The 115,343-nt window shown below is 68.4% G+C and carries 93 protein-coding genes and 1 pseudogene (1 of these 94 running past the window's edge); 57 read left to right on the top strand and 37 right to left on the bottom strand.

Features of this window, described 5'->3' with window-relative positions; translation table 11 throughout:
• From AAEX60_RS07310 to AAEX60_RS07290, 5 genes are all read right to left on the bottom strand, one after another.
• Window positions 1-819, bottom strand: the 5' portion of a protein-coding gene (locus tag AAEX60_RS07310) for a threonine/serine ThrE exporter family protein (RefSeq protein WP_342102278.1). 579 nt of this gene lie to the left of the window's left edge; only the first 819 of its 1,398 coding nucleotides appear in the window; it begins with the start codon at window positions 817-819; its stop codon lies off the left edge, out of view.
• Between the two features lie 94 nt (window positions 820-913).
• On the bottom strand, window positions 914-2,395 hold the full coding sequence (locus tag AAEX60_RS07305; RefSeq protein ID WP_342102277.1) for a threonine/serine ThrE exporter family protein: 1,482 nt from the start codon (window positions 2,393-2,395) through the stop codon (window positions 914-916).
• A 134-nt stretch (window positions 2,396-2,529) separates the two neighbouring features.
• Window positions 2,530-3,912: an amino acid permease gene (locus tag AAEX60_RS07300; protein WP_342102276.1), complete on the bottom strand. Its 1,383-nt coding sequence runs from the start codon at window positions 3,910-3,912 to the stop codon at window positions 2,530-2,532.
• 108 nt (window positions 3,913-4,020) lie between these two features.
• The gene (locus AAEX60_RS07295; RefSeq protein ID WP_342102275.1) at window positions 4,021-4,284 is read right to left on the bottom strand and encodes a metal-sensitive transcriptional regulator; all 264 of its coding nucleotides are present in this window, start codon (window positions 4,282-4,284) and stop codon (window positions 4,021-4,023) included.
• A 56-nt stretch (window positions 4,285-4,340) separates the two neighbouring features.
• Window positions 4,341-4,571, bottom strand: a complete 231-nt coding sequence (locus AAEX60_RS07290; RefSeq protein WP_342102500.1) for a hypothetical protein — start codon at window positions 4,569-4,571, stop codon at window positions 4,341-4,343.
• Between the two features lie 30 nt (window positions 4,572-4,601).
• Between AAEX60_RS07290 and AAEX60_RS07285 the strand changes: the two genes are divergently transcribed.
• Window positions 4,602-6,260, top strand: coding sequence for an FAD-dependent oxidoreductase (locus AAEX60_RS07285; RefSeq protein ID WP_342102273.1), 1,659 nt, complete (start codon window positions 4,602-4,604; stop codon window positions 6,258-6,260).
• An 8-nt stretch (window positions 6,261-6,268) separates the two neighbouring features.
• Here AAEX60_RS07285 and AAEX60_RS07280 read toward each other — a convergent pair whose 3' ends face one another.
• Window positions 6,269-7,144, bottom strand: a complete 876-nt coding sequence (locus tag AAEX60_RS07280; RefSeq protein WP_342102272.1) for a polysaccharide deacetylase family protein — start codon at window positions 7,142-7,144, stop codon at window positions 6,269-6,271.
• Between the two features lie 110 nt (window positions 7,145-7,254).
• On the opposite strand from AAEX60_RS07280, the gene AAEX60_RS07275 reads away from it, so the two are divergent.
• Window positions 7,255-7,614 (top strand): MGMT family protein, encoded by a 360-nt coding sequence (locus tag AAEX60_RS07275; RefSeq protein WP_342102270.1) that lies wholly within the window; start codon window positions 7,255-7,257, stop codon window positions 7,612-7,614.
• Here the strand turns inward: AAEX60_RS07275 and AAEX60_RS07270 are convergent.
• Window positions 7,583-8,173, bottom strand: a complete 591-nt coding sequence (locus AAEX60_RS07270; RefSeq protein ID WP_342102268.1) for a hypothetical protein — start codon at window positions 8,171-8,173, stop codon at window positions 7,583-7,585. The genes AAEX60_RS07275 and AAEX60_RS07270 overlap by 32 nt on opposite strands.
• Window positions 8,174-8,350: 177 nt before the next feature.
• Between AAEX60_RS07270 and AAEX60_RS07265 the strand changes: the two genes are divergently transcribed.
• The 6 genes from AAEX60_RS07265 to AAEX60_RS07240 all read left to right on the top strand — a co-directional run bounded on the left by AAEX60_RS07265 (window position 8,351) and on the right by AAEX60_RS07240 (window position 12,559).
• Window positions 8,351-9,682: an L-cysteine desulfidase family protein gene (locus AAEX60_RS07265; RefSeq protein ID WP_342102265.1), complete on the top strand. Its 1,332-nt coding sequence runs from the start codon at window positions 8,351-8,353 to the stop codon at window positions 9,680-9,682.
• 51 nt (window positions 9,683-9,733) lie between these two features.
• Window positions 9,734-10,396: a hypothetical protein gene (locus tag AAEX60_RS07260; RefSeq protein ID WP_342102263.1), complete on the top strand. Its 663-nt coding sequence runs from the start codon at window positions 9,734-9,736 to the stop codon at window positions 10,394-10,396.
• Window positions 10,397-10,527: 131 nt separating this feature from the next.
• Window positions 10,528-10,917, top strand: coding sequence for an ArsR/SmtB family transcription factor (locus tag AAEX60_RS07255; RefSeq protein ID WP_446721289.1), 390 nt, complete (start codon window positions 10,528-10,530; stop codon window positions 10,915-10,917).
• Entirely contained in the window at window positions 10,914-11,840 is a 927-nt protein-coding gene (locus tag AAEX60_RS07250; RefSeq protein WP_342102262.1) for a cation diffusion facilitator family transporter, read from the top strand. Before AAEX60_RS07255 ends, AAEX60_RS07250 begins: the two co-directional genes overlap by 4 nt.
• Before the next feature lie 63 nt (window positions 11,841-11,903).
• Entirely contained in the window at window positions 11,904-12,131 is a 228-nt protein-coding gene (locus tag AAEX60_RS07245; protein ID WP_342102261.1) for a CopG family transcriptional regulator, read from the top strand.
• The gene (locus tag AAEX60_RS07240) at window positions 12,131-12,559 is read left to right on the top strand and encodes a TA system VapC family ribonuclease toxin (RefSeq protein ID WP_342102259.1); all 429 of its coding nucleotides are present in this window, start codon (window positions 12,131-12,133) and stop codon (window positions 12,557-12,559) included. The genes AAEX60_RS07245 and AAEX60_RS07240 overlap by 1 nt, the downstream gene beginning before the upstream one ends.
• Window positions 12,560-12,567: 8 nt before the next feature.
• On the opposite strand, the gene AAEX60_RS07235 is transcribed toward AAEX60_RS07240, so the two are convergent.
• Window positions 12,568-13,278 (bottom strand): AAA family ATPase, encoded by a 711-nt coding sequence (locus AAEX60_RS07235; protein ID WP_342102258.1) that lies wholly within the window; start codon window positions 13,276-13,278, stop codon window positions 12,568-12,570.
• A gap of 73 nt (window positions 13,279-13,351) precedes the next feature.
• Between AAEX60_RS07235 and AAEX60_RS07230 the strand changes: the two genes are divergently transcribed.
• The gene (locus AAEX60_RS07230; RefSeq protein WP_342102257.1) at window positions 13,352-14,608 is read left to right on the top strand and encodes an MFS transporter; all 1,257 of its coding nucleotides are present in this window, start codon (window positions 13,352-13,354) and stop codon (window positions 14,606-14,608) included.
• Window positions 14,592-15,383 (top strand): MerR family transcriptional regulator, encoded by a 792-nt coding sequence (locus tag AAEX60_RS07225; protein WP_342102256.1) that lies wholly within the window; start codon window positions 14,592-14,594, stop codon window positions 15,381-15,383. Before AAEX60_RS07230 ends, AAEX60_RS07225 begins: the two co-directional genes overlap by 17 nt.
• Here AAEX60_RS07225 and AAEX60_RS07220 read toward each other — a convergent pair.
• Entirely contained in the window at window positions 15,332-16,657 is a 1,326-nt protein-coding gene (locus tag AAEX60_RS07220; protein WP_342102255.1) for a Na+/H+ antiporter family protein, read from the bottom strand. The genes AAEX60_RS07225 and AAEX60_RS07220 overlap by 52 nt on opposite strands.
• 161 nt (window positions 16,658-16,818) lie before the next feature.
• Between AAEX60_RS07220 and AAEX60_RS07215 the strand changes: the two genes are divergently transcribed.
• Together AAEX60_RS07215 and AAEX60_RS07210 are read left to right on the top strand one after the other, a co-directional pair.
• Window positions 16,819-18,492, top strand: coding sequence for an ABC-F family ATP-binding cassette domain-containing protein (locus tag AAEX60_RS07215; protein ID WP_342102253.1), 1,674 nt, complete (start codon window positions 16,819-16,821; stop codon window positions 18,490-18,492).
• Window positions 18,493-18,741: 249 nt separating this feature from the next.
• Window positions 18,742-20,427, top strand: coding sequence for a TIGR03767 family metallophosphoesterase (locus tag AAEX60_RS07210; protein ID WP_342102252.1), 1,686 nt, complete (start codon window positions 18,742-18,744; stop codon window positions 20,425-20,427).
• An 87-nt stretch (window positions 20,428-20,514) separates the two neighbouring features.
• On the opposite strand, the gene AAEX60_RS07205 is transcribed toward AAEX60_RS07210, so the two are convergent.
• Entirely contained in the window at window positions 20,515-21,063 is a 549-nt protein-coding gene (locus tag AAEX60_RS07205; RefSeq protein ID WP_342102251.1) for a YceI family protein, read from the bottom strand.
• A gap of 429 nt (window positions 21,064-21,492) precedes the next feature.
• Between AAEX60_RS07205 and dnaK the strand changes: the two genes are divergently transcribed.
• The 5 genes from dnaK (at window position 21,493) to AAEX60_RS07180 (ending at window position 26,856) form a co-directional block, all read left to right on the top strand.
• Window positions 21,493-23,355 (top strand): molecular chaperone DnaK, encoded by a 1,863-nt coding sequence (dnaK, locus tag AAEX60_RS07200; RefSeq protein WP_342102249.1) that lies wholly within the window; start codon window positions 21,493-21,495, stop codon window positions 23,353-23,355.
• Window positions 23,356-23,493: 138 nt separating this feature from the next.
• The gene (locus AAEX60_RS07195; RefSeq protein ID WP_342102248.1) at window positions 23,494-24,111 is read left to right on the top strand and encodes a nucleotide exchange factor GrpE; all 618 of its coding nucleotides are present in this window, start codon (window positions 23,494-23,496) and stop codon (window positions 24,109-24,111) included.
• 25 nt (window positions 24,112-24,136) lie between these two features.
• A complete protein-coding gene (gene dnaJ, locus AAEX60_RS07190) occupies window positions 24,137-25,309 on the top strand; it encodes a molecular chaperone DnaJ (RefSeq protein ID WP_342102247.1) in 1,173 nt (390 codons plus the stop codon).
• Window positions 25,306-25,737: a heat shock protein transcriptional repressor HspR gene (locus AAEX60_RS07185; protein WP_342102246.1), complete on the top strand. Its 432-nt coding sequence runs from the start codon at window positions 25,306-25,308 to the stop codon at window positions 25,735-25,737. Before dnaJ ends, AAEX60_RS07185 begins: the two co-directional genes overlap by 4 nt.
• Before the next feature lie 147 nt (window positions 25,738-25,884).
• Window positions 25,885-26,856 carry a carbohydrate kinase family protein gene (locus tag AAEX60_RS07180; protein ID WP_342102245.1) on the top strand — a complete coding sequence of 324 codons (972 nt, stop codon included), beginning with the start codon at window positions 25,885-25,887 and terminating at the stop codon, window positions 26,854-26,856.
• A gap of 140 nt (window positions 26,857-26,996) precedes the next feature.
• Here AAEX60_RS07180 and AAEX60_RS07175 read toward each other — a convergent pair whose 3' ends face one another.
• Window positions 26,997-28,577 carry an aspartate:alanine exchanger family transporter gene (locus AAEX60_RS07175; RefSeq protein ID WP_342102497.1) on the bottom strand — a complete coding sequence of 527 codons (1,581 nt, stop codon included), beginning with the start codon at window positions 28,575-28,577 and terminating at the stop codon, window positions 26,997-26,999.
• A 70-nt stretch (window positions 28,578-28,647) separates the two neighbouring features.
• Between AAEX60_RS07175 and AAEX60_RS07170 the strand changes: the two genes are divergently transcribed.
• The 5 genes from AAEX60_RS07170 to nadE all read left to right on the top strand — a co-directional run bounded on the left by AAEX60_RS07170 (window position 28,648) and on the right by nadE (window position 32,935).
• On the top strand, window positions 28,648-29,337 hold the full coding sequence (locus AAEX60_RS07170; protein ID WP_342102243.1) for a response regulator transcription factor: 690 nt from the start codon (window positions 28,648-28,650) through the stop codon (window positions 29,335-29,337).
• A 77-nt stretch (window positions 29,338-29,414) separates the two neighbouring features.
• Window positions 29,415-30,326, top strand: coding sequence for an ABC transporter ATP-binding protein (locus AAEX60_RS07165; RefSeq protein ID WP_342102242.1), 912 nt, complete (start codon window positions 29,415-29,417; stop codon window positions 30,324-30,326).
• 1 nt (window position 30,327) lies between these two features.
• Window positions 30,328-31,167, top strand: coding sequence for a hypothetical protein (locus AAEX60_RS07160; protein ID WP_342102241.1), 840 nt, complete (start codon window positions 30,328-30,330; stop codon window positions 31,165-31,167).
• 16 nt (window positions 31,168-31,183) lie between these two features.
• The gene (locus AAEX60_RS07155) at window positions 31,184-32,095 is read left to right on the top strand and encodes a sensor histidine kinase (RefSeq protein WP_342102240.1); all 912 of its coding nucleotides are present in this window, start codon (window positions 31,184-31,186) and stop codon (window positions 32,093-32,095) included.
• Window positions 32,096-32,113: 18 nt separating this feature from the next.
• On the top strand, window positions 32,114-32,935 hold the full coding sequence (gene nadE, locus AAEX60_RS07150) for an ammonia-dependent NAD(+) synthetase (RefSeq protein ID WP_342102239.1): 822 nt from the start codon (window positions 32,114-32,116) through the stop codon (window positions 32,933-32,935).
• A 52-nt stretch (window positions 32,936-32,987) separates the two neighbouring features.
• On the opposite strand, the gene AAEX60_RS07145 is transcribed toward nadE, so the two are convergent.
• Window positions 32,988-33,218: a hypothetical protein gene (locus AAEX60_RS07145; RefSeq protein WP_342102238.1), complete on the bottom strand. Its 231-nt coding sequence runs from the start codon at window positions 33,216-33,218 to the stop codon at window positions 32,988-32,990.
• 101 nt (window positions 33,219-33,319) lie between these two features.
• The gene (gene adhP, locus AAEX60_RS07140; protein ID WP_342102237.1) at window positions 33,320-34,348 is read right to left on the bottom strand and encodes an alcohol dehydrogenase AdhP; all 1,029 of its coding nucleotides are present in this window, start codon (window positions 34,346-34,348) and stop codon (window positions 33,320-33,322) included.
• Window positions 34,349-34,805: 457 nt separating this feature from the next.
• On the opposite strand from adhP, the gene clpB reads away from it, so the two are divergent.
• The 5 genes from clpB (at window position 34,806) to AAEX60_RS07115 (ending at window position 63,755) form a co-directional block, all read left to right on the top strand.
• Entirely contained in the window at window positions 34,806-37,388 is a 2,583-nt protein-coding gene (gene clpB / locus AAEX60_RS07135) for an ATP-dependent chaperone ClpB (protein ID WP_342102236.1), read from the top strand.
• Between the two features lie 16 nt (window positions 37,389-37,404).
• On the top strand, window positions 37,405-38,211 hold the full coding sequence (locus tag AAEX60_RS07130; protein ID WP_342102235.1) for a spermidine synthase: 807 nt from the start codon (window positions 37,405-37,407) through the stop codon (window positions 38,209-38,211).
• Between the two features lie 280 nt (window positions 38,212-38,491).
• Window positions 38,492-62,605, top strand: coding sequence for a DUF7507 domain-containing protein (locus AAEX60_RS07125; protein WP_342102496.1), 24,114 nt, complete (start codon window positions 38,492-38,494; stop codon window positions 62,603-62,605).
• Window positions 62,602-63,066, top strand: coding sequence for a hypothetical protein (locus AAEX60_RS07120; RefSeq protein ID WP_342102233.1), 465 nt, complete (start codon window positions 62,602-62,604; stop codon window positions 63,064-63,066). The genes AAEX60_RS07125 and AAEX60_RS07120 overlap by 4 nt, the downstream gene beginning before the upstream one ends.
• Window positions 63,066-63,755, top strand: a complete 690-nt coding sequence (locus tag AAEX60_RS07115) for a class E sortase (protein WP_342102232.1) — start codon at window positions 63,066-63,068, stop codon at window positions 63,753-63,755. Before AAEX60_RS07120 ends, AAEX60_RS07115 begins: the two co-directional genes overlap by 1 nt.
• Before the next feature lie 78 nt (window positions 63,756-63,833).
• Here AAEX60_RS07115 and pyrE read toward each other — a convergent pair whose 3' ends face one another.
• Entirely contained in the window at window positions 63,834-64,373 is a 540-nt protein-coding gene (pyrE, locus tag AAEX60_RS07110) for an orotate phosphoribosyltransferase (protein ID WP_342102231.1), read from the bottom strand.
• A gap of 137 nt (window positions 64,374-64,510) precedes the next feature.
• Here pyrE and AAEX60_RS07105 point away from each other — a divergent pair, with 137 nt between their 5' ends.
• Window positions 64,511-65,278, top strand: a complete 768-nt coding sequence (locus AAEX60_RS07105) for a LemA family protein (protein ID WP_342102229.1) — start codon at window positions 64,511-64,513, stop codon at window positions 65,276-65,278.
• A 612-nt stretch (window positions 65,279-65,890) separates the two neighbouring features.
• Entirely contained in the window at window positions 65,891-66,826 is a 936-nt protein-coding gene (locus AAEX60_RS07100; RefSeq protein WP_342102227.1) for a hypothetical protein, read from the top strand.
• A gap of 346 nt (window positions 66,827-67,172) precedes the next feature.
• Here AAEX60_RS07100 and AAEX60_RS07095 read toward each other — a convergent pair whose 3' ends face one another.
• Window positions 67,173-67,865: a DedA family protein gene (locus AAEX60_RS07095; RefSeq protein WP_342102495.1), complete on the bottom strand. Its 693-nt coding sequence runs from the start codon at window positions 67,863-67,865 to the stop codon at window positions 67,173-67,175.
• A gap of 178 nt (window positions 67,866-68,043) precedes the next feature.
• Here AAEX60_RS07095 and AAEX60_RS07090 point away from each other — a divergent pair, with 178 nt between their 5' ends.
• Window positions 68,044-68,589, top strand: coding sequence for a TrmH family RNA methyltransferase (locus AAEX60_RS07090; RefSeq protein ID WP_342102492.1), 546 nt, complete (start codon window positions 68,044-68,046; stop codon window positions 68,587-68,589).
• 19 nt (window positions 68,590-68,608) lie between these two features.
• Here AAEX60_RS07090 and AAEX60_RS07085 read toward each other — a convergent pair.
• Window positions 68,609-69,535 (bottom strand): annotated as a pseudogene (locus tag AAEX60_RS07085) (NAD(P)-dependent oxidoreductase); the annotation flags it as partial.
• 133 nt (window positions 69,536-69,668) lie between these two features.
• Here AAEX60_RS07085 and AAEX60_RS07080 point away from each other — a divergent pair.
• The 10 genes from AAEX60_RS07080 to fbaA all read left to right on the top strand — a co-directional run bounded on the left by AAEX60_RS07080 (window position 69,669) and on the right by fbaA (window position 78,475).
• A complete protein-coding gene (locus AAEX60_RS07080; RefSeq protein ID WP_342102224.1) occupies window positions 69,669-71,051 on the top strand; it encodes an MFS transporter in 1,383 nt (460 codons plus the stop codon).
• On the top strand, window positions 71,048-71,812 hold the full coding sequence (locus AAEX60_RS07075; protein ID WP_342102223.1) for a glucose 1-dehydrogenase: 765 nt from the start codon (window positions 71,048-71,050) through the stop codon (window positions 71,810-71,812). The genes AAEX60_RS07080 and AAEX60_RS07075 overlap by 4 nt, the downstream gene beginning before the upstream one ends.
• Window positions 71,813-71,880: 68 nt before the next feature.
• Window positions 71,881-72,903 (top strand): L-idonate 5-dehydrogenase, encoded by a 1,023-nt coding sequence (locus AAEX60_RS07070; protein WP_342102221.1) that lies wholly within the window; start codon window positions 71,881-71,883, stop codon window positions 72,901-72,903.
• Window positions 72,900-73,646: a fumarylacetoacetate hydrolase family protein gene (locus AAEX60_RS07065; protein WP_342102218.1), complete on the top strand. Its 747-nt coding sequence runs from the start codon at window positions 72,900-72,902 to the stop codon at window positions 73,644-73,646. Before AAEX60_RS07070 ends, AAEX60_RS07065 begins: the two co-directional genes overlap by 4 nt.
• Entirely contained in the window at window positions 73,639-74,019 is a 381-nt protein-coding gene (locus tag AAEX60_RS07060) for a nuclear transport factor 2 family protein (protein WP_342102215.1), read from the top strand. The genes AAEX60_RS07065 and AAEX60_RS07060 overlap by 8 nt, the downstream gene beginning before the upstream one ends.
• A 23-nt stretch (window positions 74,020-74,042) precedes the next feature.
• Window positions 74,043-75,095, top strand: a complete 1,053-nt coding sequence (locus tag AAEX60_RS07055) for a D-2-hydroxyacid dehydrogenase (RefSeq protein WP_342102213.1) — start codon at window positions 74,043-74,045, stop codon at window positions 75,093-75,095.
• A 37-nt stretch (window positions 75,096-75,132) separates the two neighbouring features.
• Window positions 75,133-75,921 carry an IclR family transcriptional regulator gene (locus AAEX60_RS07050; protein ID WP_342102210.1) on the top strand — a complete coding sequence of 263 codons (789 nt, stop codon included), beginning with the start codon at window positions 75,133-75,135 and terminating at the stop codon, window positions 75,919-75,921.
• Between the two features lie 79 nt (window positions 75,922-76,000).
• Window positions 76,001-76,732: a GntR family transcriptional regulator gene (locus tag AAEX60_RS07045; RefSeq protein WP_342102209.1), complete on the top strand. Its 732-nt coding sequence runs from the start codon at window positions 76,001-76,003 to the stop codon at window positions 76,730-76,732.
• A 22-nt stretch (window positions 76,733-76,754) separates the two neighbouring features.
• Window positions 76,755-77,315 carry a hypothetical protein gene (locus tag AAEX60_RS07040; protein WP_342102208.1) on the top strand — a complete coding sequence of 187 codons (561 nt, stop codon included), beginning with the start codon at window positions 76,755-76,757 and terminating at the stop codon, window positions 77,313-77,315.
• A gap of 131 nt (window positions 77,316-77,446) precedes the next feature.
• A complete protein-coding gene (fbaA, locus tag AAEX60_RS07035; RefSeq protein WP_342102207.1) occupies window positions 77,447-78,475 on the top strand; it encodes a class II fructose-bisphosphate aldolase in 1,029 nt (342 codons plus the stop codon).
• Between the two features lie 200 nt (window positions 78,476-78,675).
• Here the strand turns inward: fbaA and AAEX60_RS07030 are convergent, their stop codons facing one another.
• Window positions 78,676-78,942, bottom strand: a complete 267-nt coding sequence (locus AAEX60_RS07030; protein ID WP_342102206.1) for a hypothetical protein — start codon at window positions 78,940-78,942, stop codon at window positions 78,676-78,678.
• Window positions 78,943-79,112: 170 nt separating this feature from the next.
• Between AAEX60_RS07030 and AAEX60_RS07025 the strand changes: the two genes are divergently transcribed.
• From AAEX60_RS07025 to AAEX60_RS07010, 4 genes are read left to right on the top strand one after another with little or no spacing between them, the layout of a single operon-like run.
• Complete coding sequence (locus tag AAEX60_RS07025) at window positions 79,113-80,609, top strand: methylmalonyl-CoA carboxytransferase subunit 5S (protein WP_342102205.1); 1,497 nt, start codon at window positions 79,113-79,115, stop codon at window positions 80,607-80,609.
• Between the two features lie 40 nt (window positions 80,610-80,649).
• The gene (locus AAEX60_RS07020) at window positions 80,650-82,200 is read left to right on the top strand and encodes an acyl-CoA carboxylase subunit beta (protein WP_342102204.1); all 1,551 of its coding nucleotides are present in this window, start codon (window positions 80,650-80,652) and stop codon (window positions 82,198-82,200) included.
• 11 nt (window positions 82,201-82,211) lie between these two features.
• Window positions 82,212-82,460, top strand: a complete 249-nt coding sequence (locus AAEX60_RS07015; RefSeq protein ID WP_342102203.1) for a hypothetical protein — start codon at window positions 82,212-82,214, stop codon at window positions 82,458-82,460.
• Window positions 82,461-82,489: 29 nt separating this feature from the next.
• Window positions 82,490-82,852 (top strand): biotin/lipoyl-containing protein, encoded by a 363-nt coding sequence (locus tag AAEX60_RS07010; protein ID WP_342102202.1) that lies wholly within the window; start codon window positions 82,490-82,492, stop codon window positions 82,850-82,852.
• A gap of 359 nt (window positions 82,853-83,211) precedes the next feature.
• On the opposite strand, the gene AAEX60_RS07005 is transcribed toward AAEX60_RS07010, so the two are convergent.
• Window positions 83,212-83,949 (bottom strand): SDR family NAD(P)-dependent oxidoreductase, encoded by a 738-nt coding sequence (locus AAEX60_RS07005; RefSeq protein WP_342102200.1) that lies wholly within the window; start codon window positions 83,947-83,949, stop codon window positions 83,212-83,214.
• A 113-nt stretch (window positions 83,950-84,062) separates the two neighbouring features.
• On the opposite strand from AAEX60_RS07005, the gene AAEX60_RS07000 reads away from it, so the two are divergent.
• A complete protein-coding gene (locus AAEX60_RS07000; protein ID WP_342102199.1) occupies window positions 84,063-84,812 on the top strand; it encodes a phosphoglyceromutase in 750 nt (249 codons plus the stop codon).
• 449 nt (window positions 84,813-85,261) lie between these two features.
• On the opposite strand, the gene phoU is transcribed toward AAEX60_RS07000, so the two are convergent.
• Window positions 85,262-85,927 (bottom strand): phosphate signaling complex protein PhoU, encoded by a 666-nt coding sequence (phoU, locus tag AAEX60_RS06995; RefSeq protein WP_342102197.1) that lies wholly within the window; start codon window positions 85,925-85,927, stop codon window positions 85,262-85,264.
• 222 nt (window positions 85,928-86,149) lie between these two features.
• On the opposite strand from phoU, the gene AAEX60_RS06990 reads away from it, so the two are divergent.
• Both AAEX60_RS06990 and AAEX60_RS06985 read left to right on the top strand, forming a co-directional pair.
• Window positions 86,150-87,343, top strand: coding sequence for a sensor histidine kinase (locus tag AAEX60_RS06990; RefSeq protein WP_342102490.1), 1,194 nt, complete (start codon window positions 86,150-86,152; stop codon window positions 87,341-87,343).
• Window positions 87,340-88,017: a response regulator transcription factor gene (locus tag AAEX60_RS06985; RefSeq protein ID WP_342102195.1), complete on the top strand. Its 678-nt coding sequence runs from the start codon at window positions 87,340-87,342 to the stop codon at window positions 88,015-88,017. Before AAEX60_RS06990 ends, AAEX60_RS06985 begins: the two co-directional genes overlap by 4 nt.
• Window positions 88,018-88,105: 88 nt before the next feature.
• On the opposite strand, the gene AAEX60_RS06980 is transcribed toward AAEX60_RS06985, so the two are convergent.
• Entirely contained in the window at window positions 88,106-88,591 is a 486-nt protein-coding gene (locus tag AAEX60_RS06980; protein WP_342102192.1) for a hypothetical protein, read from the bottom strand.
• 245 nt (window positions 88,592-88,836) lie between these two features.
• Here AAEX60_RS06980 and AAEX60_RS06975 point away from each other — a divergent pair, with 245 nt between their 5' ends.
• From AAEX60_RS06975 to ispF, 3 genes are read left to right on the top strand one after another with little or no spacing between them, the layout of a single operon-like run.
• Window positions 88,837-89,322 (top strand): CarD family transcriptional regulator, encoded by a 486-nt coding sequence (locus tag AAEX60_RS06975; protein ID WP_342092167.1) that lies wholly within the window; start codon window positions 88,837-88,839, stop codon window positions 89,320-89,322.
• Between the two features lie 22 nt (window positions 89,323-89,344).
• Window positions 89,345-90,052 (top strand): 2-C-methyl-D-erythritol 4-phosphate cytidylyltransferase, encoded by a 708-nt coding sequence (gene ispD, locus AAEX60_RS06970; protein ID WP_342102191.1) that lies wholly within the window; start codon window positions 89,345-89,347, stop codon window positions 90,050-90,052.
• Window positions 90,049-90,525 (top strand): 2-C-methyl-D-erythritol 2,4-cyclodiphosphate synthase, encoded by a 477-nt coding sequence (gene ispF / locus AAEX60_RS06965; RefSeq protein WP_342102190.1) that lies wholly within the window; start codon window positions 90,049-90,051, stop codon window positions 90,523-90,525. Before ispD ends, ispF begins: the two co-directional genes overlap by 4 nt.
• A gap of 66 nt (window positions 90,526-90,591) precedes the next feature.
• On the opposite strand, the gene AAEX60_RS06960 is transcribed toward ispF, so the two are convergent.
• From AAEX60_RS06960 to AAEX60_RS06935, 6 genes are all read right to left on the bottom strand, one after another.
• Window positions 90,592-91,053, bottom strand: coding sequence for a PTS sugar transporter subunit IIA (locus AAEX60_RS06960; protein ID WP_342102189.1), 462 nt, complete (start codon window positions 91,051-91,053; stop codon window positions 90,592-90,594).
• A gap of 28 nt (window positions 91,054-91,081) precedes the next feature.
• The gene (locus AAEX60_RS06955) at window positions 91,082-92,533 is read right to left on the bottom strand and encodes a PTS fructose transporter subunit IIC (RefSeq protein WP_342102187.1); all 1,452 of its coding nucleotides are present in this window, start codon (window positions 92,531-92,533) and stop codon (window positions 91,082-91,084) included.
• 43 nt (window positions 92,534-92,576) lie between these two features.
• On the bottom strand, window positions 92,577-93,005 hold the full coding sequence (locus AAEX60_RS06950) for a PTS sugar transporter subunit IIA (protein WP_342102186.1): 429 nt from the start codon (window positions 93,003-93,005) through the stop codon (window positions 92,577-92,579).
• On the bottom strand, window positions 92,995-94,470 hold the full coding sequence (locus tag AAEX60_RS06945; RefSeq protein WP_342102185.1) for a BglG family transcription antiterminator: 1,476 nt from the start codon (window positions 94,468-94,470) through the stop codon (window positions 92,995-92,997). Before AAEX60_RS06945 ends, AAEX60_RS06950 begins: the two co-directional genes overlap by 11 nt.
• A gap of 119 nt (window positions 94,471-94,589) precedes the next feature.
• Window positions 94,590-95,867: a neutral zinc metallopeptidase gene (locus AAEX60_RS06940; protein WP_342102183.1), complete on the bottom strand. Its 1,278-nt coding sequence runs from the start codon at window positions 95,865-95,867 to the stop codon at window positions 94,590-94,592.
• Between the two features lie 9 nt (window positions 95,868-95,876).
• A complete protein-coding gene (locus AAEX60_RS06935; protein ID WP_342102182.1) occupies window positions 95,877-96,995 on the bottom strand; it encodes a VanZ family protein in 1,119 nt (372 codons plus the stop codon).
• Between the two features lie 108 nt (window positions 96,996-97,103).
• Between AAEX60_RS06935 and AAEX60_RS06930 the strand changes: the two genes are divergently transcribed.
• Entirely contained in the window at window positions 97,104-98,825 is a 1,722-nt protein-coding gene (locus AAEX60_RS06930; RefSeq protein WP_342102180.1) for a DUF2207 family protein, read from the top strand.
• 60 nt (window positions 98,826-98,885) lie between these two features.
• Here AAEX60_RS06930 and AAEX60_RS06925 read toward each other — a convergent pair whose 3' ends face one another.
• The 7 genes from AAEX60_RS06925 to metB form a co-directional block, all read right to left on the bottom strand.
• The gene (locus AAEX60_RS06925) at window positions 98,886-100,337 is read right to left on the bottom strand and encodes a glycine hydroxymethyltransferase (RefSeq protein ID WP_342102178.1); all 1,452 of its coding nucleotides are present in this window, start codon (window positions 100,335-100,337) and stop codon (window positions 98,886-98,888) included.
• 134 nt (window positions 100,338-100,471) lie between these two features.
• Window positions 100,472-100,765 carry a nucleotidyltransferase family protein gene (locus tag AAEX60_RS06920; protein ID WP_342102177.1) on the bottom strand — a complete coding sequence of 98 codons (294 nt, stop codon included), beginning with the start codon at window positions 100,763-100,765 and terminating at the stop codon, window positions 100,472-100,474.
• A gap of 20 nt (window positions 100,766-100,785) precedes the next feature.
• Window positions 100,786-101,754: a 23S rRNA (guanosine(2251)-2'-O)-methyltransferase RlmB gene (gene rlmB / locus AAEX60_RS06915; protein ID WP_342102175.1), complete on the bottom strand. Its 969-nt coding sequence runs from the start codon at window positions 101,752-101,754 to the stop codon at window positions 100,786-100,788.
• 1 nt (window position 101,755) lies between these two features.
• Window positions 101,756-103,207 (bottom strand): cysteine--tRNA ligase, encoded by a 1,452-nt coding sequence (gene cysS / locus AAEX60_RS06910; protein WP_342102172.1) that lies wholly within the window; start codon window positions 103,205-103,207, stop codon window positions 101,756-101,758.
• Window positions 103,208-103,248: 41 nt separating this feature from the next.
• A complete protein-coding gene (locus AAEX60_RS06905) occupies window positions 103,249-103,515 on the bottom strand; it encodes a hypothetical protein (protein ID WP_342102170.1) in 267 nt (88 codons plus the stop codon).
• A gap of 3 nt (window positions 103,516-103,518) precedes the next feature.
• Window positions 103,519-104,907 (bottom strand): DUF4032 domain-containing protein, encoded by a 1,389-nt coding sequence (locus AAEX60_RS06900; protein ID WP_342102167.1) that lies wholly within the window; start codon window positions 104,905-104,907, stop codon window positions 103,519-103,521.
• Window positions 104,908-104,960: 53 nt separating this feature from the next.
• Window positions 104,961-106,148, bottom strand: coding sequence for a cystathionine gamma-synthase (gene metB, locus AAEX60_RS06895; RefSeq protein WP_342102164.1), 1,188 nt, complete (start codon window positions 106,146-106,148; stop codon window positions 104,961-104,963).
• Window positions 106,149-106,387: 239 nt separating this feature from the next.
• Between metB and AAEX60_RS06890 the strand changes: the two genes are divergently transcribed.
• Together AAEX60_RS06890 and AAEX60_RS06885 are read left to right on the top strand one after the other, a co-directional pair.
• The gene (locus AAEX60_RS06890; protein WP_342102162.1) at window positions 106,388-107,209 is read left to right on the top strand and encodes a hypothetical protein; all 822 of its coding nucleotides are present in this window, start codon (window positions 106,388-106,390) and stop codon (window positions 107,207-107,209) included.
• 144 nt (window positions 107,210-107,353) lie between these two features.
• On the top strand, window positions 107,354-107,887 hold the full coding sequence (locus AAEX60_RS06885) for a GNAT family N-acetyltransferase (RefSeq protein WP_342102161.1): 534 nt from the start codon (window positions 107,354-107,356) through the stop codon (window positions 107,885-107,887).
• A 108-nt stretch (window positions 107,888-107,995) separates the two neighbouring features.
• On the opposite strand, the gene AAEX60_RS06880 is transcribed toward AAEX60_RS06885, so the two are convergent.
• On the bottom strand, window positions 107,996-109,117 hold the full coding sequence (locus AAEX60_RS06880; RefSeq protein WP_342102158.1) for an ABC transporter ATP-binding protein: 1,122 nt from the start codon (window positions 109,115-109,117) through the stop codon (window positions 107,996-107,998).
• A gap of 269 nt (window positions 109,118-109,386) precedes the next feature.
• Between AAEX60_RS06880 and AAEX60_RS06875 the strand changes: the two genes are divergently transcribed.
• Complete coding sequence (locus AAEX60_RS06875; protein ID WP_342102156.1) at window positions 109,387-109,671, top strand: putative quinol monooxygenase; 285 nt, start codon at window positions 109,387-109,389, stop codon at window positions 109,669-109,671.
• A gap of 113 nt (window positions 109,672-109,784) precedes the next feature.
• Here the strand turns inward: AAEX60_RS06875 and AAEX60_RS06870 are convergent, their stop codons facing one another.
• On the bottom strand, window positions 109,785-111,191 hold the full coding sequence (locus AAEX60_RS06870; protein WP_342102154.1) for an L-serine ammonia-lyase: 1,407 nt from the start codon (window positions 111,189-111,191) through the stop codon (window positions 109,785-109,787).
• A gap of 91 nt (window positions 111,192-111,282) precedes the next feature.
• Between AAEX60_RS06870 and tdh the strand changes: the two genes are divergently transcribed.
• Window positions 111,283-112,308: an L-threonine 3-dehydrogenase gene (gene tdh / locus AAEX60_RS06865; RefSeq protein WP_342102152.1), complete on the top strand. Its 1,026-nt coding sequence runs from the start codon at window positions 111,283-111,285 to the stop codon at window positions 112,306-112,308.
• A gap of 14 nt (window positions 112,309-112,322) precedes the next feature.
• Window positions 112,323-113,519 (top strand): glycine C-acetyltransferase, encoded by a 1,197-nt coding sequence (locus AAEX60_RS06860; protein WP_342102489.1) that lies wholly within the window; start codon window positions 112,323-112,325, stop codon window positions 113,517-113,519.
• 8 nt (window positions 113,520-113,527) lie between these two features.
• Here AAEX60_RS06860 and AAEX60_RS06855 read toward each other — a convergent pair whose 3' ends face one another.
• Entirely contained in the window at window positions 113,528-113,971 is a 444-nt protein-coding gene (locus AAEX60_RS06855) for a hypothetical protein (RefSeq protein WP_342102150.1), read from the bottom strand.
• 17 nt (window positions 113,972-113,988) lie between these two features.
• Here AAEX60_RS06855 and AAEX60_RS06850 point away from each other — a divergent pair, with 17 nt between their 5' ends.
• Entirely contained in the window at window positions 113,989-114,801 is an 813-nt protein-coding gene (locus AAEX60_RS06850; RefSeq protein ID WP_446721290.1) for a DedA family protein, read from the top strand.
• A 78-nt stretch (window positions 114,802-114,879) separates the two neighbouring features.
• Here AAEX60_RS06850 and AAEX60_RS06845 read toward each other — a convergent pair.
• The coding region (locus tag AAEX60_RS06845) for an O-acetyl-ADP-ribose deacetylase (protein WP_342102146.1) at window positions 114,880-115,343 on the bottom strand (464 nt) is incomplete at its 5' end.

Below are 115,343 nucleotides of genomic sequence, written 5' to 3'. Positions count from 1 at the left end.
CACCACCTCGACGGTCCGCGCCCCGGCACCCAGGAAACTGCCGTCGATGGCGTCGCCCGCGGCGGCGACGGTCCCCATCCCCGCCAGGAGGGAGACCATGCCGGCGGCGATCACCAAGGAGGGGTCCATTGGCGGCACCCATGACGGGATCCAGCGCTGCACCGCGAGGGCCAGCACCGCCAACGTGGTGGGGATCGCGGCACAGACCGCGGTGGTGAAGAAGCTGCCCGGGCTCCAACGTTCCAGTTGCTGGCGCGCCTCGTCCACCAACAATGTGGACACCGCACCGACGGCCATGTCAGTGCCGTTGCCGCCGATCAGCAGGGCGATGGTGGCACCCAGGAGGCATGCCGCCAACCGCCCGAACCATCGGGGGTGGGCGTAGGGTGCGGCCACGAGATGGTTGAGACGGGCGGTGGCGGTCTCCACGTCAAGTTCCCCGCGCCGCACGAGCGTGACCAGGTTCTCCACCCGCTCCAACCGGTCATAGTCGATCTGGGTGGAGGCGACGGAGCGCATGATGGTGATCGGGGTGGCCGCGCCCAGCGGTTCATAGCTGAGCAGGATCCGCGAATAGGTCACGTCCAACTGCACCGGCAGCCCGAAGGCCTGCGACACCCTACGGATGAGGGCCTCGGTTCGGGCGGCACTGGATCCGGACCTGAGCGCCAGTTCCCCCACCCGTACCGCCAGTTCGGTGATCGCTCGGGCCCGGCCATCGGGCACGTCGACGTCGGGCAGCAGGTCCATCTCCTCGCGTGCCGTCTCGGCGGCATTGGAGGCAGGGCCCTGGCCCTGTGAGGCGACTGACTCGGACATGACCCTCCCCGGGGGAATCGTCGGCGCGCGGTGCGCACGGCCGCACAGTCTTTCATTGGTTGTGAAATACGAAACCACCCCGAGGGGTGAGCGGTCAGGAGATTGAGGATCGTTCCGCCGGCGGAGTGGCGCGCCGACGCCGGAAGCCGGAGCCATCGCCATTGGCCCTGATCGGCCGCCGGACGGTCCCCTTGGTGACCAACCTCAGGCCGGTATTGCCCAGCGCGGCGCCGAAACTGGACCCGACGGCCAGTGCGGCGCCGGTCATCAGGCACTTCAGCAGCAAGGACTGTGGATCGTTGCCGGGGGTGGGGATCCCCCCGGAACCGGCGGGCATGTCGGAGACCAGGCCGAAGATGCCGCGGTAGAGCAGTAGACCGGGCATCAAGGGGGCAACCCCGGTGCTGATCAGGGCGACGACGGGGATCCGAAGCGGCGTCGTGACCAGCCGGGCCACCAGGCCGACGCCGACCGCGGCCAGCCCGGAGCGAGCGGGAGTGGAGGTGGTCAGCGCCGCGGAGGCCATGTAGACCAGCTGGCCCGTCACACCGAGGGCAGTGGCCGCCAACATGGAACGCGGACCCATGTTGCACAGCACCCCGAAACTGGCGGCGATGATGCCCGCCGCCACCACCTGCGCCAGCCCGGTGGCCGCGAAGCCCTCGATGGGGGCCAGATAGCTGGGTACCCCCAGCCATAGGCCCATCGAGAGCGTCGCGATCAGTCCCAGCACGATTCCGGAGGTGAGCACGAAGACCTCGACCAAACGGCTCCCGGCGCTCATGTAGTAGGCGTCGATGGCGTCGCCGGCGGTCGTGACGATGCCCAGGCCGGCCATCAGCGGCACCATTCCCGCGGCCACCACCAGCCCGGGAGAGGCCTGCTGCAGCCCTTCGGGAAGCAGGGAACGCCCGGTCATCGCGACCAGACCGACGATGGCAGCCCCGGAGGCGGCCGCCACCTGGGTGAAGAAGGTGTTCATGCCGCGCCGGTCCATGTTGCTGCGGATGAATTCCGCGGTGATGGTGGCCAGCATCGACAGGATGACGTCGGCCCGGTTGCCGCCGAGCAGCATCGCAATCCCGCCCCCCATCATGGCCGCCGCTCCGTGCAGGACCCACGCCCGGTAGGTGCGTGGTTCACGCCGGATGTTGCGCAGGCGGTTGAACATCACGGGGATCTCGAGAGCGTCGGCGGTCATGGCCTGGATCAGGCTCTCGACACGGGTCAGCCGGTCATAGTCGATGCTTCCGGACTTGACCATCCGCATCACGGTGATCGGGTCGCCGGCCGCCGACGGTTCGTAGCTGATCATGATCCGGGTGTAGGTGATGTCCACCTGGGCGGGAAGCCCGTAGTGCTTGCAGATGCTCAGCACCAGCCGGGTGGCCCGGGCTGCCGTCGAACCGGAGGAGAGCATCATGTCCGCGGCGCGCATGGACAGGGCGACGATGGCCCGCGCGCGGACGGCCTCGACGTCGGTTTCGTCGGTCTGTGCCTCCTCGCGACGCTTGCTGCGGTAGGCACGGGCCACGGACCGGGAGGCTCGGGCGAGGCGCGTGCTGGCGGGGGACATGCGGTACTCCTGCGAACGGTTCTGGGGATGCGCAACGGGCCCCAGCGGTGGTGCACCGCATGGGGCCCGACGGGCTCATTCTTGCAGTTCGGTGACGGCTTCCGAAAGTGGCGTCGGCTGCGTGGACGTCCTAGTCAGCGCAGGTGCCGGCGCAGGCTGTGGGCCAATGCCAGCAGGGCGATCCAGGCGGGTCCGACGTAGAGCGCCACCCGGTAGTCCGGGATGAAGGCCATCAGCACCACGACGGCGGCCAGCGCCGCCAGCACCAGGTAGTTGGACCACGGGGTGAGCGGCATCCGGAAGGCCAGCCGGGAGACCTCGTCGGGGCCCAGCCGCTTGCGGAACCTCAGCTGGGTGATCACGATCATGGTCCAGTTGAAGATGCCGGCAATCAGCGCGACGGAGATCACATAGAGGAAGACCTTGCCGGGCAGCAGGAATTTCAGCAGCACGGCCATGGCGGTGACCGCGGAGCTGGCCAGCACCCCCACCCAGGGGCTGCCGGCGCGGTTGACCCGGGCCAGCACCGCGGGCGCATTGCCCTGCCGGGCCAGCGAGTAGAGCATCCGGCCGTTGGAGTAGAGCCCGGAGTTGTAGGCGCTGACGGCGGCGGTGAGCACCACGACGTTCAGCAGGGTGGCGGCGCTCCCGATCCCCAGCTTGGAGAAGATGGTCACGAAGGGCGACTCGTTCTTGCCCAGCTCATTCCACGGGAAGAGCGCCAGCATCACGAAGATGGCGCCGACGTAGAAGATCAGGATCCGGTACACCACCTGGTTGATCGCCTTGGGGATGGAGCGCTGCGGGTCGTCGGCCTCCCCGGCCGCGATCCCGATCAGTTCGACGCCGCCGAAGCTGAACAGCACCACCACCATGGCCATTGCCAGACCGGTTGGGCCAGTGGGGAAGAAGCCGCCGTGCGCCCACAGGTTGGAGATCCCGGTGGCGTCGCCGCCATTGCCCCAGCCGAAGACGATGATCCCCAGCCCGAACAGGATCATCGCGATGATCGCCACCACCTTGATGATGGCGAACCAGAACTCGAACTCGCCGAAGGCCTTCACGCTGATCAGGTTGACGGCGGTGATCAGCACCAGGAAGACGGCGCTGGAGACCCACTCGGGCACGCCCGGCAGCCAGAACTGCACATAGCTGCCCACCACCACCAGCTCCGCCATGGAGACCGCGATGTAGTTGAACCAGTAGTTCCAGCCCGAGAAGAAGCCGGGGAAGGCGCCCCAGTTGGCATAGGCGTAGTGGCTGAAGGCGCCGGAGACCGGCGTGTGCACGCTCATCTCGCCCAGGGCGCGCATGATCAAGAAGATCACCGCGCCACCCACCAGGTAGGCCAGCAGGATGGCCGGGCCCGCCATGGAGATCGCCGCGCTGGAGCCGTAGAACAGGCCGGTGCCGATGGCCCCGCCCAGCGCGATCAGCTGGATGTGCCGGTTCTTCAGTGATCGGTGCAGCCCTTCAGGTGCCTCGGGTGGGACGGTGGCGGGGTCGGCTGCGCTCATGGGCGACGATCCTAGTCCTCCCCGCTGCGGGTCCCGCGTCCCCACACAAAGTGTGGATGGTACCCACCGATGTCGGTGGGTACCATCCACACTTGTTTGGTCAGACCATTAGGCCAGGGAGAGGAAGAGCTTCTCCATGGCGGCCAGGTCTGCCTGGCGGTCGGGATTCTCCTCGGCCAGGCAGCGCTGCATGCCGGTGGAGATCAGGGCGAAGCCGGCCCGGTCCACTGCCTTGCTGCAGGCCGAGAGCTGGGTCAGCACCTCGCGGCAGTCCCGTTCCTCCTCGATCATCCGGATCACGGCGCCCAGCTGGCCCTGGGCGCGGCGCAGCCGCTTCAGGACGGCATCAAGGTCTTCGGAGGGAATCTGCACCGTGGGCTCCTCATGATCGACGACTGGCTGGTTGCCAGCCGGTGGGGGTGATCCAATCACTTTCCGAGCAGCCGGCCAAGCAGGCTCGTCTTCGGCTGGTCCGGGTGGCCGCCGCACCACTGGCCAGCGGGGACGGCGGCCTTGACCCGGGCGATGTGCTGGCCGCAGCCGGCCCAGGTGGTTTTGCCGCAGGTCTTGCAGGTGACGGGACGGCACATGGTGTTCTCCTTCTGGTGGTCCGCCCGGAGGCGGTGAAGACTGGCGGGGAAGGCCTCGACGCCCTTCACTTTATACCCCTGGGGGTATAGACTCAAGCCATGGACACCAAGGACCTGGACATCACCCCCCTGAGCATCGTGATCATCGGAGGCGTCGCCGCGGGCATGTCGGCGGCCGCTCGTCTTCGTCGGCTCGACGGAAACGCCCGCATCACCGTGGTGGAGCGCAGCGGCAACATCTCCTTCGCCAACTGCGGCCTGCCGTACCACATCGGCGGCGTGATCGAGCAGCGCAGCGCCCTGCTGCAGACCCCCGAGGCCATCAAGGCCCGCTTCGACATCGACGTCCACGTCCGCACCGAGGCCGTCGCCCTCCACCCGGGCCGGCATGTCGTCGTCGTGCGCAACCTGGCCGACGGCACCGAGCGGGAACTGGGCTACGACAAGCTGGTGCTGGCCCCCGGCGCCAGCCCGGTGCGTCCCCCGTTGCCCGGGATCGAGCGGGCGCTGGGCCTGCGCAATGTGGAGGACACCGACGCGATCATCGCCGCCCTGACCGATGACGTGACCAGCGCAGTGGTGATCGGCGGCGGCTTCATCGGCGTCGAGATGGCCGAGAACCTGGTGCACAAGGGCATCCGGGTGGCGCTGGTGGAGGCCACCGAGCAGGTGATGGCCCCGCTGGACCCGGAGATGGTGGCCCCGGTGCACGCCCGGCTGCGGGAATCCGGCGTCGACCTGCGGCTCGGGGTGGCCGTGAAGGCCATCGGTGAGGACGACGTCGAGCTGTCCGACGGGAACCGGCTGGACGCCCAGCTGGTGGTGGCGGCGATCGGCGTGAAGCCGGAGTCCACCCTGGCTCGGGAGGCCGGCCTGGCCACCGGCGAGCGCGGTGGGATCGTCGTCGACGAGCACTTCCGCACCAGTGATCCGGACATCTATGCGGTGGGCGACGCGGCGGAGAAGATCGACGCCATCGACGGCGGCCCCACCCTGGTGCCGCTGGCCCAGACCGCCAACCTGCAGGGCCGCCGGGTGGCGGACCTGATTGCCGGCCGCCAGGTGACCAGCCGCCCCGTGCTGGGCACCGCCATCGTCGGCGTCTTCGGGCTGCAGGTGGCCAGCGTCGGCTGGAATGAGAAGCGGCTGGTGGCGGCCGGGCGCAAGCACCGGATCATCCACACCCACCCCGTGCAGCACGCCGGGTACTATCCGGGCGCGCAGCAGATGGCACTCAAACTGCTGATCGACGAGCAGACCGACGAGATCCTGGGCGCCCAGGGCGTCGGTCCGGACGGCGTGGACAAGCGGATTGACGTGATCGCCACAGCCATGGCCGGCGGCCTGAAGGCCAGCGACCTGGCCGAGCTGGAGCTGGCCTATGCGCCGCAGTTCGGATCCGCCAAGGACCCGGTCAACATGCTGGGCTTCGTCGCGGAGAATCTGGCCACCGGCCTGAGCCGCAACATCCAGTGGCATGAGGTGGCGGCCGCGCAGCAGGGCGGCGCCACGCTGGTGGACGTGCGCACCCAGGGGGAGTTCGACGCCGGCGCCATCCCGGGCGCCATCCTGATCCCGGTCGACGAGCTGCGAGACCGGCTGGGTGAGCTGCCCCCGGGTGAGCTGGTGGTGCACTGTGCCGTCGGGATCCGGGGACACATCGCCGCGCAGATCCTGGCCGCGGCCGGCCGCCCGGGTGCCCGGAACCTGGACGGTGGCTACAAGACCTGGTCCGCCGGGATGGCGGCGCGGGTCTGAGCCCCCGCTCAGGCCCGACGGGCCATGGGGGTGGGCCGGGTGCTCGGCGGGGTGGGCCGGGTGCTGGGCCGGGCGGGTCGAGTGCTCGGCGGGGTGGCGGTGAAGTAGACCCCGCCGGGGGACATGGGGCCCAGCAACTCGGGCACCGTCACCAGGGTGTAGCCCTTGGCCTGCAGCGCGGCGATCATCCCCGGCACGGCCCGGGCCGTGGACGGGTGGATGTCATGCATCAGGATGATGGCCCCGCGGTGGGCGCCGGCCAGCGCCAGCTCGGTGGTGCGGCTGGCGCTGCGGTTCTTCCAGTCCAGGGTGTCCACGTCCCACAGCACGAAGGGCATGCCGGCATGGGGTGTGCTCTTGCGGAAGGCGCCGTAGGGCGGCCGGACCATCGTCGGGGCCGTGCCGGTGACCTGCTTGATCACGTCCGCCGTGCTGGTCAGCTCCTCGGTGGCCTTCTCCCGGCTGGCGCGGGACAGGTCCCGGTGGGACCAGGAGTGGTCACCAATGGCCATCCCCAGCTGGTGTTCCCGCTGCAGCTGCTTGGGGAAGGCCTTGACCTGTTCGCCCAGGACGAAGAAGGTGGCCGTCGCCTTGTGCTTGACCAGCGCGTCCAGGATCTGGTCGGTGTAGGGCCCGGGACCGTCGTCGAAGGTCAGCGCCAGGCACTTGTTCACCGCGCAGTCCACCCTCGGCTGGGCCGGGCTGGGGGTGGCCGAGGGGCTGGGTGTCGGCGTCGTGCTGGGCGAGGCGGTCGCGCTCGGCGTCGCAGTGTTGGCGAGGTGCTGGGCGGGGGTGGGGCTGGCCGACGGGCCGGCGGAGCAAGCGGTCAGGGGCAGGGTGGCCAGGAGGAGCGCGGACGGGATCAGGCGACGCACGGTGAACACAACGGCCAGTCCTATCACCAGCGTCGGGTCAGCCTGACCGTACTGCGGGACGCCCGTCCAAGTTCATGGCCAATTGCCAGTGTGCTCTCAGCCAGTGGCAGGCTGGCGCCGTGGATGATCTGCAGGTGGAGCGAGTGCTGCGCCTGGCTGAGGGCATCCCGCCCGGCGCGGTGGTCAGCTACGGGGACATCGCGACGGTGCTGGGTATGGGGCCCCGCCAGGTGGGTCAGGTGATGGCCCGCTGGGGCAGCGACGTGCCCTGGTGGCGGGTGACCAGCGCCGCCGGTGACCTTCCGCCCGAGCTGCTGGCCCGGGCTCGTCCCCACTGGCGGCGGGAGCAGATCCCGGAGAAGACCAATGGCCGGGGCTGTCGGTTGGCCCAGTGTCGCTGGCCGGCGCCGGAGCTGGCCCGGGCCGCTCGACGCGTGACCGACGAGCTCAACACCGCCGCAGCGACGGCGGAATGCTGACCGGCCCGTTGGCACCCACGGTGAGCCGTTCGGTCCGTCCCAGCACCGTCAGCTCCACCACGTCCGGCGAGACCCAGTGCACGTCGCTGATGGTGGTGTCCTTGCCGCGGGCGCAGCCCACCTCCCAGTAGCGGCTGCGCAGGCCGCGCACCTCCTGCAGCCGGACCCGCTGGGTGGGCCGCACCTGCGCCGCCGTCGTGGTGATTCGCAGGTCCATGCGCTGGGTGGGGGAGCGGTAGCTGCCCTCCTGGTAGGACGGGCCCAGCGCCCGGCCCAGGACGGTGAGCAGGATCAGCGTCACCATGGTGCCGACGCCGATGGCGCATGCGGCCTGGCTGCGCCGGTGGCTCAGCAGCATGCCGGTGGCTCCGGCGCCGAAGGCGAAGATGGCGAAGTGGGTGGCGGGTGGCAGGTGTTCCCCGGCGGCGATGCCGTCGGCTCCGCCGTACTGGGCGGAGATGACCCCCAGGACCAGCGACACCAGGACCAGCAGGAAACCCAACACCATCGGGGCCGCCGTGGGGCGCCCGGCGGGGCGGCCGACGATGGAGCTGGTCATGTGTCCCATAATGCTGGTCCCGCTTGCCCGTCGGCCCTGATCAGCCCGTCCGGTCAGCATCTTGACAGCCGAACCACAGGAGTCGACGACGGGAGGATCTGGCGGAGCCGGTTCTGGGTAGTGTGGATCCTGACCCCCATCCCGGTGGTCGCTGGAGAATATCCGGGGAGTCGAATCATGGATGATGCGCGCACCGAACGGATCCTGGCCGCGCTGCGCAGCGGCGTGGCGCCCGCCACCGGCTGCACCGAGCCCATCTCGCTGGCCTACGCCGCGGCCCGCGCCGCCGCCGAGCTGGGGGAGCCGGTGGAGCGGATCCGGGCCAGCGTCTCACCCAATGTGATGAAGAACGCGATGGCCGTGATGGTGCCCGGCACCGGCATGCCGGGGTTGGAGATTGCCGCCGCCGTCGGCGCGCTGGACGGGGACCCGACCGCCGGGCTGGCGGTGCTGGGATCGCTCACCCCCGGCGGGGTGTCCGCGGCCCGACGGATGGTGGACGAGGGCCGGGTGGCGGTGGAGGTGGCCGACGTGACGGACGACCTCTTTGCCCAGGCCACCGTCCTGGGCGCCGGGCACGCCGTCACCGTGAGCATCGCCGGTAGCCACACCAATGTCTACCGGGTGGAGCGGGACGGTCGGCCGGTGCTGGACCTGCCCCGCCCCGAGCCCACGCAGGCCACCCCCACCACCGAATTCCTGCGCACGCTCACGCTGCGGGATTGCTACGACGTCGCCACCACCGTCCCGGTGGAGCGGATTGAGTTCATCCTGGAGGCCGAGCAGCTGAACCGGGAACTGTCCGAGGCCGGGCAGGGCGGGAACTACGGCCTGGGCGTCGGCCGCGCCATGCTGCGGGCCATCGACGCCGGGCTCAGCTCCGGCGACCTCTCGTCGCGCATGGTGGCGCTCACCTCCGCCGCCTCCGACGCCCGGATGGGTGGCGCCCCGCTGCCCGCCATGACCAATGCCGGCTCCGGCAACCAGGGAATCACCGCCACCCTGCCCGTGAGCATCGCCGCCGATGACCGCGGCGCCACCCGGGAGGAGCGGATCCGGGCGCTCACCCTGAGCCACCTGACGGCTCTCTACATCCACGCCAGCCTGCCGGTGCTGTCCGCTTTCTGCGCCGCCGTCACTGCCGGGATGGGCGCCGCGGCCGGGCTGGGGCTGTTGCTCGACGGCCGCTATCAGACGGTGGAGCGGGCCGTGTCCACCATGGCCGGCGACACCATCGGGATGGTCTGCGACGGGGCCGGTGCCAGCTGCGCCATGAAGGTCGCCTCGTCGGTGGGGTCCGCCACTCGCGCCGTGCTGCTGGCGCTCAATGACGCCCGGGTGCCGGGCAACAACGGGATGGTCTTCGACGACGTCGACGAGACCATCCGCGGGATCGGCCGGCTGGCCACCCGGGGGATGGCCGGCACGGATCCCGAGATCCTGCAGATCATGTTGAGCAAATCCCAAGCCTCGGGTCGGCACGCAACCGGCCCGGCAGCTGGCGCGTAGACAGGGTGACGGTGGCCACGACGGCCGTCGTCGACACACCTGGAGGACACCATGACCCGCAAGCGGATTGCCACCGCCGCCATTGCCCTGCTGGGCGTGGCGTGCACCGCCTGTGGCCAGTCGCCGGAGGCCGGCCCCGCCGGCGGCGGCACCTCACCGGCGCCGGCCGCGACCGCGACGGCCACCACCACGGTGACCGCCACCCCGACGTCGGCGCAGAGCGAGCCCTCCGAGTCGAACCAGCCCGGCCAGCAGCAGAGCACCGTGACCCAGCCCACCGAGTCCAAGGCCACCGAGACGGGTGGCACGCAATCCGGTGGGACCGAGGGCGCGGGCGGCGATGACCTGACCCGGTTCACCATGACCGGCGGCTTGGGCAAGGGCCTGTACTTCACCACCGGTGACCTGCGGTGTGGCATCACCAGGACGGCGACCGGCTGCCAGGCCGTCAAGCCGGTCAAGAACGTGCCCGAGTGCAAGAATCCGGACACCGAGGCGCCCTACATCGCCCTGTGGGGCACCGAGCCGACTCCCTGCACCACCCAGGGCCTGTTCATCGCCGAGGGGGGCCAGGCTCCCGAGGTCAAGCCCGGCGAGGGCATCACCGACGGCAAGTCCGAGTGCACGGTGCTGGCCGTCGGGTCGGTCACCTGCAGCAATGACAACGGCCGGATCAACGCCAGCCTGGACAAGTTCGAGTACATCGCGCGCTGACGGCTGGCTGGGCTGGTGTGCCACCTCGACTCTCGCCTCGGGCTCCGGGTGGCATCGGCCGGGGGCGCTGTGGATTTCGGGGGTCGTCCTGGGGGGTGGAGGGTGAACCCGCGTCGGGTTAACATCGCCTCATGGCGATGAAAGAGTTGCTCGACGATGATGTGGCCGACGGGGTGGTGCCCGCCGCGCAGCGGGCGGAACTCGCGGCCGCGGCCGCGCTGCTGGGCGCGCTGGGGGATGGCTCCCGGCTGATGATCGTGCAGCACCTCAGCCTGGGGGAGCATCGGGTGGTGGACCTGGTGGGCCATCTGGGCCTGGCCCAGTCCACCGTGAGCAAGCACCTGGCCTGCCTGCTGGAGTGTGGACTGGTCACGGTCCGGCCCGAGGGGCGGGCGTCGGTGTACGCGCTGGCCCATCCAGCCGCGACGCTGGACCTGCTGGCGGCCGCGGAGGACCTGCTGGGCCTGACCGGCAATGCCGTCAGGCTGTGTCCCCATGTTGCGCGGGAGGTCGAGCGATGAGCGGCCATGGCCATGCCCACGGCCATTCCCATGCGGCCGGGCTGGTGGACCATCGCGGCCGGCTGGCGCTGGTGCTGCTGCTCACCACCGGCGTGCTGGTGGCGGAGTTGGTGGGCGCCTGGCTGTCCGGCAGCCTGGCGCTGCTGGCCGACGCCGGCCACATGCTCACCGACGTCGCCGGGCTGGCCATGGGCCTGGTGGCCGCCATCCTGGCCCGTCGCCCGGCCACCCCGCAGCGCACCTGGGGCTACCAGCGGGCCGAGATCCTGGGCGCCGCCGCCCAGGCCACCCTGCTGCTGGTGGTGGGGATCGCCGTCGTCGTGGAGGGCATCCGACGGCTGCTGGCGCCCCCACAGATCGGCTCCCACTCCATGGTGCTGTTCGGCGTCGTCGGCCTGGTGGCCAACCTGGTGGGTCTGGCCATCCTGGCTGGTGGGCGCGGCGACTCGCTGAACATGCGCGCCGCCTTCCTGGAGGTGGTCAACGACGCCCTGGGCTCGGTGGCGGTGATCGTCGCCGCCGTCGTGATCCACTTCACCGGCTGGCTGCGGGCCGACGCGGTCGCCTCGCTCGTGATCGGGCTGCTGATCATCCCCCGCACCTTGGCCATCCTGCGGGAGTCGCTCAATGTGCTGATGGAGTGCACCCCCAAGGGGCTGGATCTGGCCGAGGTGCGCCAGCACATCCTGGTGCTGGATCATGTGCACGACGTGCATGACCTGCACGCCAGTCAGGTGGCCACCGGAGTGCCGGTCTTCACCGCACACGTCGTCGTCGACGACTCCTGCTTCCACGACGGTCACCTCAACGAATTGCTCGACGAGGTGCAGCGGTGCCTACACGATGACTTCGGGGTGGAGCACACCACCATCCAGTTCGAGCCCGCGAAGCACTCGGAGCACGAGCTGGCAGCCCACGCCTGACTGTCATCCACCGTGCGCATCATGATGCGCATCTCAACGCATCGCCGTGTATATCATGGGTCCATGAGGACGACGGTGAACCTGGAGGCCGAGGCTGAACGGCTGGTGGCCGACCTGCGGCGGGAGAAGCAGTTGGGCCTTTCGGAGGCGGTGAATGAACTGATCCGTCGGGGCGCGGCCAGCCACCGGACCGACTATGTCTTCCCGGAGATGACCTTCGAGATGGGCGCGAAGATTCCGTTGGAGAGCACCAGCGCCTTGCTCGAGCTGCTGGACGAGGTGGACGCCTGATGCTGCTGGACGCCAACGTGCTGCTCTACGCGGTGGATGCCAGCTCGCCGCATCACCAGCGGTCCCACGGGTGGCTCAGGTCCGCCCTCACCGGAACCAGCCGGGTGGGGATTCCCTGGCAAACGGTCGGCGCCTTCCTGCGGATCGCCACCCATCCCCGGGTCTTCGAGCGGCCGTTGACCACCGCCCAGGCCTGGTCGGTGCTGGATGGCTGGCTGGCCTCGCCGGTGGTCTGGATCCCGCCAGCCACCGACCGGACGGGTGCGGTCTTGCGCGGCCTGATGCTGGAGGCCGGCGTTGCGGGCGTGCGCACCACCGACGCCCAACTTGCCGCGATGGCGATTGAGTTCGGGGTTCCCGTCGTCTCGGCCGACGCCGACTTCGCGCGCTTCCCTGGGGTCAGCTGGATCAATCCCCTCGCCAACTGACGGCCGGATCACCCCAGATCGAAGAGTTGCGGGCAATCCAGTAGCCGTCGGTGGAGGTCGACGGTGGCCAGCGCCGTCCACTCAACCGAGGTCATGCCCTGTTCGTCGAGCTGCAGGATCCGGGCATTCCGGGCGGCAGCGATGATCGGGGAGTGGGTGGCCACCAGCACCTGGAAACCCTCGCGGGCGAGCTGTCCGAGTTGTTGGGCCAGCACCACCTGGGAGTGAAAGCTCAGCCCGGCCTCCGGCTCGTCCAGCACCAGCAACCCGCCCCGGTGCATCATGCTCAACCGGGACAACAGCAGCTCGTTGAAGGCCTGGCCGTGGCTCAGCTCGTGGAAGTTTCGTTCCCCGTGCAGGGGCTTGTGCTCCTCCAGGTAGGTGAGCAGTCCGTGGATGCTCTCGGCCCGCAGGAAGTAACCCATCCGGGTGGCGCTGGCGCCGCGCACCAGCCGCAGGTGCTGGTGCAGCGGGGATTCCGAGCTCCGGGTGGTGTGCTGGGCGCCGACACTGCCGCCCTCCGGGCTGAGCCCGTAGGCCAGCGCGATCCCCTCCAGGATGGTGGACTTCCCGGTGCCGTTCTCCCCAACCAGGATGGTGAGTGGTCCCAGCTCCAGCCCGTCGCGGAGCAGCTGGGCGACGGGTGGCATCGCGAAGGGCCACTCGTCGGGCCAGTCTCCGTCGGCGAGCACCTCACGGATGGGCAGGATCGTGATCATGGCACGAGGTTATGACCTGCCCCTGACAGTTTTGGTTGGCCCTGACGTAACGTCAGGGGATCAGACTGGTGCCATGAGCATCGACGTCGCCCCGGCACGCACCAGCCGGTTCACCCTGCCGCTCTATCTGGCGGCCAGCGCCACCAGCCTGTTCGGCAACTCCGCGATCAACATCGTCCTGCCGTGGCTGGTGCTGGAGCGCACCGGCAATCCGTCTCTGGCGGGCACGGTGGCGGCGGTCAGTGCGATCCCCTCGGCCGTTGCGGCGTTGGCCGGCGGGCACCTGATCGACCGCTTCGGACGCCGCCGGATGAGCGTGCTCTCGGACATCGGTTCTGCCCTGGCGGTGGCTGCCCTGGCCGTCGTGGACCGGCTCACGGGGCTGGACCTGACCTGGTTCATCATCCTGGGCATCACCGGCGCCCTGTTCGACCTGCCCGGGATGACCGCCCGGGAGACCCTGATGGCCAATGTCGCACACACCTCCGGGCGGAGCCTGGATGCCATCGCCGGGTTCCGGCAGGGCATCTTCGGGCTGTCCTTCCTGCTGGGCCCCGCCATCGCGGGTCTGCTGCTGACCGTGCTGCCCGCCATCCAGGTGGTCTGGATCACCGCGGCCTGCTCCGCGCTGGCGGCACTGTTCATCGCCGTGATGCCGCTGCTGCCCATGCCGGAAGCACCCAGCGACGAGGAGAATCCGATGGGGGCGCTGGGCACGGTCCGCGCCTCCAGGCCGCTGAGCCTGCTGATCCTGCTCAATGTCATCTCCATGCTGCTGGTGGCCCCGCTGCTGGCGGTGCTGCTGCCCGCCCACTTCCAGTCGATGTCCCAACCGGACCGGCTGGGTGCCTCGCTCAGTGCCTTCGCCGTGGGCACCATCATCGGCGGCGGCGTGTACGCGTCGCTGCTGAAGAGGCGACGACTGGTGGCCTGGGTGGCCGGCAACCTGCTCTTCCTGGCCTCCTTCATTGCCATCGCGCCGCTGGACGGCTTCTGGCTGCCCGCGGTGGGCATGCTGCTGGCCGGGATCGGGCAGGGCGTGCAGGGGCCGATCGTCGCCGTGCTGCTCACCGAGCACGTCCCGGACCACCTGCGCGGTCGGATCTTCGGCCTGATGACCTCGCTGGGCGCCCTGGCCAGCCCCGCCGGGCTGGGGCTGATGGCGGTGTTGCTGCACGGCAGGCCGCTGCACGTTGGCGGCTGGGCCCTGGCCATCGCCTGGCTGCCCGCCGCCATCTGGGCCTGCGTGCAGCCGGACCTGCGCCGCTGGCTGACTCGTCCCGTCATCGATGCCCCCGCCGAGGAGCCTGCGGATGCTGACCATCGCTGAGTTTGCCCGCTATGCCGGAGTGAGCGTGCGTACCGTACGGCACTATCACCAGATCGGGCTGCTGCCGGAGCCACCCCGCGACGAGCTGGGGCACCGCCGCTATGACGCGCGAGCGTTGATCGAGCTGCGGCGGATCCGCACCCTGGCCGATGCCGGGGTACCACTGAACCGGATCACCGCGATCCTGACTAGCGATGCGCAGGACTGGCCCGCGCTGCTTGCCGAGGTCGACGCGGAACTGCGTCGCCACCAGGCCGAGCTGCGTCGCACCCGCCAACGGCTGCACGCCCTGCGTGCGGGCCGCGATGCGGAGCTGCCCGACGGGGTTGTCACCCTGATGGCCCGGCTGCGGGCGCTGGGCTGTGACCAGTCACAGCTCGACGTCGAGCGGGAGGTCTGGTTGCTCACCCACCTGCTCTACCCGGACCTGACCGAGGCCTGGCTGGAGCAACAACTGCGGCTCTTGGACGATCCGCAGTACACCGCCCTGTACCTGGAGGTGCTCCGGGTCAGGGACTGGGATCCCGCGGACCCGCGACTGGTGGATCTGGCCGCTCGTAATGTCGACTGGACCCTGTCCCATGCCGAGGAGTACGGGCAATGGGTGGAGGAATGGGAGCGGAACCCACGGGCCGTCGAGCTGCTGGAGGCGCACACCCGCTACCGCTATGGCAGCCCCGCACATCGTCGGCTGCAGACCCTGATCCAGCAGATGATGCCCTCTCAGAGCACCATCGCGGCCACCCAGCCGGCCAGCAGCAGCGGGATGTTGTAGTGCAGGAAGGTGGGGATCACGGTGTCGCGGATGTGGTCGTGCTGGCCGTCGACGTTCAGACCGGAGGTGGGGCCCAGCGTCGAGTCCGAGGCGGGGGAGCCCGCGTCGCCCAGCGCACCGGCGGTGCCGATGATGGAGACCGTGGCCAGCGGGGAGAAGCCCAGCTGCAGGCAGAGCGGCACGAAGATGGTGGTGATGATCGGCAGGGTGGAGAAGGAACTGCCGATGCCCATGGTCACCAACAGGCCCACCAGCAACATCACGAAGGCGCCCATCAGCTTCGAGCCGCCGAAGGCCTCGGCGCTGGCCTTGACCAGTGAGTCCACCTGGCCGGTGTCCCCCATCACCTGCGCAAAACCCTGCGCGGCGATCATGATGAAGCCGATCATGGCCATCATCTTCATCCCGGAGTCGAAGACGGCGTCGGCCTCGCTCCACTTGATCACCCGGGCCGCGACGAAGACCGCGAAGCCCACCAGCGCGCCCAGCAGCAGGGAGTCGGCCCAGATCTGCACCACCAGGCAGAGCAGCACCGCCACCAGCGCGACGCCGATCCGGTAGGCGCTGACCGGCTCACCCAGGTGTACGTCGCCCTGGCCCTCGATCGGCAGGTCCTGGTAGTGGCGGGGCTTGCGGTAGCTGAAGAAGACCGCGATCAGCAGGCCCGTGACCATGCCCAAAGCCGGGATGCCCATGGCAGCCATCACATTGATGCCGTCGGTCTTGAGCCCTGCCTTGTCGATGTTGGCCAGCAGGATGTCATTGAGGAAGACATTGCCGAAGCCATAGGGCAGGTACATGTAGGTGGTGACCAGGCCGAAGGTCATGATGCAGGCCAGCAGGCGACGGTCCACGTCGAAGCGGTTGAAGACCAGCAGCAGCGGCGGGATCAGCAGCGGCACGAAGGCGATGTGGATCGGCACCAGGTTCTGGCTCATGATCGCCGCCGCTAGGACGGCGGCCAGCAGACCCCACTTGAGGCCCTTGCTGCGAGCACTGGTGCCGTCACCGGCCTTGCGGATCACCCACGACGCGAAGGCTTGCGGCATGCCGGACCGGGCGATCGCGACGGCGAAGGCGCCCAGCATCACATAGCTCAACGCAATGGAGGCGCCGTTGGCGATCCCCTTGGTGAAGGATTCCATGGTGCCGGTCATTCCCATCCCGGCGCTGATCCCGCCCACCAGGGCGCCCAGGATCAGCGAGATCACGACATGCACCCGGGCAAAGGAAAGGACAAGCATCACGACGACGGCCAACACGACGGCATTCATGGGCAACTCCAAACTCAGGGAAACGTGGACACGCTAGCGCTTGCTGGCGGGCAAGCGGCCGAAGGGCCACTTTCGGCCGGCCGTCAGAAATTTCGGTGGCGGCCGTGCCGGAGTTGCTGACACGCTGGGGCGACAGCACCCGTCGATTCCCAGGAGGCCCCGTGTTCGATGCACCCCAATCCACCAGCGGGGCGCATCTGCGGGTTGATGGCGTCTCCAAGTCCTACCCCGCCCGACGGGTATTGACCAATGTCGGCTTCTCCGTGGCGGCCGGGGACCGGGCCGCCCTGATCGGGGAGAACGGAACCGGCAAGTCCACCATCCTGCGGTTGGTCGCCGGGCTGGAGACCCCCGACGCGGGGGAGATCAGCACGCCCATCACACTGGCGCTCTACCACCAACAGGCCCCGTTTGCACCCGACGCCACCCTGGCGGAGGTGAGCGATGACGCGCTGGCCCCGGTGCGGCACCACGCCCACCAGGTGGCCCGGCTGGGAGAGGCCATGGCGGCGGCGCCCGAGGATGCGACGCTGGCCGACTCCTTCGCGCACGCCGTCGCCGAGGCGGAACGTACCGACGCCTGGGGAGCTGAGCGCCGGTGGGAGATGTTGTTGGACGGGCTGGGCCTGGCCGGGCTGGACCCCGCGCGTCGCGCCGACGAACTGTCCGGGGGGCAGGTGGCACGGCTCTGTCTTGCCTGGGTGTTGGTGCAGCGCGCCGAACTTCTGCTGCTGGACGAGCCCACCAACCACCTGGATGACACCGCGGCCGCCCTGGTCTCCCAAATGGTTGCCGAGTGGCCTGGGCCGGTGCTGCTGGCCAGCCATGACCGGGCCTTCCTGGACGAGACCATCACCAGTCTGGTGGATCTGGATCCGGCGCCCCGCCAGCATCGCACCGTGGGAGAGAGTGGCGTGACCCGGTTCACCGGCAGCTACACCGACTATCTGGCTTCCCGGGGCAGCCAGCGGGAGCGCTGGCAACGCCAGTACGAGGACGAGCAGGCCGAGCTCAACCGGTTGCGGGAGCGCGTCCGCAAGGATCAGCAGGTGGGCCACGCCAACTGGCAGCCGCGCAGCGAAACCCGAATGGCGCAGAAGTTCTATGCGGACCGCAATGCCACCGTCGTCTCCCGCCGGGTGAACGATGCCCGGCAGGACCTGGAGCGGCTCGAGGCCGAGCAGGTCCGCAAGCCTCCTCGGCCACTCACCTTTCGGGGGCTGGCCGCCGTCCAGAATGGTGCCGGTACCGCGGTGCCGCCCGGTTCAGTGCCGTCCGGGCCGGTGCTGGTGGCCAGTGAACTGGCCGTCAACGGGCGGCTTCCCGCCACGGACCTGGCGATCGGGGCCCGGGACCGATGGCTGGTGGAGGGGCCCAATGGCTGCGGCAAGTCCACCCTTCTGGCGGTGCTGGACGGTCTGCTGGAGCCCACCGCCGGGGAGGTTCACCGGCCGGAACGGTTGCGGGTGGCGCTGCTGGGCCAGGAACCCGCCCCGGTGGCGGCCGGCCTGACCGCGAACGCCGCCTACCGGGCAGCGGTGGGGGAGAAGTTGGCCGAACAGGTGCCGCTGGGTGCCTTCGGGCTCATCGCCGGCCGGGACCTCAACCGCCCGGTGGCCGAGCTGAGCGTCGGGCAGCGCCGCCGGCTGGATCTGGCCTGCGTGTTGGCCAGCCCGCCCGACGTGCTGCTGCTGGACGAGCCCACCAACCATCTCTCCCTGCAACTGGCCACCGAGCTGGAGGCCTCGATCGGCGACTATCCCGGCGCCGTGGTGGTGGCCAGCCATGACCGGTGGCTCCGGCGCCGCTGGACCGGCTTGCGGCTCACCCTCTGACCCATGGGCCCGCCAAAGTTGGCAGTCTTTTGAGGGTTTGAACGTGTCCAATCAGTTTCTGTGTCCATATGGCTGCCAACTTTGGCAGCGGGTCATTTGACCCGGTGGTCGACCAGTTAATTAGACCCAACCAGTCCGAAAACAATCGGTCACCTGACGGTCGCCCAGTCGTCACCTTGGAGGCCTACCGTCGTCCGGGCGGATCTGCACGGTGCGGTCCACCACACCAGGGGGATACGGATCATGGCGGTGACCAGACGAAACATCCTGCTCGGCTCGGGGCTGGCGGCCTTGGCGGTGGGCAGCGGCGAGCTGTTGACCGCCCCGCAGGCCCAGGCCCGGGGCGCCAGTACCGCCGGCACCACCCTGCAGCAGGCCGCGACGGGTGCGGCCACCGGCTACTCCCGGCTGAGCGCCGGCCCCGGCTATCCGCTGGTGGTCCGCGATGACCTGGCCGCTCCCCAGCCGGGCCGGGAGGACCGCCGGCTCCCGCTGGCCAGCCTGGTGCAACTGACCGACCTGCACTTCGTCGACGCCCAGTCCCCGATGCGGGTGGAGTGGTTCCGCAAGGTCATCGGCTCGGCCTTCCGCCCCCAGGAATCCCTGGGCACCCGGGCCAACACCTCCCTGGTGGAGGCCATCAACTCCCTGGCGCGCGGGCCCTGGTCCGGCCGTCGGTTCGACGCGGTGGTGTGTACCGGTGACAACACGGACAACCAGGAACTGATCGAGCTGGACTGGTACCTCAAGACCCTGTCGGGTGGCCAGATCACCCCCAACACCGGGGATCCGGCCCGCTGGGAGGGCGTGCAGACCCGCAACACCAAGTCCTTCTGGACCCCGGAGAGCAGCATCGCCGACGAGTACAAGCAGGCCGGCTTCCCGCAGATCGACGGCTTCTTCTCCCGAGTGATGGCCACCCACTCCTCGCCCGGGCTGAAGACCCCGTGGTACGCCGTCTTCGGCAACCACGACAACTCGGCCCAGGGCACCTTCCCGGCCTCTTGGAAGTCCCTGACCAAGGTCTACACCGGCAACCAGAAGCTGGTCGGCTATGCCGAACCCACCGATCAGCAGGCCGCGGCGCGGGCGCTGAGCAGTGGGACGCCGGTGGACCTGTCCTCGGCCCGCACCCTGAGCGTCACCGTGACGGCCGACCCGCGTCGCCGCCCGTTCACGCCCACCGAGTTCATGGCCGCCCACCTGGATTCCAGCGTCACCGGCCCCGGGCCGGTGGGTCACGGCTTCACCCGGCAGAACGTGGAATCCGGCGCCGGCTACTACACCTTCCAGCTGGCGCCCGGAATCACCGGCATCGCGATGGACTCCACCAACCGGGCCGGCTTCACCGAGGGCTCCATCGACGACCGGCAGTGGAAGTGGCTGCTCAAGACCCTGCAGGCGGGCTCCTCGGTCTACCACGACGCCGTGGGCGGCAAGCACACCCAGCAGGTCAGCGACCAGCTCTTCGTGCTGTTCAGCCACCACACGTCGGGCTCCATGAACAACCTGATGCTGCCGGCCGACGGCACCGGCATCCGGCATGCCGGCTTCGAGCTGGTGGACATGCTCAAGCGCTTCCCCAATGTGCTGGCCTGGGTCAACGGCCACACCCACGCCAACAAGATCACCGCGCACCAGCACCGGGATCCGAAGCGGGGCTTCTACGAGATCAACACCGCCTCCCACATCGACTTTCCGCAGCTGGCCCGGGTGATCGAGTTCCTGGACAATGCCGACGGCACCCTGTCGATGTTCACCACCCTGGTGGAGTCCGCCGCCCCCTACCAGGCTGACTACGACACCGCGACGGTGGCGGGGATGGCCTCCCTGTCCCGCGAATTCGCCTACAACGACCCGGAGCGCGACCTGTCCCTGCTGGGTGCGGCCGGGGACCGCAATACCGAACTGGTGATGCCCCACCCGTTGCGCTGATCCGTCTGCGGGGACGACGACGGGCGCCGGCGGCCGGGATGGCCGACGGCGCCCGTCGTGCTTCCTGCGAAGGATTCCCCGCGGGGATCAGGCCTGCTTGATGGCGCTGATCTCGAATTCCAGCTTCACCTTCTCGCCGATCAGCACGCCGCCGGTCTCCAGCGCCGCGTTGAAGGTCAGGCCGAAGTCGGAGCGGTTGACGTCCAGCGCACCCTCGAAGCCGATCCGCTCGTTGCCGAAGGGATCCTTGGCGGCGCCGGTGAACTCGAACGGGATGGTCACGCTCTTGGTGACGTCCTTGATGGTCAGGTCACCGGTGATCTCGACGGTCTCGGGGCCGCTGGCCTGGATGCCGGTGGACCGGAAGGTCATGGTGGGGTACTGATCGACGGCGAAGAAGTCGCCGGTCTTCAGGTGGCCGTCGCGGTCCGCATTGCGGGTGTCGACGGAGGCAACCTGGATCTCCACAGTCACGTCGCTGGCGGCCGGGTTCTGGCCGTCGACGTGGGCGGTGCCGGTGAAGTCGGTGAAGGAGCCGCGCACCTTGGTGATCATGGCGTGGCGCGCCACGAAGCCCAGGGTGGTGTGGGTGGGGTCCAGGGTGTAGGTGCCGTTCAGGTCGGTCATGGCGGTCATGGTCTTCTCCTTGTGGTTGTGAGGCCCGGTCTGGGTCAAGCGGCTGGCCGGCGGGCCCGGTCAGGAGTGCCGCGTGCTTCTGGTGAAGACTCTAGACACCAATGATTGAAAAATCAACTATTAGCTCCGCGAGGGTCCGCTCGATGGAGCAGCGAGGGGGCGCGGTGAATTGGCGCGGTGGGTTGCCGGGGTTGCGAGAGGGGTGCAGTGGCGCGGGAGTCGGGTCGGGAATAACCCTGAGCTGACCATGGTTGAGTCGCATGAACTCAACCTCGCCCTTGAGTGATCCGCACTCAAGCCCTAGAGTTGAGTCCGCAAGGCTCAAGCGGGCCTGATGAACGACGAAGAGCTTCCCGGGCGGCTGCCCAGCAGCTCCCGGCAGACATCTGACAAGCAACAACACTGCTTCACAACACTGGAGGAATCACCATGGCACGTGCAGTCGGTATCGACCTCGGCACCACCAACTCCGTCGTCGCCGTCCTCGAGGGTGGCGATCCCACCGTCATCCCCAACGCCGAAGGCGCCCGCACCACCCCGTCGGTGGTCGCCTTCTCCAAGACCGGTGAGGTGCTGGTGGGCGAGGTTGCCAAGCGCCAGGCCGTCACCAACGTCGACCGCACCATCCGCTCCGTCAAGCGCCACATGGGTACTGACTGGAGCATCAAGATCGACGAGAAGTCCTACAAGCCCCAGCAGATCAGCGCCTTCGTGCTGCAGAAGCTGAAGCGAGACGCCGAGGCTTACCTGGGCGAGCCCGTCACCAACGCCGTCATCACCGTCCCGGCCTACTTCTCCGACGCCGAGCGACAGGCCACCAAGGAGGCCGGCGAGATCGCGGGCCTGACCGTGGACCGGATCATCAACGAGCCCACCGCCGCGGCCCTGGCCTACGGCCTGGACAAGGACGAGCAGACCGTCCTGGTCTTCGACCTGGGTGGTGGCACCTTCGACGTCTCCCTGCTGGAGATTGCCGACGGCGTCTTCGAGGTGAAGGCCACCAAGGGTGACAACCGCCTGGGCGGCGACGACTGGGACCAGCGCGTCGTCGACTGGCTGGTCACCCAGTTCAAGAACAAGAACGGCATTGACCTGAGCCAGGACAAGATGGCCAAGCAGCGCCTGCAGGAGGCCGCCGAGCGCGCCAAGATCGAGCTGTCCTCCGCTCAGGAGGCCTCCATCAACCTGCCCTACATCACCGCCGGCGCCGAGGGTCCGCTGCACCTGGACGAGAAGCTGACCCGCTCCGAGTTCCAGCGGATGACCCAGGACCTGCTGGACCGCTGCCGCGCCCCCTTCGATGCCGTGATCAAGGACGCCAACACCTCGGTGGACAAGATCGACCAGGTGATCCTGGTTGGTGGCTCCACCCGTATGCCCGCCGTCGCCGAGCTGGTCAAGGAGCTGGCCGGCAAGGAGCCCAACAAGGGTGTGAACCCCGACGAGGTCGTGGCCCTGGGCGCCAGCCTGCAGGCCGGCGTGCTGAAGGGTGAGGTCAAGGACGTGCTGCTGCTGGACGTCACCCCGCTGAGCCTCGGCATCGAGACCAAGGGCGGCGTGATGACCAAGATCATCGAGCGCAACACCACCATTCCCACCAAGCGCTCCGAGGTCTTCACCACGGCCGAGGACAACCAGCCGTCGGTGATGATCCAGGTCTACCAGGGCGAGCGTGACTTCGCCCGGGACAACAAGTCCCTGGGCAACTTCGAGCTGACCGGCCTGATGCCCGCGCCGCGGGGCGTTCCGCAGGTGGAGGTCACCTTCGACATCGACGCCAATGGCATCGTGCACGTGCACGCCAAGGACATGGCCACCGGCAAGGAGCAGAGCATGACTGTCACCGGCGGCTCGGCCCTGGGCAAGGAGGACATCGACCGAATGATGAAGGACGCCGAGGCACACGCCGAGGAGGACAAGAAGCGTCGCGAGGCCGTCGAGATGCGCAATGAGGCCGACGCCCTGGCCTTCCGCACCGAGAAGCTGCTGGCCGACAACGCGGAGAACATCACCGACGACGTGAAGGCCCCTGTCCAGGAGGCCCTGGACAAGCTGAAGGAGACCCTGAAGGGCACCGACAACAATGACGAGGTGAAGGCCGCGATGGACGACCTGAACCAGAAGGCCTCCGCCATGGGTCAGGCGATGTACGCCGCCGCCCAGGCCCAGCAGCAGCAGGCTCCGGCCGAGGGTGCTGCCGAGGGCGAGGCCCCCGCCGGTGAGTCGGCCGGTCAGGACGACGACGTGGTGGACGCGGAGATCGTCGACGAGGAGAAGAAGGACAACAACTGAGCCGGATCTTGATCCGCCGGTTGGCCCGGGGCGGAACTCCAGTCATGCTGGAGCCCGTCCCGGGCACCTCCGAAGGACCAAGATCATCGATTTCGCGACCAAGATCAACAGACTCTGACCAGGAGATGTGAGCAGACCATGAGCGAGAACCAGCAGCCAGACCCGCAGCAGCCCGACGAGGTCAGTGAGCAGACCCGTCAGGAGATCGACGAGGCGATGGCCGGCGCGCAGACGCCCGCCGAGGAGGCTCCGGTGGAGAGCAGCGTCGCGGAGCCGGCCGACCGGGTGACCGAGCTGGAGGCCCTGGTGGCCGAGCGCACCCTGGACCTGCAGCGGCTGCAGGCCGAGTACGTCAACTACAAGCGACGGGTTGACCGGGACCGTCAGATGGCCAAGCAGCAGGGCGCCGAGGGCATGGTGCGCGAGCTGATGCCGGTGCTGGACGGCATCCACATGGCCCGCGAGCACGACGAGCTGACCGGCGGCTTCAAGATGGTGGCCGACGAGATTGGCAAGGTGGCCGAGAAGCACGGCCTGGTGGCCTTTGGTGAGGTGGGCGACGAGTTCGACCCGAACCTGCACGACGCCCTGATGCAGGTGCCGTTGCCCGGCGCCACCAGCACCTGCGTCTCCCAGGTGATGCAGCGCGGCTACCAGATGAATGGCCGGGTGCTGCGCCCGGCTCGGGTTGCCGTGAGCGAGCCCGATCCCACTGCCGCGGGCGAGCCGCAGGGTCAGCCCGCCCCCCAGAACTGACTGCACCGAGGAAGGAGGAGGCGCCATGAGCGTTAAGGACTACGCGGAGAAGGACTACTACAAGATCCTGGGCGTCTCCAAGGACGCCAAGCCCGAGGAGATCAAGAAGGCCTTCCGTAAGCTGGCCCGGGAGAACCACCCGGACCAGCACCCCGGGGATGCCAAGGCGGAGCAGCGTTTCAAGGACGTCTCGGAGGCCAATTCCGTGCTGTCCGACCCCAAGAAGCGCAAGGAGTACGACGAGGCCCGCAGCCTCTTCGGTGGCGGCGGCTTCCGCTTCCCGCGGGGCGGCCAGCCGGGTGCGGCCCCCGGCGGCGTCAACGTCGAGGACCTGTTCCGCAATGCCCAGGCCGGCGGCGGTTTCGGGGACCTCTTCGGTGACCTGTTCGGCCAGGCGGCCGGCGGGTCGGCCCGTCGTGGTGCTGGTGGCCGGGGGGCTCGTCGGGGATCCGACGTGGAGGGCGACGTGACCATCAGCTTCACCGACGCGGTCGACGGCACCACGGTGGGCGTGCAGATGGTCTCGGAAGCGGCCTGCGCGGCCTGCCGCGGGACCGGGGCCAAGGCCGGCACGGTGCCCGAGGTCTGCCAAACCTGTCAGGGCTCCGGCGTGCGCACCTCCACCAGCGGCGGGGTCTTCGGCGTCACCGAGACCTGCTCCGACTGCAAGGGCCGGGGTCTGGTGGTCAAGGACCCGTGCGAGGTCTGCCACGGCTCCGGCCGGGCCAAGTCTGCCAAGACCATGCAGGTGCGGATCCCGGCCGGCGTCACAGACGGTCAGAAGATCCGGGTCAAGGGCAAGGGTTCCCCGGGTGAGAACGGTGGTTCCGCGGGTGACCTGTACGTGCTGGTGCACGTCCGCCCGCACGCAATCTTCGGGCGCAAGGACGACAATCTGACCGTCACGGCGCCGGTCACCTTCGCCGAGGCGGCGCTAGGGGCCGAGATCGAGGTGCCGACGCTGAAGGGTTCGCGGGTCAAGCTGCGGATTCCCGCCGGCACCCCGAATGGGCGCACCTTCCGGGTGCGTGGCAAGGGGGTTTCCCGCCCCAATGGCACCACCGGGGACCTGCTGGTCACCGTCGAGGTGCAGGTGCCGGACACCCTGGATGAGCCGGCCAAGCAGAAGCTGCGGGACTTCGACCAGGCCGTGGGGAGCAGTGATCCGCGGGCCACGCTCTTCGGGAGCACCTCGTGAGCGCCAACTATCCGCAGGTGGTTGACCGCGACGCCGCCGTCTTCACCATCGGCGTCGCGGCCAACCTGGCCGGCATGCACCCCCAGACCCTGCGCCAGTATGACCGGTTGGGGCTGGTGGTGCCGCGTCGTTCCCGCGGGCGGGGACGACGCTATTCCCCGCGCGATGTGGCCAAGCTGCGCCTGGTGCAGCACCTCAGCCAGGACGAGGGGATCAACCTCAGCGGAATCCAGCGGATCCTGGAGCTGGAGAACGAGCTGGACGCCTTGCGGAGCCGGCTGACTGAGGCGGAGGCCCTGCTGGCGGAGGCCCGGGCCGCGCGTTCGGTCCCCGGTGCCGGTGGCCGGGTCTTCACCGCCGAGACCTCCGGTGCGGTGCATCTGGGCCGGCACGTGACCCGTCGCCAGTTGGCTCTGCCGGCGCGCTGAGCCTGCGGTTCCGGCGACGCGACGTAGTCCGGATGCCCGATTGGGTGTGACGTGGCTCACCATTGTGGCTTTCCGAGCCGCAGATCCCACCCAATTGGGGCAGGTGGTGAGTTGGATTCGCGCGCCGCCACTGCCAAGATCAGTTCCATGGACACTGAAGTTCCCCACAAGCCCGCGGTGCTCTGCCTCGGGGAGGCACTGGTCGACGTCGTGCTGCGCGAAGGTGTGGTCACCGGCGAGCACGTCGGCGGTAGCCCGCTCAACGTTGCCTGTGTGCTCTCCCAGCTTGGCCACGACGCCACCATCGGTGCTTGGTGGGGCAAGGACGAGCGTGGTGCGGCCATCGAGCAGCACGCCGCCGACCATGGGGTGCCCGTCCAGCCCGGCAGCGACGGGGCCGCCAAGACCCCCGTCGCCTACGCCCACCTGGACGCTGAGGGTCGCGCCACCTACGAGTTCGATCTGGAATGGGCGCTGCCCGACATGTCCGGCGTCGAGCGCTACGCCCACCTGCACACCGGCTCCATCGCCGCGACGCTGGAACCCGGCGGAACCCAGGTGGTGGACGCGGTCAAGGCCGTCAAGCCCACCGGCACCATCAGCTATGACCCCAATGTCCGCCCGGCCCTGATGGAGTCCCCGGACAAGGTGGTGGGGCGGATCGAGGAACTGGTGGCCCTGGCCGACGTGGTCAAGGCCTCCGACGAGGACGTCGAATGGCTCTACCCGGGGGTCCCGGTGGAGGACATCATGCGTCGCTGGGCCGCGATGGGCCCGGCACTGGTGGTGCTCACCCGCGGCCCGTGGGGCGCGTACGCGCTGCTGGCCCACAACCGGGACATGCTGCACGTGGACCAGATGACGGTGAAGCTGGGCGACACCGTCGGCGCCGGCGACTCCTTCATGGGCGGCCTCCTCTCCGGCCTGCTGGATGCCGGGCTGATCGGCTCCCGGGAGGCGGCGGCCCGGCTGGCCGACGCGGGGTGGAATGAGGTGCAGCCGGCGCTGCACCGGGCCGTGATCACCTCGGGCCTGACCGTCAGCCGGGCCGGGGCCCATGCGCCCACCCGGGATGAGGTGCAGGCCGTGATGGACGCGGACCCCGGCCTGGCCCACTGACCGTGCGGGCAGGCCGCGACGGATCCCGTCGGGCCTCCATCGGTCCGACGCCCGGACTGCGCAGCCGTAACGTCGTGGTGCAGCTGCTCCAACGGCTGCACCAGGATGTTGCGGCTGCGCAGTGATCCGTCGACGCCCGATCAGCGGGCGATCACCTGCACCAGCAGGATCTTCACGATGGTGCCCAGGGCGAACAGCGCCCCATAGGCGCTCTCGATCCGCTCGTCGTTGACCTTGGAATTGGCGAAGGCCAGGATGGCTGGCTGCCCGACGAAGCCCGCGAAGCCCCCGCTGGCGCGCTGGGCGGACAGCCCGATCAGCCGGGCCCCGGCCAACACGATCAGCCCACCCAGCACCAGGCTCACCCCGCTGACCAGGAGCACCGCGGCGCCGGTCAAGGTGAGCGCCTGGGAGATGAAGGCCGGGCCCGACGCCAGTCCGACGGCGGCCAGGAAGATCATCAGCCCCAGTTGGCGCAGCGTCGCGTTCACCACGCCCGGCAGGTCCCAGCGGAAGGGGCCGGTGCGGTGCAGTGCGCCCAGGACCATCCCCACCACCAGCGGGCCGGCCGCGGCGCCCAGACCGAAGCGCAACCCGCCGGGCAGCGGCAGCACCACGGCGCCGGCCAGCAGGCCCAGGCTGATCCCCAGGCCCATGGTCAGGGCGTCCACCTGGCTCACCCGTCGCTCCGAATCCCCGAAGAAGTCCACCGCGTCCTCGAGCTGGTTGCTGGGCACCACCGCCAGCACCCGGTCCCCGGGCTGCAGCACCAGGTCATCGCGGGCCAACATGTCCAGGTCACCCCGGCGCACCCGGGTGATCACGCCGTGCAGGTCAGTCTGCACGTTCAACTCCGCAATGGTGCGGCCCACCACGTGCGGGGAGCTAACCAGGAAGCGCCGGAAGTCGACATCGCGACGGTGGTGCGTCAGGTCCCCGGACTCGCTGGCCCGGCCCAGGAAGTTGATCGCCGTCTCGACGTCGTCGGGGGAGCCGATCACCAGCACCCGGTCTCCGGGCAGCAGCGGCCCCAGCCCGCGGGCCACCCGGATGTCCCCGTCGCGCTCCAGGTAGGAGAACTTCACCGTCTGGTCACGGAAACCGGGTACATCCCACAGCTCCGCCTCGCGCTGCACCCGGGCGGTGACGGCGACGATCCCGGCCTCGGCCAGCGAGCGGTTGTCCCGGTGGCCGGGCCAGCGTCGCTCCACCACCAGCGCGACCATGATCATTCCCACCACTACGCCCGTCGGGTAGGCCAGGGCGTAGCCGACGAGGGTGTCGCCGGAGCCCTGGGTGGCGGTGATCGCGGCGTCGATGGCCGGCGAGGTGAGCACCCCGGCGTAGAGGCCGGCAATGTGCCCAGGGCTGAGCCCCAAGAGCCGGCCCAGCCCGGCGCCGACGCCCGCCATGGCAGCCAGCCCCAGCACACCGGCCAGCATCAGCGACCACTGCCGGCGCAGATCGGAGACAAAGGTGGAGCCCGCGGCCAGACCGACGGTGTAGCAGAACAGCACCACGCCCAGACTCTTCACCAGCCCCAGCCCCGTGGCCGTGCCCAGCCGGGCGTCGAGGGCGCCGATCACCAGGCCCATGAACAGCGCGCCGGCCGCGCCGAAGCGCAGCGGGCCGAACCTGATCTGGCCCAGCAGGGCGCCGGTGGAGAGCACCAGCATCAGGGTGAGCAGCGGATGGGTGGCGAGGAAGTCAAGCACGGGCAGTCTCCGGGGTGGGGTGGGGCAATTGTGCTCCCGTCAGGAGCTGGACGGCGACTCGGGCATGATGGTGGACGTGCAGACATCCGAGCCCACCGTGCTGGTCGTCGAGGACGACAAGCAGGCCTCGACGCTGCTCGCGGAGATCCTGACCGAGCGCGGGATGCGGGTGGTGCAGGCCTTCACCGGACTCGACGGGATCCGGCTGGCGCACAGTGCCCAACCCGACCTGGTGCTGCTGGACCTGATGCTGCCCTTCAAGAGCGGCGACGAGGTGCTGCGCGCCATCCGGCAGGAGAGCCAGGTGCCGGTGATCGTGGTGTCGGCCCGGGAGACCACCCGGACCAAGATCGACCTGCTGAACCTGGGCGCCGACGACTATGTCACCAAACCCTTTGACATCGACGAGGTGGTGGCCCGGTGCGAAGCGGCCCTGCGTCGCTCCGCCGGGCCGGCCAGCCCGCGCACGGTGCACCACCATGGTGATCTTGAACTGGACGAGACGGCGCACCGGGCCAGTGTGGCCGGGCGGGAGCTCTGCCTGACGGCCACCGAGTTCGGGCTGCTGACGGTGCTGATCCGGGACCCGCGGATGGTGCACGCCAAGGCCAGGCTCTACGCCCAGGTCTGGGGCGAGGAGGTTGGCTACGACGAGCGCACCGTCAACGCCCACATGCACAACCTGCGTCGCAAGATCAAGAACGCTGCCGATTGTGATCCGATCAAGACCGTCTGGGGGATCGGCTACACGTTGCGGGAGCGGTAGGGGCCCAGCAGGATCTTGGCGAAGTCTTGAGGGCAACCTTCACCATTTCTTGACAACTGTCCAGCAGTCTCGTGGTCATGGACGAGATGGTGGTGAGGACCCGGGGGCTGACCAAGACCTACGGCACGGTCAAGGCCCTGGACGACGTCGGGATCGAGATCCCGCGTGGTGAGATCTACGGGCTGGTGGGGCAGAACGGGGCGGGCAAGACCACGCTGATCCGGCTGCTGACCGGCCTGGCCCGGCCTAGCGCCGGCAGTCTGGAACTGTTCGGTGCGACAGGTGCCGCGGTGGTGGCGCAACGCTCCCGGATCGGTGCCCTGATCGAGTCGCCGGCGCTGAGCCTGGACCTGACGGCCCGGCAGAACCTGGAGGCCCTGCGGATCCAGCGCGGGCTGGCCGGCGGACACTGGACCGACGAGGCACTGGAGGTCGTCGGCCTGACCGAGACCGGGAACAAGAAGGCCGGCAAGTTCAGCCTGGGCATGCGCCAGCGCCTCGGGCTGGCCATCGCGCTGCTGGGGCGCCCGGAGCTGCTCATCCTCGACGAACCGGTCAACGGGTTGGACCCCACCTGGATGGCCCGGGTCCGCGAGGACCTGGTGCGCCGCGCCCATGAGGACGGAACCACCATCCTCGTCTCGTCGCACCTGTTGGCGGAGCTGGACCTGTTCGCCACCCGCTACGGGTTCATCCACCAGGGCCGCCTGGTGCGCCAGCTCACCGCCCCGCAGCTGCATGAGCAGTGCCAGCGCACCCTGCGGATCCGCGTCGACGATGCCCCACGGGCCGCAACCGTGCTGGAGGAGGAGCTGGGCATCCGCAACTACCGGCTGGCCGATGACCACAGCCTGCTGTTGACCGACCACCTGGACGCGTCGGCCATGATCAACTCCGCCCTGGTGGGCGCCGGTCTGCAGGTCAGTGCCCTCGAGGTGCGCGGCGCCTCGCTGGAGGAGTACTTCACCGACCTCGTCACGGGAGCCTGAGATGTTTGCCAACATGCTGCGCGCCGACGCCTACCGCTTCCTGCGGTCCCGCTTCGCCGCTGTCACCGGGGTGGCCTTCTGCGTGGTGATCGGCCTGTTCTGCCTGTTCAACTTCGCCGACCACGCCTCCACATCCTTCGCCTTCGGCGGCCCCATCGGAGTGACCAAGGACGGCGTCGAGCTGATCGACGGCTTCGTCGGCTTCGCCTATGCGGACCCGGCGCACCCGTTGTTCTGGGAGCTGGTCTACTCGGCCACCTGCTTCACGGCGGCGACGATGTTCGCCATCCCGATCACCGGCATGATGATCACCTCGTCGGATGACCAGAACGGGATCACCAAGATCGCCGTCGCCCAGGGGCAGTCGCAGACTCGTCTCTTCCTGTCCAAGGTGGTCCTGTCGGTGGCCGTGACGGGAATCCTGTGGGCGCTGCACAATGCGATCACCCTCGCACTGGTGCTGGTCCGGGAGGATGTCTCGCTGACCGGTCACCAGGTGGGCCAGTGGGCGTGGCTGTGCCTGTTGATCTTCCTGCCCCAGGCCGTGTTGATGTTGCTGGTCAGCTTGGTGACACTGATCAGTCGCTCCCGGGTGATGGGCCTGGTGCTGCTGGTCGTCCTGGTGCTCGCGGCCCCCATCCTGGCGGCCGTCGTGCGGGCCCATCCCTCGCGGTGGGCGGACCTGACGCTGGGCATCAGCCCTGTGTGGCACCTGAACCGGGTCTCCCGGGCGTGGGCCGAGACGCAGATCGTCGGGCACACCTGGCTGATGTTCGCGCTGGGGGTGGTGTTGCTGGGTGCCGCCAGCCTCGCGTGGCTTCGCCGCCGCGAGCTGAGCTGACTGCAAGACTGGCCTCATGACGGGCTGGATCGTGGCCGCGGTGTGCGCGGCAGTCGCGATCTGGTCCGTCATGCGCGTTCGGGGGCTCCACCGGGAGATCCGCGACGTCCGTGTGCAGATGGAGCGTCGCCGGAAGTCCGGTTCGCGCGAGCCACTGTCCCTGGTGGTGCGCGACGACGAGCTGGAGCATCTGGTGGCCGACGTGGACACCTCGCTGGCGCAGCTGCGGGTCGAGGGGGTGGCTACCGCCGCCCGCGAGGCCAGGCTGCGCCGCGAGATTGCCGACATTTCCCATGACCTGAAGACTCCGCTGATCGCGGTGCGCGGCTACCTGCAGCTGGTGCAACGCGACGGCGCGGCCGCCGACACCTCCCCGCGACGGCTGCAGACGGTGCTGGAGCGGGTTGATGATCTTGCACGCCTGGTGGACGACTTCTTCGAGCTGAGTGTCCTGGACGCCGGTGGTCGGAGGCTGGAACTGGGGCCGGTGGACGCCACTGCGGTGGTGACCGAGGCCCTGCTGGGCTTCTACGTCGCCTTCGAGACCAAGGGCATGGAGCCAACGGTGGCCGTGCCCACCGAGCCGCTGCTGGTGCAGGCGGAGAGCACCGCGTTGGGGCGGGTGGTGCGAAACCTGGTCGCGAATGCCCTGGCGCACGGTGGTGGCGACGTCGCGGTGAGCCTCTCCCGCAAGGACGGCCAGGCCGTGCTGTGCGTCGCCAATTCCGCCCCCGGGCTGGGCGTCGAGGAGGCGGAGCGGCTCTTCGAACGCTTCTACCGGGCAGATCCCGCCCGGACCGGTGCGCACGCCGGCTTGGGGCTGTCCATCGTGCAGGAGCTGGTGCGTCAGATGGGCGGCACCCTGCAGGCCCGGGTTCGGGACGGGCAGCTGCGGATCGTCGTCGGGTTGCCGCTGGCCAGCACATGACCCCGTTACGCTGTCCTCATGCGTGAACTGCAGAAGGTCATCGTCGAGGAGATGGGCGTCAAGCCCCAGATCGACCCCGCCCAAGAGGTGGAGCGTCGGGTCCAGTTCCTGTGCGACTACGTCAAGGCCACCCACACCAGCGGCTTCGTGCTGGGCATCTCCGGCGGGGTGGACTCCACCCTGGCCGGCCGGCTGGCCCAGATGGCCGTGGACCGGCTGCGGGCCGAGGAGATCGACGCGGACTTCGTCGCCGTCCGGCTGCCGCACGGTGTGCAGGCCGACGAGGCCGATGCCGCCGCCGCGATGGACTGGGTGGCCGCCCGCACCGAGGTGACCCTCAACATCAAGGCCGCCACCGATGGCATGGAGGCCGCCTTCGAGCAGGGCACCGGCATGCAGATCAGCGACTTCAACAGGGGCAATGTGAAGGCCCGGATGCGGATGGTGGCCCAGTACGCCATTGCGGGGGAGCGCAACCTGTTGGTGATCGGCACCGACCACGGCGCGGAGTCCACCGTCGGGTTCTTCACCAAGTTCGGCGACGGCGGCGCGGACATCCTGCCGCTGTTGACCCTGGACAAGGAGCAGAACCGCCAGCTGCTGCAGCATCTGGGCGCCCCGGAGCGGCTGTGGGCCAAGGTGCCCACGGCGGACCTGCTGGACGACAAGCCGCTGCGCACCGATGAGGACGAGCTGGGGATCAGCTACGACGACATCGACGCCTACCTGGAGGGCGCCGAGGTGCCCGACGAGGTGGCCGAGAAGATCGAGCAGAAGTGGCTGCGCAGCCGCCACAAGCGCACCACCCCGGTGGAGATCCGCGACACCTGGTGGCGCTGAGCCGCCGCAAGTGTAGGGCCTGAAGCGCAGAGTCAGCCCAGCAGGGTTGCGGTCACGAATCGCTTGCCATCAGATCATCGACGAGCTCCGAGGTGACTCTCCCACCGCGGTGGGGGAGCACTGGAAATCCGTTGCGCACGGCAGTCTGGCTGATCGGCGTGGCGGTCAACAGGGCCCGGCGAGCCAGCTCGCTGATCACCGCGCCCGTGGTGGTTCGCTGTGCTGAGGCGATCTGACGGGCGCTCTCCAGCACGTCGTCGTCAATGCTCAAGGTGGTCCGCATGCCACCACGGTAGATCACGGCTGCAGCGTGATGGAGTGGTGCAGGCGCCGGTGGGCCCCGGCGCAGTGCGCGCGGGGCCCACCTGTCTGTGCGGAGGCGCCTCAGGCGGTGTAGTCGATCACCGCGCGGCCGTCGATATTGCCCTGGGCCATCTCGTCCAGGATGTCGTTCACCTCGTCGAGGCGACGCTTGGAGTATGTCGGGTGGATCTTGCCCTCCCGGTAGAACTCCAGCGCCTCCACCATGTCCTGCCGGGTGCCGACGATGGATCCGCGGATGGTCAGTGCCTTCAGCACCAGGTCGAAGATCGGGGCCGGGAACTCGCCCGGGGGCAGGCCATTGAAGACGATGGTGCCGCCGCGCCGAGCCATCCCGATCGCCTGGCCGAAGGCGTGGGTGTGTACCGCCGTGACCAGCACCCCGTCGGCGCCGATCCCGGTGATCTTGTGCACCGCCGCCTCGGTGTCCTCCTCGCGGGCATTGACCACGGCCTCGGCGCCGTGCTTCTGGGCCAGCTTCAGCTTGTCGTCGGACACGTCGATGGCCACCACCCGCATCCCCATCGCCTTGGCGAACTGCACCGCCACGTGGCCCAGGCCGCCGATGCCGGAGATGGCGATCCATTCGCCCGGCTTCACCTCGCTCATCTTGAGGCCCTTGTAGACGGTCACGCCGGCGCACAGCACGGGCGCGATCTCATGCGGGTTGGCGCCCTCGGGGATCTTGGCGGCGTACTTGGCGTCCACCAGCATGTACTCCCCGAACGAGCCGTCGACGCTGTAACCGCCGTTCTGCTGCTGCTCACACAGGGTTTCCCAACCGGTCCGGCAGAAGCGACACTCGCCGCAGGCCGTCCACAGCCAGGCATTGCCCACCATGTCCCCGACGCCGAACTCGGTGACCCCTTCGCCGATCTCCTCGACGATGCCGACGCCCTCGTGGCCGGGGATGAAGGGCGGGCTGGGCTTGACCGGCCAGTCGCCGTCCTTGGCGTGCAGGTCGGTGTGGCAGACGCCGGAGGCGATCAGCTTGACCAAGGCCTGGCCGGGGCCCGGAGTGGGGCGCTCCACCTCCTTCACGTCCAGGTCCTTGCCGAACTCGGTGACCACTGCTGCCTTCATGCTTCCCATGGCTTTCCTCCTGTGGGTGGGGGTGCGCCAGCTCCGCGTCGAGCCGGCGCGTGTGGGTTGGGTGGCAGTGCCCCGCGTCGTCGGTGACGGGGGTGTGGACAACGACGATAGGGGCGCGTGGTGGCCGACCGGAAGGGCTGATGTGAAAAAAGTCACAGTGTGGCCGGATTCCTTGTGTGACTTGACGTCTGGCCGGCCTCGGCGGTAGATCGCGCGGGGTGGGCGGCCGCGGCAGGGGCGCTCGGGGTGGACATCGGCCGGGAACAAGCCTTGGAGGAGGGGCGAGGAAGGGCGGCGCCAAGGAAGGGCGGGAGGCTCATCGGGGTGGGAATATCGGGCGCCCGTCAAGGGTTGAGTCTGATGTACTCAACTTTGGTTGAAGTTGGCTGCGCTCGGGGTGATACTTGAGCCACCGCCACTCAACCCAGGCCCTGACCCCTGCTACCCAGAAGGAACCATGGATACCGAGAAGCTCACCACCATGAGCCGGGACGCGGTCTCGGCTGCCATCCGAAATGCGCTGGCCAATGGCAACCCGAATGCCGAGGCGGTGCACCTGCTGCACGCCCTGCTGCTGGTGCCCGACAACACCGTCGGGCCGCTGCTGGCGTCCATCGACGTGGACCCCGCCAAGGTCAGCACCGCGGCCCAGGCCGCCATCAAGAAGCTGCCCAGCGCCCAGGGCAATTCCGTCAGCCAGCCCCAGCTCTCGGGTGCTCTGGCCCGGGTGCTGGCCGACGCCGAACTGCGCGCCGACGAGCTGGGGGACTCCTATGTCTCCACCGAACACCTGCTGCTGGCCCTGACGGCCGTCACCAGCGACGCCAGCAAGATCCTGCTGGATGCCGGCGCCACCGTCGACAAGATCAACAAGGCCTTTGCCGATTCCCGGGGAGATCGCCGGATCACCAGCCCCGAGGCCGAGGGCGGCGAATCGGCGCTGGCCAAGTACTCCGTCGACCTCACCGACCGCGCCCGCGAGGGCAAGCTCGACCCGGTGATCGGCCGGGACCAGGAGATCCGCCGCGTGGTGCAGGTGCTGGCCCGCCGCACCAAGAACAACCCGGTGCTGATTGGCGAGCCCGGCGTCGGCAAGACCGCCGTCGTCGAGGGGCTGGCGCAGCGCGTGGTGGCTGGCGACGTCCCCGATTCCCTCAAGGGCCGTCGCGTCGTCAGCCTGGACCTGTCCAGCATGGTGGCCGGCGCCAAGTACCGCGGTGAGTTCGAGGAGCGGCTCAAGGCTGTGCTGAAGGAGATCAAGGAGGCTGAGGGCCAGATCATCACCTTCATCGACGAGCTGCACACCGTCGTCGGGGCCGGTGCCGGCGGCGAGGGCGCGATGGATGCGGGCAACATGCTCAAGCCCATGCTGGCCCGCGGTGAGCTGCGGATGATCGGCGCCACCACCCTGGACGAGTACCGCGAGCGGATCGAGAAGGACCCCGCCCTGGAGCGTCGCTTCCAGCAGGTCTACGTCGGTGAGCCGACGGTGGAGGACACCATCGCCATCCTGCGCGGTCTGCGCGAACGTTACGAGGCGCACCACAAGGTGCGGATCACCGACGGCGCGCTGGTGGCCGCCGCCAGCCTGTCCAACCGCTACATCACCCACCGCCAGCTGCCGGACAAGGCCATTGACCTGATCGACGAGGCCGCCAGCCGCCTGCGGATGGAGATCGACTCCAGCCCGGAGGAGATCGACGTGCTGCGCCGCCAGGTGGACCGGATGACGATGGAGCAGTTCGCCGTGGAGAAGGAGACCGATGCCGCCTCGAAGGCCCGGTTGGAGCGGCTCAACCAGGAACTGGCCGACGCCGAGGAGCAGCTGCGCGCCCTGGAGGCGCGCTGGGAGTCGGAGAAGGCCGGGCTCAACCGGGTGGGCGACCTCAAGACCGAGATCGACAAGCTGCGCGGCGAGGCCGAGCGCTTCCAGCGCGAGGGTGACCTGGCCAAGGCCGCGGAGATCCAGTACGGCCGGATCCCGGCCCTGGAGAAGGAGTTGGAACAGGCCAGCCAGGCCGAGGCCGAGCAGAAGCAGGGGGCGATGGTCTCGGAAGAGGTCGGTAGCGCCGACATCGCCGAGGTGGTCAGCGCCTGGACGGGGATCCCCGTCGGCAAGATGCTGCAGGGGGAGAGCGAGAAGCTGCTGGGCATGGAGGGTCACATCGGCGAGCGGCTGATCGGCCAGGCGCAGGCGGTCAAGGCCGTCGCGGATGCCGTCCGGCGTAGCCGCGCCGGGATCAGCGACCCGAACCGGCCCACCGGCAGCTTCCTGTTCCTGGGCCCGACGGGTGTCGGCAAGACCGAGCTGGCCAAGAGCCTGGCGGACTTCCTGTTCGACGACGAGACGGCCATGGTCCGGATCGACATGTCCGAATACTCGGAGAAGCACTCGGTCAGCCGGCTGGTCGGTGCCCCTCCTGGCTATGTCGGCTACGAGGAGGGCGGCCAGCTCACCGAGGCCGTGCGACGGCGGCCCTACAGCGTCGTGCTGCTCGACGAGGTGGAGAAGGCCCACCCGGACCTGTTCAACATCCTGTTGCAGGTGCTGGATGACGGTCGACTCACCGACGGCCAGGGCCGCACCGTGGACTTCCGCAACAGCATCCTCATCCTGACCAGCAACCTGGGCAGCCAGTTCCTGGCCGACCAGAACCTGGACAAGGACGCCAAGCGCGAAGCCGTGATGGGTGTGGTCCGCGGCGCCTTCCGGCCCGAATTCCTGAACCGGCTGGACGAGATCGTGATGTTCGACCCGCTGACCCAGGAGGACCTGACGCACATCGTCGAGACCAACCTGGCCAAGATCAACGCCCGGCTTGCCGAGCGTCGGATCACCATCAAGGTCAGCGACGCCGGTAAGGAATGGCTGGCCCGCACCGGCTTCGACCCGGTCTACGGTGCCCGTCCGTTGCGCCGGCTGGTGCAGACCACCGTCGAGGACCAGATGGCCAGGAAGCTCTTGGCCGGCGAGATCGCCGACGGGGATGAGGTCACCTTCGATGTCGACGAGTCGAGCGAGGGGCTGCACCTCGTCTGAGGGGTAACCTCGTCGGGTGAGCACTGAGCGCGTCGTCCCCGATCCGGAACGGCCGGGTTGCTGGTTGGTCCGGGTCGGGGGCGCCGACCAGTCCTGGGTTGACCCGGACGACCCCGCCCATTTGGAATTCGACTACATGCAGCGGCTCGCCGACCACCTGGACCAGCACGGCCAGCCGGGTGAGCGGCTGCGGGTGGTGCACATCGGGGGAGCGGCGATGACCTTGGCCCGTTATGTGTCGCACACCAGGCCCACCTCCCCGCAGATCGTGTTGGAGCCGGATGCTGAGCTCACCGCCGAGGTGCGCGCCAAGATTCCGCTGGGCAAGCACTCCGGCATCAAGGTTCGCCCCGTGGGTGGCCGCGAGGGCATCGCCGCCATGCCCGAGGACTATGCCGACGTGGTGGTGCTGGATGCCTTCGTCGGCGCCCGGGTGCCGGGCGAGCTGGTTGGACTGGACTTCCTGACGGACGTACGCCGGGTCCTGGTGTCCGAGGGCCTGTTCCTGGCCAACGTCACCGACACCCACCCCTTTGACTGGACCCGACGAGTGTTGGCCGGCCTGCGGAGCACTTTCGCCCATGTCATGCTGAGCGCCGAGAGCGCCACCCTCAAGGGGCGGCGCTTCGGCAATGTGGTGATTGGCGCCAGTCCGGTGGCGCTCCCGGTCGACCGGCTGGAGCGGCGGGCCGCCGGCGCAGTCTTCCCCCATCGATTGGTGCATGGTGAGCACCTGACCCGTCTGGTGGGTGGCGCGCAGCCCTTCTTCGGGGTGGGTGAGGAATCTCCCGGGCCGCCGGCGGGCCGGGCCTTCTTTGAATGAGTCAGGAGCTGATTGGCCGAGTGGCCCGTGGCAAGGGGAATTTCTGCGGAGTGGACTCTGGTGTCTCAATGGATGGATAACTTTCGAGGGAAAGCGTGAAAACACGCAAAGAAGGGTGTTGATTTTCTCTCAGTGGCTTGTTACTTAAGCCTGCCGCCCTGCATACTCAGTGCTGTCACAGCTCGGAACAGGTTCGAGGTGGGCTTGCTCGGGGGAGCATGGGAGAACAGCGGTGCGCCACGTTCAATGGCATCGTGTGACGGCGGGGGCCTTGGCCCTCGTGCTTGCCTTCTCGCTCGGGTTGCAGGGCAGCGTCGGCGCCGAGGCGTTGACCATCGCGGCCATGGCCAACACCAAGACCTACGACGTGCATGGAGACATGGTTCTGGTGGGCAATGGCCTGCTGACCGCGACGACCAACAGCTTGAGCGGCTATGGCCCCGACTACCTCTTCGGCGGCGTCACCACAGCTCCCGAGAACGAGGCCTACGCGATGAAGTTCATCGACGTGGACGCCAATGCCGCCACCTTCAACTCCAGTCAGGCCACGTTCACCGTCCCCAAGGGCGCGACAGTGGTGGGCGCGAAGCTCTACTGGTCGGGTGACCTGGGCAAGGTCGCCGGGATGACGGGCACGCGCTGTTCATCGACCACCACCAGTACGGCAACCGTGCCGACGACGGGGACGGCCCAAACCCAGCAGGTCTCGGTCACCGTGAACGGCAAGGCGGTGAACTACCTACCCACGAACTACACCAGTGATCTGAACAACGCGAGCATTCCGACGGGTACCTCCTACTTCTATTCGGCCAATGCCGATCTGCTCTCCCAGTTCGATGGGGTGGTGGGCACCGGTACCCCCACCACCATGACGGTCGGCAATGTCTGGGGGGCGGCTGGCTACAACTGCCACGTGGGTTGGGCCATGGAACTGGTCTATGACTACGGTGCCTACGATCCCAGTCAGCCGGTTTCCTCAGTGCGGCGCAAGATCTACCAATTCGATGGTTATGAGCGAAAGTTCGTCAAAGATCCTGCCACGGCGGTCTCACTGACTGGTCTGGAGCCGCAAGGAACCGGTGCCAAGCTGGGGGTGGTTGGCTATGAGGGGGATGCGGCCCTCTCGGGCGACTACGTCCGCTACACCGACACCACCTCAACGAGCGTCTCGCTGGGCGAGAATTACTTCATCAGCCGGGCCGATGGGGCGGTTCCCTATGCCCCTTTCAGGGGAACCGTCTTCCACAATGCCAACGTGGACGCCAGGACGGCCGCCCTGCCGAATGTGAAGACCGGTGACTCCACGCTGACCATCAACCTGGGTACGACCAACGACTCCTACCTGCTGCAGCACCTCAGCGTCGCGGTACCGATGGCGGACATCGCGATTGTCAAGACCGCTGGCAATGGCGAGGAGAACCAGGCGATCGCGCCCGGCGCGCTGCCCTCCTTCCGCATGACCGTTTACAACTCTGGCTCGGCCCCCTTGAAGAACCTCAGCGTCGAGGATCCCTTGGCGCCGGGGTGCAATCGGACGACGGCACAGATGGCCACCATCCTGAGCGCGGCCGGGTACACGAACGGCCAGCTCCCGGAGGGTGCCTCCGTTCAGTACACCTGTGACGGCCCCGCCACCTCGTCCACCTTCACCAACACGGCCAGTGTCAAGGGGCAGACCGTGGATGGTGCGGTCTTGCTGGACAAGTCCGACGTGGCCCAGGTCCAGGTGGCCAACTGGACCCTGACGAAGGCCCCCAAGACCCCGGACGTGAAGAAGGGCACCGACGCCACCTGGGTGATCAAGCTAACCAATACCGGTGGCGCGGACATCTACGACATCACCCTGAGCGACCCGTCGACGCCGGCGTGCAACAAGACCGTGCCGTTGCTGGAGAAGGGGCAGACCCTCGAATACGAGTGCAGCGCGACGGTGACCGGCACCACCACCAACACCATCAACGCCACCGGTACCGCCAAGGCCACCGAGAACGCCAAGCTCACAGTGCCGATGACCGCCACCGCGAAGGGAACGGTCTACGTCAGTGAGATTGACGTCACCAAGACGGTGGACAAGGCCACCGTCGCAGTGGGCGAGCAGGCCACCTTCACCTTCGTCGTGAAGAACACCGGCACCGCCACCCTCAACACCGTCGCGTTGGATGACCCGAAGTTCCCCAGCTGCAACCAGGCCAATGTCGGCCCACTGGCACCCGGGGCTTCGAAGACGCTCACCTGCACCGTCACCCCCTTCACCGCGGCCGCCGCCAGCGCCCTGACCAATACCGTCACGGCGACGGGCACCCCGCCGTCCGGCATCAAGGTCACCGACACCGCCCAGGTGGACGTCGGCAACAAGGCCCTCCAGCTGGTGAAGAAGGCGACCACCACCGACGTGAACGGCAACAGCCTGCTGGACGCCGGCGACACTGTGACCTACACCTTCACCGTCGCCAACACCGGCTCGCTGCCGCTGACCAAGGTGGTGGTGGCCGACCCGCTGCTCACCGGCCGGGCCATCACCTGCGTCCCGGACGTCCTGCAGCCGGGCGAGGTGTCCAACTGCACCGTCGCTGAGACCTACACCGTCACCCAGGCCGACGTTGATGCTGGCACCCTGAAGAACACCGCCACCGCCACCGGTACCGCGCCCGACAACAGCACCACCACCGGCACCGCCTCGGTCACCCTCACCCCGGTGGCCCAGCCCGCAATCCAGCTGACCAAGACCGCCAGTCGGCCCACCGTCGATACGGTCGGACAGCAGGTCACCTACACCTTCACCGCCACCAACACCGGCAATGCCAGCCTGAGCGGGGTGACCCTCAGCGACCCGTTGGCCGGCTTGTCCGCCCTGACCTGCCGCAATGCCGCCGGCCCGGTGGCACTCCCCACTACCCTGGCCCCAAAGGCGGTCCTCACCTGCACCGCCACCCGCAGCACCACCCAGGCCGATCTCAATGCTGGCACCGTGGTGAACACCGCCACCGTCAAGGGCACCGCACCCAGCGGTACCACGGTGAACGACACCGCCAGTGCCACGGTGACCGCCACCCAGCGCAGGACCATGGCGGTGACCAAGACGGCCGACAAGACCGAATTCTCGACCGTCGGTGAGGTCGTGAAGTACACCGTCACCACCACCAACACCGGCAACGTGGTGCTCAGTGGCGTGCAGATGACCGATTCGATGACTCGGCTGGCCAACCAGGCCTGCAGCCCCAGTTCTCCGGCGCTCCTGCAGCCCGGTCAAACGTTGACCTGTACGGGAACCCTGACCGTCAACCAGGCCGACCTCGATGGTGGCGCCATCCTGAACACCGTCACCAGCAAGGCCAATCCGCCCAGCGGTGAACCGCTCACCGGAACGGCCCAGTTCGTGGTCACGCCCAAGCCGTCCTCGGGCCTTGACCTGGTGAAGACGGCCAGCCGGCAGAGCATCACCGCCGCCGGACAGTCGATCACGTACAACTTCACCGCCACCAACAGCGGCGCCAGCACCCTGAACAATGTCCGGGTCACCGACCCGCTGCCCGGGCTCGTGATGGGAGCCTGCAGCCCGGCTGCGGGCAGCAGCCTGGTACCCGGCGCCAAGATGACCTGTTCCGCCACGTACACCGCCACCCAGGCCGACGTCGATGCCGGCAGGATCGTCAACACCGCCACCGCGACCGCCACCGACTCCCACGGGAACGATGTCTCGGGCCCGGGAACGGCCACCGTCACCGCCGCCCCCACCGGCGGCATCCAGCTCACCAAGACCGCCAACCCCAGCACCGTGGACACCGTCGGGCAGCAGGTCACCTACACCTTCCTGGTGAAGAACACCGCCAACGTCACCCTCAACAGACTGGCGCTGAGCGACAAGCTGGCCGGTCTTTCCGCGGTCACCTGCGCGCCCACTGCGCTGGGCGGGTCGCTGGCCCCCGGTGCCACCACCACCTGCACGGCCACCCGCGCCACCACCCAGGCCGACCTGAATGCGGGGGTGGTGAACAACACCGCCACCGCCACCGGCACCACTCCGGCCGGGGCCGCAGTCACGGACAATTCGACGGCCAAGGTGACCGCCACCCAGAACCCTGCCTTCAGCATCACCAAGACCGCCACTCCCAAGCAGGTCATCAAGGCTGGGGACCGGATCAGCTACAGCATCGTGGTGAACAACAACGGCAATGTGGTGCTCACCAACCTGCGGCTGGCTGACCCGATGCTGGGGACCGTCACCTGCACGCCCACCGCCCTCGGCGGCACGCTGGCACCGGGCAGCAGCACCACCTGCACCGGCAGCTACCCGGCCACCCAGACCGACATCAACGCCGGCACCATCAACAACACCGCGACGGCGACCCTCACCCCGCCCACCGGCGCCGACCTCAGCAGGGCCGCCTCCGAGGTGGTCACTACGCTTCAGAACCCGTCGCTGACGGTCAACAAGACCGGTTCCACCGCCACCTACGACGCGGTGAACGGCACCATCGACTACACCATCACGGCCACCAACTCCGGCAACGTGACCATGACCCAGGTCAACGTCACCGACTCGATGTTCTCCGCCGCCCGCCTCAGCTGCACGCCCACCATCCCGGCCACCCTGCAGCCGGGCGGTGTGATCACCTGCAAGGCCACCCGGACCATCAGCCAGGCCGATCTGGACGCCGGCAAGCTGGTCAACACCGCCACCGCCACCGGTACCGCCAATGGCACCAGCTACACCGGGAGCGACAACTTCACCGCCACCGCCACCCAGAGGCCGGCCTTCACCCTGACCAAGACGCCCAACCCGGCCACCATCACCGGCGCCGGTACCGCCATCGGGTACAGCATCGTGTTGACCAACTCGGGCACGGTGACCCTGAGCAATGCCCAGATCAGTGACCCGAAGCTCGGCTCCTTCACCAACTGCACTCCCGCCCTGGGATCCAAGCTTGCCCCCGGTGCCACGATGACGTGCACCGGCAGCTACACCAGCACCCAGGCCGACGTGGACGCCGGCTCCATCCTGAACACCGCCACCGGCACCGCGGTCACCCCCACCAACGCGACGCTGACCAGGACCGCCCCGGCCGTGGTGACCGTCACCAGCGCCCCGGCCCTCACCCTGACCAAGAGCGCCGCACCCACCCGCGTCGGCACCGTCGGCCAGGTGGTCACCTACTCCTTCCAGGTCACCAACACGGGCAATGTCACCGCCAACTCGCTGGCCATCACCGACGGTCTGGCCGGGCTGTCCGCCATCAACTGCCCGGTGACCACCCTGGCGCCAAAGGCGAGCACCACCTGCACCGCCACCCGGGCCACCACCCAGGCCGACCTGAACCTGGCCTCCGGCACGATCGACAACACCGCGACCGCCACCGCCAAGGATCCCAAGGGTGCTGCGGTCACCTCCAATGCCTCCACGGCCACCGTGACCCTCAACCAGACCCCCGGCCTGGGGATCACCAAGACCGCCAATCCCACCACGGTGAAGGCCGTCGGTGACCAGGTGAACTTCACCATCGTGGTCACCAACTCCGGCAATGTGGATGCCACCAATGTCCGCGTCGCCGACAACCTGATTGCTGCCGCCCAGGTCAACTGCACCCCGGCCCAGGGCAGTACCCTGGCGCCCAAGGCAACCATGACCTGCACCGCCACCCGGGCCACCACCCAGTCCGACCTGAATGCCGGACAGGCGATCAACACCGCGACGGTCACCGGCGCGGCACCCAACGGGTCCGCGATCACGCCGGCCACCGCGAAGGCCACGGTCACTGCCACCCAGCTGCCGGCCATCACATTGGACAAGACCTCCACCACCACGCTGGCCACCGCCGTCGGTCAGGGGATCCAGTACTCCTATCTGGTGACCAACACCGGCAATGTGAACCTCGGCTCGCTGAAGGTCACCGACCCGCACCAGGGGCTGAGCAACATCAACTGCAATGGTGTCAACAGCCTGGCTGTCGGGGCCAGCGTCACCTGCACCGCGACCTATTCGGCCACCCAGGCGGACATGAATGCCGGCAGCATCACCAACAACGCCACGGTCACGTCGGAGAAGCCCGGCGGCAGCACCACCAATGCCGCCGATGACGTCACGGCCACCGACTCCCTGGTGATCGCGACCGAGCAGCGGCCCGACCTGGGCTTTGCCAAGACGGCCAACCAGACCACATACTCGGCCACCGGACGCACCATCACCTACACCTTCTCCGCAGCGAACAGCGGCAATGTGGACATCACCAATGTGCAGATCAAGGATCCGCTGCCCGGTCTGACCGCCCTGACCTGTTCCCCGGCGCTGGGCTCCACCCTGGCGCCCCGGGGCACCATGAGCTGTTCGGCGACCTACGTCACCACCCAGGCAGACCTGGACGCGGGCAAGATCGTCAACACGGCGACGCTCACCGGTCAGGCCCCCGATGGCAGCACCATCACCCGCACCGGCGCGGTCACCATCACCGGGGCGCTGGACTCCAAGCTCACCCTGAGCAAGACCCCCAACCCGGCCAGCATCGCCGCCGCCGGAGACAAGATCACCTACACCTTCGTCGCCACCAATACCGGCAACTCCACCCTCAAGCAGGTCAGCGTCGCTGACACGGACCTGCCGGGGATGAGCGCCATCACCTGCGACGCCACCACCCTGGCCCCCAATGCCAAGACCACCTGTACCGCCAGCTACACCGCCACGCAGGCGGACGTGAACCGCGGGAGCATCCCGAACCTGGCCACCGCCAGCGGCGTCGACCCGACGGGCAAGCAGGTCAGCGGCTCCGCCAATGCCACCGTGACCGTCACCCAGGCCCCGAAGCTGGCCATGGTGAAGACCGCCAGCCGTACCGGCATCGACGCCGTGGGCCAGCCGATCACCTACACCTTCCGGGTCACCAACACCGGCAATGTCACCATCAATGACCTGACCGTCACCGACGCGCTCCGCGGGATCTCCGCGCCCAGCTGCCCCGTGACCACCCTGGCGCCCGGTGCGAGCACCAACTGCACCGCGAACTACACCACCGTCCAGGCCGACCTGGACAATGGCGGGGTCACCAACAGCGCCACCGCCACCGGCACCACCGAGAGCAAGGCCACCGTCCCGCCGGCCACCGCCACGGTGACCGTGCCCGCCAGCCAGACGGCCACCGGGACCTTCAGCAAGACCGCCAGCCCGCTGACCTACAGCCAGGTGGGCGACGAGGTCACCTACACCCTGCGGGTCACCAACACCGGCAATGTCACCGTCGGCGGCGTGCTGATCACCGATGCGGAGCTCCGCAACCGGGTGGGCGCGCTCAATTGCAACATCTACAACAGTTCGGGAACGCTGCTGCGCCCCGGGTCCGGCGCGGTCGCGCTGGCACCGGGGGAGTACAAGGAGTGCCTGGCCACCGTCGCCGTCACCCAGGCGGACCTGAATGCCGGGTCCATCACCAACGTCGCCCAGGTCAACGGCAAGGCACCGGACGGCAGCGCGATGCCCGAGCTGACGGACAGTGCCGTCGTGACGGCGAACGCCCAGCCCGCCATGACCTTCCGGAAGACGTCTGATTCGCCGACGGTCTCCCGCGTGGGCCAGCAGATCGGCTACACCTTCGTGCTCACCAATACGGGCAATGTGGAGCTCACCAATGCCCAGATCAATGACCCGAAGATCCCGACGGCCAACCTGTCCTGCACCCCCGGCCTGGGCTCCACCCTGCAGCCCCGGACGTCGATGACCTGTACTGGCACCTACGCCGCCACCCAGGCGGATCTGGATGCGCAGAAGATCGTCAACGTGGCCACCGGCACCGCCACCGGCGCGGGCAAGCCGCTCAGCGCCACCGACACCAGGACCGTGGACGCCCAGCTGAAGCCGGCCATCGCGCTGGCGAAGTCGGCCACGCCGAACCCCGTCGCGAAGGCCGGCGACGTGGCCACCTTCAACCTGGTGGTGACCAATACCGGCAATGTGACGCTTGACAACATCACCGTCACCGACCCGCTGGCCGGCCTGTCCGCGGTGACTTGCCCCGTGACCACCCTGGCTCCGGGCAAGGACACCACGTGCACGGCCACCATGACCCTCACCCAGGACCAGATCAACTCCGGTCAGGTGACCAATACCGCCTCGGTGACCGGCACCGACCCGGCCGGAACGGCGGTCACCAACACCGCAACGGCGGTGCTGCGCACGAACCAGACCCCCACCCTGACCCTGGCCAAGACCGCCTCGCCCACCCAGGTGGCCAAGGCTGGTGACCCGGTGACCTACACCTTCCTGGTGACCAATACCGGCAATGTGACCATCAATGACCTGGTGGTCAACGACCCGATGTTCACGCCCACCGAGGTTGACTGCTCGGTCACGTCCCTGGCGCCGGGGGCGTCCACCACCTGCACCCACAGTTGGAATGTGACGCAGGCCCAGATTGACCAGCCCAGCTTCACCAACGTCGCCACCGCAACCGGCACCACCGCCAGCGGCGCCACGGTGCCGCCCGCGCAGGGGCAGGCCACCGTGACCACCGACCCGAAGCCGTCCTGGACCTTTGTCAAGACCGCCGACCATGACCAGGTCAACATCATTGGTGACACGGTGACCTACACCCTGGTGGTCACCAACACCGGCAACGTCACCTTGAAGAACGTCTTCATGTCCGATCCGAAGGTGGCCAACCCGTCCACCAACATGCTCTTCGACTGCTACGTGCTCAATGCCGACGGCAGCCGCGCCACCGATGCCCCCGGCGCGATCGACCTGCTTCCCGGCCAACAGAAGGTCTGCCACGGCGCCAAGACCTTCACCCAGCAGGACTTCGAGGTGCCGGACCCGAATGACGCCACGTCCGGCATCGACTGGCCCAACCAGGCCTATGTGAACGCCATCACCCCCGATGGCACGAAGCTGCCCACGCTGAACTCCAGCCCGGCCGCCGACCAGCCCGCCGGCCCGACCACGGTCTACCTGCACCCCAAGCCCGACTTCGACATGGTCAAGACCGCCGATGCGCAGCGCTACTCCCGCGTCGGCCAGGTGATCAACTACACCATCCAGGCCACCAACTCCGGCAATGTGGAGCTGAACAATGTCGCCATCAGCGACAAGAAGCTGGCCGCCGCGAGCTTCCAGTGCTCGCCGGCGATGGGCTCCACCCTGCAGCCGAAGCAGACCATGACCTGTTCCGGTGCCTACACCGTCACCCAGGCCGACATCGACGCCGGGTCCATCACCAATGAGGCCGTCGGGCACGGCACCGACAACCAGGGCGTCACTCACGACGCCAGCGCCGCGGCAGTGCTGACCGTCGTCTACTTCGGCCAGGACGGCATGATGCTGGAGAAGATCGCCGACCCGCGCACGGTGAGCAAGGCTGGTGACGTGGTCACCTACAGCTTCATCGTCACCAACCTGGGCACCGGCCAGATCAACGGCCTGACGGTGAGCGACCCGCTGATCACCAACTCCGGCGGCACCATCAGCTGCCCGGCCACCACCTTGGCCGGTTCCCCGGATGCCACCCGGCCCAGCCAGTTGACCTGCACGGCCAGCTACACGGCCACCCAGACGGACATCGACAACAAGGGCTTCCCCAATACCGCCAGCGCCACCGGCGCCACCGTCAACGGCGGCGTCACCAAGAACCTCAGCTCCGAGGCCTCCGCCCAGGTGCTGGCCAACCACGCCCCGTCGATGACCCTGACCAAGACCGCCACGGTGCGCGACGGTGCCGTGGACACCGCGGGTGACCTGGTGGACTACACCTTCCAGGTGACCAACACCGGCAACGTGGCGTTGAACAGCCTGGCGCTGACCGACGCCATGCCCGGCCTGAGCACGCCCAGCTGCCCGAAGACCGTGCTGCAGCCCAATGAGGAGATGACCTGTACCGCCACCCTGACCGTGAGCCAGGGCCAGCTGGACGGCGGCCAGATCACCAACCGCGCCGTGATCACCGGGCAGGACCTGGACGGCGAGCAGGCCATGGCGCAGGCCACCGCCACGGTGACCGCCACGGCCAAGCCGGCGATCACCTTCGACAAGGCGGCCGACAAGACCGAGATCACCACGGTCGGCGAGGTGGTCACCTACACCTTCACCGGGACCAATACCGGCAATGTCACCCTCTATGGCTGGAAGCTGACCGACGGCCTGAGCGACGCCGCCGGCAACAGCCGGCTGACCGCGGTCAGCTGCCCGCCCGCCAGCAATGTCGCACCGGGGGAGTCCCGCGTCTGCACCGCGCAGCTGGTAGTCACCCAAGCCGACCTGGACGCCGGCACCATCAACAACACCGCCACGGTGAACACGGTGACGGCCGACGGCAAGCCCGGCCCGTCAGGCACCGACACGGTTACGGTCACTGCCACCCAGACGGCCGCGCTGGAGGTCACCAAGACCGTCGACCAGGCCGAGTACGCCACTGTCGGCCAGGCGCTGAACTACTCCATCACGGTCAAGAACACCGGCAACCTGAGCGTGGCCAATGTGCAGCTGGCCGAATCCCTCACCGAAGGGATGGGTGCGCTGAACTGCTCGCCCGCGATCGGCTCGACCCTGGCCAGCGGCCAGAGCATGAGCTGCACCATCAGCAAGACGGTCAGCCAGGCGGATCTGGACGCCCAGAAGATCACCAACGTGGCCACCGCCACCGGCACCACCAGCAAGGGTGAGCTGAGCCAGCCGAGCAATGAGGCCGTCTCCACGGCCAAGCTCGCCCCGGCCATCAACCTCGTGAAGAATGCCAACCCGAAGTCGGCCGACACGGCCGGCACGGTGATCAACTACACCTTCGACGTCACCAACACCGGCAATGTCGCTCTCCAGGGCCCCGCGATCACCGACCAGTTCACCAACCTGGGCGGCGGTGCTGCCCTGCCGGTGACCTGCCCGCAGACCACGCTGGCCGCCGGTGCCACCACGCAGTGCACCGCCAGCTACACCCTCACCCAGGCCGACATCGACGGCGCCCGCCCAGCCGACGGCAAGGGGTTGGAGAACACCGCGACCGTGACGGCCAACGACGTGGCCGGCACGCCGGTCACCGACACCGACAGCACCAGCGTGCAGCTCAACCTGGCCCCGCAGATTGAGGTCAACAAGACCGTGGTGAACCCGGCCACCAATGACGCCACCTACTCCAAGGCCGGCGACACCCTGAACTACACCATCACCGTCACCAATACCGGCAATGTCAAGGTGATCGCGGGACAGCTGACCGACCCGCTGCTGAAGGACATCACCTGCGACGTCTATGAGCTGGCCCCCAAGGGGGTTGCCACCTGTCACGGCACCTATACCGTCGTCCAGAACGACATCGACGACGGCCGAGTGCCCAACACCGCCACCGCCACCGCCACCGACACAGCGGGGACCCCGGTGAAGGCCCAGGGCCGAACCGAGGCCACCGCCGTCAAGAACCCGGCCATCACCCTGGCCAAGGCGGCCGACCCGACCACCGTCGATGCGGTGGGCCAGCAGGTGACCTACACCATGGTTGCCACCAACACCGGCAACACCACCCTCAGCCAGGTCTTCATCGAGGACAAGCTGCCCGGGCTCAGCCTGCCGTTGCACTGCACCATCACCGCGACCGATGGCACCACCCGCCCCGGTTCCGGCCCGATCTCGCTGACGCCCGGTGAGATCAAGACCTGCACCGCCACCCGGTTGGCCACCCAGGCCGACCTCGACGCCGGCCAGGTGACCAATACCGCCTCGGTCACCGCGGCGGAGTTGGACAAGCCGGTCACCGCCCAGGCCACCGTGCGCGCGACGCAGCGCGGCCAGCTGACCACCACCAAGACCGTGGACCGGCAGACCTATGCGGCCGTCGGCGACGTGCTGACCTACACCATCGGGGTGACCAACACCGGCAACACCACCGTCAGCAATGTGCAGCTGGCCGAATCCATCCCCGTCGAGGGCACCACCTGTGATCCTGCGCTGGGCTCCAGCCTGGCGTCGGGCGCAGTGATGAACTGCACCGTGAAGCACACCGTCACCCAGGCGGATCTGGATGCGGGCAGCATCAGCAATGTGGCCACCGCCTCCGGCAAGGACCCCAACGGCACCACCGTCGAGGACCCCTCGGACCCAGCCACCTCCACCGCCCAGCTGGATCCGGCGCTCACCGTCACCAAGACCGGCACGCCCAGCACCGTCAACGCGGCCGGGCAGACCATCACCTGGGACTTCGTGGTGCGCAACACCGGTAACGCCACCCTGTACGACGTGGTGCTGACCGACACCAAGCAGGGAATCTCCGCCATCACCTGCCCCGGCGCCAGCGCGCCCTACACCCTGGCCCCGGGCAAGGAACTGACCTGCCAGGCGAGCTATGTGGTCACCCAGGACGACATCGACCAGGCCAATGCGGCCGCCACGCCGCCCATCGGCGTCGCGAACCACGTCGACGTGACCGCACACGACGTGAACAACAAGCAGGCCACCGGCAGCGCCGACGCCCAGGTGACCGTGAAGCACGAACCGGCCATCACACTCGACAAGACGGTCAGCCCGGAGACCTTCACGGGGCCGGACCAGGAGTTCACCTACACCTTCGTGATCACCAACACCGGCAATGTGATGCTGAAGGGCATCACCCTGACCGACCCGCTGCCGCGAATGGGCACCTTCACCTGCGACCGGGACCTGCCCACCGCCGAGCTGGAGGTGGGTGAGAAGATCACCTGCACCGCCACCCGTACCGCCCTGCAGACCGGTGTGGACTTGGGCAAGATCACCAACGTCGCCACCGTCACCGCGGTCGACGCCGACGGTGGGATCTCCGTCAACGACTCCGACGACGCGGTGGTGACCGCCACGCAGACGCCGGGCATGACCCTGGCCAAGAGCGCCGACCGGACCACCGTGAATGCCGTGGGCGACGTGATCACCTACACGCTGACCATGAAGAACACCGGCAATGTCACGCTGAACAATGTCGTGATCGACGACCCGAAGGTGGACGCCGGCAGCTACAACTGCACCGTGCTGGACGCGAAGGGCGCCGAGGTCGCCGGCTCCAGCACCGCGGGTGTCGAGCCCGGCGGTCAGAAGATCTGCACCGCCACCCACACCACCACCCAGGCCGACATCGACGCCGGCAGCGTGGTCAACACCGCCGTCGTCAACGCCGCCGGCCCCAGCGGAGCCCTGCCCGCCGAGCCGTCGAATGAGGTGGTCGTCGAGGCCATTCAGGGCGCCGGGATCAAGCTCGTCAAGAGCGCCACCCCGACCCGCGTCGCGGCCGCCGGCGACACCGTCTCCTACACCTTCACCATCACCAACACCGGCACCACCAGCCTGAACAACATCCAGCTCACCGATCCGCTGCCCGGGCTGTCACCCTTCGACTGCGACCTGCCGCTGGGCGGCAGCCTGGCCCCGGCCGGCGAGATGCACTGCACCGCCAGCCGCCAGGTGACCGAGCCAGAGATGAACCAGGACACCATCCTCAACACGGCCACGGCCACCGGCACGAGCCCCGGCCCCAAGGGCGGGCCGGTGACCTCCCAGAGCACCGCCACCGTGATCCCGGTGCACAAGCCGTCGCTGGGTCTGGACAAGACCCATGACGTGGCCTCCGTGACCAAGGCCGGGGACCCGGTGACCTACACCTTCACTGTCACCAACACCGGCAATGTGGCGGTGGACCAGATCGCCGTCGCTGACCCGCTGCTGGGCGCCAGCCCGATCACCTGCCAGGCAACCCGCCTGACGGTGGGGGCCAGCACCACCTGCACCGGCAAGTACACCGCCACCCAGGCCGACATCGACGGGGGTCGGATCCTCAACACCGCCACCGTCACCGGCGTCGACACCCTGGGCGGAGACCCGGTGACCCCCGGCAAGGATTCCGACGAGGTGCCGGTGACCCAGACCCATGCTCTGGCCATCACCAAGACCGCCGTCAGCCCCGGGCCGCTGAAGCTGGGCGACCCCGGCGAGTTCAAGATCGTGGTCACCAACACCGGTACCACCACCATCACCGATGTCACGGTGACCGAGGACGACTTCCTCTACCCAGGGGCGACGTTGAGTTGCCTGCCCGCCCAGGGGTCCAGCCTCGCGCCGCAGCAGACGATGACCTGCAAGGCCGTTCGGATCACCGACCAGGACGCCATCGACTTCGGCGTGCTGGAAAACCGTGCCGCCGTCAGCGGTACCGACCCGAACGGCAACCCGGTCGAGGCCACCTCCGAGGTGGCGCAGATCCCCACCGAGCAGGGCACCCTGACGCTGGGCTTCACCAAGACCCCGTCGGTCACCACGGTCACCCAGGTGGGCCAGCAGGTCACCTACACCATGGTGGGCAAGAACACCGGCACCAAGACCCTCTACGGCGCAGACATCACCGACGACAGCCTGCCCGGCCTCTCGGCGCTGAACTGTGACTTCGAGTCCGCCAGTTACTTGCGGCCCGGGCAGACCTTCACCTGTACCGCCAGCTACACCGTGACCCAGGCCGACCTGGACCGAGGCAGCATCCAGAACACCGCGCTGCTGGACGGCTACGAGGCCACCGCCGACGCCTACGACTACCGGGAGCTGAACGCCCCGGCCACCGTGACCGCGGCGGCCGCTCCCAAGCTGACCCTGGCCAAGACCGCCGACCACACCACAGTCTCCGCCGCCGGCGAGCCGGTGGTCTACACCCTGAGCCTGCGCAATGACGGCAATGTCACCGCCAAGGGCGCCACCATCACCGACCAGCTGCCGAACCTGGGTGCGCTGAACTGCACCCGGGCCGACGGGTCCGTGGCCACCCTCCCGGCCGATCTGGCGCCGGGCGAGGGCATCACCTGCCAGGCCGGCTACACCACCACCCAGGCCGACATGGACAAGGGCAGCATCATCAACAATGCCCAGGCCACCGCCACCACCCCGACGGGTGCCGCGATCACCTCGAACCAGGCCAGCACCACGGTCATCACCGAGAACCGGCCCGGCCTGCAGGTGGCCAAGACCACCACCACGACGCTGATCCGCCAGGCGGGGGAGAAGGTGCCCTTCACCATCACCGCGAAGAACACCGGCAATGTGTCCTATACCAACGTCCAGGTGGCCGACTCCCTGCCGCTGGACGGGCCGCTGACCTGCACCCCGGCCCTGGGTTCCACCCTGGCGCCGCAGCAGACCATGACCTGCACGGGCAGCTACACCGCCACCCACACCGACCTGATGCAGACCGGCATCACCAACGTCGCGACCGTTACCGGAACCGACCCCAAGGGCAATGTCCAGTCCGAGGAAGGGTCGGTCAACGTCCCGGCCGTCTACAACCCCAAGTTGGAGTTCACCAAGTCCGTCCAGGCGCCCGCCAACTGGGGCGTCGGGGACACCCTCAACTACACCCTCCACGTGCAGAATGTGGGCAACATTGATGCCTACTACATCAATGCCGTGGACACCATGGCCGACCTGTCCGCCATCACCTGCACCGTGGACGGCACCAACATCGACGTCCCGCAGAACTACAACGTGGCCATGAAGCCCGGCATGGGGGCCACCTGCAAGGCCACTTACACGATCAAGCAGTCCGACGTCGACCGTGGCCTGGTGAACAACACTGCCACGCTCAATGCCAAGGAGGTGGATGGCCATGCCTTCCCCACGGAGGTGGCCTCTGCCCGCACGGAGAGCAAGCACACCGCCTCGATCGCCTTGGACAAGCACGCATCGGTGACCCAGGTCAGCGCGGTTGGCCAGAAGGTGGACTACTTCTTCGACATCACCAACACCGGTGAGCTGAGCGTCTCCGGCGGGCAGATCGTCGACGAGCTGCCCGGGCTGTCCGGGATCAGCTGTGACGCCTACGGGCTGGAGCCCGGTGGCGTCGCCCACTGCAAGGCCGATTATGTGGTGACCCAGGCGGATCTGGACCGGGGCTACCTGGACAACACCGCCACCGTCCAGGCCCGCGACCCGCAGGGCAATGTGGTGGGCCCGATCAGTGACACCAATCACATCGCGGCCGTGGGCACTCCCCAGTTGACCCTGGTCAAGGACTCCAAGAGCTCCGAGGTGGTCAAGGCCGGTGAGGTGCTGCAGTTCACCATCATGGTGACCAATACCGGCACCGTCACCGCGCACGACGTGCAGGTGGACGATCCGAACACCACGCTCACCGGCTGTGACCTGAAGGCCCCCGTGGCCCTGGCGCCCGGTGCCAGCATGAACTGCACCGTGGAATACACCGTCACCCAGGACGACATCAACCGTGGCCAGGTGCTCAACGTGGCCACCGCCACCGGCCTGGACCCGGCCAACAAGCCGATCCCGCCGGCCCAGGGCAGCAAGACGGTGCCCGCTCTGCGCAATTCCCAGGTTGACCTGGTCAAGAGCGCCAGCCCCGCCACCTACTCGACCGCTGGGCAGGAGGTCACCTACACCTTCACCACCACCAACACCGGCAACACGTCGGTGCAGGGCGTCACCGTCAGCGACCCGATCGACGGACTGTCCGCACTGACCTGCACGCCGGCGGCGGGAGCCACCCTGGACCCGGGCCAGCAGCAGACCTGCACCGCCACCCGTGCCATCACCCAGGCGGACCTGGATGCGGGAAGCGTGCTGAACACCGCGACGGTGCACGCCGAGAATGTCGGCGGCAACCCGGCCGATCCGGCCGACGACCTGACGGACACCGCCGATGCCAAGATCACCGGCGAGAACAAGCCCGCTCTGAGTCTGACCAAGCAGGCCGACAAGCAGACCGTCACCACCTTGGCCGATGTGATCACCTACACCTTCGTCGCCAAGAACACCGGCAACGTCACCATCCACGACGTCGTGGTCTCCGACCCGAAGACCGGTCAGGGCATGACCCCGATCCAGTGCCCGAAGAAGGTGCTGGCCCCGCAGGAGTCCATGACCTGTACCGCCACCTTCACTCCGGCCCAGATCGACCTGGACCGCGGCACCATTCCCAACACCGCCACCGTGGCCGGCCTCGATCCGACCGGCTCGGCCGTGAAGCCCGGGGAGGGCTCCACCACGGTGGGCGTGACCCAGCAGCCCGCCTTCGGGCTGGCCAAGACGGCCGACCACACCCTGGTCACCACCGCGGGTGAGCGGGTGCTGTACACCTTCATCGGCACCAACAACGGAACCGTCACGCTGCACGGCGTGACGATCACCGATCCGTTGCCCAACCTGGAGCCGATGGACTGCTACCCGCGAATGCCCGCCACCCTGCCGCCCGGCGAGAAGCTGGTCTGCCGCGCCTACTACTCCGTCACCCAGGCGGATCTGGATGCGGGCTCGGTCACCAACACCGCCACCATGAACGGCCTCGATCCGAAGGATCAGGCGCTGGCTCCGGTGACCGACGACGAGATCATCTACACCGTTCCCTCGGACACCACGATGTCGCTGACCAAGAATGCCGACGCCACCGAGATCACGGCCCCCGGACAGGTGGTGAACTACACCTTCGAGATCAGCAATGTCGGCAACCAGAGCACTGCCGACGTGGTGCTCAGCGACGAGCTGACCGGGCTGGGCCCGATCACCTGTCTGGATGACGGCGGGGTCTCCCACCCGATGCCCGAGGACGGCGTGCCGCTCACCCTGGCCCCCGGGGAGAAGCGGGTCTGCACGGCCGCCTACACCGTTACCCAGGCCGACATCGACCGCGGCGAGCTGTACAACGTCGCCACTCTGAACGCCAACCTGGGCGGCAAGCCGATCACCCCGCTGCGCGCCGACAAGCGCCTGCTGGGCACTCAGAAGCCGGGCCTGACGGTGGCCAAGACCAGCTCCGTGCAGACCATCACGGCCGCCGGCCAGCCGGTGCGCTACACCTTCACCCTGACCAATGGCGGCAATGTCACCGCCCGCAACCTGAGCCTGACCGACCCGCTGGCAGGCCTGACCAACCACGCCTGCACCATCGACGGTGCCACGGTGCCGGTGACGGTGAATGGGGCCACGGTGACGCTGACGGGTGCCAGCCTGGCGCCCCAGCAGCAGGCCGTCTGCACCGCCGACTACGTCACCACCCAGGCCGACATTGACCGCGGCACCCTGAGCAATGCCGTGGCGGTCAACGGCAACGACCCGGGCAACAACCCGCTCACGGGCAAGGACAAGGTGGACATCCCCGCCAAGCCGGCCAGCGGCGTCAGCTTCACCAAGACCGCGGACAAGCCGGTCGTCAAGCCCGGTGAGGTGCTCACCTACACCTTCACCATGACCAACAATGGCCAGGTCAGCGCCACCATCAGCTCCCTGACCGACCAGCTGGCGGGGCTGTCCACGCCGACCTGTGACAAGGCGCTGCCCGTCGTACTGGCACCGCAGGAGAGCAATGTCTGCCACGCCAGCTACCCGGTCTGGCAGCAGGATGCCGAGGTGGGCACCGTCACCAATGGCGCCTACATCAAGGCCAGCGACCCGCTGGGCGTCGAGATCCCGACCCCCGTGGCCAGCGTCGTGACCCCGGTCACGCCCAGCCCGGCCGCCACCCTGACCAAGGACGGCAGCCTGGTGGACAGCAATGGCGACGGCACCGGCACCGTCGGGGAGACCATCAACTACACCCTCGTCGTCACCAACACCGGAGATGTCACCCTCAAGGGCGCGGTGCTGGAGGATCCGCTGCTGCCCGCCCTGACCTGCAGCCCGGCCCAGAGCGAGCCTCTGGCCCCCAAGGCCACCCGCACCTGCACCGGCGCGCACGTGATCACCCAGGACGAGGCCGCCAGCGGCAATGTGCACAATGTGGCCACCCTGAGCGGGCCGCAACTCGCCGCGCCGGTCACCGCCACTCATGACCAGCCCACCGGGGTGACCCCTGCCCTGAAGCTGGAGAAGTCGAACAGCCTGGTGGACACCAATGGCGACCAGCTGGGCACCGTGGGGGAGACCATCAACTACACGATCATCGCCCGCAACATCGGCGATGCCGTGCTCACCAATGTCACCGTCAGTGATCCGATGCTGCCCGACCTGACCTGCACCCCGGCGCAGGACCAGCCGATCGGCGTGGACGAGTTCCGCACCTGCACCGGTTCCCACGTGATCACCGAGGCCGACGTGCTGGCCGGCAGCGTGAAGAATGTCGCCACCGGGAAGTCCCCGCAGCTGCCCCAGGACTCGACGTCGAACGAGACCGAGGTCAAGACCAAGGCCAATGCGCACGCCCAGTTCGTGAAGAGCGCCGCCCTGGCCGACACCAACAATGACGGCGTCGGCACCGTGGGGGAGACGATCAACTACACGATCATCACCACCAATGACGGCGACGTCACCCTGACCGGGCTCTCGGTCACCGACCCGATGCTGCCGACCCTGACCTGCACCCCGCTGCAGACCGCTCCGCTGCCCGTCGGCCACGTGCGCACCTGCACCGGCACGCACGTGGTCACCCAGGCCGACGTCGAGGCCGGGCCGGTGGTCAACACGGCCACCCTGACCGGCTCGCAGATCCCGACGGCGACCTCCACCGCCATCGTGCCCACCGGCGGCAATCCCGACGCCAGCATCAAGAAGAGCCACGTGCTGGCCGACACCAATGGCGACGGTTTCGGCACCGTCGGGGAGACGGTGAACTACACCGTCACCGTGACCAACACTGGCGACGTCCGACTGACCGGTCTGACGGTGAATGACCCGATGCTGCCCGCCCTGGCCTGCACCCCGGCGCAGGACCAGCCGCTGGATCCCGGCGCCGTGCGCACCTGCACCGGCAGCCACGTGATCACCTCGACCGACGCCGAGGCGGGCCACGTCACGAATGTGGCCACCGTCAACGGCCCGCAGGTGCCCCTCAAGCCGTCGGATCCCGACGTGCTCAAGGTCACCCCGAAGCCGTCCGCCACGCTCACCAAGGTGCCTGCCCTGGCCGACACCAATGGCGACGGCGTGGGCACCGTGGGGGAGACCATCACCTACACCCTGACCGTGACCAACACCGGCGACGTCGAGCTGCGCAACCTGCAGCTGACCGACCCGATGCTGCCGGCCCTGACCTGCACCCCGGCCGAGTCCGAGGCGCTGCCGGTGGGCGGCGTGCGCACCTGCACCGGTGCGCACCTGGTCACCGAGGCCGACGTGGTGGCCGGTGCGGTGAACAACACCGCCACCCTGGCCGGGCCGCAGCTGCCCGCACCGCTGACCGACAGCGCGACAGTGCCGACCGGGGCCAACCCGAAGGCCACCGTGACCAAGGACCATCAGCTGGCCGACACCAATGGTGACGGAGTGGGTACCCCGGGCGAGACGGTGACCTACATTGTCCGGATCACCAACACTGGTGACGTGGCCCTGACCCAGATGACGGTCACCGACCCGATGCCAGGCCTGACGCTGACCTGCGATCCGACGCTGGACCAGCCGCTGGCCGTGGGCGCGGTGCGCACCTGCACCGGCACCCACGTGATCACCGCCGCAGAGGCCGTGGCTGGCACGGTCAAGAATGTGGTGACCGTCACCGCTCCCGGGCTGCCGGAGAACCCGTCGGACGACGACGAGGTGATCACCAAGCAGAACCCGAACGCCACGCTGGCCAAGACCGCCGAGCTGCCCAATGGGGCGACGGTGGCGCACGTCGGCGACCCGATCAGGTACACGATCACCCTGACGAATACCGGTGACGTGCCGTTGACCGACGCCACGGTCTCGGACCCGATGCTGACCGACCTGGTGTGCGCCCCGGCGCAGGACCAGCCGATCGCGGTGGGTGGCAAGCGGGTCTGCACCGGCACCCACGTGGTGACGGCCGACGATGCGCTGAACGGTCTGGTGAAGAACATCGCCAGCGCCACCAGCTCCACCATCGGGCGGATCGACACCCAACACACCGAGCTGGTGGAATCCCGGCCGGATGCCAGCATCAACAAGGTGGCCACGCTGGACGACACCAATGCCAATGGCGTGGGCAATGTGGGGGAGAACATCCGCTACACCATCACGCTGACCAACACCGGCGACGTCCCGCTGAGCGACGTGGTGATCAACGACCCGATGCTGCCGCAGCTGACCTGCACCCCGGCACTGACCGAGACCATCCCAGTGCTCGGCCAGGTGGTGTGCACCGGTGACCACGTGATCACCGAGGCCGATGCCCAGGCCGGCGCGGTGAACAACATCGTCACCGCCAAGGTGCCGGGCGTCCCAACGGACCCGTCGGATCCCGAGGTGGTGCGCACCGAGCCCAAGCCGGCCGTCGAGTTCGACAAGCAGGCCAGCCTGGTGGACGCCAACGGTGACCACACCGGCAGCGTGGGGGAGACCATCAACTACACCCTCACCATCCGCAACACCGGTGACGTGGCGCTGGTCAACCTGACCATCGACGACCCGATGCTGCCGCAGCTGGACTGCGTGCCCGCGATGAGCGAGCCGCTGGCCAAGGGGGCGGTGCGCACCTGCACCGGCACCCACCTGATCACCCAGGCCGACGCCCTGGCCGGTTCCGTGGTGAACACCGCGACGCTGACCAGCCCGCAGATCCCCGGCATCCCGCCGAAGACCGCGGTGGTGCCGACCCGGCCCAATGCCAGCCTGACGCTGACCAAGTCGCCCAACCTGGCCGACACCGACGGCGACGGCTACGGCTCGGTGGGGGAGACCATCACCTACACCGTGACCGTCACCAACAATGGCGACGTGGCGCTGGATGACCTCGTCGTCGCCGACCCGCTGCTGACCGACCTCACCTGCGCCACCACCGGCGCGCTGAAGCCCGGCGAGACCCGCAGCTGCACCGGCACCCACGTGGTCACCCAGGCGGATGCCCTGGCCGGCCAGGTGGTCAACACCGCCAATGCCACCAGCAGCCGCACCGGCAAGGTGCCGTCGCCGACCGTCGTCGTCAAGACCAGGCCGAAGCCCGGCAGCACCCTGGTGAAGTCGGTCTCCGACGCCAATGGCGACGGGATCGGCCAGGTGGGCGAGACGCTGACCTACACGCTGACCCTGACCAACCGGGGCGACGTGCCGCTGGTCGACGCCGTGGTCACCGACCCGATGCTGGGCGACTCGCTGACCTGCACCCCGGCGCAGGACCAGCCGCTGCCCGCGGGCGCCGTGCGCACCTGCACCGGCACCCACGTCGTGACCGAGGCGGAGGCGCTGGCCGGTTCCATCCGGAATGTGGCCACGCTGCACGTGCCCGGCCAGCCCGACCTGCCGGCCGACGCGATCATCACCACCAACCCGGCCAAGAGCGCGACCATCAAGAAGAAGGCCGAGTTGCAGGACACCAATGGTGACAAGCTGGGCCAGCCCGGCGAGGTGGTCAACTACACCATCACCGTTACCAACACCGGCGATGTCACCCTGACCGGCCTGAAGGTCAACGACCCGATGCTGCCGCAGCTGACCTGCACCCCGGCCGAGTCCGAGCCGCTGCCGGCCAAGGCGGTGCGGATCTGCACCGGATCCCACACCATCACCGAGGACGAGGCCAGGGCCGGATCGCTGAAGAATGTGGCCACCCTGACCGGTGGCGACATCCCCGACCCGGGCCCCGGCAGCGGCGAGGTGCCCACCGGCACCAACCCGAAGGCCACCGTGGTCAAGGAGCACCAGCTGGCCGACACCAATGGCGACGGCGTGGGCTCGGCCGGTGAGGCCGTGACCTACATCATCCGGATCACCAACACCGGCAATGTGTCGCTGCGCAACATGACGGTCAAGGACCCGATGCCCGGCCTGGTGCTGACCTGCGATCCGTCGCTGGACCAGCCGCTGGCCGTGGGCGCGGTGCGCACCTGCACCGGCACCCACGTCATCACCGAGGCGGAGGCCAAGGCCGGATCGGTGAAGAATGTGGTGACCGTCACCACCCCGGACCTGCCCCAGGATCCGACGGGTGAGGACACCGTCATCACCAAGCCCAACCCGAATGCGACGCTGGTCAAGACCGCCGAGCTGCCCAATGGGGCGACGGTGGCGCACGTCGGGGACACGATCAAGTACACGATCACGTTGACCAACACCGGTGACGTGCCGTTGACCGACGCCACGGTCTCGGACCCGATGCTGACCGACCTGGCCTGCACTCCGGCGCAGGACCAGCCGATCGCGGTGGGTGGCAAGCGGGTCTGCACCGGTACCCACGTGGTGACGGCCGATGATGCGCTGAACGGTCTGGTGAAGAACATCGCCAGCGCCACCAGCTCCACCGTCGGGAAGATCCCGGATGCCGAGAAGATCGTCACCGTGATCCCGCGGCCGGATGCCGAGGTGGTCAAGCAGGGCGTGCTGGACGACACCAATGGTGACAAGGTCGGCAGCCTGGGCGAGACGATCAACTACACCATCACCGTCACCAACACCGGCGACGTGCCGCTGACCAAGGTCACCGTCATCGACCCGATGCTGCCCCAGCTCACCTGCACCCCGGCGCAGGACCAGCCCATCCCGGTGGGCGGATCCCGGGTCTGCACCGGTGCACACGTGATCACCCTGGCCGATGTCCAGGCTGGCTCGGTGGCCAATGTGGCCACCGCCACCGGCCCGCAGTGGCCGCACGACCCGACTGGCTCGACCATCATCCCGACCGACCCGAAGCGCGACGTCGAGATCAAGAAGTCGGCCGAGCTGCAGGACACCAATGGCGACGGTCTGGGCCAGGCTGGCGAGGTGGTGAAGTACACCATCACCGTCACCAACACCGGCGAGATCGTGCTCAACGGCCTGGTGGTCAGCGACCCGTTGCTGCCCAACCTGACCTGCACCCCGGCGCAGGACCAGCCGCTGCCGATCGGCGCGGTGCGGACCTGCACCGGTGAGCACACCATCACGGAGGCGGAGGCCGCCAGTGGCAGACTGCGCAACACCGCCACCGTGAAGGGCCCCGGCGTCGACCCGCACGACAGCTCGGTGGACCTGGAGACGTCGGTGATTCCGACGCCCACGCCGACGCCCGTCGAGACGCCGAGCGACACCCCGTCGCCGACGCCGGTTGAGACGCCGAGCGACATCCCGTCGCCGACGCCGGTTGAGACGCCGAGCCCGACGCCGGTCGAGACGCCGACTCCGTCAGAGACCCCGTCTCCCACGCCGACGCCGAGTGAGACGCCGGTTGACACCCCGTCGCCGACGCCGAGCCCGAGCGAGACCCCCGCGCCGAGCCCGTCGCAGACGCCCACGCCGCCCGTCGTGCCGCCCACGACCCCGGCCCCCAGCGTGACCCCGACCCCGCCGGTGGTCCCGCCGACCCAGCAGCCGTCGACCCAGCAGCCGGGCCCGGCCCCGACGTCGAGCAACCCGACGTCCCCGGCCCCGGTCAACCCGACCGTCCAGCAGACCAGCCCGGCCCCGGCCCCCGCGCCGGTGGTTCGTCCGGTGCCGCCCACGGCGCCGGTGGCCAACACCGGCTCGGACGTCTCACCGTGGATGTTGATTCTGGGCTTGCTGTCCACGATTGCTGGCATCATGCTGATTGCACGAAAGGACAAGGAGAACTCGTGACCACTTCCCCCAACCTCCCCCTGGCCCGCCGCGGCCTGGCGGTGCTGGCCTGCGCGACCGTCGCCCTCGGTGGCCTGGCCGGCTGCTCCAACAAGGACGGCGAGGCCGAAAGCAGCCCGTCGGCGACGGCACCCACCGTCGCCTCCGCGCCGCTGCCCAAGGAGCCCACCTTCAACAAGACCCCCGTCGGGGCGGTCTCCGACGTCAAGATCACCGAGTGCGGCCTGGAGAAGGGCAACCAGACCGCCAAGCTGGAGCTGACCAATTCGGCCAAGAAGCCGCGGGACTACTCGATCATGGTGATCTGGCTCAAGAATGACTCCGGCACCCCGCTGGGCTCCGGCCTGGTGAAGCAGGAGGCCGCGGCGCCGGGCAAGAAGGTTGAGCTGACCGCCAAGGGCAAGGTGGTGGACAAGGCCGATCGCTGCGTCCTGCGCGTGCTCGCGGGAGACCTCAAGTAGTGGCTTCCGCCACCCGTGGTGCCACCCGGGTCGGCCGTCGTCGTCGCTGGACGCCGTCGCGCTGGCTCGGGTTGGTGCTGCTGCTCGTCGGCCTGGGCATCCTGGGCTGGGCGGGCTGGCAGTTCTTCGGCACCAATGTCGCCGCCCGCAAGGCCGCCAGCCAGGAGACCCAGACGCTGCGGTCGCAGTGGCAGGCCGCCGGCAAACCAGCCGCCAGCGGCAACCCGACGGCCGCGCCCGTCGCCGGAGGGGACGGGATGGCGCTGCTGTGGATCCCGGATCTGGGGGCCAGCTACGAGTGGCCGATCCTGGCCGGCACCGACGCCGAGGTGTTGGGAAAGGGCGTCGGCTGGTATGAGAAGAGCGCCCGGCCGGGTCAGGTGGGCAATTTCGCCATCGCCGGCCACCGGGTGACCCACGGCGAGCCCTTCCGTCGCCTGCTGGAGTTGAGGAAGGGCTCCGAGGTGGTGGTGGAGACCCGGGAGGCCACGTACACCTACCTGTTGGACAATGCGCCCTCGGAGCTGACCGTGCAGGACACCGACGGCTGGGTGCTGGACCCGGTTCCCGGCAAACCCAGCGCCACCCCCAATCGGGCCCTGATCACCCTGACCACCTGCCAGGACCTGTTCCACTCGCCCGACCGCTCCGTGGCCTTCGGGCACCTGGTCAAGACCGAGCCCAAGTAGCCTCGGGCCTGCAGACCTCCCGGGACCACAGTCCGTCGGCCCACGGTGTTGCACCTCTCGTCGGGGCGGCGGTGGGTCTCAGAGCCCCAGGTCCGCCAGCCCCAGCGCGTAGCGGTACTCCAGCCCAGCGGCCTCGATGGCCTCCTTGGCGCCGGTATCGCGGTCCACGATGCAGGAGACGCCCACCACCGTGGCGCCGGCCTCGCGCAGCGCCTCGACGGCGGTCAGAGCGGAGCCACCCGTCGTGGAGGTGTCCTCCACCACCAGCACGGTGCGGCCGCTGACCTCGGTGCCCTCGATCCGGCGCTGCATGCCGTGCGCCTTCTCCGCCTTGCGCACCACGAAGGCGTCCAGCCGGCCACCGTCGTGCGCGGCGGTGTGCAGCATGGCGACGGCAATCGGGTCGGCGCCCAGGGTGAGCCCGCCCACCGCGTCGAAGTCCCAGTCCGCCACCAGGTCCCGCATCACCCGGCCGACCACCGGGGCGGCGGCGCCGTCCAGGGTGACCCGGCGCATGTCGACGTAGTAGTCGGCCTCCTTGCCGCTGGCCAGGGTGACCTTGCCATGCACCACGGCCAGGGTCTTGACGTGTTCGATGAGCTCTTCGCGATCGGTCATGGCTTCACAGTAGTGGCTGAGCGACGGCTGACTACGCGGTGGGCGTAGCCTGCTTTCCGCGTCGGGACCCGAGGCACCCGTTAGTGTGAAGGCATCAATTCCCAGACCCTGCTGTCCCAAGAATCCCGGAGTAGACCATGTGGACCCTTCTGCTGATCGTGCTCGGCCTGCTGGTGCTGGCCGGCATCCTGTTCATCGCGCCCTACAACGGATTCGTGCGGCAGCGCAATGTGATCCAGGAGTCCTGGCGTCAGGTCGACGTCGAGCTGAACCGTCGCTATGAGCTGCTGCCCAACCTGGTGGAGACGGTGCGGGCCTACGCCGGGCACGAGCGCAACACGCTGGAGGAGATCACCAAGCTGCGCAGCCAGGCGATGGCCCTGTCCCAGGGGGGCTCCACCGAGGCCGATCCCCAGCGGGCGAATGTCGAGGCGCAGCTGTCCGGCGCCGTGCGCAACATGATGGTCAGCGTCGAGGCCTACCCGGAGCTGCGAAGCAACCAGAACTTCCTGGAGCTGCAGCGCCAGCTGGCCGAGACCGAGGACCGGATTGCCGCCGGCCGTCGCTTCTACAACGCCAATGTGCGGGCCTACAACACCAAGGTGGAGTCGGTGCCCAGCAACATCGTCGCCAACATGTTCCACTTCGAGAAGGCCACCTACTTCGAGGTGAACGACGCCGCCGTGCGACAGGCCCCCGACGTGAACTTCGGTGAGATCAGCTACCGCGGCGACGCTCCGCAGCAGCACAACCCGGGCGTGAACCAGGCGGCCCCCACCGCCAGCAATGAGCTGCCCAATCCGCAGGCCCAGCAGGCACAGCAGCCGGTCACGTGGGACCAGCCGCAGCAGCAGCCCCAGGGCCAGCCGCAGCAGCAGCCCCAGAACCCGGGTCAGCAGGCCTGATCCCATCCCCTGGCCTCACCTCCCTGGCCCCAGTTCACCGAATGGCCCCGTCCCCTCCACGCGAGGGGGGCGGGGCCATTCGTCGTGTGCCCCTCCGTCGTGTGCCCCTCCGTCGTGTCCCCCTCGCCGTGTCCCCGGGGCCCAGATCCCCACTGTGCAGCCGTTAGGTCTTGGGGCAGCTGCTGGAGTGGCTGCCCGGACACGTAATGGCTGCGCAGTGGATTCAGGGACGGGATTCTCGCGGGTTTCTCCGCGGTGGGGGTGGACCACCGGACCATCCGGGCTGTGCGGGAGCGGGTCATCAGTCGTGTTCCCCTCGTCGTGTGGCCTCGGGCCGCAGATCCCCACTGTGCAGGCGTTAGCTCTTGGGGCAGCTGCTGGAGTGGCTGCCCGGACACGTAATGGCTGCGCAGTGGATTCAGGGACGGGATTCTCGGTGGGGGACCAGGCGACGGGTTTCTCCGCGGTGAGGTTGAGCGAGGGACCCTCCTCTCTGGCCGGGACTGCAGCAGTGCTGCGACGGGGTCTGGCCACGCCCACGGTGTTGTCCGTTTGTTGTCCGGGTGTTGTCCGCTCTTGTGCTGGCGCGGGGCAGGGCCGTGGACTTCTGCCATGGACACGGACGCGACGGAGCCACGAACGACCCAGCAATGGTTGGCGGAGGGGCGCACGCCCGCGGACCTGCGTCGGCCCGTGGCGGCGGGGGAGTTGGTTCACCTGCGTCGCGGGGCCTATGTCCAGCAGACGGCCAAGACCAAGGAGGAGCGGCACCGGCAGCTGATCGATGCCACCGCCCCCGGGCTGACGGATGCGGTTCTCAGCCACTACTCGGCGGCGGTGGTCCACGGCCTGCTGTTGCCGCATGGCCCGTCACAGGAGGTGCAGGTGATCCGCTCCCGCACCTCCCGCGGTGGGGGCACCAAACGGGGCCCGCTGCACGTCCACGTCGCCCGATTGCCCCCGGAGGACATCACCATGGTGGACGGCCTGGCGGTCACCACCCGGGCCCGCACCCTGGTGGACCTGGCCTGCCGGATGACCTTCGACGCCGCCGTGGTCACCCTCGATGCCGGGCTCCGCCATCCCGAGGGGCGCGGCCGCGAATCAGCCGCGATGCGTCAGCAGGTAGAGGCGGTGCTGTCCCGGATGGGGCGGGTCCCCGGCATCAAGAAGGCGCGCGACGCCGTGGCTTTCGCCGACGGGCGGGCGGAGAGTCCGCTGGAGAGCCGCAGCCAGCTGGTGCTGTGGCGAGAGGGGATTGCTCCGCCCGAGCTGCAGTACGTCGTGCGCGACCAGTCCGGCCGGGAGATTGCGCGGCTGGACTTCGCGTGGCCGGAGCACAAGGTCTATGGGGAGTGCGACGGCAAGGTGAAGTACACCACCCTGCTGCGCGACGGGGAGACACCCGGAGACGTCGTGATGCGGGAGAAGCGGCGGGACAATCTGCTGACCGACTTGGGCTGGCGTGCGGTTCGGTGGCAAGACCTCGACCTCCAACGGCCGAAGGTGCTGGCAGGGCGGGTGCGTCGGGCCCTGGCGGGTGCCTGAGTCCGGTCAGGTCCCCACTGTGCAGCCGTTAGGTCTTGGGGCAGCTACTGGAGTGGCTGCCCGGACACGTATTGGCTGCGCAGTGACTCCGGGCTGGGGGCATCCGGTCGGTGAGGGGCGCGGACGTTCGTCGTGTTACCTGGGCGCCAGATCCAGCCAGTGCCACCGCGACGGCCCAGGCGCGAGATCCCCCACTGTGCAGCCGTTAGGTCTTGGGGCAGCTGTTGGAGCGGCTGCCCGGACATCCAACGGCTGCGCAGTCGGGAAGTGTGCGCAGTCGGGAGTTGGGGGACGACGAGCCCCGCCCGGAGATCCGGACGGGGCTCGTCGTGGAGCAGGGAAGGCCTCAGGCGTCGATGCCCTCGGCCTTTGCCTTGCGCTTCTCGTTCAGGTACTCGAAGACCATCGGGAGCACCGAGATCAGCACGATCAGCAGCAGCACCGCGTCGATGTTGTCCCCGATGAACTTCACATTGCCCAGCAGGTAGCCCAGCAGCGTGACCCCCCAGACCCAGATCACACCGCCGATGGCCGTCCAGGTGATGAAGTGCCGGAAGTTCATGTGGGAGGCGCCGGCCACCATGGTGACGAAGGTCCGGACGAAGGGCACGAAGCGCCCGAGCACCAGCGCCTTGGACCCGTACTTCTCGAAGAAGTCGTGCGACTGCTGCAGGTGCTTCTGGCTGAAGATCTTGCCGAAGAAGTTGTCGCGGGGCTTGAACAGCCACGGGCTGATGAACTTGCCGACGTAGTAGCCCGCGACGTTGCCGATGATGGCGAAGAAGGTCATGACCAGGCAGGCGACGACGTAGACCATCGGCTTGCTCATGCTGCCGAAGGTGATCGACGGCGGGTTCATCGCGATGAACATGCCGACGGTGAACAGGAGCGAATCACCGGGAAGCACCGGGAAGATCGCGCACTCCAGGAAGAGGATCAACGCCACGCCCCACAGCGCCCAGTTGCCCAGGTTGTGGATCAGGGTCGCGGGGTCCAGCCAATCGGGCATCAGCATGGGTGTCAGCAGCATGGTGCTCATCAGGTCGGTCACCCTTGAAAGGCTAACGTGGGGGGCTGTGACGCACCTGAGCCATGACGATGCCGCCGCTGTGCCCGAGGGGCCGGATACCACGGCTCCGGATACCGCGCCCCTTGACCCCACGGCGCCGACGACGGGGGTCGGGCCACATCCGGAGCCCTGGCCCGACGACCCGCGGCTGGACCCGGAGCTGCTGGCCGACGGGGACCGGCGCAATGTGCTCGACGAGTTCCGCTACTGGCGGCTGGAGGCCATCGTCGCGGAACTGGACACTCGTCGACACGGGCTGCACATCGCCATCCAGAACTGGGAACACGACTTCAACATCGGTTCCATGGTGCGCACCGCCAATGCCTTCAACGTGGCGGGGGTGCACATCGTCGGGAGGCGACGGTGGAACCGGCGCGGCGCCATGGTCACCGACCGATACCTGCAGGTGCACCACCACCCGGACGTCGCGTCCCTGACCGCCTGGGCCCGCGCGGCCGGGGTGGACCTGGTGGGCGTGGACAACCTGCCTGGCTCGGTGCCGCTGGAGCACGAGCCGCTGTCCAAGGACTGCTGCCTGGTCTTCGGCTCCGAGGGCCCCGGGCTGACCGACGAGATGGTGGCGGCCTGCAGCAAGCTGGTGGCCATCACCCAGTACGGCTCCACCCGCTCCATCAACGCCGGCGCCGCGGCGGCCATCGCGATGTACGCCTGGGCGCTGCAGCACGCCGGCTGATGAGGGCAGTCGACTGGCGTCAGACCTGACCGCCCTGCTCGATCCACTCCTGGATCACTGCGGTGTCGGCGTCGCCCCGGCCGGACTCCACAAGGCCTTCAACCGCCGCCAGGATCGGGCCCACCACCAGTGAGTCCGTGCCGGTGGCCTGTGCCTCGGCCAGGTACGCCTTCAGATCCTTGATCCAGAACCACAGCGGCCCCGATGGGGAGTAGTCCTTGGTGGCGAAGCGGCTGGCCTTGTCCTTCAGAACGGCGCTGCTGGCATAGCCGCCCTGCAGCAGTTCGAAGAGCTGCCCGACGTCCAGTCCGGAGCGCTCGGCCACCACGCTCGCCTCGGCGATGGCGGTGATGGTGGCAGCCACGATCGCCTGGTTGCAGGCCTTGGCCACCTGGCCGGCACCCAGCGGGCCTAGGTGCGCCGCGGTGCCGGTGAGGTTGAGCACCTCCACCACGGGACCAACTAACTTCTCGGGGCCGCCGACCATGATGGACAGGGTGCCGGCCTCGGCGCCCACCTGGCCGCCGGAGACGGGGGCATCCACCACCCGCAGTCGGCCGTCGGAGAGCTCGTCGGCCCAGGCGTCCAGCTCGCGCACATCGGTGGCCGCGACGCTGGAGCAGACCACCAAGGTGAGCGGACCCTGGATCCCGGCGAGCAGGCCGTCGGGTCCGTCGCAGACCGTCCGCACGTGGTCGATCGCCGGAACCATGCAGATCACCAAGTCACTCGTGGCGGCCAACTCCCGCGCCGTTTCCGCCCAGCTCGCTCCGAGGTCCAGCATCGGCTGGGCTCGTTCCACGCTGCGGTCATTCAGTGCCAGCGACGTGCCCGCGGGCATGTTCTGGGCGATGTGCCGGGCCATGGGCTGGCCCATGGTCCCCAAGCCGATGAAGCCGATTCTCGTCATGTCTACTCCTCGTGGACGGCCGTCCTTTGCCCGATTGTCTCCAGTCCAAGAGTGCCACCGGCCAACCCCAAATGGGAAGAGATGTGTTCAAGGTATTGAACTCAGTTCAGTGGAGTGTTACCTTTCTTGTGTCGCGCACTGGGGCGCGGCCCACTCACCCGGAGCACTCATGAGCAACGACGCACCGGCCATCAAGGCCGGCATGACTGACGAGGAATACGCCGACAACCTGCGCCGCGCCACGCTGGCCAGCTCGATCGGATCAGCCCTCGAGTACTACGACTTCGCCCTGTACGGCCTGTGCGCCTCGCTGATCTTCGGGAAGCTGTTCTTCCCCGAGTTCGGCGGCGCCAAGGGCACCATGGCCTCCTTCGCCGTGCTGGGCGTCGGCTTCCTGGCCCGCCCGCTGGGTGGCCTGATCTTCGGCACGCTGGGGGACAAGATCGGCCGCAAATGGGTGCTGATGGTCACCATCGCGCTGATGGGTGGGAGCTCCACCGTGATCGGCCTGCTTCCGACCGCCTCACAGCTGCCCAATCCGGGCTGGCTGGCCCCGGCCCTCCTGGTGCTGATGCGCCTGCTGCAGGGGCTCGGCGCTGGCGCGGAACAGGCCGGCTCCACCGTGCTGATGGCCGAGTACGGGCCCCGCAAGCGGCGCGGCTTCTTCTCCGCCCTGCCCTTCATTGGTATCCAGGCCGGCACCCTGTTGGCTTCCGGGGTCTTCTGGCTGGTCACACAGGCCAGCGACGAGGTGCTGTTCGGCTGGCTGTGGCGGGTGCCCTTCCTGGTCAGCTTCCTGCTGATCGGCATCGCGGTGTGGATCCGTTCCCGGCTCAAGGAGACCCCCACCTACATCGAGTTGGAGAAGCACGAGCAGGTGCAGGAGAATCCGTTGGGCGAGCTCTTCCGCAACTCGATGTCGAACGTCCTCAAGGGGATCGGTCTGCGGATGGCCGAGAACGGCGGCTCCTACCTCTACTCCAATCTTGCCGTGACCTTCATGGTCTACTACGGCGTCACCAAGGGCACCGGCGCCCTGGCCGTTGCCGCGGCCAGCCTGATCGGTATCTTCTCGGTGCCGTTGTTCGGCAAGTTGTCCGACCGCTGGGGCCGGGTCCCGGTCTACCGAATGGGCGGCTTCATCCTGCTGCTGCTGGCCTTCCCCGGCTGGTACCTGATGACCAAGGGGAATCCCGCCCTGTCCATCCTGATCGTCGCTCTGAGTATCGGCTTCGGTGTCAACACCATGCTGGGTGCCCAGTGTGCGATGCTGCCCGAGATGTTCGGCGCCCAGCACCGCTATGTCGGCGTGGCCGTCTCCCGCGAGTTCTCGGCGGTCCTGGCCGGCGGCCTGGGCCCCTTCATCGGGATGTGGCTGCTGGGCCGCACCAACTACGCCTGGTGGGTCGGCGGATCCTACGTCGCCGCCCTGTGCCTGATCACCCTGATCACCACCTTCGTCACCCCGGAGACCGTCGGGCGTGACGTGACCCTCACGGTTGACGCCCACCATGGCGAGGACCGCACGATTGGACTGGAGACCCAGCGATGAACCTGTTCGACATCACCGGACGGACCGCCCTCGTCACCGGCAGCTCCCGCGGCCTGGGCAATGCCTTGGCCGCCGGTCTGGCCGAGGCCGGCGCCCATGTGATCCTGCACGGCCGGGGCGGAGCTGCCCTGGACGAGGCCGCCGAGCGGCTGCGGGTCCTCGCCAAGGGCACCATCTCCACCGTCAGCTTCGACGTCACCGACGCCGACGCCGTCGAGCGGGGAGTGGCCGGGATCTTGGACGAGCACGGCTGCCCCGAGATCCTGGTGAACAATGCCGGTGTCCAGCGGCGCGCCCCGATCATCGAGTTCAGTACCCAGGACTGGGACGACGTGGTGGCCACCAACCTGTCCAGCGCCTTCTACGTCACCCGGCCGGTGGCGCGGGCAATGAGAGAGCGCGGCTCGGGCAAGATCATCAACATCGGCTCGGTGCAGTCCATGCTGGCCCGTCAGACCATCGCCCCCTACTCGGCCTCGAAGGGCGGGATCGTGATGCTGACCAAGGGCCTGGCCGCGGACCTGGCCCGGTACAACATCCAGGTCAATGCCATCAGCCCCGGCTACTTTGCCACTGAGATGAACCGGGACCTGTGGACCGACGAGGCCTTCAACGAGTGGGTCATCAACCGCACGCCCGCCCAACGCTGGGGCAAGTTTGAGGAGCTGGTGGGGGCTCTGGTCTTTCTGGCCTCGGATGCCTCCAGCTTTGTCAGCGGGCAGAACATCTTCGTCGACGGCGGCATGACCTCCGTCGTCTGATCACTTCCGCCTGACCCCGCACCGTCTGAACCCACCAGCCATCGCTCCACCATCTGAAAGGGCCCGCCATGAAGTCCGTCGTGATCCACTCCAAGCTGGACGTGCGCACCGACGAGGTGCCCACCCCCGAACCCGCCGAGGGACAGGTGCGGCTGCGGATGGCCTACGCCGGTATCTGCGGCTCCGACCTGCACTACTACTTCGATGGGGCGGTGGGCGCCTTCGTGGTCAAGGAACCGCTGTGCCCCGGGCATGAGGTCTCCGGCACTGTGGACGTGGACCCCAGCGGTCGGTTTGCCGTCGGGACCCCGGTGACGGTACACCCCGCCACCTTCGGTCAGTGCCAGTCCGGCCTGGAGGGTCACCCCCACCTGTGGCCGCAGGGCGCCTACCTGGGCTCGGCCTCCACCTGGCCGCACACCCAGGGCGGGGCCAGCGAGTACCTTCTGGTGCGCTCCGACCAGGTGCGGGTGCTGCCCGAAGGGCTGGACCTGCGCACCGCGGCCCTGGCCGAGCCGCTGGGCGTCGGGCTGCACGCCATCGCCGTCGCCCAGGGAGTGGCGGGCAAGCGGGTGCTGGTCTCCGGCTCCGGCCCGATCGGTCTGCTGGCCGCCGCCGGAGCCCTGGCCAAGGGGGCCGCCGAGGTGGTGTGCAGTGACGTGATCGACGAGGCGCTGGAACGGGCCACCGCCCTGGGTGCCCACGGCGTCGTCAACGTCGCCCGGAAGGCACCGCCCACCGAACACTTCGACGCCGTCCTGGAGTGTTCCGGGGTGGTCCCGGCCATCAATGCGGCGATCGGTTCGCTGCGGCGCACCGGGATCCTGGTCCAGGTGGGCATGGTGCCGGCCGGCCCCCAGGGAATCGATCTGGCCAGCATCATCAGCCGGGAGTTGCAGCTGCGCGGCACCTTCCGCTTCAACACGGAGATCGACGAGGCCGTCGAGCTGCTGGCCGGCCACCCGACGATGGCCCAGGTGATCACCCACGTGCTGCCGGCGGACCAGGCGGCGGACGCCTTCGCCGTCGCCCGGGATTCCAAGGCCTCCGGCAAGGTGCTGCTGGACCTGTGGAACGGGAGCCTGGGATGAGACTCGCACGGATCCAGACCCCGGACGGCCCACGCGGCGTGGTTGCCCGGGAGGGCCGATGGCTGGTGGTGGAGGACATCTTCGCCAACCCGTTGGTGCCGACGGGGGAGAGTCACCCGCTGGAGGGCGCCAAGCTGCTGGCTCCCGTAGAGCCCCGCGTCGTGCTCGGCATGGCGCACAATGGCGAGCCCGGTGACCGGGAGATCCCGCGGCAGGCCTTCATGAAGTCGGCGCGCACCGTCGTCGGGCCGGGCGACGAAATCGAGCTGGACACCCGGTTGGGTGCTGTCAACGGGGAGGGTGAGTTGGTGCTGGTGGTCGGCCGCAGGACTCGTCGGATCACCGCTGACGAGGCCCGCGCCCATGTGTTGGGCTGGACAATCGGCAATGACGTCACCAATCTGGAGCAGGCCGACGAGAAGGCCACCCAGGTGAAAAATGGTGACGGCTACACCCCGTTGGGTCCTTGGATCGAGACCGAGCTCCCGGACGCTCTCGACCTGACCATGACCATGGAGCGCAATGGCGAGCCGGTGGCCGAGGCCCGGACCAGCCAACTGGCCTGGAATCCCTTCGAGGTGTTGGAGTACCTGAGCCAGTACCTCACCCTGGACGCGGGCGACGTGGTGCTCACCGGTGCTCCCGGCACCTCCTTCCAGATTCTGCCGGGTGACGAGTGCCGATGCCTGCTGGAGGGCATCGGTGAGCTGGTCAACCCCGTGGTGGGGGTGCGCCATGAATGAGACCGTCGAGGAGCTGGTCCGGCTGAACCAGCAGATTGGCCACGCGGAGTGCGCGGCGGACGAGGCCTTCTTCGAGGACCTGCTCTGCCCGCAGTTCGTGATGCAGCGCCCCACCGGCCGGCTGGATGACCGCGCGGCCCTGATCGCGGGCCTGTCCACCGGGGCCAGTCGGGTCACCAGTGACGTCCAGGTGACGCTCCACCCGGACAACCGCGCCGTGGTCACCTGCCTGGTCACCAAGTGGGACGGCGCGGCCGAGCATCCCCCGGCCGATGCCGCCAGCTTCCACAATCTTCGTATCTTCATCCGCACTGATGCGGCTGCCCCATGGCAGCTGCTGGCCTGGCTTAACGAGCCGGCTGCGGCCGACTGAACCCAACACCAAGGAGAAGAACCATGAGTCTCGATCATCTGCGCGTCGCCGTGGTGACACCGCTCACTCAGGAGCACGCCGATCTGATTTCCGCCGCCGACCCGCGGATCGAGGTGGTGCTGGAGCCGGAGCTGATCCCCCCGATGCGCTTCCCCGGTGACCACAACGGTGACCCGGCCTTCAGCCGCACGCCGGAGCAGCAGCGGCGCTTCGAGGCACTGTGCGACTCGGCCGATGCCCTCTATGGCATTCCGGACACCAATCCTGCGGCCCTGGCTCGCACCGTCGCCGCTAATCCGTCGCTGAAGTGGGTGCACACCATGGCCGCAGGCGGCGGTTCCCAGGTCAAGGCGGCCCAGCTGCCCGCCGAGCAACTGGAGCGGGTGGCCTTCACCACCAGTGCCGGGGCGCACAGCCAGACCCTGGCCGAGTTCGCCGTCTTCGGCGTGATGTGCGGCGCCAAGGACCTGCCCCGGCTGCAGGTGCAGCAGCACAACCGGTTCTGGAGCGATCGCTGGGCCATGAAGCAGGTCTTCCAGATGACCGTGCTGGTGGTCGGCATGGGTCACATCGGCCGGGACACCGCCGTCCTGTTCAGCAAGCTTGGCGCCCACGTGATCGGCGTCAACCGCACCGTGCGTCAGGTGGAGGGTGTTGAGGAGGTCTTTGGCGTCGAGCGGCTGGCCGAGGTGGCCGGCCAGGCCGATGCCATCATCAACTGCTTGCCCGAGGCCACCGACACCACCGGGTTGATCAGCGCCGAGGTGCTGGCTGCCGTGAAGCCCGGGGCGATCTTCGTCTCCACTGGCCGCGGCACCTGCGTTGACGAGGCCGCCCTGACCGAGGCGCTGGCAGATGGCCGGATCAGCTTCGCCGCGCTGGACGTCTTCGCAGTCGAGCCGCTTCCGCAGGACAGCCCGCTGTGGGCGATGGACAATGTGGTGATTGCCCCGCACACTGGGGCCCTGAATGACCAGGAGGACCGGTTGATCGCCGAGCTGTTCGCGGAGAATGCCCGACGGCTGCTGAATGGGGAGGAGCTGGTCAACCCGGTCGACAAGGTCAAGTTCTACTGAGCCACGCCTGCTGAGCCAGGCCTACCGATTGGACGCCATGTCTGCCATCCCAGAGGTGCCCGAGCGCAGCCCCGCCCCGGCGGTGACCAGGGCCGCAGCCATCCTGCGCCTGCTGGGGGAGCAGGGGCCCACCGGCATGACGGAGATCGCCCGGACGCTGTCCCTGGCCAAGTCCTCCACGCTCAATCTGCTGGTGGCCCTGGAACAAGAGAACCTGGTTCGCAAGGACGGTTCCAGTTATGTGCTGGGCCGGGCCACCGTCGAGCTGGGTGGCGCCTATGTCCGGGGATTCGACGTGGTGCGCGAGTTCACCCGGCTGTCGGCCACCGACGAGGTGCTGCACCGGGAGCTGTTGCATCTGGCCGTGTTGCACGAGACCGAGGTGCTCTACCTGGCCCGGCATGAAGGACGTCATCCGCTGCGGCTCTCGGCCAATGTGGGGGACCGCTTCCCGGCGTCGATCACGGCGGTCGGAAACATCCTCCTTGCAGAACTGTCCGACGACGAGGTCCGCGAGCGGTTCGCGGACCCCGGCACCCTGCCGGTGTGGACTGAGCACTCGGTCCGCACGCTCGACGACCTTTTGGCCAAGCTGCAAGCCACCCGGGAACGCGGCCACTCTGTCGATGACCGGGAGACCAATCCAGGGGTTTTTGGTATGGCGGTGCTGGTGCCGCCCCGCAAGCCGGGCGACGTCCCGATGGCGCTGGGTACGTCGATGATGTACCACTTGGTGACTCCGGGCGAGCGGGAGCGGATGCTGCAGCGTCTGCTGGCCGCTCGCGACGAGCTCTCCTCGCCCCGGCTGCTCAGCCAACCGAACTGACCCGCCAGATCAGGCCACTGGGTCAACTGGTATGGTCAACGGACCATCTTGTCTGGTGGGATCGCGAGGAGGATGCGCCATGGGCGACGCCGAGGAGCCGGTGATTGCCACCAAGCGTGCGCAGGTGCGGGAGATCCTGCAGCGCCGGATCCAGGAGGAGCTGCACGCCGGTGATGCGCTGGCCTCGGAGCGCGAACTGGTCACCCAGCTGGGAGTGAGCCGGGTCACGGTGCGCCAGGCCATCGCGGACCTGGTGGAGGCGGGCCTGCTGGAGCGCACCCAGGGCAAGGGGACCTATGTCACCGGCCCCCGGGTCAACTCCCGCCTGCACCTGATGAGCTTCAGCCGGGAGATGCGGGCGCGGGGCCTGAAGCCGCGCACGGTGGTGCTCTCGGCCGCCGAGGAACCGGCCGACCAGCGGGTGGCGGAGGTGCTGGAGATCCAGCCGGGGGAGCCGGTGGTGCGGTTGGAGCGGCTCCGGCTGGCCGACGGCACTCCGATGGCGCACGAGGTGGGTTGGTACCCCTCGTCGCTGATGCCGGACCTGCTGCAGCACAAGCTGAACACCGTCTACGACCTGATGGCCGAACACTACGGCCTGGTGGTCACCCGGGGTGAGCAGAGTGTCAGTGCCGAGGCGGCCGACGCGCTGCATGCCCGGCTGCTGGGCATCGCGCGGCGGGCGCCGCTGCTGGTCAACGAGCGGTTGACCTTTGCCGGTGACACCGTGGTGGAGTACTCCATCAGCAAGTACCGCGGTGACCGCTACCGGATCCACTCGACACTGCATCCGCGGGAGCAGACCCGCTGACCGTACGCCCTACGATGGCCCCATGAGCGAGAGCCAGCCTGCCGCCAGCCAGAGCACCTCCTATGTGGTGGGGTTCAACCCCGTCCCGATGGCCAATGCGGTGGCCACCCTGGCCTCCAGTCTGCGCCGCTCCATCCTGTGGACCCTGGTGGGTGCTGGCGTGTGGACCGGGCTGTGGTGGTGGCAGCGGGAGCGGTGGGGCAGCCCGTGGTGGCTGCTGCTGGGCTATGGCGTGAGCCTGGTGATCATCCTCGTCACCACCATCCGGTTGCTGCAGGCCAAGCGGAATCTGGGCCGGATCGGCCGGGGTGCTGCGCTGGAGGCCAACCGGGCCGGGCTGCGGCTGCACACCCTGGAAGGGGCGGTGCTGGACCTGGCCTGGGACCAGGTGCGGGCGCTGAAGACCGCCGGGATGAAGGTGGGTGCCGGACCGGAGCTGGTGGTGGAGGCGGTGCAGGGCAAGGTCTGGGCCATGCCGTTGAGCTTCCTGGACGCGCTCCCGGGCACCATCGACGGCGGGGTGCGGGCCATGTCCGGGGGCCGTTTCGGGCTGGACCTGAGCGGGCTGGACAGCCTCTTCTGAGCCGGTGACCGCCCGGCTTCGCGTCGGGCGAAATGCCGCGCGCGGCAGATTGGGACCCGGTGCTGCGTCCGGCCCGCTTCTTTGGAAGAATGACAAGTGCGCAACGCCAATATCCAGAGAAAGAGGCACGCATGCCCATCGCAACTCCTGAGGTCTACGCCGAGATGTACGCCAAGGCGAAGGCAGGCAAGTTCGCCTACCCCGCCATCAACATCACCTCCTCGCAGACCATCAACGCTGCTCTGAAGGGCTTCGCCGACGCCGGCTCCGACGGCATCCTGCAGGTTTCCACCGGTGGCGCCGAGTACGGCTCCGGCCCCAGCGTCAAGAACATGGTGACCGGTGCGGTCGCCCTGGCCGACTACGCCCGTGAGGTGGCCAAGAACTACCCGATCAATGTCGGTCTGCACACCGACCACTGCCCCGAGAACAAGCTGGACGGCTACGTCCGCCCGCTGCTCGACCTCTCGGCCGAGCGCGTCGCCAAGGGTCAGGACCCGATCTTCAACTCCCACATGTGGGACGGCTCCGCCATGGACGACGTGGAGAAGAACCTGCAGATCGCCGAGGAGCTGCTGGCCAAGACCAAGGCCAACCACCAGATCCTGGAGATCGAGATCGGCGCCGTCGGCGGCGAGGAGGACGGCGTCGTTGGTGAGATCAACGACAAGCTGTACACCTCCGTCGAGGATGCCCTGCGCACCGCCGAGGTCCTGGGCCTGGGTGAGAAGGGCGCCTACCTGACCGCCTTCACCTTCGGCAATGTGCACGGCGTGTACAAGCCCGGCAATGTGAAGCTGCGTCCGGAGATCCTGAAGGACCTGCAGGCCGCGGTGGCCCAGAAGTACGGCACCGACGAGAAGCCCTTCTTCCTGGTCTTCCACGGCGGCTCCGGCTCCACCGAGCAGGAGATCAGCGACGCCGTCGACTACGGCGTGGTCAAGATGAACGTCGACACCGACACCCAGTACGCCTTCACCCGCCCCGTCGTGAAGCACATGATGGAGAACTACGAGGGCGTGCTCAAGATCGACGGTGAGATCGGCAACAAGAAGATGTACGACCCCCGCGCCTGGGGCAAGCTGGCCGAGGCCGGCATGTCCGCCCGGATCGTGGAGGCCTGCCAGCAGCTGCGTTCGGCCGGTACCCACACCGCCTGATCGCTCGCACCTGAACGACGAACCGGCCGGTTCCCCACGGGGAGCCGGCCGGTTCCTCATTCCCGCCCAACACTGTTCGCTACGAGGTGTGGAACGAACCGTGAGCAGCCCGGGCGAGCAGGCGACGAAGGAGCGGTGCGCTCGCCCGGACCAGATAGTGGGTGAAGCGACTTCAAGGTGGGGGTCATGGGGGCATGGGACTACCAGGCGCCCACGGAGCCCCCGCCGTGCCCCTCGGGGGCCTGCTCGGTGGAGTCCAGCGCGGTCCGGGGCTGGGCGGCCGCCTTGGCCGCCAGCACCTCGGCGGAGACCTCGCCGTCGGCATTGCGCGGGGTCCAGCCCAGATCCGGGGTCCACTCGCTGCCGCAGCCCGAGCAGGCGAAGATCGGCTGGCCGTCGCTGACCTCGTCGGTGGGGGTCCAGGCACACTTGCCGGTGCAGTCGTTCGACTTCAGTTCACGAGTCATGTCGACGAGTCTTGCACGTCCCGTGTCATGGCGGGTGTGACCCTTGTCACGGCGCATTTTGCCTAGTGGTCCGACCAATTGGCACAAGTGTCGACATGCAGTTTGTGCAGGCATGCACAAATGCCACCCCGGTCTGTCCACTGCGCCGGGCACATGTAAGGATGGGACCCATGAGTCCGCGACAAATTGGCGTTACCGAGGTCGCTCTTCGCGACGCACACCAGAGCCTGATGGCTACCCGCATGGCCATGGAGGACATGGTCGAAGCCTGTGCTGACATTGACGCAGCCGGCTACTGGTCCGTCGAGTGCTGGGGCGGTGCCACCTTCGATTCCTGTATCCGATTCCTCAACGAAGACCCGTGGGAGCGGCTGCGCACCTTCCGCAAGTTGCTGCCCAACAGCAAGCTGCAGATGCTGCTGCGCGGTCAGAACCTGCTGGGCTACCGCCACTACGAGGACATGGTGGTGGAGAAGTTCGTGGAGAAGTCCGCCGAGAACGGCATGGATGTCTTCCGCGTCTTCGACGCCCTGAACGACCCCCGCAACATGGCCCAGGCCATGCAGGCCGTGAAGAAGACCGGCAAGCACGCCCAGGGCACCATCTGCTACACCATCAGCCCGCTGCACACCACCGAGGGCTACGTGAAGCTGGCCGGCCAGCTGCTGGACATGGGCGCCGACTCCATTGCCTTCAAGGACATGGCCGCCCTGCTCAAGCCGCAGCCCGCCTACGACATCATCCGGGGCATCAAGGAGACCTACGGCGAGGACACCCAGATCAACGTCCACTGCCACTCCACCACCGGCGTGACCCTGGTCACCCTGATGAAGGCCATCGAGGCCGGCGCCGACGTCGTCGACACCGCCATCAGCTCGATGTCGCTGGGCCCGGGCCACAACCCCACCGAGTCCCTCGTCGAGATGCTCGAGGGCACCGAGTACACCACCGGGCTGGACATGGACAAGCTGATCAGCATCCGTGACCACTTCGCCAAGATCCGCCCGAAGTACAAGGAGTTCGAGTCGGCCACCCTGGTGGACACCGACATCTTCCGCAGCCAGATCCCCGGCGGCATGCTGTCCAACATGGAGAGCCAGCTCAAGGCCCAGGGTGCTGGCGACCGGATCAAGGAGGTCATGGAGGAGGTGCCGCTGGTCAAGAAGGACGCCGGCTACCCGCCGCTGGTGACCCCGTCCAGCCAGATCGTCGGCACCCAGGCCGTGTTCAACGTCCTGATGGGCCGCTACAAGGTGATGACCGGCGAGTTCGCCGACCTGATGCTGGGCTACTACGGCGAGTGCATCGGGGAGCGCAACCCCGAGGTGATCGAGCTGGCCAAGGCCCAGACCAAGAAGGAGTCCATCACCGAGCGTCCGGCCGACCTGCTGGAGCCCGAGTGGGAGAAGCTGGAGTCCGACGCGCAGGCGTTGCCGGGCTTCAACGGCTCCGAGGAGGACGTCCTCACCAACGCCATGTTCCCGGGCGTCGCCCCGAAGTTCTTCGCCTCCCGTCAGGATGGCCCGAAGAATGTCGGCAAGACCGAGGCCCAGCTCAAGAACGAGGCCGAGGTGGCCGCGGGCAAGGCGCGGGCGCTGAGCTCGCCGATCACCTACAACGTCAGCTTCGACGGGCGCCAGCACAGCGTCAAGGTCGAGCCGGCCTGATCGACGACCACCCGACGAGCTGAATCGACTAAGGAAAACAATGGCAAAGCACACCATGGCAGAGCGCCTCGAGCACCTGGCCAGTGAGCGGGCCCGGGTCCAAGCTGGTGGCGGCGAGAAGCGCATCGAGAAGCAGCACGCGAAGGGGTCCATGACCGCCCGCGAGCGGATCGACGCCCTGCTCGACCCCGGCACCATGCTGGAGGACGGTGCCTTCCGCAAGAACCGCACGACCTTCTTCGGCATGGACAAGGCGGACATGCCGGCCGACGGCGTCGTGACCGGTGCGGGCGCGGTGCTCGGGCGTCCGATCCACTTCGCCTCGCAGGACTTCACCGTCTCCGGTGGTTCCGCGGGCGAGACCCACAACATCAAGGTGGCCGAAGCGCTGCACGCCTCGCTCGAGACGGGCACGCCCTTCGTCTTCATCAACGACTCGGGCGGCGCCCGGGTCCAGGAGGGCATCGACTCGCTGTCCGGCTACGGCAAGGTCTTCTACGAGAATGTCCTGCTGTCCGGCGTCGTGCCGCAGATCTCGATCATCGCCGGCCCCTGCGCCGGTGGCGCGGTCTACAGCCCGGCCCTGACCGACTTCATCATCCAGACCCGTAAGGCCCACATGTTCATCACGGGCCCCGGCGTGATCAAGCAGGTCACGGGTGAGGACGTCACCCAGGACGAGCTGGGCGGTGCCGACGCGCAGATGGCCTCCGGCGTGGTCAGCTTCGTCGCCGACGACGACGAGCAGGCACTGCTGATTGCCAAGAAGCTGCTCAGCTTCCTGCCGCAGAACAACTCCGAGGATGCCCCGATCGTCGCTCCCGACGACAATGTGGCCCCGCGCGAGAAGCTGCGGGAGATCATCCCCGAGGAGAGCAACAAGGGCTACGACGTGCGCGAGGTGATTCGCGAGATCGTGGACCGGGGCGACTTCCTCGAGGTCCGGGCAGGCTGGGCGAAGAACATCGTGGTCGGCTTCGGCCGCGTGGTGGGCCGCACCGTCGGCTTCATCGCGAACAACCCCTCGGTGATGTCCGGCGTGCTGGACATCGACTCCTCGGACAAGGGTTCCACCTTCATCCGCTTCTGCAATGCCTTCAACATCCCGATCGTGAACCTCGTCGACGTGCCCGGCTTCCTGCCGGGCGTCGCCCAGGAGCGCGGCGGCATCATCCGGCACGGCGCCAAGATGCTGTTCGCCTACTCCGCGGCCACCGTTCCGAAGATCACCATCGTGATGCGCAAGGCCTACGGTGGCTCCTACCTGGCCATGTGCTCCAAGGACCTGGGTGCCGACAAGGTCTTCGCCTGGCCGAGCGCCGAGATCGCCGTGATGGGTGCCGAGGGTGCCGCGGCCGTGGTCTTCCGACGGGAGATTGCCGCCGCGGAGGATCCCGAGGCACGCAAGAAGGAGCTGGTCGAGGAGTACCGCGAGACCTTCTCCACGCCGTACATGGCGGCTGCCCGCGGTCAGGTCGACGACATCATCGATCCCGCCGACACCCGTCGCCAGATCGCACTGACCCTGGAGATCCTTGCCAGCAAGCGTCAGCTGCGTCCCGCCAAGAAGCACGGCCTCGAGCCGGCCTGATCGGAGTAGCAATGTCTGACGCAAGTACCGCTCAGCTGCAGGAACTGGTGGCCGACCTGTCCCAGCGCCTGACCGCGCTGGAGGCCGAGGTTGCCAGCCTCAAGGCCAACCAGCAGATCCCCGAGGACGTCATGGTGGCCATCTCGGCCGCCGTGTCCGCCTACCTGGGCCACAACGCCAAGGTGAAGGCCGTGCATCTGCGCAACCGGAGCAACTGGGCGACGGAGACCCGCGGACGAGCCCACTTCCGGGCCGTCTGACCAGCCGAACCTGAGACGAGAGAAGTGACATGAAACTGAAGGTGACCGTCAACGGTCAGGAATACGTGATCGACGTCGAGGTTGAGGAGGAGCAGCAGACGCTCGCCCCGATCGTCATCGGTGGCGGCGGCCCGATGGCCGCTCCCGCCCCCGGCACCGCCTCGATGCCGGCCGGATCCTCCAATGCCGTCGTCGCGCCGCTGGCCGGCTCGGTGGCCCGCATCCTGGTCAAGGAGGGCGACGAGGTTGCCGCCGGCCAGGTGCTGGTGGTGCTGGAGGCCATGAAGATGGAGACCGAGATCACCGCGCCCGGCGCGGGCAAGGTGGGCTCCATCCTGGTTGAGGCCGGTCAGCCCGTCCAGGGTGGCCAGCCGCTGATCCAGTTGGCCTGATCCTCGCAACAACCGCGGCGGCGGGTTCCCCGGTGGGGGAGCCCGCCGTTTCGCGTCTCCCGAGGTCATCTCGTCGGGTGCTCCGGGCCCGGCCCTCCCGATCCCCGAGCCTGTCGAGGGGTCTCACAACGCACAATGGCGAGGCCCGAAGGCCTCGCCATTGCGTTTGCGTTCTCGCGATTGGCCTCACGGCCGTTCGCACATCCCCCACTTGGATGTAGAACCCCAACCTCCGCAACCGGTGTTGGTTAAGTAGACCGTACGTCATAGAAGGTCGCGGAACCACTTGATTTCGCCCGACTCAGCACGCCTTCAGGAAACTCTTATCGACTCAAGCATCCTCGGCCTGGATGGTGGGGTTAGTTCTGGCGGAAGACCTTGAACTGGGAGGCCTGGGCCCGCGGGCGGATGGTCATCCGGTCGATGTTCACGTGCCGGGGGCGGGTGGCCATCCAGGTGATCGCGTCGGCCACGTCGTCGGCCACCAGTGGCTCGGCCACCCCGGCGTAGACCTTGTCCGCCTTCGCCTGGTCCCCGTGGAAGCGGGTCAGACTGAATTCCTCGGTGTGCACCATGCCGGGGGCGATCTCGGTCACCCGGACGGGCCTGTCGAACAGCTCCAACCGGCAGGCCTCCACGATGGCGCGCTCGGCGGACTTGGCGCCGCAGTAGCCCGCCGCCCCCTCATAGGCGCCGTCGGCGGCCGTCGAGGTGACGAAGACGATGGTGCCCTCGGCCTTCTCCAACGCCGGCAGCAGCGCCTTGGTCACCGTCGCGGTGCCGAAGACGTTCACCTCGAACATGGTGCGCCAGGCCGCCAGGTCCGCCTCGGCCACCGGCTCCAGACCGACGGCGCCGCCGGCATTGTTGACCAGCACGTCCAGCCGGTCACCCACCTGATCCGCGAGGGCTGCCACCTGGGCGGGGTCGGTCACGTCGCAGGCGACGGCCTGGCCCCCGATCTCGGCGGCCAGTTCCTGGATCCGGTCGGTCCGACGGGCGGCGCAGATCACATGATGGCCCGCTGCCGCCAGCTGGCGGGCGGTGGCGGCCCCGATTCCTGAGCTTGCTCCGGTCACAACGGCAGTCTTGGTCATGCCCCCGATTCAACCACGCCCACCGTCGACGACGTGGGGGTCCATTTGCGCCGGGAATGAACTGACCCCGCACCGCGCCGGTGCCAGCCAAGGGCGCTCGATAGAGTGACGGTATGACCTACAAGCTCATCCTGCTCCGCCACGGCGAGAGTGAATGGAACCAGAAGAACCTGTTCACCGGCTGGGTGGACGTCGACATCAACGAGAAGGGCGTCGGCGAGGCCAAGAAGGCCGCCGAGCTGCTCAAGGCCGAGGGCCTGCTGCCCGAGAAGCTGCACACCTCCCTGCTGCGCCGCGCCATCCACACCGCCTACCTGGCCCTCGACGGTTGCGACCGGCACTGGATCCCCGTCGAGCGCAGCTGGCGCCTCAACGAGCGCCACTACGGCGGCCTGCAGGGCCTGGACAAGGCCGAGACGCTGTCCAAGTACGGCGAGGAGCAGTTCATGGCGTGGCGCCGCAGCTACGACACCCCGCCGCCCGTGCTGGACAAGGACGCCGAGTACTCGCAGTACAATGACCCGCGTTACGCCGACATCCCCGAGGGCGAGCGTCCCCAGACCGAGTGCCTGAAGGACGTCGTGGCCCGGATGCTGCCCTACTGGGAGAGCAACATCAAGCCGGACCTGGCCGAGGGCAAGACCGTGCTGGTCACCGCCCACGGCAACTCGCTGCGTGCGCTGGTCAAGCACCTGGACGAGATCAGCGACGAGGACATCGCCGGCCTGAACATCCCCACCGGCATCCCCCTGTTCTACGAGCTGGACGAGGACTTCAAGCCCGTCACCAAGGGCGGCAAGTACCTGGACCCGGAGGCCGCCAAGGCGTCCATCGAGGCCGTCAAGAACCAGGGCAAGAAGTGACATTGGGGCCGTGCCGCCCCCAAACCCCCTGCCGGGGTTGAGAATCCAGCCCGGCCATCCACTCCGTGGGTGGCCGGGTGCTTTCTTTTCGTGAGCTCGCTGCGCTCGCCGATTCTTCTGTTCCGCGACGCGCACCGGCTCCTTCGTCGCGCTCGTAGCACCCCTCGACAGGCTCGGGGATCGTGGTGGGGTTTCGTGGGCAGGGAGGCGACCACGGTGGCCGAGCTTTGTCGAGGCCCAAGGTACGGGTACCCACGCTGCGAGCGCGAGGAACGAGCGTGAGCAGCCCGCCCAGGCAGCGCGAGGAACGAGCGCGAACGCCTGGGCGGAACAGACAATGGGGCGAGCGAAGCGAGCACAAGAGAATGAGAAACCCGGCCACCAGGAAACTGGTGGCCGGGCACGATCTCAACTCCGGCAGGGGGTTTGGGGGCGGCACGCCCCCAATGTCAGGCGTTGGGCCAGTTCTCGCCCTCGGGCGCCTCACCGGTGATGATGTAGATGATCCGACGGCCCATGGCCACCGCGTGGTCGGCGATCCGCTCGTAGTAGCGGCCCAGCAGGGCGGCGTCGACGGCCTTCTCCACGCCGTGCTGCCAGTCGTCGGCCAGCAGCACCTGGAACTGCTCGGCGCGCAGGGCATCCATCTCCTCGTCGTGCTCGGCCAGCTTCTCGGCCTCCTCGACGTCGCGCTCGTCCAGGGTGCGGCCGGCGGCGGCGATCATGGCGTCGGCCAGCTCGGACATCCGGGAGAAGTTGGCCACCAGGTCCTCCGGCACGGCGTGCTCGGGGTAGCGCATCCGGGCGATCTTGGCGACGTGCGCCGCCAGGTCACCCATCCGGGCCAGCTCGAAGACCATCCGCAGGGCGGCGACGATGGTGCGCAGCTCGCCGGCCACCGGGGCCTGGCGGGCCAGCAGCTGGAAGCACTGCCGCTCGATCTGCTCGTGCATGGCGTCCAGTCGGGCATCGTCGGCAATGACCCGCTCGGCCATCCGGAGGTCAGCCTGGAGCAGAGCGCGGGTGGCGTCGTGCACCGCGCTGCGCACATTGCTGCTCATGCTGACCAGCTGGTTGACGACGTCGTTGAGTTCTTCGTGATAGGTCTCGCGCATTGAGAGTGCCTTCCTCGGTGGTGTGCGAATGCTCGCGTCTGACATCCTGCCACCTCCGGACCGAACCGCTCAGTGCAGGCATCGGACCTGAGGCTAGGCAGGTGCAACTGACGGGATGGGGACACGGAGTTTCCAGAAGGTGAACAGTCGGGAAATGGTTGTGCCTGTTACCGGCTCCCGGCCGCCGTCGCCCGTGGTCATAGGCCATATGCTGGGGTGGTGATGACGGTGCTCTGGGCTTTGCTGGGGCTGCTGCTCGGGGTTCTCCTGGGGGCAGCGGCAATGTGGTGGTGGCACCGCTCCGAACAGCGCTATGCGCAGATCCAGCAACCCACCCGGACCCGGCCCACCACCGTGGAGCCACAGGTGGTGGAGGTGGTCAACCTGCTGCGGTCCGCCGCCTTGGTGATCGGGCCGCACGACGAGGTGCTGCACAGCAATCCCCAGGCGCGTTCGCTGGGGCTCTGCCGCGGCGACCGGATCCTGATCGACCGCGTGCTGGACGAGGTGCGCAGTGTGCGCTCCAGCCAGGACCCGGTGGTCTTCGACACCGAGGTCTCGCGCGGGATCGGGGCGCCATCATTGCACTTGAACGTCCGGGTGGCGCCGCTCGGCGACGCCGCGCTGCTGGTGCTGGCAGATGACCGGACCGCTCTGCTGCGGGTGGACGAGACCCGACGGGACTTCGTCGCCAATGTGGGCCATGAGCTGAAGACGCCGATCGGCGCGATCTCCCTGCTGGCCGAGGCGGTGGAACAGGCCGCCGACGACGAGGAGGCAGTGCGCCGCTTCACTGGTCGGATGCAGGCCGAGGCGGCCCGGCTGGGAGAGCTGGTCACCCAGATCATCGACCTGTCCCGGCTGCAGTCCGACGATCCGATGCTCCGGGCGGAGCCGGTGATCGTCGGTGACGTGATCGACCAGGCCCTGCAGCGCAGCCGGGAGTTGGCCACCAAGCAGGCCGTGGACGTGATCCGGGCTGGTGATGAGCAGCTGACGGTGTTGGGCGACGAGCACCAGCTGGTGGACGCCATCGGCAACCTGGTGCAGAACGCCATCGTCTACTCCAACCATGGTGCGCGCGTGGTGATCACCACCAGTCCCGTGGACGAGGACGGTGACCCATTCGTGGAGATCAGCGTCGCGGACAATGGCATCGGGATCACCCCGGAGAACCAGCAGCGGATCTTCGAGCGCTTCTACCGGGTGGACTATGGCCGCAGTCGGGAACACGGTGGCACCGGTCTGGGCCTTTCCATCGTGAAGCACATCCTGGCCGTGCATGGTGGTTCGGTGAATGTGTGGAGCAAGCTGGGGCAGGGGTCCACCTTCACGGTGCGGCTCCCGGTGGATGTCGCCCCGCAGCAGGGCCAGCTGGTTGTGGAGCACGAGGACGAGTCCGAAAGGGTGTCATGACGCGCGTATTGATCATCGAGGACGAGGAGTCCTACCGCGAGGCGACGGGCTACATGCTGCGCAAGGAGGGCTTCGAGGTCTCCGATGCCGCCGACGGGGCAAAGGGCCTGGCCGAGTTCGAGCGGGTCGGGGCGGACATCGTGCTGCTGGACCTGATGATGCCCGGCATGCCCGGCACCGAGGTCTGCCGCCAGCTGCGCTCCCGCAGCAATGTGCCGATCATCATGGTCACCGCCCGGGATGCCGAGATCGACAAGGTGGTGGGGCTGGAACTGGGCGCCGACGACTATGTCACCAAGCCGTTCAGTCACCGCGAGCTGGTGGCTCGGATCCGCGCCGTGCTGCGCCGCGGCCAGGATTCCGAGCTGGTCCCGGAGCTGGTGGAGGCCGGCGGGGTGCGGATGGACGTCGAGCGGCACGAGGTGACCGTCGACGGGGAGCCGATCCGGCTGGCCCTCAAGGAGTTCGAACTGCTGGAACTGCTGCTGCGCAATTCCGGCCGGGTGATGACCCGCGGCCAGCTGATCGACCGGATCTGGGGCGCCGACTACGTCGGCGACACCAAGACGCTGGACGTGCACGTGAAGCGGCTGCGGGCAAAGATCGAGCGCGACCCGTCCAATCCCGCGCTGCTGGTGACGGTGCGCGGGCTGGGCTACAAGTTCGAGGGCTGACCCGGCCCCCTCCTTCCCCGGGGGCGACATGACAAGACCCCGACGCCAAGAGGCGTCGGGGTCTTTCTTGTCTGCCGCGGGAGGGGGGTCAGGCCTTCTTGCTGGCCAGGCCGGCGGACTTCGCGTCCAGCACGGGCACCGTCAGTTCCAGCGGAGCCGCCTTCTGGAAGGTGAGCTTGATCTTGGTCATGCCGCCACCCTTGACGTCGCCCTTGACGGTGATCTTCTCGTCGGCGAGGTTGGCGTTCTTGACGGCCGGCAGCTTGACCGTCTTGGCGGCGATGGTCAGCGGGCCGGCCGGGTCCCCGCTGGCCTTCAGGGCGGTGCCCTCCACCTTGGTCAGGCTGTCCTCGGCATCGGCAATCAGGGTGCCGGCCAGGTGCAGCTGGCCACCCTCGTCGATGACCATCAGGTTGCGGACCTTCACACCGGGGGCATCGGTCTGCATCCCGGCGGCGGGCTGGTAGGGCTCCAGCGTCTCGTAGTTGGCGCAGCCACTCATCCCGAGACCGAGCACCAGGGCAGCGGCGACGGCGACGGGGCGAAGGCGGGCGGCAGAAGCGGTGATGCTCATCGTCAGTAGGTCCTCTTCGATGTCCGGACGGATGCGATCAGACTAGCCATTTTCCGCGCCCGGCGCCCGTCGGGGGCACAAGATGTTCCAATCATGACTGCTGAAGCGGGCACTCGGGCCGCATATCACAGCGCATTTGTCAAGACCTCACCGAACTTCGCATTACCGCGTGACAAGGCTTGATGCAAGTTAGGCCGAGCTTGCTTCGTGCTAGAATGGTCCGCGGGAAAGGGGTTGCAAATAATATGACTTTTACGGTCGGTGAGACGGTGGTGTACCCCAATCATGGGGCTGCTGTCATCGAAGACATTGAAACCCGCAAGATCAAGGGCGAGGACCGCCTGTACCTGGTGCTGAGGATCATCGGCCAGACCGACCTGGTGGTGAGGGTGCCTGCGTGCAACCTCGACTTGGTGGGTGTGCGCGATGTCGTCGACCAGGATGGGCTGGAGAAGGTCTTCTCCGTGCTGCGCGCGCCGCACACCGAGGAGCCCACCAACTGGTCCCGTCGCTACAAGGCCAATCTGGAGAAGCTGCACAGCGGCAATGTGCTCAAGGTGGCCGAGGTGGTTCGAGATCTGTGGCGTCGGGAGAAGGAGCGCGGCCTGTCCGCCGGCGAGAAGCGCATGCTCGCCAAGGCTCGCCAGATCCTGGTCTCCGAGCTGGCGCTGGCCGAGAAGGTCGAGGAGGACCGCGCCGAGGTCATGCTCGACGAGGTGCTCGCTTCCTGACTCGTGCCCTAGTATTCAGACCATGAATGAACCGGTCGTCGCCCTCGTGGTGGCGGCCGGTTCTGGTTCCCGGCTGGGTGGGCAGGTGCCCAAGGCGCTGGTGCGGATCGACGGCAAGCCGCTGGTCCGTTGGTCCGTCGACGCGCTGGCCGCCGGGGGCTGTGAGCGGGCCGTCGTGGTGGTGGCCGCCAGCCTGCTGCCCGACTTCGCCGAGGCGCTGGCCGGGGTGGGGATCCCGGTGGAGCTGGTCGTCGGGGGAGCGCGACGGCAGGACTCCGTCGCCAACGGTCTGGCCGCGGCGGGAGAGCACGGGATCGTGCTGGTGCACGATGCCGCCCGGCCCTTCGTGCCCGCCGACGTGGTGCTCGCGGTGCGCCAGGCGGTGGCCGACGGCCACGTGTGTGTGATCCCGGTGGTGCCGGTGGTGGACACCATCCGTCGGCGCACCTGCCCGGGCCCGCTCGAGGCGGGCGATTCCGAGGTGGTTGATCGGTCCGCCCTGGTGGCCGTGCAGACCCCGCAGGGCTTCGACCTGGCCACCCTGCGCGAGGCGCACCGGCAGGCCGCGGAGCGCGGGCTGGAGGTCACCGACGACGCCGCGGTGTGCGAGGCCTTGGGGCATCCCGTCCGGTTGGTCCCCGGCTCCCGGGATGCCACCAAGGTCACCGAACCGTTCGACCTCTTGGTGGCCGAGGCCATCGCCGCTGGGCGCAGACAGGAGCAGACATGATCCCCTTCCGCACCGGAATCGGCACCGACGTGCACCAACTGGCCGAGGGTGCCGCGATGCACTGCGCCGGCCTCCATTTCCCCGACGAGCCCAGGGGGCTGGCCGGGCACTCCGACGGGGACGTGGCCTGCCACGCCATCTGCGACGCCTTGCTGGGGGCGGCGGGGCTGGGCGACCTGGGATCGAACTATGGCACCAGCGAACCGGAATGGGCCGGGGCCAGCGGCGTCGCCTTCCTGACCGAGACCGCCCGTCGGGTGCGGGCCGCGGGCTTCGAGATCGGCAATGTCAGCGTTCAGGTGATCGGCAACCGCCCCCGGCTGGCCGCCCGACGCGAGGAGGCCCAGCGGGTGATGAGCGAGGCGCTGGGCGCCCCCGTCAGCTTGGCCGGCACCACCACGGACCGGCTGGGGCTGACGGGGCGGGGCGAGGGCGTCGCCGCCATAGCGAGCGCGCTGGTCTACTCCTCCTGAGCTCTGCCGTTGACATGACAGCCCGCCCCGTCCGGCGGGACGGGGCGGGCTGACGCGTCGGAACGCTCAGGCGCCGACGACGGCCAGGATCTCGCGCACCTGCTGCTCGTCGGCCGCTTCCAGCAGGGAGGTGCGGAACTGGCCGTTGACCAGCTTGCGCGCCAACATCGCGAGGATCCGCAGGTGTTCGTCCCCGGCCTGGGCCGCCGGGACGCCGATCAGGAAGACCAGACGGGTCAGGGACCCATCGCTCGCGCCCCAGTCGATGCCCTGCGGCGCCCGGGCGAAGGCCACCGCGGGGCGGAGCACTCCGTCGGACTTGGCGTGCGGGATGGCGACGTCATCCCCCAGGCCGGTGGTGCCCTCGGACTCCCGGGCGAGGACGGCCTCGAGGTAGGTGGGGGCATCACACACCACACCGGAGCGCGCCATCAGCTCCACCATCTGGGTGATGGCCTCCTGTTTGGTGGTTGCGGTGAGCCGGAGGTCCATCGACCGGAGGTCGAGCAGGTCCAGTAGACGAGTCATGGCAGGTCCTTTCCGTGCAGGTGGGAGTTCAGCGGGTGGCCGTGGCGCGAGCTGCGGTGGCCTTCAGGATGATCGACAGCCCGGCGGTCACCAGCGAACCCACGAGGATGGCGATGAAGAACTGGACCACCGGGGTGGCGGCCCCGAGCACGCCGACGATCGGCCCGCCGTGCATCACCACGTCGTGCACCCCGAAGAGGGCCGCGACGGCGGCCGCCACGGCCCCACCGATCATGTTGGACGGGATGACGCGGGCCGGGTCGGCGGCGGCGAAGGGGATCGCCCCTTCCGTGATCCCGAACATGCCCATGAACAGAGCCGCGATGCCGGCTTCTCGCTCAGCATCGGTGAACAGGCGACGGCGGACCAGGGTGGCCAGCCCCATCCCGATCGGGGGCACCGGGATGGCCGCGGCGGCCAGGCCCATGATGGCCCCGTGGTCCTGTGCCACCATGCCGCCGGCGAACAGGAAGGCCACCTTGTTGACCGGGCCGCCCATGTCGAAGGTGATCATCATGCCGATGATGATGGCCAGCAGGACGATGGACGACGAGGACATCCCGGCGAGGAAGTGGGTCAGCCCGTTGAACAGTGCCGCCAGCGGCCGACCGAAGATGTAGACGTAGAGCAGCGACACGATGGTGGTGCCCACGATCGGGATGATCAGGATGGGCACGATGGGCTTGAGGTACTTGTGCCAGGGGATGGAGCGCAGCGCCTTGGCGACATAGCCGGCCAGGAAGCCGATCAGGATCGCCCCGAGGAAGCCGGTGTTCAGTCCGGTCTTGGTCCCGGCGGCGTCGGTGGTGGTCAGGTACGGGAAGTTGGCACCGCTGTTGGCGATGAAGCCGGCCACCATGCCGACCACCAGGCCGGGACGGTCCGCGATGGCCTCGGCGATGAATCCGGCCAGCACGGGCACCATCAGGGAGAAGGCGAGTACGCCCACCTGCAGGATGGTCTGCCAGAAGCTGTCGTCCGGCACCGTCATGCCAGCCGGGGTCGGCTTGCCGCCGATGCCCAGGGCGAGGGCGATCATGATGCCGCCACACACGACGAAGGGGATCATCCGGGAGACGCCACTCATGAGCGCCTTGTAGAGGCCATGTCCGAAACCGTCATGGGTCCGGGTCTCCTCGTCGGAGCCGGGCTCGGCCGCGGAGGCGCCGTGCAGCACCGGGGCATGCAGTGCCTCCTGCAGGAGCGCGGCCGGACGGTCGATGCCGTCCTTGACGCCGGTGAGCAGGACGCGTTTCCCGGGGAAGCGCGAGGTGTCGATCTCCTTGTCGGCGGCGATGATGACGGCGTCAGCCGCGGCAATGTCCGCGGCGCTCAGGGCATTCTCGACGCCAATCGACCCCTGTGTCTCGACGATGATCTCGTCGCCCTGGGCACGGGCGGTCTCCTCCAGCTTCTCGGCTGCCATGTAGGTGTGGGCGATGCCTGTGGGACAGGCTGTGATGCCAACGAATCTGGCCATCAGGTTCTCCTTGCGTGATCTTCTGCGGTGATTGTCAGGGGTGTCAGGGATGGGTCATCAGGGGTTTGAGTCGCTCGACGCACCGGTGGGCCGGTGCCGTGGCCAGCTCCTCCAGCAGTTCGTCGTCGGCGAGCGCCCGGGACAGGCGTCGAACGGCGCCCAGGACCGGTTCGGTGGCGCCCTGGTCGACGAACAGGGCGATCAGCAGCCGCAGATCCGGTTGCGGGTCGCGCGGACGGACCAGAACCAGGCAACTTCGTCCGAGATTGGGGAGCACGGCATGGGGCAGGTGGATCCCCGGGGCGATCCGGGTGCTGCCGAGGTCCTCCCGTTCCCGCAGTGCCGTGCGCAGCACCTCGGACGGACAGTTGGTCAGGGCGCTGGCGTGGGTCGCGCAGTCGTCGAGTGCGGACAGCGGCGTGCGGGCATCGCTGTCGCTGACCACGCCCAGGCCGAGGCAGTCACCGGACATGGCGCAGCGCCTGCCTGACCCGGTTCTGGCTGTCCTCGCACAACATGGCGTCGACGACCACCACGGGCAGGTCGCCAGGCAGCTCGACGGGGACCGTGGTCACCACCAGGTCGATCGCGGCCTTGCTGGCGAGCAGGCTGGGAACCCGACTGGCCGAGGCAACCTCGACGACGTCGATCTCGGGGAAGGCCCGGGTGATCTTCACCCGCAGCAGTTCCGCGGTGCCGATACCGGAGGCGCAGGCCAGCAGGGCCCGGACTGGGGTGGCCCTGAGCTCCAGTTCGCGGGCGAAGTACAGGGCGATGAAGCCAACCTCGTCGTCGGACAGGGATGCCAGCTCCAGCTCCCGGGTGAGGGCATGCAGCTCGGCGCCCAGGTCCTGCACCAGGTCAGGGTAGGCCTCACGGATCTGGCCCAGGACCGGGTTGGTAACCCCCAATCCGTAACGCAGCCGGTTCAGCATCGGCCGGACATGCCTCGACAGATCGTGGACCAGGCTCGGCGACGCGAAGTGGACGCTGCAGCGATGCCCCATCCGCTCGGCCAACTGTCGTGTGAAGGACTCCGCAGCATCCTGTCGATCCGGTTCCGGTGAGGTCCCCACCAGGTGCGCGGAAGCAAGGTACGCATAGAGATAGTCGACCTCGACGTCGGGCACCGGCCGCCCCAGATGCCGTTCGACATTGGCCCGCACCAGTTCGGCGGCGCGCCAGAGGTTTTCATCCACGGGGTGGTGGTGCCGATAGGGGGCCACCGCCTGCTGCTCGCCGGGGTGATGGGGATGGCGCGCCCGGCTGGCCAGCACGAACAGGTGGGTGGCGAGGTTCACGTCATAGGGGGAGGGCAGGGCACAGCCGAGGAGTTCCGTGACGAAGTCCGTCTGGGCGCGGGCGAAGGCCATGTCCTCGAGTTCGCCCTCCTGCTCCAGCGTCGTGTCGGCAATCGTCAAGGAGCCGATGCTGGCCACCAGCAGCATGTCGGACAGTGCGCTGCGCACCCCGGCCTCTGCCCCCACCAGGGCCAGCTCGTGGTGACTGCGCACCACCTGCAGCCCGTAGCGACGTACCGTCTGCTGGAGCTGGTGCACGTCGGCGCGTAGTTGCGGTTCGCTGATCTGGTAATCAGCGCACAGGTCGTCGATGTGGATTGCCAGCGGGGACTCGTCCAGCAGGGCGCGCAGGATGCGCCGACGACGGTCGTGGGCCCGCAGCTGCCCGCCTGGCGGAACCTCGGCGGGGGTCCGGCTCCGGCTGTGCAGCGTGGCCGTCGGATTGATCATCAGCCCCTTGCCGCGTTGGGAGGACACGAAGGCCTCACCATTGGCGGCGTTGATCTCCTGGACGCAGCGGTAGATGGTCTTGCTCGAGACTCCGAAGTGCTCGGCCACCAGCTCCGCCGGTGTGTGGGCGGACTGCTTCAACAGGTACAGCACCAGCGCCTCTGGGGTGAGTGGCTGGCTGGGCACGGGTCTGCTCAATTCGATGTCGACGGTGACGGACGATGCCAAACTATGCGCCCCGCCCTCCGGGGGGAAGGCAGTCCGGTGTCCACAGCTGTGGACACCGTGACCTTGTCAGGTGTCGGTCAGCGCACCGCGGACTTGGGGGCGGTGAAGGTATTGCAGGAGCCCACCGAGGTGCTGCCCAGACCGGCATTGGTCCACGACACCCGGCTGGTACCGGAGCCGTGATTGCCCTCGTAGCCGGGCTTGCCGGTCAGGACGTCGTCGCCGATCGAGTGGAAGAGCTTGGCCACATTGGCCAGTTCCTCGTCGCTCATCCGGGTGGACGTCTGGATCGAGCCCAGGAACTGCCCGGCGAAGCAGTCGGCCTGCACCTCCAGACGTCGGCTCAGCTCCAGCGCCGTGGACTTGCTGGACTTCTCCTCCCAGGCCAGCTCGGAGACCAGGATCGCGCTGCGGGCCTGCACCGCATGGCCGAACTCATGGGCCACCACGCTCTCGGTGATGAACCGGGAATCACGCAGGGTGCGGGGCACGACGGTGGGCAGGTCCTCCGCGTAGTAGACCTGCTGGTCCGCCCCGCAGTAGACCGCATTGGCCCGGGGCAGCTTGCCGCACTTGGTGGTGACGCTGCCCGAATAGACCGTCACGCTGGGCCGGACGGCCTGGAAACCGGCGTCGGTCAGGGGTTGGTCCCAGACCCGCATCAGGCAGCCCATCATCTCGTTCAGGTGGGTGGTCAGCTCCTGGCGGGAGGCCGACGACATGTTGAGCTCCGCCATCTCACAGCGCACCGGGCGCGGCACCGACGTCTTGTACAGCGGATTGGCCTTCAGCAGATCCGTGGCCTCCTCATAGGTCTCCGGTTGCGGCAGGCCCGGGGGAGTGCGATCCACCGGCGGCACTCGGTATTGCTCGTTCTGGTAGTTCGCCGGGGGCGCCGAGGCGGCCGGCCCGGTGGTGGACTGGCCCCCGGGCTCCGGGCCGGGATCCTCGGAGGGCTCGTCGCTGGGGTCGGTGGGCAGCGGCTGGGTGGCCCCCGACGTGGGCTGCGGCGCCGGCACCTGGTTGGCGGCATAGCTGAGCAGGAAGCCCAGCACGGTCAACGCGATGAAACCCAGCACGGCCAGCAGGAAGAGCGCCTTGAGGAAGGTGACCAGGGGGTTGCGACGCCGTTTGGGCGGCCGGCCATAGGTCTGGCCGGGGTAGGGCGGCATGCCCGTGGGGTACTGGTAGTTGGGCCGCTGGTAGGCCTGCGGCTGCCCCCACCCCGGCTGCCCCCAACCAGGCTGGTGCCCGGGCTGGGTCCACACCTGCTGCTGGGGCGGCTGCTGGCCCCACGGACTGCCCTGGGGCGGCCCCCACGGGTTCTGCTGGTTTCCCCACGGCTGTTGCGTCACGCCACGAGACTAACCGCCAACCGGACCCGAAGCCGCCGCCGCCCGGTTGTCGGCGTAGTCAACACCACACACCAGGCCGCTCAGCCCGCGTCGGGTGACCAGGATGGACAGGACCGCCACCGCCGCCCAGGCCAGGCCAAGGATCCGTCCCGCCATGGTCGGCTGGCCGAAGACCAGCACCGCCACTGGCACCAGGCAGACGAAGGGCCGCAGCAGGCGCCGCCTCCCTGACGGGGCGCCCCCGCCGCGCAACACCGGGTGCAGCACCGGCCGCAGGTAGGTGGTGCGTTGGCCCATCGAGGAGCCGTCGCCGCTGAAGGAGACCAGCGCAAAGACCAGGGCCAGCAGGTCGGCCAGCCCCATCATCGCCCGCCACAGCAGGGCCGGCTGCTCCCGGGAGGCCAGCCCCGCCCCGGACATCAGCAGGGCCAGGCCGAAGCCCAGGACCGCCAGCGCCACCAGGTAGTAGGCGGCATCCAGCACCTGGCCAAGCCAGCGTCGCCCCTTGTCCACCTCCCGCGCCCGGTCGGCGTCGGCCTCCAGCTGGGCGGTGCTGGGAAACAGGCGGGGGAAGAGCATCGCCAGCGCGATCCCCACCAGGGTGCCGGTGGTGTTGGTCACCAGGTCCACGACGTCGGCCAGCCGGTAGGCGCACGGGAAGATGCCGTAGACGCCGGTGTACTGCGTGAGCTCGATCAGCAGGCAGACCGCCACCCCCACCAGCAGCGTGGTGAGCACGCGCCATTCCCCGATCCGACGCCCGAACCAGCCCAGCGGCACGAACAGCGCCACATTGAAGACCAGTTCCAGCACGCTGTGGTCCAGCAGCGCCTGCCGCGGCGCCAGCCCGCGGGTGGCGCGCTGCACCCGGGTGATGGCATCGGTGGGGTCCAGGTTCAGGCTCTTGCGGTGGGCGCAGAACCACTCGGTCAGCGTGCCCGGCTGCGGCAGCGGGAACATGGTGTAGGCCACCAGCGCGGAGCAGTAGACCAGCAGCGCGCCCAGCAGGCCCAGCCGAATCTCCGCGATCTCGCCATAGCGGCGGTACTGCCAGATGACGACGGGCAGGAAGAGCAGCGCGGACAGGGCGCCACCCACCAGCAGGGAGTTCAGGGCATTGGTGAGCACCCGCCCACTATTCCCGCAACCGACGGCACGACGCCAACCGTGCCGGTTCCCTCCTCAGGCTGTGCAAAGCTGGTGTCGGCCACCCTCCACCAGCCGAAAGGTCTGCGCGTGTCAGCACTTCCTTGCCGCATCCCCGTCGCCCGAAGGATCGCCGCTGGCCTGCTGGGCGCCAGCGTGGCGCTGATCGGGTTGGCCCAGCCGCCCGCGCATGCCGACAACACGGGCAACACCGTGCAGGCCGACGGCACGCTGGCCGCCGACGGCCGGCTGCAGGTCTCCCAGACCATCACCTTCGGCGGCGCCGCGCCCGCCACTCTGGAGCAGCGGATCGATACCACCGAGGACGCCCTGGACAAGGCCGAATACCACTTCCAGATCAGCGACGTCACCGCCAGGGCGGGGACGGTGGACCTGGCGCCGCGGGTGGAGACCGACGGCGATGACGTGTTGATCGCGGTGGACACCGCCAAGGCCGCCGGCAAGCCGATCACCCTGGCCTATTCCGTGGTGGGGGCCGCGCGGGATGGTGCCGCGGTGACCGGCGTCGCCAACCGGACCGAGGTGAAGTGGCCCATGCTGCAGGGCCTCAACATCCCGGTCAAGGAGGTCACCGGCACGGTGCAGACTCCCGGCACCATCAACTTCGTGAACTGCGAGGCGGGGCCGCCGCAGAGCCTCAGCCCGTGCACCACTTTCGGTGGCGGCACCCATGACTCGCCGCAGCCCAGCTTCACCGACGGTCCCCGCGCCGCCGGCGAGGTGGCGGTGATCGACTTTGCCGTGCCCTCCGACGTGGTCAAGGCGAATGCCACGCTGAAGCACCGCTGGTCCCTGGACCGGGCCTTCAGCGTCAACCGCAACACCCTGTTGGCCTCCCTGCTGCCGTTGCTCCTGGGTGGTCTGGCGCTGTGGCTGCTGCACCGCCGCACCGGCCGCGACACCGGCAGCCGCGAGGTCACCCCGGTGGCCGAGTTCACGCCCGTCGGGCCCGGCCAGAGCCGGTTCACCGTGCTGCAGGACGTCCGTCCCGGCCACATCGGCACCGTCGCCGACGAACGGGTGGATCCGATCGACGTCACCGCGACCCTGCTGGACCTGGCCGTGCGCGGCTGGGTGCGCATCGTCGAGCTGCCCCGGGAGAATGTGCACCGCGGGCCGGACTGGAGCTTCGAGCGGCTCGAGGGCGGTGAGGGAGACCTGCGCCCCTTCGAGAAGCGGCTGCGGGACGCCGTCGCCCCCGCCGACGGTCCGGGGGCGGCGGTCTCCGCCATCTCCGAGGCCGTCACCCCCGTCGTGGAGGAGGTGCAGCATGAGCTCTACCAGGATGTGGTGCACCGCGGCTGGTTCGACCGCAGCCCCGAGCAGACCCGCAGCACCTGGACCCTGCTGGGCTGGGGGCTGTTGGCCGGCGCCATTGTCAGCACCATCCTGCTGGTGCTGTTCACCAGCTTCGGCCTGGTCGGCTTCGCGTTGACCGCCCTGGCCCTGGGCGCCCTCATCGTCGCCCAAGAGATGCCGCGACGCACCGCCCGCGGTTCCGCGCTGCTGGCCGGCCTGTCCGCCCTGGCCTCCCAGCTGCAGACCCAGCCCACCAACCAGCTCCCGGCCGGGGAGGAATACCTGGAGCTCTCCCGGATCCTGCCCTATGCCATCGTGCTGGGCGGCCGGGAGCGGTGGGTGAAGGCGCTGGTGGAGGCCGACGATGACGTGGACCCCGACGGGCAGGACCTGCACTGGTACCACGCCCCGGGCGACTGGCACCTGGCCGACCTGCCGGACTCCCTCAACGCCTTCATCGTCACGGTGCAGGGGCAGTTGTTCGGCCGCTGAACGCGACAACGCAAGAACGGGCCCCGTCATCATGACGGGGCCCGTTCTGTCGTTCGTGGCTCAGAGCTCGAGCCCGGGGTAGAGCGGGAACTTGCCCAGCAGCTCCGCCGAGGCGTCCTTCGTGCGCTCGGCGACGCCGTCGGCCAGGGTGTACTTGGCCTTGCCCGGCTTGCCGGTGGAGGCGGTGACCGGGGTGGTGTTCTTCAGCACGTCGACGATCAGCTCCGCCACCCGGTCGAACTCGTCGGCGCCGAAGCCGCGCGAGGTCAGGGCCGGGGTGCCGATCCGCACGCCGGAGGTGTACCAGGCGCCGTTCGGGTCGGCCGGGATGGAGTTGCGGTTGGTGACCACGCCGGAATCCAGCAGGGCGCTCTCCGCCTGGCGACCGGTCAGGCCGAAGGAGGAGGTGACGTCCAACAGGTTGAGGTGGTTGTCGGTGCCGCCGGTGACCAGCTTCACGCCACGCTTCATCAGGCCCTCGGCCAGGCTCTGGGAATTGTCGGCCACCTGCTGGGCGTAGGCCTGGAAGCTCTCCTGACGGGCCTCGGCGAAGGCGACGGCCTTGGCGGCCATCACGTGGCTGAGCGGGCCGCCCAAGACCATCGGGCAGCCCTTGTCGATGGACGGGGCGTACTCGGCGGTGCTCAGCACGAAGCCGCCGCGCGGGCCGCGCAGGGACTTGTGGGTGGTGGAGGCGACCACGTCGGCGTAGGGGATGGGGTTCTCCTCGCCGGTGAAGACCTTGCCGGCCACCAGGCCCGCGAAGTGCGCCATGTCCACGAACAGGGTGGCGCCCACCTCGTCGGCGATCTCGCGCATCGTCGCGAAATTCACCCGACGCGGGTAGGCGGAGTAGCCGGCAATCAGGATCAGCGGCTTGAACTCCTTGGCGTCGGCGCGCAGCTTGTCGTAGTCGATCAGCTGGCTCTCGGGGTCGGTGCCGTAGGAGCGCTGGTGGAACATCTTGCCGGAGATGTTGTGGCGGAAACCGTGGGTCAGGTGGCCGCCGGCGTCCAGGCTCATGCCCATCACGCGCTGGGAGGCGAAGGTCTTGCGCAGGGTCTCCCAGTCGGCCTCGGACAGGTCATTGACGGTCTTGGCACCCAGCCGCTCCAGCTCGGGGCTCTCGATCCGCTTGTTCAGGATGGCCCAGTAGGCGACGAGGTTGGCGTCGATGCCGGAGTGCGGCTGGACATAGGCGTACTCGGCGCCGAACAGTTCCCGCGCGTGCTCGGCGGCGACGGACTCGACGGTGTCCACGTTCTGGCAGCCCGCGTAGAAGCGGTGCCCGGCGGTGCCCTCGGCGTACTTGTCGCTGAACCAGGTGCCCATCGTCATCAGGGTGGGCAGGCTCGCGTAGTTCTCGCTGGCGATCAGCTTCAGGCTCTCACGCTGGTCGGTCAGCTCCTGGCGGGTGGCCTCGGCAATCCGCGGCTCCACGCCACCGATGATGTCGAGCATGGTGCGGTAGGCGCTGGCGGCGGTGCTGTTGGTGGACGCGACGTCGGTCACGGGGACTCCTGAACAGGGCAGACGGCTGGGGACGCCTCCCAATCTATCGCCTCGGGCATCCGGTTCCACGGCTCCACCAAAATCTCCCTTCCGTGCTATTCCAAGCAGGCCAGTGCCCTGGAGGCCGCCGGCTACTACAGCGGCACGGCTTCTGCGCGGGCCCGCTCGATCACGGGCGTGGAACCGACGTCGCTGACCAGATCGACGGGGAAGCCCAGGAGATCCGAGAGTTCGTCGGCGAGGCTGAATGCCCTGATGCCGAAGTCTTCGGGGAAGTCACACAACAGGTCCACATCGGAATTGGGGGTGTCGGTGCCGCGTGCCACAGAGCCGAACACCCGGACATTCGTCACGCCCAGGCGTGAGAACTCGGTGAGGATCTCGTCGGCATGCTCCCGCAGGGCATCACTGGGGCGTCGGTTGGTCACATGCTCAGGCTAGAGGGGTGTCAGCGGCAGCGGCTGATCTCGTACAGCGCGATCGAGGTGGCCACCGAGGCATTGAGGCTCTCCACCGCCGAGGTGATCGGGATGCTGGCCAGGTGGTCGCACTTGTCCCGGGTGAGGCGGGCCAGCCCGTCGCCCTCGGAACCGACGACCACCACCAGCGGCCCGTCGACGCCGGGGATCCCGCCGATCTCCACATCGCCCTCACCGGCCAGGCCGACGACGGTGAAGCCGGCCTTCTGGTAGCTCTCGATCGCCCGGTTCAGGTTGGTACACATCCCCACCGGGATCCGGGCGGCCGCACCGGCCGATGACTTCCACGCCACCGCGGTCATCGACGCGCTGCGTCGCTCCGGGATCAGCACGCCGTGGGCGCCGAAGGCGGCGGCGGAGCGGATGATGGCGCCCAGGTTGTGCGGGTCGGTGATCCCGTCGCAGAAGACCAGCAGCGGGGCCGTCTCGGAGTCCAGCGCCGCGGACATCAGGTCGTCGGGGTGGGCGTACTCATAGTGCGGCAGTTGCAGCGCCAGGCCCTGGTGCACGGCGCCGCCGGTGAGGCGGTCCAGCTCGGCCCGGCTGATCTGCAGCAGGGGCAGCGAGTTCTCGGCGGCCAGCTTCAGCACGTCGGCCAACCGGGAATCCCGCTCGGCACCCTCGGCGACGTAGAGGCTCTTGACCGGCATCCCGGCCTGCAGCGCCTCGAAGACCGGGTTGCGGCCCACCACCCACTCGGCGCCGGCCTTGCCCGCCGGCTTGCTGGCCGTGGTGCGGCCGCCGCCCTGACGTCGGGCCAGCTGCTCCTTGGTGGTGCCGGGCTTCACATTGCCCTTGTAGGCCTTGTGGTAGGGGCGATCCTCCGCCTTGGGCGTCGGGCCGCGGCCCTCCAGGCCCTTGCGGCGACGGCCACCCGACCCGGCGGTGTTGCCCTTGCCCTTGCTGGTGGCGCCGCGACGCTGTGAATTTCCGGCCATGTCAGTTCTCCAGTTCCCAGCGAGCACCCTCGGGGGTGTCGGTGATCTTCAGGCCGACCTCGGCCAGGGTGTCGCGGATCGCGTCGGCAGCGGCCCAGTCCTTGTTGGCGCGGGCCTCGGCGCGCTGCACCAGCAGCTTGCTCACCAGGGCGTCGACCACGGGTTCCAGGTTGGAGCCCTTGTCCGAGGACAGGTGGGCCCACTCGTCGGCCTCGGGGTCGAGCCCGAAGACGTCCAGCATGTCGCGGACCGCCATCAGGTGCTGTCCCACGGCGGTCACATCCTTGGCGGCGATCGCCTTGTTGCCTTGGCTGATCTCGTCGAAGAGCACGGCGACGGCCTTGGGCGTGCCCAGATCATCGTTCATGGCGTCGGCAAAGGCCTGTGGCAGTTCACGCGAAGTGACGCGGCTGAACCCGGCGTCAACGGGAGTCGCCACGGCCGCGGCGCGCTGCAGGAAGGAGTCGATCCGCTCGATCGCCTTCTCCGCCTCCACCAGCGAACCCTTCGACGCCTCGTCGGCGGGGGAGAACTCGATCATGCTGCGGTAGTGCGGAGCCAGCAGGAAGAAGCGCACTGCGCGCGGGTTGTACTGCTTGGTCACCTCGGTGACCAGCGCGGTATTGCCCAACGACTTGCTCATCTTCTCGCCCGCCATCGTCACCCAGGCGTTGTGCATCCAGTACTTGGCAAACGGACGGCCGGCCGCGGTGGACTGCGCCAGCTCGTTCTCGTGGTGCGGGAAGCGCAGGTCGAGGCCGCCGCCGTGGATGTCGAAGGCGTCGCCGAGGTACTTGCCGGCCATTGCGGAGCACTCGATGTGCCAGCCCGGGCGGCCGCGGCCCCAGGGCGACGGCCAGGACGCCGTCTCCGGCTCGCCCGGCTTCCAGCCCTTCCACAGGGCGAAGTCGCGTGGGTCGCGCTTGCCGCGCGGGTCGGAGTCGGCGGCGGCCTCCATGTCGTCGGCCTTCTGGTGGCTCAGGCTGCCATAGGTGGGCCAGCTCTTCACGTCGAAGTAGACGTCGCCGGACTCATCGGGCGCCGGGTAGGCGTGCCCCTTGTCGATGAGTTCCTGGATCAGCTCGATCATCTCGGGAATGTGTCCGGTGGCGCGCGGCTCGTAGCTGGGCGGCAGGCAGCCCAGTGAGCGGTAGGCGGCGTGCAGCTCGTTCTCGAAGCGGTAGGCGTGCGCCCACCACTCGACGCCGGCCTCGGCGGACTTGGTCAGGATCTTGTCGTCGATGTCGGTGACGTTGGCGACGATGGTCACGTCGTATCCGCTGAAGGTCAGCCAGCGCCGCAGGACATCGAAGACCACCTCCTTGCGGATGTGGCCCAGGTGGGGGGCGCTCTGCACGGTCAGGCCACAGTGGTAGATCGACACCTTGCCCTCGACGAGGGGTTCGAAGTCGGTCAGTTGGCGCGTGGCGCTGTCATACAGGCGAAAGTTCACCGCGCCAGTCTACGCGGACCGGGCCCGGCCGCGCTCGGCCATCATCCCGGCCCGGGCCGCCCCGTCTGGGCCCGGTTGTTGCGCGCAGCCAGGAAGACAATCAGCGCCGCCAGCCAGCAGATGCCGGCAAAGACCCAGGCCCCCAGCGGGATGTGGGAGGAACAGACCTGGTCCGGGGTGGCGGTGCCATTGTCCAGGGAGAGGCACTCGGTGGTGCGGGCCAGCAGCAGCGGGGCCAGGCCGGTCAGGAAGAGCAACAGCGGGACCACCCAGTCCGGCATCCCACCCTCGGGACGTTTGATTGCCACCCGTCACCCCTTTGCCTTGGCCCGCAGGGCCTCGATGTCGAACCCGCCGAACGGGCTCGGCGCCGCGTCGGCCTCCTCGATGCCGTCCTCCCACGGGTCGTAGGGCTTGACCTCGGTCTCGTCCAGGTAGCCCTGCGACGGGTCATAGGGATTGGCCAGCACCCGGTTTCCGTCGACGATCTGCTCCATGGCCTCCTCCGCGATGGCCTCGTCGGGCAGGTTGCGCAGCACGTCCTGGATGTAGCCGTGGGCGGCGTCGACGGTGGACACCTCGTACCCATTGCGCTGGCTGGCATACCAGCGGTAGTCGAGCACCTCGTGGAAGAACTGCGCGGCGTCGCGCTTGCCGGCCAGGTCCGGCGGGATGCAGGCCACCGTCGGCTCGAAGATCTGGGTCAACCACTGGTGGGCCACCTGCGCCTCGTCGACGTGTTGCTGGTTGGTGCGCGCCCGGAAGGTGTCCAGGTCATTGAGCAGCCGACGGGCCTGGTTCTCCTCGGTGTCCAGCCCGGTCAGGCGCATCAGGCGGCGGGAATGGTGCCCCGCATCCACCACCTTGGGCTGGATCCGGACGGTGTGGCCGTCGGCGGAGGTGGTGATGTCCAGCTCCGCCACGTCGAAGCCCAGGGCATTGAGACGGCGCACCCGGGACTCGATCCGGTGCAGCTCATTGCCGCCAAACTCCTCGACGCCGGTCAGCTCGGCCCACAGCTCGCGGTAGCGGCTCTCGATGGTCTCCACCAGACTGAGCGGGTCCAGCGCCTCGTCCAACAGCCCGCCGGCCTCCAGATCCAGGAACTCACCGAACAGGTTGGTCCGGGCAATCTGCAGGTCGTGCTCCCGCTGCCCCGCGGTCAGCACGTCGTGCAGCTCGCCGGTCTCGGCGTCCACCAGGTAGGCGGCAAACTCACCGGCGTCGCGGCGGAAGAGCACATTCGACAGGGAGACGTCACCCCACAGGAAGCCCAGCAGGTGCAACCGGGCCAGCAGCACCACCAGCGCATCGATCAGGCGCATCACGGTGTCCTGCCGCACGCCCGAGCTGAACAGGCTGCGATAGGGCAGGCTGAACTGCAGGTGGCGGGTGATCAGCACCGGGTCCAGCGGTTCGCCATGCTGGTCCGTCCGGCCGGTGACCACCCCCAGCGGCTCCACCGACGGGGTTCCCAGCCGCATCAGGTCATGCAGCATCCGGTACTCGTGGATGGCCAGGTGCTCGATCACCTCCTTGGCGGCATAGACCTGGTCTCCCACGGTGATGAACCGCACCACGTGCCGGGAGATGCCCCGGGGCAGCGCCACCAGCTGTTCGGTCGGCCAGTTCGCCAGCGGGGTCCCCCACAGCAGTGGGATCAGGCGGGCGTCGGGCTTGGCGGACAGGAAACGAGGCACACCCTCATAGTGCCATCACTTGCCCGCCGGGCGTGCCCGGGTGGGGGGATTCCTCAGCCCTGGTGGAGCTGGCCGTCGGCGCGGTCCAGCGCTGCGCCCAGGTCCGCCACCAGGTCATCGGCCGCCTCGATCCCGACACTGACCCGCACCAGACCGTCGGTGATTCCGGCGGCCTGCTGCACCTCGGGCGGCATCGCGGCGTGGGTCATCGACGCCGGGTGGCAGACCAGGCTCTCCACCCCGCCCAGGCTCTCGGCCAACAGGAAGAGCTGCAGACCGTCGGCGAAGCGTTCCACCGCGGGGCGGCCGCCCGCCAGCTCGAAGCTGAGCAGGGAACCGAAGCCGCCCGGCTGCTGCCGCCGGGCCAGCTCATGCCCCGGGTGGCCGGGCAGCGACGGGTGGTGCACCGCCGTCACCGCCGGATGGCCGGACAGCAGCTCCACCACGGCGCGCGTGTTCTGTTCGTGCAGCCGGATCCGCGCATCCAGGGTGCGCAGCCCGCGCAGCACCAGGTAGGAGTCGAATGCGCCCGCCGTCAGCCCCAGGCAGTTGGCCCAGCCGGCCAGCGTCGCCATCCGCTCCGGATCGCGGGCCACCACCACGCCGCCCACCACGTCTGAGTGGCCGTTGATGAACTTGGTGGTGGAGTGCACCACCAGGTCAGCGCCGAGCTCCAGCGGCTGCTGCAGGGCGGGGGAGCAGAAGGTGTTGTCGGCCACCACCAGGGCGCCCGCGGCGTGCGCCGCCTCCGAGATGGTCCGGATATCGGTCAGCCTCAGCAGTGGATTGGAGGGGGTCTCCACCAGCACCAGGTCGGCCGGCTCGCGCAGGGACTCGGCCGCGACCTCCGGGCAGGTCAGGTCGACGAAGTCCACCCTAAGCGCCCCCTTGTCCGCCAGCCACTGCAGCTGCCGCCAGGTGCCGCCGTAGCAGTCGTGCGGGGCAACCACCCGACCGCCGGCGGGGACGAAGGCGTTGAGGCACAGGGTGATGGCGGCCATTCCGCTGTTGGTGACCACCGCGCCGGCGCCGTGCTCCAGGGTGGTCAGGGCCTCGGCCAGCAGGTCCCGGGTGGGGTTGGCGGTGCGGGAGTAGTCATAGTCCCCGCGGCCGTTCAGGCCGCGGAAGGTGTAGTTGGTGGACAGGTGGATCGGGGGAACGACCGCCTGCTGGGCCGGATCCCGGTCGAGCCCGGTGCGCAGGCCGCGGGTGCGGCGGCTCGGCTGGGGGGTCTGGGTCATGGCTGCCTCCTGGGGTGTGGTCCGACCCAGACTAGGCGGAAGAATTCACCGGTCGGTGCACTGTCCACGACGCGCAACCGGCCGCCGACAAGGGGTGGCGGGACTTGGTTCCCGGAGGCAGGAAGTCACAGGGAAGTCCTAAATTCTATGAATATCTCAGTTTTTGTTGGGATTAATCTCAGGAATACCTAGCGTCGAGGTCGTGGTCGGACGGTCCGGCCACTGCAAGGAGCAATCCCATGTCCCACTCGAATCCTCCTCGTTCGGCAGCCCGCCGCCTGGCCAGCTCGCTGGCCGTGGCCGCGCTCCTGTCCACCGGTGCCGCCGCGGCCGCCCAAGCAGCGCCGGCCGACGGGCACCGGCCGGCCGCCGGCACGGAGCAGTCCTGCAAGACTCCGGCGGCGCGCCACCAGTCGTCGGCCCCGAAGCGCGCAAGCCAGCCCGCCGCCCAGCAGCAGGGCACCCGGCGCGACCGCGCAGCGGTCCACACCATCCGCACCGGCACCACCAGCACCGGCACTGGCACTGGCGTCACCGGCACTGGCGTCACCCGCACCGGCACCACCAGGACGCTGAGTGCACCTTCCGGCGCGGGGAGCAGCGGCTCGTTGGCCACCACTGGGGCCAGCAGCGCCTCCACCACCACCAGCAGCAGCAATGCCGCCACCAGCACCGGCAGCGGTACGAGCACCACCACCAGCTCCGTGAGCTACGCGTCCAGCGCCTCGGTGAGCACCGCCGGGCTGTCCGCCAATGCGGTCAAGGTGATCAAGGCGATCAATGCCAACTACCCGCAGATCACTGACATCGGCACCCTGCGCAGCAGCGCCGACGACCACGGCACCGGCCACGCGGTGGACCTGATGACCTCGGACAAGGGCACCGGTGACCAGGTTGCCGCCTACCTGCAGCAGCACGCCAGCGAGCTGGGTGTGAAGTACGTCATCTGGCGCCAGCACATCTGGAGCGTGCAGCGCTCCGGTGAGGGCTGGCGGATCATGGCCGACCGTGGATCGGCCACCGCCAACCACTATGACCACGTGCATGTCAGCGTGAACTGACGCCAGCGCGGGCTCCTCCGGAAGATGCTCGCCCTTCCCAACACAACAAATGCGGCAGGTCAGATGACCAAGGGCCTCGAAGGCCCTCTGGTCATCTGACCTGCCGCATTTGTTGTGTTGGGCTCCGGGCCCCAGACTTGAGCCATGCCCGAAGACCCGATCATCCGACCCTGGCGCACCTCCGATGCCCCGGCGCTGTTGCGGCATCGCCGCGCCGCCTCGGACCTGGAGCGGGAACTGCCCCCGATGGCCGACGTCTCCCAGGCCCGGGCCGCCATCGAGGCCTGGCCGGCCGACCGCCGGTTCGCCATCGTGCACAACGGTGTGGCCATCGGCGGGATCGGCGTCACCCGAATGGACCGGCTCAACCAGGTGGGCTGGGTGAGCTACTGGATGTCCCACCAGGGCAGGGGCAAGGGCTGGACCAAACGCGGCCTGGCCACCATCGCCGACTGGATGCTCTTCCTGTCACCCCAGCCGCTCTTCCGGCTGGAGGCGGGGCACCGGGTGGACAACCTGGCCTCCGCCCGGGTGGCGGAGTTCGCCGGCTTCCTCCCCGAAGGAATCGAACGGCAGAAGCTGGCCTACCACGGGCAGCGTTTCGACACCCGTCGCCTGGCCCGGCTGCGGACCGACCCGGTGCCGCGCTACGAGCCGCTGGAACTGCAGTTCACCTGACCGGAGAATGCTCCGGCCAGTAGGGCACAAGGGCAGCAACACGCACAAGGGCCCCCGCCGAAGCGGGGGCCCTTGCGTTCGTCGTGCCGAGCGGCAGATCCCGAGGGATCAGACGCGCCAGGTGTTGGTGCCACCCGAGATCCGCTGCTGGGTCTCATTGCTGAAGACGTGCACATTGTCCGGGGAGACCGCCAGCCGCACGGTCTCGCCGCGCTTGGGCTGGACCCGGCCACTCACGCGAGCCACGATCTGGGAGGCGGTGAGCTTCTCGTCGTCGGGCAGGCCGGCCAGGGTGCCGTAGATGTAGCCGTCGGCGCCCAGCTCCTCGACCACGGCGACGTCCACGCCGATGCCGTTGTTGTCCGGCGCAACCGTGAAGGTCTCGGGCCGGATTCCCAAGGTGACATTGCTCTCACCGGGAGCCTTGGCCAGCACCTCGCGGGGCACGGGAACGACGTAGTCGCCCACCTGCACGCCACCGTCGACGACCTTGCCGCCGATCAGGTTCATGGCGGGGGAGCCGATGAAGCCAGCCACGAACAGATTGGCCGGGGTGTCGTAGAGCGCCAGCGGGGTGTCCACCTGCTGCAGCACGCCGTCCTTCATCACCGCGACGCGGTCACCCATGGTCATGGCCTCGACCTGGTCGTGCGTGACGTAGACGGTGGTGACGCCCAGGCGGGACTGCAGGGCGGCGATCTGGGTACGGGTCTGGACACGCAGCTTGGCATCCAGGTTGGACAGCGGCTCGTCCATCAGGAAGACCTGCGGGTTGCGGACGATGGCGCGACCCATGGCGACACGCTGGCGCTGACCACCGGACAGGGCCTTCGGCTTGCGGGACAGGAAGTCCTCCAGGCCCAGCAGCTTGGCGGCCTCCTGGACGCGCTGCTGGCGCTCCTCCTTGGGGACGTTCTGCATCTTCAGGGCGAAGCCCATGTTGTCCGCGACGGTCATGTGCGGGTACAGAGCGTAGTTCTGGAAGACCATGGCGATGTCACGGTCCTTCGGCGGCAGGTCGGTGACGTCACGGTCACCGATGTGGATGCTGCCGGCATTGACCTCTTCCAGACCGGCCAGCATGCGCAGGCTGGTGGACTTGCCACAGCCGGAGGGGCCGACCAGCACCATGAACTCGCCGTCGCCGATCTCAAGGTTCAGCTTGTTGACGGCGGGGCGGTCCGCCCCGGGGTAGACGCGCGAGGCATCGTTGAAACTGACGGTGGCCATTGCCACACTTCCTTTCCACGGGCAGGTACGTGCCCGACGATCCGTAGTGGAATCCGTGGACATGCTTTGTCCACTTGCTCAGACTGTCACATCGAGGATGCGACGGGAAGACCGGCCCCCACTGTTTACCCTGAAGATTCTTCGTGACTAGGCATGTTGGCCGTCATTGTTACGGGACGGTGAACGACTGGCCCCGTCACGGGCCCATGCAGCATGCTGGAGTCAGCGACGCCCCGTTCACCCGGCGTCCCACCATTTGGGAGGAAGACATGCTGATCGTCCACTGCAATGTGCACACCACCCCCGAGGGCGTCGAGGCCTTCAAGCAGGCCTCGCTGGCCAATGCCGAGGCCAGCCGGCTGGAGCCCGGGGTGGAACTCTTCGAGCTGATCCAGTCCGACGAGGACCCGACCGTCTTCTGCCTGGTGGAGCACTACACCAGCCCGGAGGACCTGGACTTCCACAAGACCCAGGAGCACTACCTGGCCTGGCGCGAGGGCGTCGCCGACCTGATGGCCGAACCCCGTCGCACGGTCAAGTACCACGCGGTCTAGCAGCAAGGGGGACGACCCCCTTGAACCCCCGCGGCACTCGCGCGCACCGGCACTCGCAGGCTCCTGCCTGCGCTCGTGTGCGGAATCAGCAAGGGGGATGCCCCTGCTCTCGCTCAGCACTCGACGATGTTGACCGCCAGGCCGCCGCGGGCCGTCTCCTTGTACTTGGTCTTCATGTCCGCGCCAGTCTGCATCATCGTCTTGATCACCTGGTCCAGGCTCACGATCTGCTGACCGTCGCCGTGCAGCGCCAGCCGGGCGGCGGTGATCGCCTGCACACTGGCCACGGCATTGCGCTCGATGCAGGGGATCTGCACCAGCCCGCCCACCGGGTCGCAGGTCAGGCCCAGGTGGTGTTCCAGCCCGATCTCGGCGGCATTGGCCACCTGCTGCGGGCTGCCGCCCAGCACCTGGCACAGCCCGGCGGAGGCCATCGATCCGGCCACGCCCACCTCACCCTGGCAACCCACCTCGGCACCGGAGATGGAGGCGCTCTGCTGGTAGATGGAACCGATTGCCCCGGCCGTGAGCAGGAAGTCCACCACGGTGTGCTCCCCGGCGCCGGGCATGTAGGTGTGCGCATACTTGAGCACCGACGGGATGATCCCGGCCGCGCCATTGGTGGGGGCGGTCACCACCCGGCCACCGGAGGCATTCTCCTCGTTCACCGCGAGCGCCCACAGGGTGAGCCAGTCCATGGCCGCCAGTGGATCCACCGGGCCGGCCGGCTGGCGCTCCCGCGCAGTCAGGTCCAGGTGCAGCCGGTGCGCGCGGCGGCGCACCCGCAAGCCACCGGGAAGCACGCCGGAGGTGGCGCAGCCGGCGGCGATGCAGTCCTCCATCACCCGCCAGATCCGCAGCAGCCCCGCCCGCACCTCCTCCTCGGTGCGGCCCAGCGCCAGCTCATTGGCCAGCTGCACCTCCGGGATGGTCAACCGGTGGTCGCGGCAGTGCGCCAGCAGCTCCGCCCCGGTGTGGAAGTCATAGGGCACGGGGGTGGTGTCCAGCCGCACGGTGGGGTGGCCGCTGCCGTCGTCCTCCAGTACGAAGCCGCCGCCGATCGAGTAGAAGGTGCGGCGGCTCAGCGGCTCGTCGCCGGCGAAGGCAGTGAAGACCATGCCATTGCTGTGGAAGTCCAGCCGACGAGTGCGGTGCAGCACCAGGTCCCGGTCGGCGTGGAAGCGCAGTTCGGGGCCGTCCGGGCCGGCCAGCCGCAGGCGTCCCTGCTGCTCGATCTGGGCGGTCCGTTCCGGTGCCCGACGGGTGTCCACCGTCTCCGGTTGTTCCCCCTCCAGACCCAGCAGGACCGCCGGACGCGAGCCGTGCCCGTGCCCGGTGGCACCCAGGGAGCCGAACAGCTCCGCCTTCACCCGGGTCACTCGAGCCAGGTCCGGCCCCGCGGCCAGGTCCGCGGCAAAGCGCGCCGCGGCCCGCATCGGGCCGACGGTGTGCGAGCTGGACGGGCCGATACCGATCTTGAACATGTCAAAGGAGCTGATCGCCACGAACCCAGTCTGCATGAGTCGGGACAACCCGCCAATGGCAGGGCTGCGTTGAAGTGCCCGAAGCGACGCGAGTAATTTCGGTGTCACAACGGTGTGAGGAGAAAAGATGAAGGCGCTGGTCAAAGCGACCCCGGAGCCCGGACTGCAACTGATGGAGCTGCCGGACCCGCAGCCCGGCCCCAATGAGGTGCTGATCAAGGTGCTGCGTACCGGCATCTGCGGCACGGACCTGCACATCAACAACTGGGATGCCTGGGCGCAGCGGGTCGTGCCCACTCCGCTGACCATCGGTCACGAGTTCTGCGGTGAGATCGTCGGCCTTGGCTCCGCGGTGGAGGACCTGAAGGTGGGCCAGTTCGTCAGTGGCGAGGGTCACTATGTGTGCGGCCGGTGCCGCGCCTGCCTGGCCGGCAAACGGCACCTGTGCCGCAACACCCAGGGCATCGGCTACATGGTCAACGGCTGCTTCAGCGAGTACTTCACCATGCCCGCGGGCAATGTCTGGGTGCACCACCGGCCGATCGATCCCGACGTGGCCGCCATCTTCGACCCCTTCGGCAATGCGGTGCACACCGCGCTGCAGTTCCCCAGCCTGGGGGAGGACGTGCTGGTCTCGGGTGCCGGACCCATCGGCATCATGGCCGCGCTGGTGGCCCAGCACGCCGGCGCCCGGCACGTCGTCGTCAGTGACCTGTCCGACGAACGGTTGGCGCTGGCCCAGAGCCTTGGCCTGACCGACACCATCAATGTCGGCAAGGAGAGCCTCGACGTGGTCTTCGAGCGCGCCCGGATGAAGGAGGGCTTCGACATCGGGTTGGAGATGTCCGGCTCCGGCGCCGCCCTGGCCAGCATGATCGACCACATGACCCACGGTGGTCGGATCGCGCTGCTGGGCACCCCGGCCAAGCCCACCGAGATCGACTTCAGCAAGATCATCTTCAACATGCTGACCCTGCAGGGGGTGACCGGACGGCAGATCTTCGAGACCTGGTATGCCATGAGCGTGCTGCTGGAATCCGGCCTGGACATCTCCGGCGTCATCACCGACCGCTTCCACTACACCGAATTCGAGCAGGCCTTCGCGACCGCCGGCAATGGCCGGGGTGGCAAGGTCGTCATGGACTGGAGTTGATCATGTACACCACCCTGAAGGATGATCTTGCTGCCCAGCTGGAGCAGCTCAAGGCCGACGGCCTGTACAAGGTGGAGGTGCCGCTCAGCTCCGCGCAGAGCGCGCACATCCAGGTGCAGGGGCGCGAGGTGGTCAACCTGTGCGCCAACAACTACCTGGGGCTGGCCGATTCCCCGGTGCTGATCGACGCCGCCAAGGCAGCGCTGGACACCTGGGGCTTCGGGATGGCTTCGGTGCGCTTCATCTGCGGCACCCAGGACCAGCACACCCAGCTGGAGAACAAGATCACCAATTTCCTGCATCCGTCCCCTGAGCCAGTTGACGGGGAAGCGGCGTGGGACACCATCCTCTACTCCTCGTGCTTCGACGCCAATGGTGGCCTGTTCGAGGTGCTCTGCGGGGAGCAGGACGCGGTCATCTCCGACGAGCTGAACCACGCGTCGATCATCGACGGGGTGCGGCTGAGCAAGGCCAAGCGCTTCCGGTACCGCAACCGGGACATGGCGGACCTGGAGGCCCAGCTGGTGGCCGCCAAGGACTGCCGCTACCGGCTGATTGCCACCGACGGCGTCTTCTCCATGGACGGTTACCTGGCCCCGCTGGATGAGATCTGTGACCTGGCGGAGAAGCACGACGCGCTGGTGATGGTGGACGACTCGCACGCCGTCGGCTTCGTCGGCGCGCACGGGGCCGGCACCCCGGAGAAGTTCGGCGTGCAGGACCGGGTGGACATCATCACCGGCACCCTGGGCAAGGCGCTGGGCGGGGCTTCGGGCGGCTACACCTGCGCCCGGGCGGAGATCGTCGAGATGCTGCGCCAGCGCAGCCGCCCCTACCTGTTCAGCAACTCGCTGGCGCCGGCGATCACCGCCGCATCGATGGCCACCATCGACCTGCTGGAGCGCTCCGACGACCTGCGGGCCAGGCTGAACGAGAACACCGCCTGGTTCCGGGCCGAGATGGGCCGGCGCGGGTTCGAGATCCCCGAGAGCGACCACGCGATCGTGCCGGTGATGATCGGCGACGCGGTCAAGGCCGCACAGATGGCCGACGTCATCCTGGCCGAGGGGATCTACGTCCGGGCCTTCAGTTACCCCGTCGTGCCCAAGGGCAAGGCGCGGATCCGCACCCAGATGTCGGCCAACCTGACCCGGCAGGACCTGGAGGCGGCCGTCGCCGCCTTCGAGAAGGCCCGGGAACAGGTCGGCTGACCAGACCGTCAGCGGTGCCCGCGGTTCCCCGGCTGCCAGTCGGAGGGCCGGGCCACCGGTTGGGCCGCCTGTTCGCGCTGCTTGGCCTGCTTGGCGATCCGCAGCGTCTCGGCCATCGACAGCACGTGCTTGCTCTCGATGTCGCCGTCCGGGCCCGGGGCGCCCGCGCCCAGCCAACTCATCCCGATCTGGTGCCGCTCCAGCGGGGTCAACCGGCGTCGGGTCTGCACCAGCCAACGGCTGAGGGCTCCGAAGAGCACCGCCACCAGGCCCAGGAGGAGGCCCATCCCCGCACCGTTCCCGCCGCCGAGGGCAAACAGGGCCAGGCATCCGATCCCCGCGAAGATGGCGATGGCACCACCGGAGATGATGTTGATCCACCAGATTCGATCGCTCTTGCGCCGCAGCGCAGGGCCGATCGCGTAGGGATCGAAAGTGCTTTCGGCAGCCATCGGTGGTCCTCCACAAGGTGGTCGTCGTCAGCTGGACGGTAGCACCCTTCGGGGGCGGTCCCAACGCTGACCGGGCGCTCCTCGCGCCGGGTAGATTGGGCGCCATGAACGAGAGCCCCCAGGCGTCCACCGCCGTTGATGACGAGGCGGACAAGCCGTGGTGGGACCAGCCCGGCATGCCGTGGAAGCACCAGCCTGGCAAGGCCGACAAGCAGTGCATGGGCTGGATCATGTTCATGGGGCTCTTCGGGTTGGCGATGCTCCCCCTGCGCGGCTGGCTGCTCGGTCTCAACCCACCACTGCTGGTGGGCCTGACCGGTTCCCGCTCGGGCACCGCGGCGATGGGAGCCCTGGCCTCGCAGGGGATGGCGCCCAACTGGTGGCTCTTCCTGCTGGCCGGATCGGTGATGTCGATCAAGTTCGACTGGGTCTTCTGGTGGGCCGGCAAGCTGTGGGGCCGCGGAATGATCGAGGTCTGGGCCGGGCAGTCCAAGCGTGCTGCCAAGAACTACGCGCGCGCCGAACGCTGGGCGCACAAGCTCGGCTGGCTGGGCATGTTCGTCGCCTACGTGCCCATTCCGCTGCCGCTGATGCAGGTGATCTTCGTGCTGGCGGGGTCCACCGGGATGAGCTGGAAGAAGTTCATGGCCCTGGACTTCTTGGCCAGCACAGTCTGGATGCTGGGCTACTTCTGGTTCGGCTGGCAGGTGGGCGAACCCGCCGTCGTGCTGCTCAAGCAGTACGCCAAGATCGCCAACTACGTCGCGATTGGTCTGGTGATCTTCATCGTCGGCTCCACCATGATCAAGTCCGGCAAGAAGCAGGCCTGAGTTCGCTGGTGTTGGCACATCCCCCGATCCGGGTCGCCGCAGCCGGGACATGAGTGAGCCGCAGCCGGGAATGAGTGATCAGTGTTTTCCCCAGGCCTGCAGGGCCTGCCGGTAACCCACCTCGGCGGCCTCGTTGAAGGCGACGAGGATCACTCGCTGCACATTCGTCGGGGTTTCGCGGACCGTCTGGACGGCGATCCGCGTCGCGTCGTCCATCGGCCAACCGTAGACGCCGGCGGAGATGGTGGGGAAGGCCACCGAGGTGGCGCCCAGCTCGTCGGCCTCTCGCAGACATTCCCGGTAGCAGGAGGCGAGCGTCGCCGACTTGTCGATGGTCTTCGCCCACACCGGGCCGACGGTGTGGATCACCCACCGCGCGTCGAGCTTGCCGGCGGTGGTGGCCACTGCCTGCCCGGCCGGCAGACCGTCGGGCAGGCTGCTGGCACGCAGTTGCTGGCAGGCGGCCAGGATCTCGGGCCCGCCGCGCCGGTGGGGGGTGGCACCCCCCCCCCCGCCAACCCACCAGACAGAGTTTGGGGTAC

Source organism: Luteococcus sp. H101, assembly GCF_038433155.1.
Lineage (GTDB): Bacteria > Actinomycetota > Actinomycetes > Propionibacteriales > Propionibacteriaceae > Luteococcus.
The sequence above is the reverse complement of the archived record's forward strand: the minus strand, read 5'-3'. Positions and strand labels throughout refer to the sequence as shown.

Coding starts and splice junctions, on each gene's coding strand:
- AAEX60_RS07305 (WP_342102277.1), bottom strand. CDS start 2,395: ATGTCCCCCGCCAGCACGCGCCTCGCCCGAGCCTCCCGGTCCGTGGCC.
- AAEX60_RS07300 (WP_342102276.1), bottom strand. CDS start 3,912: ATGAGCGCAGCCGACCCCGCCACCGTCCCACCCGAGGCACCTGAAGGG.
- AAEX60_RS07285 (WP_342102273.1), top strand. CDS start 4,602: ATGGACACCAAGGACCTGGACATCACCCCCCTGAGCATCGTGATCATC.
- AAEX60_RS07270 (WP_342102268.1), bottom strand. CDS start 8,173: ATGACCAGCTCCATCGTCGGCCGCCCCGCCGGGCGCCCCACGGCGGCC.
- AAEX60_RS07265 (WP_342102265.1), top strand. CDS start 8,351: ATGGATGATGCGCGCACCGAACGGATCCTGGCCGCGCTGCGCAGCGGC.
- AAEX60_RS07260 (WP_342102263.1), top strand. CDS start 9,734: ATGACCCGCAAGCGGATTGCCACCGCCGCCATTGCCCTGCTGGGCGTG.
- AAEX60_RS07255 (WP_446721289.1), top strand. CDS start 10,528: ATGGCGATGAAAGAGTTGCTCGACGATGATGTGGCCGACGGGGTGGTG.
- AAEX60_RS07250 (WP_342102262.1), top strand. CDS start 10,914: ATGAGCGGCCATGGCCATGCCCACGGCCATTCCCATGCGGCCGGGCTG.
- AAEX60_RS07245 (WP_342102261.1), top strand. CDS start 11,904: ATGAGGACGACGGTGAACCTGGAGGCCGAGGCTGAACGGCTGGTGGCC.
- AAEX60_RS07240 (WP_342102259.1), top strand. CDS start 12,131: ATGCTGCTGGACGCCAACGTGCTGCTCTACGCGGTGGATGCCAGCTCG.
- AAEX60_RS07235 (WP_342102258.1), bottom strand. CDS start 13,278: ATGATCACGATCCTGCCCATCCGTGAGGTGCTCGCCGACGGAGACTGG.
- AAEX60_RS07230 (WP_342102257.1), top strand. CDS start 13,352: ATGAGCATCGACGTCGCCCCGGCACGCACCAGCCGGTTCACCCTGCCG.
- AAEX60_RS07225 (WP_342102256.1), top strand. CDS start 14,592: ATGCTGACCATCGCTGAGTTTGCCCGCTATGCCGGAGTGAGCGTGCGT.
- AAEX60_RS07220 (WP_342102255.1), bottom strand. CDS start 16,657: ATGAATGCCGTCGTGTTGGCCGTCGTCGTGATGCTTGTCCTTTCCTTT.
- AAEX60_RS07205 (WP_342102251.1), bottom strand. CDS start 21,063: ATGACCGCCATGACCGACCTGAACGGCACCTACACCCTGGACCCCACC.
- dnaK (WP_342102249.1), top strand. CDS start 21,493: ATGGCACGTGCAGTCGGTATCGACCTCGGCACCACCAACTCCGTCGTC.
- AAEX60_RS07195 (WP_342102248.1), top strand. CDS start 23,494: ATGAGCGAGAACCAGCAGCCAGACCCGCAGCAGCCCGACGAGGTCAGT.
- dnaJ (WP_342102247.1), top strand. CDS start 24,137: ATGAGCGTTAAGGACTACGCGGAGAAGGACTACTACAAGATCCTGGGC.
- AAEX60_RS07180 (WP_342102245.1), top strand. CDS start 25,885: ATGGACACTGAAGTTCCCCACAAGCCCGCGGTGCTCTGCCTCGGGGAG.
- AAEX60_RS07165 (WP_342102242.1), top strand. CDS start 29,415: ATGGACGAGATGGTGGTGAGGACCCGGGGGCTGACCAAGACCTACGGC.
- AAEX60_RS07160 (WP_342102241.1), top strand. CDS start 30,328: ATGTTTGCCAACATGCTGCGCGCCGACGCCTACCGCTTCCTGCGGTCC.
- AAEX60_RS07155 (WP_342102240.1), top strand. CDS start 31,184: ATGACGGGCTGGATCGTGGCCGCGGTGTGCGCGGCAGTCGCGATCTGG.
- nadE (WP_342102239.1), top strand. CDS start 32,114: ATGCGTGAACTGCAGAAGGTCATCGTCGAGGAGATGGGCGTCAAGCCC.
- AAEX60_RS07145 (WP_342102238.1), bottom strand. CDS start 33,218: ATGCGGACCACCTTGAGCATTGACGACGACGTGCTGGAGAGCGCCCGT.
- adhP (WP_342102237.1), bottom strand. CDS start 34,348: ATGGGAAGCATGAAGGCAGCAGTGGTCACCGAGTTCGGCAAGGACCTG.
- clpB (WP_342102236.1), top strand. CDS start 34,806: ATGGATACCGAGAAGCTCACCACCATGAGCCGGGACGCGGTCTCGGCT.
- pyrE (WP_342102231.1), bottom strand. CDS start 64,373: ATGACCGATCGCGAAGAGCTCATCGAACACGTCAAGACCCTGGCCGTG.
- AAEX60_RS07105 (WP_342102229.1), top strand. CDS start 64,511: ATGTGGACCCTTCTGCTGATCGTGCTCGGCCTGCTGGTGCTGGCCGGC.
- AAEX60_RS07100 (WP_342102227.1), top strand. CDS start 65,891: ATGGACACGGACGCGACGGAGCCACGAACGACCCAGCAATGGTTGGCG.
- AAEX60_RS07095 (WP_342102495.1), bottom strand. CDS start 67,865: ATGAGCACCATGCTGCTGACACCCATGCTGATGCCCGATTGGCTGGAC.
- AAEX60_RS07080 (WP_342102224.1), top strand. CDS start 69,669: ATGAGCAACGACGCACCGGCCATCAAGGCCGGCATGACTGACGAGGAA.
- AAEX60_RS07075 (WP_342102223.1), top strand. CDS start 71,048: ATGAACCTGTTCGACATCACCGGACGGACCGCCCTCGTCACCGGCAGC.
- AAEX60_RS07070 (WP_342102221.1), top strand. CDS start 71,881: ATGAAGTCCGTCGTGATCCACTCCAAGCTGGACGTGCGCACCGACGAG.
- AAEX60_RS07065 (WP_342102218.1), top strand. CDS start 72,900: ATGAGACTCGCACGGATCCAGACCCCGGACGGCCCACGCGGCGTGGTT.
- AAEX60_RS07060 (WP_342102215.1), top strand. CDS start 73,639: ATGAATGAGACCGTCGAGGAGCTGGTCCGGCTGAACCAGCAGATTGGC.
- AAEX60_RS07055 (WP_342102213.1), top strand. CDS start 74,043: ATGAGTCTCGATCATCTGCGCGTCGCCGTGGTGACACCGCTCACTCAG.
- AAEX60_RS07050 (WP_342102210.1), top strand. CDS start 75,133: ATGTCTGCCATCCCAGAGGTGCCCGAGCGCAGCCCCGCCCCGGCGGTG.
- AAEX60_RS07045 (WP_342102209.1), top strand. CDS start 76,001: ATGGGCGACGCCGAGGAGCCGGTGATTGCCACCAAGCGTGCGCAGGTG.
- AAEX60_RS07040 (WP_342102208.1), top strand. CDS start 76,755: ATGAGCGAGAGCCAGCCTGCCGCCAGCCAGAGCACCTCCTATGTGGTG.
- fbaA (WP_342102207.1), top strand. CDS start 77,447: ATGCCCATCGCAACTCCTGAGGTCTACGCCGAGATGTACGCCAAGGCG.
- AAEX60_RS07030 (WP_342102206.1), bottom strand. CDS start 78,942: ATGACTCGTGAACTGAAGTCGAACGACTGCACCGGCAAGTGTGCCTGG.
- AAEX60_RS07025 (WP_342102205.1), top strand. CDS start 79,113: ATGAGTCCGCGACAAATTGGCGTTACCGAGGTCGCTCTTCGCGACGCA.
- AAEX60_RS07020 (WP_342102204.1), top strand. CDS start 80,650: ATGGCAAAGCACACCATGGCAGAGCGCCTCGAGCACCTGGCCAGTGAG.
- AAEX60_RS07015 (WP_342102203.1), top strand. CDS start 82,212: ATGTCTGACGCAAGTACCGCTCAGCTGCAGGAACTGGTGGCCGACCTG.
- AAEX60_RS07010 (WP_342102202.1), top strand. CDS start 82,490: ATGAAACTGAAGGTGACCGTCAACGGTCAGGAATACGTGATCGACGTC.
- AAEX60_RS07005 (WP_342102200.1), bottom strand. CDS start 83,949: ATGACCAAGACTGCCGTTGTGACCGGAGCAAGCTCAGGAATCGGGGCC.
- AAEX60_RS07000 (WP_342102199.1), top strand. CDS start 84,063: ATGACCTACAAGCTCATCCTGCTCCGCCACGGCGAGAGTGAATGGAAC.
- phoU (WP_342102197.1), bottom strand. CDS start 85,927: ATGCGCGAGACCTATCACGAAGAACTCAACGACGTCGTCAACCAGCTG.
- AAEX60_RS06990 (WP_342102490.1), top strand. CDS start 86,150: ATGACGGTGCTCTGGGCTTTGCTGGGGCTGCTGCTCGGGGTTCTCCTG.
- AAEX60_RS06985 (WP_342102195.1), top strand. CDS start 87,340: ATGACGCGCGTATTGATCATCGAGGACGAGGAGTCCTACCGCGAGGCG.
- AAEX60_RS06980 (WP_342102192.1), bottom strand. CDS start 88,591: ATGAGCATCACCGCTTCTGCCGCCCGCCTTCGCCCCGTCGCCGTCGCC.
- AAEX60_RS06975 (WP_342092167.1), top strand. CDS start 88,837: ATGACTTTTACGGTCGGTGAGACGGTGGTGTACCCCAATCATGGGGCT.
- ispD (WP_342102191.1), top strand. CDS start 89,345: ATGAATGAACCGGTCGTCGCCCTCGTGGTGGCGGCCGGTTCTGGTTCC.
- ispF (WP_342102190.1), top strand. CDS start 90,049: ATGATCCCCTTCCGCACCGGAATCGGCACCGACGTGCACCAACTGGCC.
- AAEX60_RS06960 (WP_342102189.1), bottom strand. CDS start 91,053: ATGACTCGTCTACTGGACCTGCTCGACCTCCGGTCGATGGACCTCCGG.
- AAEX60_RS06955 (WP_342102187.1), bottom strand. CDS start 92,533: ATGGCCAGATTCGTTGGCATCACAGCCTGTCCCACAGGCATCGCCCAC.
- AAEX60_RS06950 (WP_342102186.1), bottom strand. CDS start 93,005: ATGTCCGGTGACTGCCTCGGCCTGGGCGTGGTCAGCGACAGCGATGCC.
- rlmB (WP_342102175.1), bottom strand. CDS start 101,754: ATGGCCGGAAATTCACAGCGTCGCGGCGCCACCAGCAAGGGCAAGGGC.
- metB (WP_342102164.1), bottom strand. CDS start 106,148: ATGACCCAGACCCCCCAGCCGAGCCGCCGCACCCGCGGCCTGCGCACC.
- AAEX60_RS06890 (WP_342102162.1), top strand. CDS start 106,388: ATGTCCCACTCGAATCCTCCTCGTTCGGCAGCCCGCCGCCTGGCCAGC.
- AAEX60_RS06885 (WP_342102161.1), top strand. CDS start 107,354: ATGCCCGAAGACCCGATCATCCGACCCTGGCGCACCTCCGATGCCCCG.
- AAEX60_RS06880 (WP_342102158.1), bottom strand. CDS start 109,117: ATGGCCACCGTCAGTTTCAACGATGCCTCGCGCGTCTACCCCGGGGCG.
- AAEX60_RS06875 (WP_342102156.1), top strand. CDS start 109,387: ATGCTGATCGTCCACTGCAATGTGCACACCACCCCCGAGGGCGTCGAG.
- AAEX60_RS06870 (WP_342102154.1), bottom strand. CDS start 111,191: ATGCAGACTGGGTTCGTGGCGATCAGCTCCTTTGACATGTTCAAGATC.
- tdh (WP_342102152.1), top strand. CDS start 111,283: ATGAAGGCGCTGGTCAAAGCGACCCCGGAGCCCGGACTGCAACTGATG.
- AAEX60_RS06855 (WP_342102150.1), bottom strand. CDS start 113,971: ATGGCTGCCGAAAGCACTTTCGATCCCTACGCGATCGGCCCTGCGCTG.